Origin of the sequence: Undibacterium sp. JH2W, from assembly GCF_049340425.1 — a bacterium.
Lineage (GTDB): Bacteria > Pseudomonadota > Gammaproteobacteria > Burkholderiales > Burkholderiaceae_D > Undibacterium.
This window is the reverse complement of the sequence record NZ_JBMPOT010000004.1, coordinates 115,343-230,685: the sequence shown is the minus strand read 5'-3', so window position 1 is coordinate 230,685 and position 115,343 is coordinate 115,343. Positions and strand designations below refer to the sequence as shown.

The following is a 115,343-nucleotide window of genomic DNA, read 5'->3' as shown; positions in this document are numbered from 1 at the left end:
TTGATATGCACCTTGGCTATCGTGCTGGTGACTTGTGGACGGATATCCACGGTATTCAATGGGGAAACTACGCCATTTGCAGTAATTTTGACATCGTAATCACGCTTTTGCGCAATGATGGTGGAAACGCTGACCGGACGATTTTGTGCTGCACCAGCGCCATTTCCTGCTTTTGCCAATGCTCCCTCACCTGTGCTTTTATCAGACGATTTGGAGAAAATGTAAGCCGAGCCAGCTATGGCCGCCAGTGCTGCAACGATGATCAGGGTTTTGAATTTGCTCATATTATTGTTATCCAGTGCAGAGGTACGCCCAACAGACTTTTGCATTACGCAGCCAGCTACTTGCACTGGCTTGATCATTTTATTAATAGACAATAGTCGCGACGAATAGTGGCAACTAATAGTAACTTGATCGCTACATTTGCTTCGTTTTGCAACCGCCCCTGAGACTCAATACAACATCAAAAAGTTCAGACCGGAATGCTAACAAAGAAAAAGCCAGCACATCGGCTGGCTTTCATTTTAGATACCTTCCGTTACATGGAAGAGACACAATCGCATGGTTTTAAAACATGCGCATACACATGTTTATACAACTGCGCCGTCAGTATCATCTTTTTCCTTAACGGGCTTGATCAAGTCTTCACGTTTGACACCCAGCCACATGGCTATCGCTGCTGCCACAAAGACGGAAGAGTAGATACCAAAGCAAATACCTATCGTCAGAGCAACTGCAAAATAATGTAAAGTCGGACCGCCTATCAGCAACATCGACAAGACCATCAACTGCGTACAGCCATGAGTGATGATGGTACGTGAGATGGTGCTGGTAATTGCATTGTCGATGACTTCAGTTACCGACATCTTGCGCTGCTTGCGGAAATTTTCGCGGATACGATCAAAAATAACCACGGACTCATTGACTGAGTAACCCAGCACCGCCAGCACCGCTGCCAGCACTGACAAGTTGAATTCCCATTCAAAGAAGGCAAAGAAACCCAGGATGATGATGACGTCATGCAAGTTGGCGACAATCGCAGCTACCGCAAACTTCCATTCAAAGCGTATGGCGAGATACAGCATCACGCCCAGTATCACGAACAGCAAGGCCATCAAGCCATCGTGAGCCAGTTCATCACCCACTTGTGCACCAACCAGTTCTACCCTTTGCAGTTTGACCAGCTCGGTTTTTGCAGCATCCTGACACACCAGTTTTTCTGCGGTGTTACCACTTCCTGCACTGGCCGGTGCCTTGGTCAGGTTACCATTTTCAGTTTTGCAGAGCGCCTCAAAGACGGTATCCGCAACTGAGACCTTGGCATCTTTTTTGGTTTCCGGCAAACGTATGACCACATCCTGTGCTTTGCCAAAGGTTTGTACTGGTGAATCCTTGAAACCCAGCTCCTCTACTTTGTGGCGTATCGCATCGACATTGGCTGCCTTGGGGTATGTCACTTCCATGACCGTACCACCAGTAAACTCAACCGACAATTGCAAGCCCTTGTGCAGCAGGAAAAACACGGCTGCAACAAAGGTCAGAGCAGAAATGACATTGAATATCAGCGCATGGCGCATGAAAGGTATGTCTTTTTTAATGCGGAATAATTCCATAATGAATTCCTGTTTTCTTGTTTGGCTGGACGCTTACTTCAAGGCGTTTTCTGTTGGTTTCCAGATTTGGCCAATCGAGATGGACGATAATTTTTTCTTTCTTCCATACCAGAAATTGACCACACCGCGCGACACAAACACAGATGAGAAAATCGAAGTCACGATACCCAGGCAGTGAACCACAGCAAAACCACGTATTGCACCAGAACCAAAGACCAGCAAAGCCAGGCCAACGATGAGGGTGGTCACGTTGGAATCCAGAATTGTTGCCCAGGCATGATCAAAGCCTTCTTCTATGGCTTTTTGTGGCGATTTACCAGCACGCAATTCTTCGCGTATGCGTTCATTGATAAGCACGTTGGCATCAATCGCCATACCCAAGGCCAGCGCAATCGCAGCAATACCAGGCAAGGTCAGAGTCGCCTGCATCAGTGACAATACGGCTACCAGCAACAAGACGTTGAATGACAGTGCCAGCACGCTGAAGAAGCCAAACATCAGGTAATAAGCCATCATGAATACAGCAATCGCAGCAAAACCATAAATGGTGGAATTGCGGCCTTGCTTGATGTTCTCTACACCCAGTTGTGGGCCTATAGTGCGTTCTTCTATGATTTCCATCGGTGCGGCCAGGGAACCGGCGCGCAACAGCAAAGCCAGATCACCGGCAGCAGAAGAAGTACCCATGCCTGTGATAATGAAACGATTGCGCAATTCGTCATTGATAGTAGGAGCGATCAAAACTTCACCCTTGCCTTTTTCAAACAAGACTATCGCCATGCGCTTGCCTATGCGAGTACTGGTCGCATTACCCATTTTTTTACCGCCATCACCATTCAAGTCAACACTGACAGCAGGTTGCTGGTGCTGATCAAAACTGGACGTGGCATTAGTGATGTCATCACCTGTAATGACGGGCTCTTTATTAAGTATCAGATACTCGCCGCGATTCGAGATAAACTTTTCTGCGCCATAAGGTACAGGGGTATTCGCATCGACAGTACCGATGACACTTTCGTCGAGCAGACGAACTTCCAGCGTAGCCAGGCGATTGATAATACTCTTGGCGCGCGCAACGTCTTGCACACCTGGCAATTGCACAACGATACGGTCAGCACCTTGCTGCTGGATGATAGGTTCAGCAACACCCAATTCATTGACACGTTTGGACAAGGCGGTAATGTTTTGTTTGATGCCTTCAGAAATGACATCTTTCAAGGCTTTGGGTTTCAGGCTGACTTGCAAACCAAAATCAGCGCCATCACTACCAGCGGTATCGAGCAAATCGACATCTGTCATCTGTGACAGCAAGACATTCTTGGCCTTGGTGCGTTCTTCTGCTTCACGGAATTTCACCTTGATCAGATCGCCATCGCGGCTCAGGCCAGCGTGACGGACTTCTTTTTCACGCAAATTGCTACGCACACTGGACAACAGACCTTGCATGCGCTTGTTCAGGACAGCCTTGGTATCGACTTGCATGAGGAAATGCACACCACCACGCAAATCCAGGCCCAGATACATGGGCAGTGCATGCAAACTTTGCAACCACTTTGGTGTATTCGACAAAAGGTTGAAAGCCAGTGTGTAGGTAGGGTCTGCAGGATCAGCATTCAGGGCTTTTTCCAAAGCAGCCTTGGCCTTGAACTGAGTATCAGTATCTTCAAAACGGGCGCGGACTGTCCCTTGCACACCGTTATTTTCGTAGAAAATATCCTTGCTTTTCAAGCCAGCCTCTTGCAGCGCTTTTTCTACGCGGCTGGTCATGTCAGCTTCAACTTTAACAGTGGCTTTACCGCTACTGACTTGCACTGCAGGTGATTCGCCGAAGAAATTGGGCACGGTATAAATAGTACCGAACACCAGGGCGATCAGAATCAGTATGTACTTCCAGAGTGGATAGCGATTCATAATGGGAAAAATAATTGGAAGCTAAAAAAGCACAACGCAGCCCAGGTCATTGTGGACTGCGTTGCCGTTATGTACTGATTAAATCGCTTTAATCGTGCCCTTGGGCAGCATCATGGTAATCGACATTTTTTGCACGACAACTTCGGTGCCATTGGCAATTTCTATCGTTACATAGGCATCTGTCACCTTGCTTACTTTGCCGAGAATACCACCAGCTGTAACCACCTCATCATTCTTGGCCAGAGCATCCATCATTGCTCTTTGATCTTTCTGGCGCTTCATCTGTGGACGTATCATCAGGAAATACATCACTACAACCATCAGGAGCAAAGGCCACATACTCATCAGATTACTCTGGAGATCGCCGCCAGCGGCTGCTTGTGCATAAGCATTGGAAATAAACACGTTCAGACTCCTGTCATTTTAATAATGGATCACCAGTTCCTTGGTATGAAACCGGATACAAATTGTTGCAATTCCTGGTATATAACACCAAAAGCCGTTTTTTCAATCGGCAAAGCTCCCTATTTTAGCATTGCCTATACAAATTACTGGTAATTGTCAGGATATCTGCCAAGAAAGCAGCCCATATAAGTGAAAACAGGTAGTCACCGCCAGCGGCGAGTGACTACCTGTCTTTTATTGCTTAAAGAAATTTGCTATTAAAAAAACAATTTTTTAACGGCTGAATGGCTTGCCGTTCACAGTCAGGCTACCTTGCTTCCATTCAATCTTGGAACTCAGGAGTTTGCCATTCTTATTAATATAGCCACGCTCTACGAAAGCCGATACTTGCTGGTTCATGGCATCCATTGCTGCTTTTTGCATTTCCGGATCTTTTTGTGATGCTCCACCCAGTTTTGCTACCAGGCCTTCGGTCAAGGTCACATCCAGGCTACTTTGTATTTTTGTCAGCATCAGCATGGGATTATTAAAGTCTGCTGCCGTAGCGCCCACCACTTTTGCCGTTCCTGCCAGTTTGGCTTCACCATCTGCCGTCATGACACTCAAACGTTCAAGAAACAACTCTGGCTCTTTTTGCAATACCAGGGGAGCAACTTCTTCCCACACCGTCTTCAAAGCAGCCATCTTTTCAGGATCTCCGCCAGCCTTTGAATAGGCCGTAGAAATTTTTGCAAGTGAAGGTGCATGCAAACGCCTGACACCATAGTCATAATGGAAGTCGCTATAGGTTTGCTGGTCAATAGTGAATTTACCAACACCAATCTTGGCAAGCACATCGAACAGGTCATCTTTCAGATTGGCATCGGTAGTCAGCTTAAATTGTTCCAGCGTAAAGCTTTTCTTGGCTTCAGCGGGATCTGTGAAGTTAATACTGGCGATGGAGGATTCAGTTTTGCCCAGATACAAATTGGTCGCAGGGTAAGCCACACTGACGTCACCCTTGACACTGATGCCAGCAAATTTGAATGCCTTGCCATCCTGGCCATCTACGGTCAAGCCTGGCGCATTCAAACTCACGTTAACATCTTTATAGTCTTTGCCAAAACCAACTTCCATCGTCAAACCCTGCCAAACGACTTTTTCCTTGTCTTTCTCCAGTACTGTATTAAACGCAGGACTGGAGATAGTGACACGGCCGCTGCCGCCATAATTCAAGCGAGATGAAATTTCCAGAGGGCTGGCATTGCCAAACACTTTGGCAAGCTCTGCCTTGCTTTCTGCATCCAGAACCAGTTCAGTCTTGATGGAAGCCGCGCCAAAACCTGCGAAACCTGGCAAAGGTCCATGCTGGATATGGTTGATAAAGTGGATTTGCAATGGTTTGGGCTCTTTAGCCTCGACATTTGCAGCTGCCGCAGCAGGATCTACAGGTGCACTACCATCAGCAGGTGCTTGAGGTGTCTCTGCAGCCTCGGGCAAAGGCAAATCTGATTTTTTCGCACCAGGGAAATTCGCCAGTGTCAGTTCCAGTGTCGTATCCTGCACAGAAGAGAACACGCCACGCTTGTAATCTTGCTTGACGACCTTAACATAGGGAGAAGACTTGGCCTGATCATTGGACTCGGTCAACTTGGCTTCTACACGCTTTCCGGTGTACCAGGATGCTGCCGGATATGACGCCGCCAGAGCCACTACCACCGCGATCAGTTTCGTACTTTTATTCACAAACTTCCTCCGCTTAAACAAGATTAAGCAACATAATTGCCATTTACACAATACCGACCAATACGGCCAGCAAGGAGTGTAACAAGCTTCTTTGGGATTGTCATTGTTGCATTGAGCTAACCATACTTAGGTATGTGCACATGCAACATGAGATGAATCTGCCCGAAAAAAAAGATGGCAAACTTAGGCTTGCCATCTCTTTTCTTATGCCGCCTGTGTGACAGTTTTAGCTGACACGTATGGTCGCCAGTGCCAGTTCAGAAGTATTCAAAGCACCTTCGACAAAGCCCTGGTAATCAGAATATGCCTCACCAACGATGTGGATATTCTTGGCACCGCTGCCAAAGTCAAAAGCTTTGAACACATCCATGACCTTCCATGAACGCACACCTGGTTGCCAGCCATGATTAGCTGCGCCATAAGGTGCTCTCGCCCAGTCGCGTATGCCGTAAGTGACGATGGAGTTCTTGATAAAATCACGGGTATCTTCCAGCGATTTTTCTTCAAACATGTGCTGGGCCTGGTCAGTCAGTTTCAAGCCTGAACGCTTGATATCGACGAGGCGTTTGACATCGCGCGCGACGAACAGGGAGAAGGCATCGACGATCTTGACGTTCTGATCTATCTCGGCGCGGTCATGCTTGTCGGCCTCCATGACATAGTGTTTCCAGAATTCCGTCGATGGGCGATCCATGTACAGCAAGACCATGCCATGACCATCCTTGTCCTGTCCTTGCGGGCGACGGAAGTAATGGATTTCACGGGTAGGCAGGCAGCTCGCATATTGTTGCGGACGTTGCGAATAATCCCACCACGGTGAATCCGTCACGAAGAACAGTTTCAGCATGGGAAAGCCATTGACAGCGTCAAGCTGTGAAGCAACATGCTCAGGCAGGCAGGACGCCAGTTTTACCAGTGGCATTCTGGGCAAAGCCAGGATCAGCCTGTCAGTCTGCAACTGTATATTGCCGTTCTTGGTATGTACATCCAGCTCCAGCCTGGGCTGCCCCATGGCAATTTGCTTGAAACCAGTCAGCATATGACCACCGGCCAGGGTGACATTGCTCAGGCCGCGCAATTTGGCCATCAGGCTCTCCGTCAGTTTGGCCGTGCCGCCATCGACGCTGGCCAGTTGCTGACCTACGGTTTTCAGGGCGCGCAGCCACCAGATGATCCACTCTATCGCATTCAGGTTTTCCGGGATCATGTGATAAAAGGTGCCAGTATCACGCAGCTTGGTCAATGCCAGATGGCTGAGCGCACCTTCGGCAGACATGGCATTCCAGAAACCCATGCTCCACAAGGGCTGGCCATTGAGTTGGGCATGTTTGCGCATGCGCTGGTAATCGGCTTCGGTCTGGGCATCTATCCAGGCCTGGTCTTGTGGGTCTTGCCCCATGACCAGCATGATGCCGCGCTTGAGGAGTTGCAGGGAATTGAGTCCCATTTCTTCTGCGGGCAAATCATAGGTGGGGGCATTGACTTCCTCACCTTCGGGGCCGCTGAACTCGGTCAGCTTGACGCCCAGGTCACGGCACAATTTATCGAAGCGCGGTTGCAGCGTGGGCTCGAAACGCATGGGGCCCCATTCTGCGATGAAGCCGTCCAGGTCTTCAGTCTCTATGCGGCCACCCCAACGGTCAGAGGAGGCTTCCAACACCACGACTTTTTGTCCAGCCAGCGCCAGACGCCAGGCGCAGTACAGACCAGAAATGCCGCCGCCGGCAATAATGACGGGATGATAATTCATATCAGACCTCTAGTAATCATTTGTCCATACGGACGAGAGCGCCATTTTGCCTGCAAGCAGCCTGAATATAATTCGAAAAACTGGCCATGGCCTGCTTATTTACCGTATTAAATCAAAAACAAGCTCAAACGCCGCGCGCGCGGTCAGCATGGAACTGCTGTACAAACTCAGGGAAGCGCTCATCGTCGAGTGCTTTACGGATGTTTTTCATCAAATCCAGGTAATAGTGCAGATTGTGGATGGTGTTCAAACGAGCGCCCAAAATTTCGCCGGTGCGGTGCAAATGATGCAGATAGGCGCGCGAAAAATTCTTGCAGGCATAACATTCACACGTCGCATCCAGCGGTTCTTTTTCTTCCTTGTAACGGGCATTTTTAATTTTAATATCACCAAAGCGGGTGAAGATCCAGCCATTGCGTGCATTGCGGGTAGGCATGACGCAGTCAAACATGTCTATGCCATTGGCGACACCAGCCACCAGGTCTTCTGGTGTGCCCACACCCATGAGGTAATGCGGTTTGTTTTCTGGCAGCTTGGGACCTACGTGCGCGAGTACGCGCATCATGTCTTCCTTGGGCTCGCCTACAGATAGGCCGCCGATGGCTATACCGTGGAAATTCAGTTCATTCAAGCCAGCCAGGGATTCATCACGCAGGTGTTCAAACATGCCGCCCTGTACGATGCCAAACAGGGCATTCGGGTTTTCACCCTGGTTGAATTCATCAATGGAACGCTTGGCCCAGCGCAAAGACATGCGCATGGATTTGCCCGCTTCTTCTGTTGTCGCTGGTCTGCCATCAATTTCATACGGTGTGCATTCATCGAACTGCATGACGATGTCAGAATTCAGGGAACGCTGGATTTGCATGGAAATCTCTGGCGACAAAAACAGGCGCTCACCACTGATAGGAGAAGAAAACTTGACGCCCTCTTCCGTGATCTTGCGCATTGCGCCCAAAGAGAATACCTGGAAACCACCTGAGTCAGTCAGGATAGGTTTATCCCAGCCCATGAAGCCATGCAAGCCACCAAATTTGTTGAGCACTTCTGTGCCAGGACGCAGCCACAGATGGAAGGTATTGCCGAGGATGATGTGCGCATCTATCTCTTTCAATTCCAGCGGCGACATGGCCTTGACCGAGCCATAAGTACCGACTGGCATGAAGATAGGCGTTTCGATTTCACCATGGTTGACTTTGACACGGCCACGACGTGCAGCAGTAGTTTTATCTTTTTTAATCAGTGTAAATTCAAGCATGGTCTTCCCCGGAGGAATTGGTCAGCAGCATGGCATCGCCATAGCTGAAAAAACGATATTGTTGAGCGATAGCGTGAGCATAAGCAGCGCGGACGCGATCATACCCGGCAAATGCCGATACCAGCATCATCAAAGTGGATTTTGGTAAGTGGAAATTGGTGATAAGCCTGTCCACGGTTTTGAATACATAACCGGGCGTGATGAACAAGCGGGTGTCATCGCTGCCTGCCTGCAAGCTGCCTGTTTGTGAAGCAGATTCAAGTGCACGCATGCTGGTAGTACCAACAGCCACCACTTTGCTGCCTGCGGCTTTGGTGGCCTGCACGGCTGCCACGGTCTCATCCGGCACGGTATACCATTCGCTGTGCATTTGGTGATCTGCCAGGTTCTCGGTACGCACAGGCTGGAAAGTGCCCGCGCCCACATGCAGGGTTACATAGGCGAGTTTGATGCCCTTGTCCTGGCAACGTTGCAACAGCGCCTCGTCAAAATGCAGGCCAGCGGTTGGTGCTGCAACCGCACCTGGCACGCGGTTATACACGGTCTGATAACGCTGCTCGTCAAAGTCATCAGCATCATGTTCTATGTACGGCGGCAAAGGCAGGCGGCCGAATGTTTCCAGCAGGGTGAAGATATCGGACGGGAAATACAGGGTAAAAAACTCACCGACACGCTCACCGACGATGACATCAAAACTATCAGCCAGGCGGATTTTACTGCCCGGCAGTGGCGACTTGGAAGCACGCATCTGTGCCAGCACGCTACGTTCCTTATCATTATTCGACAGCACGCGCTCGACCAGCATCTGTATCTTGCCGCCACTTTCCTTGACGCCAAAGAAACGGGCTTTCAAGACGCGGGTATCATTAAAGACCAGTAAATCACCGGCATTAAGCTGGTCTATGATGTCAGCAAAATGCCTGTCAACCAGCTTGTCACCGTCAACATGCAAGAGGCGCGAAGCGGTGCGGTCGGGCAAAGGTGTTTGCGCGATCAGAGCCTCGGGCAGTTCAAAATCAAAATCACTTAGGGAGTAAGACATGCAAAAATTCTACAAAAAACGGGGGTAAAACAGGAAAAACAGACATAAAGCTACTTTACACTGTATAAAATACCAGTAGAATGCACACTATCGTAGCAAACCCGGGTAAGATCACAGACAAACAGCCTGAAACCAAGGTTTTGTGAATTTCCTGAAAAAAGTAAGCTAACAGCAAAACCCACCATTTTACACCCCATGGCCGCTGAAGACCAAAGTGCAAGTGCAGAGTTAAAAAATACACAAGCTGATGCAGCTATCGCTGGCATCACTGCCTTGCCTGACTCCAGTTCCAAAAAACCTGCAAAAAAAGCCAAGGCAACTGCCAGCCCGGCAGCCAAAGCCAGTGAAAAACTCGCCAAACTGGGTTTGCGCAAGGACATGGATTTTGTCTTGCACCTGCCCATGCGCTATGAAGATGAGACTGAAATCGTCAGCATGCGGGATGCCTCTTTCCGTGGTGGCAGCAGCGTACAGGTAGAGGGCGTGGTCACAGAATGCGATATCCAGTACCGCCCGCGCCGCCAGTTGGTCGTGACGATTGCCGACGATAGTGGCCAGGTCGTACTGCGCTTCCTGAATTTTTATGGCAACCAGACCAAGCAAATGGCGGTAGGAGTGCGGGTGCGGGCGCGTGGTGAATTACGCCATGGTTTCTTTGGTGCAGAAATGGTGCATCCGCATTACAAGATCGTTAATGAAGGTGCGCCGCTGCCAACTGCGCTGACACCAGTCTACCCATCCGGCGAAGGGGTCCCACAAGCTTTATTGCGCAAGGCCATTGCCAATGCCATGACACGCGTCAACTGGCGCGACACCCTGTCGCCTGCGCGCCTGGCCGACCTGCATTTGCAGGATTTTGAAAGTAGCATACGCATACTGCATAATCCACCGCCAGATGTCGATCAGCATAGTCTCATAGAACGTGAACACCCTGCCTGGGAACGAATGAAATTCGATGAACTACTGGCCCAGCAATTATCACTGAAGCGCGCACAGATCACCCGCCGCAGCAAAGGCGCGAATGCCCTGCCACTGGTGGGCGAACTCAGCAATGCCTTCCTGCTGAACCTGCCATTTTCATTAACCAAGGCACAAGAAAAAGTGCTGGCCGAGATACGCAATGATCTGCGTGCAGCCTTCCCCATGCAGCGCCTGTTGCAGGGTGATGTAGGCAGCGGCAAAACCATCGTTGCTGCACTGGCAGCAGCGCAAGCCATAGACAATGGTTTCCAGGCAGCGCTGATGGCACCGACAGAAATTCTGGCAGAACAGCATTTCAGGAAAATCGCCGCCTGGCTGGAACCTCTAGGCGTGAAGACAGCCTGGCTGACAGGTAGTCTGAAGAAAAAAGAAAAAGACGCTGCCAATGCCCTTATCAGTTCCGGCGAAGCACAACTGGTGATAGGCACTCACGCCCTGATACAGGACAGCGTGCAATTCAAGAAACTGGGCCTGGTCATCGTCGATGAACAACATCGCTTTGGTGTCAGCCAGCGCCTGAACCTGGCCAACAAGACCGAGGCGGGCAAGGTGCCACATCAGTTGATGATGTCGGCCACGCCTATCCCGCGCACCCTGGCGATGACTTACTATGCTGATCTGGAAGTGTCGGTCATTGATGAACTGCCACCAGGCCGCACACCTATTGTCACCCGTGTCATCGACCAGAATCGTCGCGATGAAGTCATCGCCCGCGTACAGGCAGCCGGACAAGAAGGCAAACAAGTCTACTGGGTCTGCCCACTCATAGAAGAATCAGAAACCCTGCAATTGCAGACAGCAACAGAGACACACACCATGCTTGCTGAAGCCCTGCCAAAACTGAAGGTAGGCCTGGTACATGGCCGCCTGAAACCGGCAGAAAAGCAGGCCACGATGGAAGCCTTCATCCGCAATGACAGCCAGGTGCTGGTGGCTACCACGGTGATCGAAGTTGGTGTCGATGTACCGAATGCCAGCCTGATGGTGATAGAACATGCTGAACGTTTTGGCCTGTCACAATTGCATCAGCTACGTGGCCGCGTAGGCCGCGGTGCCGCCGCCAGTGTCTGCCTGCTGCTGTATCAAGGCCCGCTGGGTGGTACTGCCAAGCAAAGGCTGGCCACCATGCGCGAGAGTAATGATGGTTTTGAAATCGCCCGCAAGGATCTGGAATTGCGCGGCCCGGGTGAATTCCTCGGAGCACGTCAATCCGGCGAAGCCATGCTGCGCTTTGCCAATCTGGAAACGGATCAATGGCTGGTCGACAAGGCGCGCAATCTGGCCGATGAATTATTAAAAAATGACCCGATCACTGTTGCCGCTCACCTGGAGCGCTGGCTGGGATATAAAGAAGAATTTTTACGCGTATAAAAAGCTTTGCTGAATATCGTCGATGTTGATTTCAATAACCCGCAACATACGAAAGACCTGGTCAGCATGCTCAATATGTATGCGCTGGACGCCATGGGTGGTGGTGAAGCCCTGTCTGATTATGCGCAAGCCAATCTCATTAGCGAACTCAAGAAACGCAATACCGCGCGCCATTCTTGCTTATGTGGATGATCAGGCTGTTGGATTTGCGATTTGCATAGAAGGCTTTTCCACCTTCGCCTGCAAGTCGCTGTTGAACATCCACGACTTTGCCGTACATCCTGATTTTCGCGGTCAGGGTATAGGCAATAAAATGATGCAGCACCTGACTGCACTCTCTGAGCAACTGGCTTATTGCAAGATGACGCTGGAGGTATTGGAGGGAAATACCCGTGCGCAAAATCTGTATCGCACAGAAGGCTTTGCACCTTATGAGCTGAACCCGGAATTCGGTGGGGCGATCATCATGCAAAAGAAAATTGGCAATGCCTGACCTCATCACCTTGGTTAATGGAGATCAGCCAAATTTCTCCACCATGAAATCCACAAAACTGCGTAGCTTGGGCGTGCGATATCGGTCTTGCAGATAAACCACGCTCAGTGCACGACTGGGCAATTCATAGTCGGGAAATAATTGCACCAATAGCCCGGCCTTCACATCTGCTTCCAGCAAGATCGCTGGTTGCAAGATGATGCCCAGACCATGCAGGGCCGCTACCCGTAAAGCCTGGCCATGATTGACTTGCAGTCTGCCGGTAACCGGTACGCGATAAATCTCATCCTGATCTTGCAAACGCCAGTTGGTGATGGCTGCCGGACTGAAGGAAAGGCATTCATGCTGCGTCAAATCTTCAGGCTTGCATGGTGCGCCCTTGCGCGCCAGGTAATCAGGTGAGGCGCAAATCATCAGGCGATACAGGCTCAGTGATTTGGCGATCAAGGCAGAGTCTGGCAATTGACCTATCCTTATGGCTGCTTCGAACCCCTCTTCCACCAGGTCCACCACACGGTCGCACAAGGCCACATCAACGCTGACTTCAGGATAGCATGCCAGATATTCTGACAATGCTGGCATCAAGGCTTCTGTACCGAAAGTCACTGGCGCAGTAATACGTAGCTTGCCCGCTGGCGCCAGTTGCAGGTTTTGTGCCTGCTTGTCGGTTTCAGACACCAGTCTGAGGATTTCCTTGCAGCGCGCATAGTAATCCTCGCCAAAAGCTGTCAGGTGCTGACGTCGGGTAGTCCTTTGCAGCAATTGCATGCCCAGACGTTTTTCCAGCATGCGCAAATGATTGCCCGCCATGGTTGCAGAAATCCCGCAGGCCGTGGCCGCCCCGCTGAGGCTGCCTTTTTCCACGGCGAGAACATAGACCTTCATGCTTTCCAGCAAATCCATTCAACACTCCTGATTATAGATGTATCAATCATAGACTCATTTATCTCAATTTAGTTTCAAATAAGAATAGAGCCTTGTTTGCAGCCTTCGCTGGCAAACAAAAGCGATTCCCGCACACTTTTTGGAGCTACACAATGACCATCACCACACTTGCCTCCCGTTTTGCCAATCGTACTGTCCTCATCACAGGTGGGGGAACGGGCATGGGCAAAGCCGCTGCCCTGCGCTTTGGTCGCGAAGGGGCCAATGTCGTCATCGCCGGCCGACGCCCCGCAGAAATAAATCTGGTTGCCGATGAAATCAAGGCAGCAGGCGGCATCGCCCTGGCTATACCCGCCGATGTATCTGATGCCGAACAAGTCCAGGCACTGGTAGAAAAAACCGTGTCCACCTTTGGCGGCTTGCATATGGCCTGGAATAACGCTGGCATCCTGGGTGGCTTCCAGCCCTTCCAGGAAACCAGCCTGGCTGACTTCGATGCTGTCATGGCGACCAACCTGCGCGGTGTCTTCGCCTGCCTGAAACATGAAATCGCCGCCATGCAGGCAGCCGGTGTCGGTGGCGCCATCGTCAACACCTCTTCCTGGACTGCACACGGTGCCATGCCTGGCCTGTCCGCCTATGCCGCAGGCAAAGCCGCTCTCGACGCATTGACACGCACGGTCGCAGTCGAAGTCGGCCCCTTGCAAATCCGCATCAACAACGTCAGCCCCGGCATCATCGCCACCCCCATGGCCAGCGGTGTACTGGCATCCAGAACATCTGCCTTGCCATTCGAGAAGCAAACCCCATTGCAGCGCATAGGCCAGCCGGAAGATGTAGCCGATGCCGTACTGTGGTTATTGTCCGACGACGCGCGTTTTGTGACCGGGCAAAGTTTGCTGGTGGATGGCGGTTTTACCATAGGCGGCTTGCGCCCCTGGTTTAATGGGTTTGTGGCGGAGCATGTTTGAGGGCGGGCACCTATGTTGTACATTTAAGTTTTTATAAAAACGTCTATCCTTCGTATATGCAAGCCGGGTTTCGGGCTGGCGGCCACTACGTATATGTCATTGAGGATGGTCAATCAACCTGTGTTTTGGGGTTGCTGTTGTTTTTGACTTTTTGCAGTTCCCATGTGTCGACGCCGTTTGTGCGGTACAGAAAATGGATTAGAAATGCCCGTGTTTGAGCGCAGCGAGTTTCGGGCATTTCCCATTTTTTGTACTGCACAAACGGGAACCCCCTTCAGGGGGCGACGACGCCTGGGTCGCCTTTTTGGCACACCTTTTTGGCGAAGCAAAAAGGCGTGTAGCTGCCGGTCTACCACCGGCCGGCAACCTTAAAATATGCGTGCATGCATTTGAGAAGCAGAGACGTAAAACAATAAGAATCTGAAGGTAAATCACACCGCGATATACCAAGAACGCCACTGGATTCCAGCTAACCCCGCGCTGGAATGACGTATTAAGGAGTTGGGTAAAATATAGAGAAATGGCTTCGATAAAAATCATCCGAGCAAACCTGCATCAATTTGCTGAGAGTGCAAATCCCCATTGGCAAATCACCCTCCCCACCCCATAGCCAAAATCACAACTACCGCCCCCACCTCATGTCAAGGTAAAATCCCCCAGAACCTAAAGACGACCAACGCACAAATGCCAAACACACTGGCTATGTACACACACAATATAAGGATCAGTAATGACTATAGATTTCAAAGGCCGTGTCGCCATCGTGACCGGTGCAGGTGGTGGTTTGGGACGTGAACATGCGCTGGCGCTGGCTGCGCGTGGTGCCAAAGTGGTGGTCAATGATCTGGGTGGTGCACGTGATGGCTCTGGCGGTTCGTCCGCTGCTGCGCTGGCCGTCGTCGAAGAAATTCGTGCCGCGGGTGGCGAGGCGATAGCCAATGGCGCCTCGGTCACTGATTTTGAAGCGGTACAGTCTATGGTGGCAGACACTATGGCGCAATGGGGGCGAATTGACATCCTTGTCAATAATGCCGGTATCTTGCGCGACAAGAGTTTTGCCAAGATGGATATAGCTGACTTCAAGCTGGTACTGGATGTGCATCTGATGGGGGCAGTGCATTGCTGCAAGGCAGTCTGGGCCATCATGACAGAGCAAAAATATGGTCGCATCGTCATGACCACTTCCTCTTCTGGCTTATATGGTAATTTTGGCCAGTCAAATTATGGTGCTGCCAAGATGGCGCTGGTAGGTTTGATGCAAACGCTGGCGCTGGAAGGTGCAAAGTATGATATTCGTGTCAACAGTCTGGCACCAACCGCTGCAACCCGCATGACAGAAAGTCTGTTCCCGGCCGAATTCCTGCAAGCCCTCCAGCCATCTGATGTAGTGCCCGCGATGCTGGTGCTGGCGTCTGAGCAGGCACCTAGCCGAGCCATCCTGTGTGCAGGCGCTGGCAGTTTTGAAGCAGCGAATATCACCCTGACCCAAGGTGTCTGGGTAGGCCGCGGGGATGATGCGCCTGAGCAACTGGCTGCACGCCTGACCGAAGTGCGCCAGCGTGAGGGTGAAGCTGTGCCTGAAAGCGGCGCAGCACAAGGGCATCTGGAATTAACCAAGGCCATGAGTCAGTCTAAAGGCTGATGCTGAATCTCTTCTCAAATATGAGCAAGCGCTTCTATCATTCTGTAGGAGCGACTTTAGCCGCGAACCCCTGGCCGTATCAGGCATTCTGCTTGTGTTGAGAGTTCGCGGCTGAAGCCGCTCCTACAGGGTGCGTGGCTTAACGGCCCATCTATCACCAATCAGCGTCAAGATACTGCGCCAAATCAATAATCCCGCAAACAGTGAACGTCGCATAAAGAATTTAGTTTTAAGCAGAGTATGCGCCAAAACTGCTAGATATCGTATATACAGTATGACTATCAGGAAATACTCCCCTTACCATTGTTAAATCCAGGAAAAAATTCGGCTTCTATACAAAGCTCTTGCTGACGCTGCCCTCAGTCTGTGCCAAACTAACGGCATGACACTCACAGAATTAAAATACATCGTTGCCGTAGCCCGGCAAAAGCATTTTGGCCATGCGGCAGAAGCTTGTTTTGTCGCCCAGCCTACCTTGTCTGTTGCCATCAAAAAACTCGAAGATGAACTGGGCGTCACTATTTTTGAACGTGGCGGCACCGAAGTATCGACTACTCCGCTAGGGGCGCAGATTGTTGCCCAGGCTGAGCGTGTACTTGAGCAAACCGCTGCCATCAAGGAAATCGCCAAGCAAAATAAAGACCCGCTGGCTGGCCCTTTCCGCCTTGGCGTCATCTACACCATAGGCCCTTATCTGCTGCCTACCCTGGTGAAAACCATGATACAGCAGGTGCCGCAAATGCCTCTGGTGCTGCAAGAGAATTTCACGGTCAAACTGATGGAATTATTGCGCCAGGGTGAGCTCGATGCAGCCATCATGGCCCTGCCCCTGCCCGACCAGGGCATGATGGTACAACCGCTGTATGACGAACCCTTTGTAGTTGCCATGCCACGTGACCATGCCTGGGCTGACCGCAAAGAAGTCTCAGCCGAAGAATTGAAATCAGAAACCATGCTCTTGCTAGGCAATGGTCATTGCTTCCGCGACCAGGTGCTGGAAGTGTGCCCGGAAATGTCGCGCTATTCGACGGCCGGTGACGGCATAGCCCGCACCTTTGAAGGCTCTTCACTGGAAACCATACGTCATATGGTGGCATCTGGCATAGGCATCACGGTGTTACCGATGGCTTCAGTGCCTGATCTGGATACCAGGGATGGCATGCTGCGTTATCTACCGTTTACTGCACCCGCACCAGACCGCCGTGTAGTGATTGCCTGGCGCAAGAGTTTTACCCGTCAGGCTGCCATAGAAGCCATACGCAAGGCCGTGCTGGCTTGCGACCTGCCTGGCGTCACCATGCTCGACGAAGCAGCTAGCACTCAATAATTTTATCCCCCCTGCACGATGAACAAACAAGCGATCGCGACCACGCGCCTGCAATTGCGGGTACTTATGCCTGAACATGCCACCATGTTGCAGGCGTATTTATTGGAAAACCGTGCGCACCTGGCCCCCTGGGAACCAGTGCGTGATGAAGATTTTTTCTCGCTGGAGAAATGCGAAGAAAGATTGCATTCCAGTTTCCGTCTGATGGAAGCAGGCCTGGCCATGCATTTTGCAGTGTGCCTGGATAATGAAATGATAGGAATTTGCAATTTCAGCAATATCGTCCGTGGTGTCTTCCATGCCTGCCACCTGGGTTATGCCATTGCAGAGAAAAGGCAAGGTCAGGGTTATATGCAAGAGGCCGTGCAGGCAGGAATCGCCCACATGTTCCAGCAGCAAGGCCTGCATAGGGTCATGGCCAACTATGTGCCAGAAAACCTGCGCAGCGCCGTTTTGCTGGAAAGACTGGGTTTTGAAAAAGAAGGCTATGCCAGGTCTTATCTCAAAATCAATGGTGTCTGGCGCGACCACATTTTGACTGCCCTGGTCAATTCAGAGAATTAACATCATAGGCAGGAATTAGTAAATTGCTCATCCTTGCCCAGAGCGATGAGTATATACTGCGGTCTTTTGCGAAACATGCTGATGATTGTGGTCTATAGCAACAAGCCCAACTCATCACTTTTCTACAGAAAGCTTCAGTTCATGTCATTGTCCCGGATACTGGTGGCGTTTGCCTGCTTGGCAACCAGCTTTTTTACCTTTGACAGCCAGGCCCAAATAACTGGCGACACACAAAACTCCAGCACTGCTACCCATGATGAGACCAAGCGTCCCAAAATCGCTCTGGTACTCTCAGGTGGTGGTGCACGCGGTTTTGCCCATATAGGTGTCTTGCGTGCCCTGCGCAAAATGCGCATACCTGTCGATATGGTGGTTGGTACCAGCATAGGTGCGGTCGTTGGTGGTGCCTATGCCTCCGGGCGCTCAGCCGATGAGCTGGAACAAATCGTCCGCGAAACCGATTGGGAAAGTGTGCTGGCCGACCGCCCAGCCCGCTATGACCTGGATTACCGTCGCAAGGAAGAAGACTTGATGCTGCCTTCGCGCATAGAATTTGCGGTCACCAAATCTGGCGTATTCTTGCCACCCGCCGCTGCTGGCAATGCTGCCCTGGAAAATGCACTGACACGGCTGATGCCCGAAGGTATGCGTGACCAGCCAGTGAATCAACTATCCCTGCCCTTTCTTTCTGTCGCCTCTGATTTGCTGACTGGCGACATGGTGGAGTTGAATGACACCCCCTTACTGCTGACCATGCGCGCCTCGCTGGCCTTGCCCGGGGTTTTTGCACCGGTACGTATCAAGCAAAAGCTGGTTGTCGACGGTGGTCTGGTCAGTAATTTGCCCGTAGAACTGGCACGTAAGATGGGGGCAGATATCATCATTGCCGTCAATGTAGGCACGCCCCTGGCCAAGGAAAATGAACTCAACAGTGCCATTGATGTGACCAAACAAATGCTGCAAATCCTGACTGAGCAAAATGTTCAGCGCTCCATCAAGGAATTGCGTAAGACGGATGTCTTGATAGCCCCTGAATTGTCAGGCATCAGTTTTCTCGATTTTGGTCAATATCAACAATCCATCAAGGCGGGCGAAAATGCCGTCAATAAAATGGCGCCGCAACTCAGCGTCCTGCGCGTGCCAGATGAACAATATGCCGTGTTTGAATATCAAAGGTCGAATGCTGGCCAGGCTGCACGCAACACAGCGGATAAATTGCCACTGGCGAAGATAGAGGTAGAAGGTCCTCGTTATATCAACCCCCAGGCATTGATCGCGCAGACCGGCTTGAAACCGGGCCAGGTACTGTCACAGGAGCAGATCAGGCAAGCCTCGGGCAAGTTGTATGGGCGTGGCGATATCGATAATATAGAAACCGTTATCTCTGATGAAGATGGCAAGCGCAACGTATTGATTAAACCCTCAGAGTCAAACTCCAGCCGTAACAGGTTGCGGGTAGGCCTGGAACTGACCAGTGACTTTGCTGATGAAAATCGCTTTGGCCTGAGTGTCATGCATATTGCGTCTTCACTCAATAGTTATGGTGCTGAATTGCGTAGCTATGCCCGCATCGGCAGTCAACGCCAGGCAGGTACCCAATTCTGGCAACCTCTGGCCTCTGGCTCACCCTGGTATATCGCCCCCTCCCTTGAATACAATGGCAGCAGCCTGGACTTGTATGAAGAGGGACGCAAAAAATTGCGTGTAGGTGTACGCGGCACGCAGGGCAGTTTGACTTTCGGACGTCAACTGGATAACTGGGGCACCATAGAAGCGGGGGTCAGTCGCAGTTTTGGTAAAGTTGATTTATTATTGCCAGCCGATGCAGAAAAGGATAGCTTGCGTTACTACAGTACTACCCAGTATTTGCGTTTCCGCCTCGATACCCTCGATTCGCTGGCCAATCCCAGTCGAGGTTATCTGGTGTCCTCAAGCTGGGAACATACTCCAGCAAAAAGTCCGGGAGAGCGTTCGCTGGCACAATCCCAGATTGATGCACTGGCTGCTTTCCAGCTCGGTGAATGGGCAGGTCATTTATACGGTGAATGGAGTCGCTCAGAGCGTGGCGGTGCGCCTAATCCACTGGGCGGTTTCTTGCGGCTGTCTGGCACGGCAAATAACTCTTTAGAGGGCGACGCTACAGCTTTTGGCCGCATCGTACTGGCCAGAAAAATAGGCGCCTTGCCTACCACTATAGGTGGTGCCATACGCACCGGATTCTCGCTGGAACTTGGCAATACTTATGGTGAAGGTCACGCCTTGCGCCTGGGTGCACTGAAACAGGCTGGCAGCGCCTTTGTCTCTGTCGACACCCGCTTTGGCCCCCTGTTCTTCGGGGCGGGTGCAACCCGTGGCAATGGCTCTTCGCTTTATCTTTTCCTAGGGCCTATCTGGTGAGTCAGACCTTTGACGGGCGCTGCCGCCTCTGGGCGGCGTAGCGCCGTGAAGGCGGAGAATTCCCAGGAACGGAAACCCACCAGCAAAGTAAAGCCATCGCGCTCTTCTGGTCTCAGGCGGCGATCATCCTGGTGCAGGCGCGCCAGTTCAGCCGCCAGTTGCTGTATTTTTTGCACCATTTCCATAGCACTATGCGACGATACCCGGGCGGGAACGAAGAGCAAGGTCTCTCCCTGACCATCAAAACTACCGGCGAAGTAATCACCTACCACCACATCGCGAAAATATTGCTGTATCGGGCCATCGGCACGCCAGTGGAATGCTGGCGATACTTTCAGGCGGTAACGGTTTAGCGGGCGCAGTTCTATGACATCTAGCTTATCCAGAGCAATCAGATGCAGCACACATTCGGCTTCCGACAAATGATAAGTTTCTATGATCTGCTCCAGCGTCCAATGCCCAAGACAACAAATCGCCACCAGCAATAATTTGGGATCAGTCATCAGTGATTGCTCTTGCGCCAAACTCAGAGTATCGGCATGCGGGGTGACATCGGCGGCCTGGCGCAAGACATCTTCCATGGCGATGCCAGATGCCTTGCAAATCTCAGCAAGGCGCGACAGGCTCATATCCTTTTGACCGAACATGCGCTTCATGCTGGATTCACTCATGCCTATGCGTTCTGCCAGCATTTTGTAAGTCACGCCTGCGGCACGCAACTCTGAGCGCAAGACTTTCAAGACCAATTCGGGTGAACTCATGAGTGTTTCCTGGCTAAGTGTGAAATTTTGCAAATAGCACCGTATCTCAATACCAAAGATATTGAATAACGATGCCTTCAGCAATTTTCTGGTACGTTTTTTTAATTATTGCGACACTTCGACCTGTCAAAGCTGCGCGAAGTTCAATAACAGGTTATCAAGAATCCTTATGACCCACTAAGACTGTTATACAACGCCTATGCTGGCCGTCACTTCAATACATACATCAGTCTGGAGTAAACAGAAATGGGAACAAGTAGTGAAACAGCAATCATCAGTGATACGGTAAAGAGATATGCCATTGCCATACTTTTGACCCTTACTGTATTTGGCCTTGGTTATATCTGCGGCCAGAGCGTTGCGCCAGCCACCCTCTCACTGAACAAAGCCAGCAGACTCAGCAGCCCACCCAGCCGCGCCAGTGCGCGCCCGGAATTTTTGCAACAGCAGCGCCAGCAACGCAAAGCTGCGCTGATAGTTTAGTGCATCAGTCTATCCAACATTTAATCTGTTGAAATACGTTTATTGGTAACAGGATCAAACCAATGCACAACGTCTGCTGCAAAGCCGGCTGTCGTGCGCTGACCCGCCTCCACCGCCGTACCTGCTGGTGTGCGAATTACCATGGACTGACCACCACACAGGCCATGCACCAGCAGATCTGCACCAAGTGACTCGACCAGTTGCACATCCAGTGGCAAGCCTGGCATGCCTATGAATAAATGCTCAGGACGCACACCCAGTATCAATTCACGATTGGCGACACGCTCTGCATCGCTTTGTAGCAGTGGCAATGACACCAGCGCCTGGCCTATCTGCATCTGCCTGCCATTTTCAGTCAGCTTGCCGCGCAGGAGATTCATCGGTGGTGATCCAATAAAACTGGCAACAAAAGTAGTGGCCGGCGTCGCATACACTTCTGCAGGTGTACCTATCTGTTCAGCCACACCACCATTCATGACTATCATGCGCTGACCCAGGGTCATGGCCTCGACCTGATCGTGAGTAACATACAGGCTGGTGGTACCGAGTGCCTTGTGCAGACGCTGGATTTCCAGGCGCATTTGCACCCGCAATTTGGCGTCCAGATTCGACAGTGGTTCATCAAACAAAAACACTGCCGGTTCCCTGACGATGGCACGCCCCATGGCGACGCGCTGGCGCTGACCACCAGAGAGTTGGCGCGGAGTCCTGTCCAGCAGTGCACCCAGCTCCAGTATCTGCGCCGCTTTTTGCACCCTGGTTTCAATATTGGCTTTGGAAAAGCCGCGTATCTTCAAACCATAAGCCATGTTCTGATAGACGCTCATGTGCGGGTACAGCGCATAGTTCTGGAACACCATGGCGATATCCCTGTCCTTGGGTTCGAGATTATTGACTACCCTGTCGCCAATGACGATATCACCAGAAGAGATTTCTTCCAGTCCCGCCACCATGCGCAAGAGCGTCGATTTACCGCAGCCAGAAGGGCCAACCATGACGATGAATTCGCCATGGTTGATATCCATGGAAACACCATGGATGACAGCAACAGCCTTATCGCCCTTGCCGTAAGTTTTGGTAACGTTTTTAAAATGTAGTTGTGCCATAAGTTATTTTATATATAGGACTTAGGCAAAATTGTCCCAGCAAGGCGTAGCGACAAAGACAGTACTTTAGTACCGAATCTTGCAAACTTCGGGCGCTGCAACGTAGCTGGGGCGGTTTTGCGTAAGTCCGTTATTTTTCTGAATCGACTAGGCCCTTTACAAACCACTTCTGCATGACGACCACCACCAGCCCGGGTGGCAGCATCGCCAGCAGCAAAGTCGCCATCACCATATTCCATTCGACTGCGGCATCACCACCAGCAATCATGCGCTTGATGCCTACACCTATCGGATACATATTCTGTTCTGTCGATACCAGCAAGGGCCAGAGATACTGGTTCCAGCCATAGATGAACATGATGACGAACAGGGCAATCACATTGGTGCGTGACAGGGGCCACAGAATATCCTTGAAAAAACGCAAGGGGCCAGCACCATCAATGCGTGCTGCTTCTGCCAACTCATCAGGCACAGTTAAAAAGAATTGCCGGAACAAGAAGGTCGCCGTCGCCGAAGCGATCAGCGGCACAGTCAGACCCGCATAGCTATTGAGCATGGATAAGTCCGACACCACTTTATAAGTCGGGCTGATACGTACTTCGACAGGCAGCATCAGGGTAACAAAAATCATCCAGAAAAACAGCGTGCGGCCAGGAAAGCGGAAGTAGACAAGTGCAAAAGCAGACAACATGGAAATCGAAATCTTGCCGATAGCGATCATCAGCGCAGACACCAGGCTGACCCACATCATGCGCCCTACCGGGCTACTGGCGACATTGCCCGATGTACCACTACCAAGCACTGCCTGCAGATTGATCCAGAGCTGGTCGCCAGGTATCAGGGACATGGGTGCCAGGGCAGACTGCTCAGCCGTCTGGGTGGCTGCAACAAAGGCGACATAGATGGGGAAAGCCACCAGGCTGACACCTAGTATCAGGATAAAGTGGCTGAACATGCCCAGAAAAGGTCGGCGTTCTATCATGCTTAATACTGCACTTTCTTTTCTATGTATTTGAATTGCAGCACGGTCAGGACGATGACGATACTCATTAATATCACTGACTGTGCGGCGGCACTGCCAAGATCGCCACCCTTGAAGCCATCATTGAAAACTTTGAACACCAGGATCTCGGTATCCTTGCCAGGGCCACCCTGAGTAGTAGCCTCGACGATGGCAAAAGTATCAAAAAAAGCGTAGACGATATTCACCACCAGCAAAAAGAAAGTGGTTGGCGTCAGCAATGGGAAGACGATGGTGAAGAAGCGCTTCCATGGTCCGGCACCATCTATCGCTGCCGCTTCTATCAGCGACTTGGGTATGGACTGCAAACCCGCGAGGAAGAATAAAAAGTTGTAGCTGATCTGCTTCCAGACTGCGGCCAGGACGATCAATATCATGGCATGGCGGCCATTCAAAAGATTGTTCCACTCAATACCAAAGTGTCGCAAGCCGTGCGCAACGATGCCCAGCGTAGGGTTGAGTAAGAACATCCACAGCACGCCCACTACTACAGGCGACACTGCATACGGCCAGATCAGCATGGTCTTGTAGATGGAACTGCCCCGGACTACCCTGTCGGCAAATACCGCCAGCAATAAAGACAGGCTCAAGCCCAGCACAGCCACCAGGCTGGAAAACATGGCGGTGGTCTTGAAGGCCGCCAGATAAGTCTCATCAGCAAACAGGGACTTGAAATTATCAAACCAGACAAACTGCGTAGACATGCCAAAGGCATCCTGCAACAAGACGGATTGATACAGGGCCTGCACCGCAGGCCAGAAAAAAAACAGCACCGTTACCAACAACTGCGGCAAGAGCAACAGATAAGGCAACCAGGCCGAACGAAACCGCGCACGCTTTTCCAAAAAAAACCTCTAATGAATATTTAAAAACCGGAAAGCTCACCGCAGAGACACGGAGACACAGAGAAGAACAAGAGGAAAACAAGTCGAACAAAAAATGTGATGCCTTTGTTTTTCTCTGTGTCCTCTGTGCCCCCTCTGTGTCTCTGTGTTGAGAGGTCTTAAGACTTTACTTATTCGCTTTTTCGAAGCGATCCAGCAATTCATTGCCGCGCAAAACAGCATTGTCCAGTGCGGCCTTGGCTGACTTTTTACCACTCCAGACCGATTCCAGTTCTTCATCCATGATGGTACGTATCTGCACAAAACTGCCCAGGCGTATGCCGCGGGATTTGTCTGTGGTCTTGACTATCATTTGCTGTACGGCGACACCAGGGCCTGGTGTTTTTTCATAGAAGCCAGACTTCTTGGTCATCTCATAGGCGGCATTGGTGATCGGCAGGTAGCCGGTTTCCTGATGCCATTTGGCTTGTACTTCTGGCTGCGAGAGGAATTTATAGAACTTGGCGACGCCCTTGTATTCTTCGGTCTTTTTGCCATTCATGCTCCATAGCGAAGCACCACCGATGATGGTGTTTTGCGGTGCGCCCTTGACGTCGGAATAATACGGCAACGGTGCGACAGCAAATTTAAACTTGGCATTCTTGGCGATATTGCCATAGGCTGAGCTGGATGAAGTCAGCATGCCGCATTCGCCAGAATAGAATTTGGCTTCTGGTTCATTCTTGCGACCAGCATAAGTGAAGTAGCCTTGCTTGGCCCAGTTTTCCAGGTTTTCTATATGGCGTACATGCAGGGGGCTATTGAATGTCAGGCGTGCATCGAGGCCGCCAAAGCCATTGCCCTTGGAGGCGAACTCTACATTGTGCCAGGCTGAGAAACTTTCCAGGTGCACCCAGGTTTGCCAGCCGGTTGTATAGGCACATTTTTCGCCACTGGCTTTCAGGCGAGCTGCTGCTGCGACCACTTCTTGCCAGGTTGCGGGGGCTTTGTTGGCGTCCATGCCCGCTTTGGCAAACATATCCTTGTTATAGTAAAACACCGTGGTTGAGCTATTGAAGGGGAAGGACAACATTTCCCCCTTGGGTGAAGTGTAATAACCCGCTACTGCAGCGACATAGCCGGAGGCATCGAATTTTTCACCCGCGACTTTCATAACTTCAGATACTGGCTTGACTGCACCCTTGGCATACATCATGGTAGCCGTACCGACTTCAAATACTTGCAGGATATGTGGGGCATTTCCAGCACGGAAAGCAGCTATGCCAGCAGCCAGGGCCTCGTCATAATTGCCTTTATAGACAGCCGTGACCTTGTATTCATTCTGGCTTTTATTGAATTGATCTGCCAGTGCAGTGACCCGGTCACCGAGTGCACCGGTCATGGAATGCCACCAGCTTATTTCTGTCACGGCATGGGCGGAGCCTGCAAAGCTCATCAATACTGCGGCACTGGCCCATGCCAGTTTGGTTTGCAATTTCATAAATGGTCCTGAGAAAAGCTGACAATCATATTTTTTAATATGAGGATTTCGCTACGATAGCATTCAGCCCTACCCTATGTATAGATAACACTTATAATTCTGCCATGAGTAACAACAAAGCTTAATCATGAATTTCTTGCTGACACGCCTGGGCTGGTATATCAAACTGGTAAGGCTGCATAAACCTATAGGCATACTTTTATTGCTCTGGCCTACCCTGGCGGCTTTGTGGATCGCTTCGCATGGGCAGCCAGGCTGGCAACTGGTAGTGATTTTCAGCCTGGGAACCGCACTCATGCGCTCTGCCGGTTGTGCCATCAATGACTATGCCGACCGCGACTTTGACCGTCATGTCAAACGCACGGCCGAAAGGCCACTGACCAGCGGCAAGATTTCTGGCAAAGAAGCCGTGGCTGTGGCTGTGGTGTTATCGCTGATTTCCTTCTGCCTGATTCTGCCCTTGAATAATTTGACCAAGTTGCTGTCGGTAGTTGCGGTGGTGGTGGCGGGCAGCTATCCTTATTTCAAGCGTTTTTTTGCCATCCCCCAGGCTTATCTGGGCATCGCCTTTGGTTTTGGCATACCCATGGCTTTTGCGGCTGTGCAAAATACCGTACCTATGACAGCCTGGATACTGTTACTGGCCAATATTTTCTGGGCTATCGCCTATGATACAGAGTACGCCATGGTAGACAGGGATGACGATGTGAAGATAGGTATCAGGACCTCAGCTATCACCTTTGGTCAATATGATGTTTTTGCTGTCATGCTGTCCTATGCCATCAGCTTTATACTGATCACGCTAGTGGGTTGGGAACTAGGTTTGCGCACCTATTTCCTGCTTGGCATGGGGGTGGCCGTGTTGTTTGCGCTTTATCATTACAAGCTTATACGGGAGCGCGAGCGCATGGCTTGTTTCGCCGCATTCAATAATAACAATTGGCTGGGTGCAGCAATCTTCGCTGGCATTGCCATAGACTATGCAGTAAAGTAAGCCAATAGATTGCTAATTTCTCAATGCAGTGGCTTATACTTGTGCTTGCGCAAATTAGCTGGACACTTTTTAAGTAAACTGAAATTCGCTTATTAACCACAAAGGACGAATCATGAGTACAGTAGACGAACATAGAGAACAACTGATGAACGATCTGCATCTTGTCATCCGTGATGCTGAAGAACTCTTAAAAAATACCGAACAGCAAAGCAGTGAAGGCTTTCAATCAGCCAAAGCCCGCTTTGAAAAAACCTTGAGAAATGCCAAGGCTGAAGTTGAGCGCATCGAAGATCTGGTGGTAACCCGCACCAAGGAAGCTGCCAAAGCAACTGATGTCTACGTCAAGGAAAATCCATGGCAATCAGCCGGTATCGCTGCCGGTGTTGGTTTGCTGGTAGGTTTGCTCATCGGCCGTAGCCGATAAGCAATGGCCATCAGCGATTCGCTGAGGCAAGTTGCCGCAACGCTGAGCAATATTGTCCACACCCGCCTGGAACTGGCCGCAGTAGAACTGGAAGAAGAGCTGGCACGCTTTTCTTCTGGACTGCTGTGGTCATTGTCGGCACTGTTTTTTGCTGGCATTGCCATCTTGCTGGCGATACTGACCGTCGTTGCAGCATTTTGGGATACCCACCGCTACACCGTGTTGCTTGGTTTAATCACTCTGTTCACTTCGCTGTCTCTGGGCATAGCACTGTGGCTACGCAATCAGTTCAACAACAAACCAGGTTTTCTGTCGCACAGTCTGGCTGAATTGAAAAAAGACGCTGCCGCGATGCGCAGTCCTGATAGCGCAGTAGGTGTCAATAACGGCAAGAAGGATTAAGGAATAGACCATGAGTCATCTGGGAAAACTAGCCTTACGACGTCAAGCCTTATTATTGAAAATCCAGGCAGAACGCAGCCTGATGACGATACATTGCCAGGAGTTCAAACAATCCATAGGCATGGTCGGTGTCGCGACTGGCATGCTGGGCAAGGCCGGACAGATAGCCCGTCAGCGCCCCCTGCTCGGCGGGATAGCCATTGCTGCCTTGTTTATACTCAAACCCAGACGAATATTTTCTTTTGCCAGATCCGCTTTGCTGGGCTGGGAAACCTGGCGTAGCGTCGCTGGTATAGTGCAGCGCATGCGCACGGATGTCAGTGACACCAGCAACTAAACCAATGTCTTCAACCAGGCAAGCCACAATAATCGAGCACATAGGCTTATCGAGGTAAGCCGTATAGCCCGGTCTTGCGAGACTGGTCAGTTTAGTCAGTTTTATTATTGACTGTCCTTGCCAAACTCATCCCCCAGTTCTTTACCTCTGGCCGCCGCCGCCTTGATGGCATTGACGATAGATTGTTTGACACCGGCATTTTCCATACTGCTCAAGGCTGCATAAGTGGTGCCTCCCTTGGAGGTGACACGCTCACGCAAAATGGCTACTGGCTCAGTTGCTTGCGCAGCCAGTTGCGCGGCTCCGGTAAAAGTCGCTATCGCCAGTTGCAAGCCTTGCTCAGGGCTAAGGCCAAGTTCTGTCGCCGCGTCTTGCATGGCTTCAATGAAATAAAACACATAAGCCGGGCCACTGCCGGATACTGCGGTTACTGCATCGAGCAAGCTTTCATCATCGAGCCAGGTGGTGGCGCCAACAGCCTGCATGATGTGCTCGGCCATTTGTTTTTGTCCGGCACTGACACCAGCCAGGGCAAACAAGCCTGTCATGCCCTGGGCGATGAGTGCTGGCGTATTTGGCATGGTACGGACAATCTTTTCATAACCGCCCAGCCAGCGGGCTATATCAGTAGCGCGTATGCCAGCGGCGATGGAAATCAGCAATTGCTGGCTCAGGTAAGGGGCCAGCAATTGCACCACTTCACGCAATTGCTGGGGTTTCACCGCCAGGATAATCGCATCCATCTGCGCCAGCCTGGCATCGGCGGCCAGGGCCGTGCTCACACCAAAGTCACTAACCAGCTTGTCCAGGGAAGTCTGGTTCAGATCAATGACATGTATATGTTCTGCTGTGGTCAGATTTTTAAGCAAGCCACCTATCAGGGCATTGGCCATGTTGCCACCGCCTATGAAGGCGATTTTCATCTTATTTTGCATAGTTGCGGTTTCCAAAAATGGCGGTTCCTATTCTCAGCATGGTGCTTCCTTCTGCGATGGCCGCATGCATGTCTGCGCTCATGCCCATGGACAGGGTATCCAGGGAGATACCTGCAGTCTGTATGCGTTCACTTAATAACTTTAACTGGCGAAAAGCCTGTCTTTGCACTTGCTCATCATCACTGGCTTCAGGCACGGCCATCAGGCCACGCAAGTGCAAGCCCGGCAACACAGCAATCTTTTGCGCCAGCGCCACAGCTTCCTCAGGCAAAACACCACTCTTGCTGGCCTCACCACTGATATTAACTTGCAAACAAATATTCAGGGCTGGCATATTTGCCGGTCTTTGTTCAGAGAGGCGCTGGGCGATTTTTTCCCTGTCGACTGAATGTACCCAGGCGAAATGCTCGGCAATGGGGCGGGTCTTATTGCTTTGTATGGGGCCGATAAAATGCCATTCGAGTTGAAGTTGCGGCTTCTTCGCCTGTACTTCCTGCATCTTCTCCAAAGCTTCTTGCAGATAATTTTCACCAAAACAGTGTTGTCCAGCCTCTGCCGCGTCTATCACGGCATCAGCTGGAAAGGTCTTGGACACGGCCAGCAGGCTTAGTTGTTGCGGATCGCGCCCGCTAGCAAGCGCAGCAGCGCGGATATCAGTAGTTACGGCTTGCAAGTTGTCAGAAATTGAGGACATAATCAGTAACCAAAAATCTATCTAATTCGTTGTGAACTTCTGGTAAAACTCCCACCCACAGCTTAATATGGCTTTTATCGCGCTTTGAAGCAGCTTACCTTCCCAAAATCAACAACGATTTCATTACCGGAATTATAAATGGACATTTCAGAACTGTTGGCGTTCTCCGTCAAGAACAATGCCTCCGACTTACACTTATCTTCCGGCTTGCCGCCCATGATACGGGTACATGGCGACGTCAGGCGCATTAATTTGCCACCCCTGGAGCATAAAGATGTACATGAGTTAATCTATGACATCATGAATGACTCACAGCGCAAAGCCTATGAAGACACGCTGGAGTGCGATTTTTCGTTCTCCATCCCTGGCCTGGCACGCTTCCGTGTAAATGCCTTCAACCAGGAACGTGGTGCCGCTGCCGTCATGCGTACCATTCCTTCCAAGATTTTGTCACTGGAACAGTTGAATACGCCCAAGATTTTTGCTGAACTGGCATTGAAACCACGCGGACTGGTACTGGTGACCGGACCTACCGGCTCGGGTAAATCAACCACCCTGGCTGCCATGGTGAACCATCTCAATGAACACGAATATGGCCATATCCTGACCGTAGAAGACCCGATAGAATTTGTGCATGAATCCAAAAAATGCCTGATCAACCAGCGTGAAGTCGGCCCGCACACCATGTCCTTCAACAACGCGCTGCGCTCTGCCTTGCGTGAAGATCCGGATGCCATCCTGGTAGGTGAGTTGCGAGATCTGGAAACCATACGCCTGGCATTGACTGCTGCAGAAACCGGTCACTTGGTATTCGGTACCTTGCATACCTCCTCTGCAGCAAAAACCATCGATCGTATTGTCGACGTTTTCCCGGCGGAAGAAAAAGAAATGGTGCGTTCGATGTTGTCAGAATCCTTGCAGGCAGTCATCTCGCAAACCCTGCTGAAAACCAAGGATGGTTCTGGCCGCGTTGCAGCACATGAAATCATGCTGGGTACGCCAGCGATACGTAATCTTATCCGCGAAGCCAAGATTGCGCAGATGTATTCATCGATACAAACCGGTAGTAACCTCGGCATGCAGACGCTGGACCAGAACCTGACCGACCTGGTACGCCGCAATGTCATCTCGGTGGGAACTGCACGCGGTGCAGCCAAACAGCCAGACAATTTCCCTGGCTAATAGATCAAAGGACAAAAAATGGAACGCGATCAGGCCACCAAATTCATGAACGATTTGCTGAGACTCATGCTCAGCAAAAACGGTTCGGACTTGTTTATTACTGCAGATTTTCCGCCTGCATTCAAAATCGATGGACGGGTAACACCTGTCTCAAACCAACCACTGTCACCGGCGCATACTGTTGATCTGGCTCGGTCTATCATGAATGACAAGCAGTCTTCGGAATTTGAATCAACCAAGGAATGTAATTTTGCGATCAGCCCGGCAGGCCTGGGACGCTTCCGCGTCTCGGCCTTCATGCAACAGGGCCGTGTCGGCCTGGTCCTGCGTACAATTACCACGGCTATTCCAAAACTGGAAGACCTGGGGCTGCCAGAAAACCTCAAAGAAATCGCCATGACCAAACGTGGCCTGGTCATCATGGTGGGTGCTACCGGTTCCGGTAAATCCACCACGCTGGCCGCCATGCTGGGTTACAGGAATGCAAATAGCTATGGTCACATCATCACGATTGAAGACCCGATAGAATATGTGCATCCACATATGAATTGCATCATCACCCAGCGTGAAATTGGCATTGATACTGAAGACTGGGGTGCAGCGCTGAAAAACTCACTGCGCCAGGCACCCGATGTTATCCAGATCGGTGAGATACGTGACCGCGAAACCATGGATTTTGCCGTCGCCTTTGCAGAAACCGGCCACCTTTGCCTGGCTACCCTGCATGCCAACAGCTCCAACCAGGCGCTCGACCGTATCATCAACTTCTTCCCGGAAGAACGCCGCGCCCAGTTGCTGATGGATTTATCGCTGAACTTGAAAGCAGTTATCTCTCAGCGCCTGGTGCCGCTGAAGGGCCGCAAAGGCCGCGCAGCCGCGGTGGAAATCATGCTCAATACACCTCTGGTTTCTGACCTGATCTTCAAAGGTTCGGTACATGAAATCAAAGAGATCATGAAAAAATCCCGCGAACTGGGCATGCAGACTTTTGATCAATCTCTGTTTGATTTGCATGAAGCTGACGAGATCACTTATGAAGATGCCTTGCGTAATGCCGACTCTGTCAATGAACTGCGTCTGGCCATTATGTTGAAAGGCAAAGATGCCAAGGACAGGGACTTGACCGCTGGCACCAAACACCTGGGCATAGTATGAGTGCGCTCGCTTTCCAGGCCAATAACCTACAGGGTGAACCTGTCGACCTCAAGCAATATGCAGGCAAGGTATTGCTGATCGTGAATACCGCCAGTAATTGCGGTTTCACACCGCAGTACAAGGGCCTGGAAGCGATCTACCAGCAATTCAGGGACAAGGGTGTGGAAGTACTGGGCTTTCCCTGCAACCAGTTTGGTCATCAGGAACCTGGTTCAGCCGGAGAAATTGGCGCTTTCTGTGAAAAGAATTTTGGTGTGACTTTTCCCCTGTTTGACAAGATAGACGTCAATGGTGACAAGGCTCACCCCTTGTTCCAGCACCTGAAAAGCCAGGCTCCTGGCTTATTGGGTAGCCAGTCCATCAAATGGAATTTCACCAAATTCCTGGTCAAAAAAGATGGCACTGTCTTCAAGCGTTATGCGCCGCAGACTGCGCCCAAGGATTTGCTGGATGATATAGAAAAGCTGCTGGCGGAGTGATCATTCACAAGCGCCCTGTCAGCATTGCCTGTCGTATCAGGTACTTTACACCCCAGCGATGAAAAGGGCGTATCAGTTGTATATAGACTCGCCCAAACCAGTTGTGCGTCAGGCAGACCGTTGATACTACAATAGCGACGGTCTGCCCTTCCTCTACACGCACAATCGAAAGCCGGAAATCCAGATGGCTGTTGTCGCGCCCGGCAACCAGTTCTTCTGAACTCAGATAAAAAATAGGCCATGCGCCTATTTTTTCACCCACTTGGTAATCCGATCTCATGCATGGATGCATGATTTCTGCCTTGTCTGGTACAGCAACTCCAAATAGGGATACCAAATAATTACGGCCTAGCATGATGAACTTCATCCATGTTGGCCTGTACATGAAAATCGCGTGAAATGCATCGCTGACTGTCAGTCCCTTACGACCAAGTTCGGCCCTGTACGAATCGCGATAATAGGCTGCACGAACTAGCTCAGGCATCAGCACGCTTTGCTGTGGATGCCCGCATTCGCTAAGCAGTGTACGCTGGCCAAGCATATATCAATCAGGTTTATTCACAACAATTGATGTACTGTCCGCTTCAGGCAAATCCTGACTTATTGCAGAGTCCTGCAATGCCCTATCTATGAGTTCTATCCAGTGCTGTACTGGGAGTTCTGTGCCCGATTGCAAATGCGTGAGGCAACCTATATTCGCCGACAAGATCATCTCTGCATCCGTCGCTTCCAGATTGCGTAGTTTATTATCGCGCAATTGATAAGAGAGCTTGGGTTGCAGGACAGAATAAGTACCGGCAGAACCGCAACATAAATGGCTGTCGGTGCACAGCTTCACATCAACACCGATGGCCGTCAACAGGCCTTCGACCTTGCCGCGTATTTGCTGGCCGTGTTGCAGGGTGCAAGGCGGGTGCCAGGCGATACGTTTACTGACTTTACCTTGCAGGCGCTGTACCAGTTGCGGCTGGAATTCTGGCAGGATTTCACTGAGGTCACGGGTCAGCATGGATATTTTTCCAGCCTTGTCTGCATAGGCTGCATCATGCGCCAGCAAATGCCCATACTCTTTTACCGTGGCACCACAGCCAGAGGCGGTCATGACGATAGCTTCGGCACCGGCTTCTACATAGTGCCACCATGCATCAATATTCTGGCGCATATCATTGAGGCCATCTTCATGCTCATTCAAGTGATAGCGTATGGCACCGCAGCAACCGGCCTTGGGCGCAATTTGCAATTGCACGCCCATGGCATCGAGTACCCTGGCGGTGGCGGCATTGATATTCGGTGACATGGCGGGCTGCACGCAACCATCGAGCAAGAGCATCTTGCGGGTATGTTCAATTTGCGGCCAGATGCCTGCATCTTGCGCCACCGGTACTTTATTTTGCAAGGCCTTGGGCAAGACTGCACGCAGGCTTTGCCCCAGCTTCATCGCGGGATTGAATATCCATTTGCGCGGCAACACAGCCTTGAGCGCAGCACGATTGAGCTTTTGAAACAGCGGGCGGCCGACCTGTTTCTCCACCACCTGACGGCCTATATCCACCAGACGACCATATTGCACACCGGATGGGCAGGTGGTTTCGCAATTGCGGCATGTCAGGCAACGGTCCAGGTGTTGCTGGGTTTTGGCCGTAGCGGGTTTGCCTTCCAGTACCTGTTTGATGAGGTAGATACGGCCACGCGGGCCGTCAAGCTCATCGCCGAGTAATTGATAAGTCGGGCAAGTGGCGGTACAAAATCCGCAATGCACACACTTGCGCAAGATATCTTCAGCCTCTTTGCCTTCGCGTGTGTCTTTGATGAAATCAGCGAGATTGGTTTGCATTATCTTTACCAGCCTTTATACATGCGACCGGGGTTGAATATACCGGCAGGGTCAAAAGTACTCTTCAGGCGTCTATGTATTTTTTCTATGGGTACCGACAAGGGGGCAAACACCCCTATGCTCTTGTCACCACCACGGAACAAACTCGCATGGCCGCTGGCAGCCAGTGCTGTCAGGCGTATCAGCTCTGGTTTTTCTGTACTGTAAAGCCAGCGCTGCGCCCCACCCCATTCCATCATGGATTTGCCAGTCAGCTTCAAGGCCGGACTGGTGGATGGCAGTGATAAGCGCCACAGACCATGCTCTTCTTCCTGTTGAAAAAAATCCAGGGTCTGTTCGCGTAAAGCCGTCCAGAAGGCCGTGGCATCCTGCATTTCTTCACCACCCAACCTGGCCTTGGCGGCACGCACTGCGGCCTCAGCACCAGACAGGCGCAACATCAATCGGCCTACATGCCAGCAACTGGCTGAGATAGGCAAGGCCTGGCCTGCCCACAGATTCAAACGCGTCAAGGCATCTGCTTCTGACAGAGCAAACACCAGGGTGGTTTCTGCAAAGGGACGTGGCAAGACCTTGATGGAAATATCCAGCAGCAAACCCAGGCAGCCCATGGAACCTGTGAGCAGGCGCGAGACATCATAGCCAGCGACATTCTTCATGACCTGGCCACCAAATTCCAGTATTTGCCCTTGCCCATTCATGAGGCTGACACCGAGCACGAAATCACGCACGGCACCTACGGCAGGCCGCCGCGGACCAGACAAGCCTGCAGCCACGACACCGCCCATGGTGGCAGTCGTACCCCAGTGTGGCGGCTCAAATGCCAGCATCTGGTTTTGTGCTGCCAGGGCGGTTTCTATTTCTGTCAGCGGCGTACCGCTGCGGGCGGTCAGCACCAGTTCAGTAGGGTCATATGCCAGGATGCCGCTGTAGGCGCTGGTATCCAGCACCTCACCCTGCAGTTCCTGCCCATACCAGTGCTTGCTGCCACCACCCTGTATCTGCAGAGCCGTGCCGCTGGCGCTTGCTGCCAATATACGTTCACGAAAATTATCTAGCGTCGTTTGCATGCCATCGTCCAATTAAGTCTAGCCTCTGTCTTTAAAAACGCGGCAAATCAGGGAATTTCAAACTGCCTCTTTTCACATGCATGCGACCATATTCGGCACAGCGGTGCAAAGTAGGTATGGCTTTATCCGGATTCAGCAAGGCCGCAGGATCAAAAGCCCGTTTCAAGGCGAGGAAGGCGGTAATTTCTTCACTGGAAAATTGCACACACATGGAATTGATTTTTTCTATGCCTACACCATGCTCACCGGTGATCGTGCCACCGACCTTGACGCATAGCTCCAGTATCTCGGCACCAAATTCCTCAGCCCTATGAAACTCACCTTCTTTATTTGCATCAAATAAAATCAGGGGATGCAGGTTGCCATCGCCGGCATGAAAAACGTTGGCGCAACGCAGGCCATATTTTTCTTCCATGGCGGTGATGCGGATCAGTACTTGCGCCAGATGTTTGCGCGGTATCGTGCCATCCATGCAGTAATAATCGGGGGAAATGCGACCAGCAGCGGGGAAGGCATTTTTGCGGCCAGACCAGAAACGCAGGCGTTCTGCCTCGGTAGTGGACACTGCCAGTGCAGTCGCGCCTGCCTGCTCCAGCACGGCGCTCATGCGGGCGATTTCTTCTTCTACTTCTTCTATGGTGCCGTCTGATTCGCAGAGCAAAATGGCCTCGGCATCGGTGTCATACCCTGCCTGCACAAAGGGTTCGACCATACGCGAAGAGGTCTTATCCATCATCTCCAGCCCGGCAGGGATGATACCTGCGGCAATCACACTGGCCACCGCATTGCCACCTTTTACTACATCATCAAACGAAGCCATGATGACGCGTGCAGTTTGCGGCTTGGGTATCAGTTTAACGGTCACTTCAGTGACGACCCCCAGCATGCCTTCAGAGCCTATGAACACGGCAAGCAAATCCAGGCCTGGCGCATCCAGCGCACCACCGCCCAACTCGATGACTTCGCCTTCCATCGTGATAGCGCGTACTGCCATGACATTGTGGACCGTCAAGCCATATTTGAGGCAGTGCACACCGCCAGAATTTTCTGCCACATTGCCACCGATAGTGCAGGCGATCTGTGAAGACGGGTCGGGCGCGTAGTACAAACCATGGGCAGATACTGCTTCAGAAATCGCCAGGTTGCGTACGCCTGGTTGCACGACCGCAGTGCGGGCGTAGGCATCGACCTTGATGATTTTATTGAGTTTGGCGGTTGACAGCACCAGGCCGTCAGCAATCGGCATGGCACCGCCAGACAAGCCAGTGCCAGCACCGCGCGGCACGATGGCGATTTGCTTGTCACGGCAGATATTGATGATGCTGATGACCTGACTCTCATTCTCTGGCAGGGTCACTACCATCGGTAACTGGCGATAGGCAGCCAGTCCATCACATTCGTAAGGGCGGGTATCTTCTTCATCATACAAAATGCAATGCGCAGGCAAGTGCTGGCGCAGTGCGCGCACAAGGTCTTGCTGGCGGGAAGATATGGCGAGTGATGCGTCCATGCTGGCTCCTGTTGATTCAAGGAGTGTAATCAGCTTTCCATGTCTTGTGATGAATTGTTCTCAGAAATTGCCGCAAATACTTTTCATTGCTTCTTACAGAAGCGCTGCATGCAACACCCCAGACAAGAAGGCGCATGAGGAAACACTACAGAACAGGAATGTCCCGCTCTGTCAGCACAGAGGGGTAGCTTATTTAGCGCCAGCCTTGACCAGGATGTCTATCATTTTCTTGTTCGGTTTGGCTGCGTCCTTTGCCCATGACAAAGGCGTATCACCATTAGGTGCGGTGGCATTCACATCAGCTTTTTTGCTGATCAAAAGCTGGACTGTTTCCAGCTTATCTGACATCACGGCGCAGAATAAAGGCGTATGGCCGTCGCCATTGGTGGACTCTATACTGGCACCGGCTTTCAGCAAGGCCAGGATAATGTCATTATTACCCTTCAATGCGGCCTGCGTCATGAAGGTAGGAGCGGCACGGCTGTCCTCTTGTAAGTCCAGTTTGATCTTGTCTTTGATGAGTTTTTCTACAGCAGCAGTGTCATTGCCATCAATCGCCTTGAGCATGGTGCTGTACTGGCGGCGTTCTGACTTGCTCAAGTCACCTTCACCTGCGAACACGGTGGTCGCTGTTGCCAACAGGGCCGTCATCAAGATCAGGACTAATTTATTTTTCATGGGCATACGATTTACTGGTTGATCACAAATTAAAGGCGAATTCTTACAGCAAACCCATGGATAAGCAATTTATCAACATTAAATGTTTGTAACAGGTGTATATGCAAAAAGGACGCCGCAGCGTCCTTTTTCAAGCAAATCAATAACGATTATGCTGAGAATGAAGAACCACAACCACAGGTGGTTGTGGCATTCGGGTTCTTGATGACGAACTGTGCACCTTCGAGGTCATCCTTGTAATCGATTTCTGCGCCAACCAGGTATTGGTAGCTCATGGAATCGATCAGCAAATGGACGCCATTCTTGGTCATGGTCGTGTCATCTTCATTGGTGATTTCATCAAATGTGAAACCATACTGGAAACCTGAGCAACCGCCACCTTGCACGAAGACGCGCAGTTTCAGGTCAGGATTACCCTCTTCTTCAATCAGCTGAGCTACTTTAGCAGCGGCGCTTTCAGTGAAAACAATGGGTGCGGGCATTTCGGCAACAGCGTTCATAATTACTCCTTCAGACTATTTACCATCATTATAGACCCGCAAGGAAATCTATGCATTGTTCGCTGCGAGTTTCAAGACAGGTTCTTGTGCCAGGTCATGGCTAAGCTTGCCAGAGACCACGGCACCGCTCAACATTTCCAGTGTTTTGTAGTGCACATCACCAAATATTTGTGCTTTTGGCTGTAATTCAAGCAATTCTGACGAAAATACTGGTCCATTGATGACACCATTCACTACGATGTGGGCGGCACGGACTTCACCATCGATTTTTGCCTGCTCAGAAATCACCAGCATGCTGGATGCTTCCAGATCAGCGACAACATTGCCGCGGATATGGCCATCTATGCGCAAGCCACCCTTGAAATGCAAATCGCCCTGTATGACGGTAGTAGTACCTATCAGGCTATCTATGGTGTTTTTGGTTTTTCGATTAAACATTCTTGCTCCCTTTTGAGGAAATGAGCCAGAACCCGCAGCAGATGAGAAATGCTATTTTAGCAATTGCAGCAGTTTCTTTACGTGGTTTATAAATTGACCGTTTGCTGAGCACGGACTTGGCCATTGGATAATACCTTGGCCTGCACACCTTTAACCGTCGCTCCCTCTGGCAAGGTAATCGTACCTTCCAGTCTTTGATAATGCCGGAATGACAATTTTAGCTTTCCGGCATCGCCCGACTTAGGATCGGGAAACAGCATCGTAGCAGGTTTACCAACTTGTACCAAGTTCAAGCTGAATTGCATTTCTCCAGTGAAATCCCGTCCTGTCTTGCCGCCCTGCATGACCAATGCTCTATAACGCAGCTGACCTGGACTCAAGATTTCCACTTTGAAATTTTGCAATGAAATCCCCTCAGCACCAACGGCAGAGGGCGTCAGGCTTTCAAAAAAAGCCAGATCATCCTTGAGCTTGAGGTTTTCTGTCGTCAAAGCCTTGACCTGGTCGGTCAACTGCTTTTGCGTGGACTTGTCTATATTGACTGTGCTCTCTATGGTATTGGCGGCCAGCGACAGCTTGTCGCGCTCTGCAGTCAATTCACTTATTTTTGCTTTCAGCTCCTCTACTTGCCCGGCGCTGATTTTAGACCCAAAGGCAAAACTCTTGCCCAGATCATAAGTCCACCAGGCTACACCGGCAGCGATACCGATGACGATACCCGCCACGGCCACCTTGAATGGCCATGATCTTTCATGGGTAATCGTCATTTTGGGCGCCAGATAGCGCTTGGGGGTCAGACGTGACTTAGGCATGGCCTGGGCTTAAGGCATAACCGGTACGTGCATCAAGCCTGTACTTTCTTCCAGGCCGAACATCAAATTCATACACTGCACTGCCTGGCCAGATGCACCTTTCACCAAATTGTCTTGCACGACCAGTATGACAACCGTGTTGCCATTGTTTGGCCTGTGCAAAGCCAGGCGCAACATATTCGAGGCGCGGGTGGAACGGGTTTCTGGATGCGAGCCAAATGGCAATACATCAACAAAGACCTCATCCTTATAGGCATTTTCAAACAGGGCTTGCAAATCTTCGTTGCTGATTTCTGTGTTCAGGCGCGCATACAGCGTGGAATGCATACCACGTATCATAGGCACCAGATGTGGCGTGAACAACAAGCCCACCTGGTCTTTGCTGATGCGCTGCAATTGCTCTATGGTCTCTGGATGATGCCTATGGCCGGAAACACTATAGGCTTTGAAGGAGTCATTGGTCTCCGAGAACAAAAGACCAAGTTCAGCCTTGCGGCCAGCACCGGAGACGCCGGATTTACAATCAGCGATGAGATTGCCCGCATCAATGACGCCAGCCTTCAGCAGAGGTGCAAAACCCAGTTGCATGGTGGTTGGGTAGCAACCTGGGTTGCCAACCACTCTGGCAGTTTTTATAGCTTCACGGTTCAGCTCTGGCAAGCCATACACGGCTTCATCCAGCACATCGGTACAGGTATGCGGGATGGCATACCATTTTTCAAATTCAGCCACATTTTTCATGCGGAAGTCGGCTGCCAGATCGATGACTTTGACGCCAGCAGCCAGTAACTCAGATGCCTGGGCCATGGCAACACCATGCGGAGTGGCAAAGAAGACGACATCACATTCTTTGAGATTGGCTTTGTCAGGCGCAGAAAAAGCGATATCGACGCGACCACGCAAGGAAGGGTACATTTCAGAAACCGGCAAGCCGTCTTCCTTACGGGAAGTGATCGCCGTGATGTGCGCCTCAGGATGGGTGGCCAATATGCGCAATAATTCTACCCCGGTATAACCCGTGCCACCTACGATGCCAATTTTGATCATATGCTTTCCTTGCAAGAAATTTTGACGCTATTCTAGCAGCATAAGAGTCTATGACAATGTGATTGAAAAAACTCGTTACATGCTCCAAAGCAAAAAAGCCGCCCTTGCAGGCGGCTTTCTCTTGTAACAATTGCTGCAATTGTAGTAATTGCTTCCAGCGATAAAAAATTAACGCTTGGAGAATTGTTTTGCGCGACGTGCTTTGCGCAGACCAACTTTTTTACGTTCAACTTCGCGAGCATCACGAGTAACGAAGCCAGCTTTGGACAATTCAGGTTTCAAAGCTGCATCGTAGTCGATCAGAGCACGAGTGATGCCGTGACGAACAGCACCGGATTGGCCAGATTCGCCGCCGCCGTGAACGTTAACCATAATGTCGAATGTTTCGAGATTATTAGTCAGTTCCAGAGGTTGACGGATGACCATCAGGCCAGTTTCACGAGAAAAATACTCGTTTGCTGGTTTGCCGTTGACAACGATCTTGCCGCTGCCGGATTTCAGGAATACGCGAGCAACTGCGCTCTTGCGACGGCCAGTTCCGTAGTTGTAATTACCGATCATGGCTAATCCTTAGATGTCGAGTACTTGTGGTTGCTGAGCTGCATGCGGATGTGTTGCATCTGCATAGACTTTCAGCTTCTTGATCATTGCATAGCCGAGTGGGCCTTTAGGCAACATGCCTTTAACAGCTTTCTCGAGTGCACGACCTGGAAAACGCTCTTGCATTTTCTGGAAATTTGTTTCATAGATACCGCCTGGATAACCAGTGTGACGGTAGTATGTTTTGTTCAGAGCTTTAGTACCAGTCACGCGCAGTTTGCCTGCGTTAACAACAACGATAAAATCGCCTGTGTCTACGTGTGGTGTAAATTCTGGTTTATGTTTGCCGCGTAAACGGAGTGCCACTTCGCTGGCAACACGTCCGAGTACTTTATCTGTCGCGTCAATCACGAACCAGTCGCGCTGAACCTCATGGCCCTTAGCGGAAAAGGTTTTCATGTTGAATCCTAATAAAAGTTAAAAACGCCCTGAATATTCTGTGTTTTTGGTGGTTCTGCCATTTATTTCAGCAGACTCGTCCTTATCACTTCTCCCTTGGGCGATCAGGGAGTCGGAAATTATAGTATTTTCAAAGACTTAGTGCAAGGATTGTTTAATTTTTGTGCAGGCTTTGTGGAAAGCATGTGGAAATACAGGCAAAAAAAACCCGAAGACTGGCTTCGGGTTGAATCCACCAAAGGAGTAGGTGGAGGAGACAATTGCGAGGTTAGTTGACAGGCTTGCCATTAACTAACCGATGAGTCAATAATAGGATAAGAAATTGTGCAGTGCAAGGTAATTTACAGTTTGTTGCGTAAAATTTTACGATTCTGCGCAATAGGCTACAATTTACAGATGGTATTTTCTTTGACAACGCGAGGGTATAAGTATGGAAGCTACAGTACGCTGGACGGGTTCATCCGGCATGTCTTTTCTGGCAGAGACCGGTTCCGGTCACGCCGTTTTAATGGATGGTGCACCTGATGGTGGTGGTCGTAATCTGGCACCGCGCCCTATGGAAATGGTGTTATTGGGCACGGGTGGCTGCTCCGCGTATGACGTTGTACTGATTTTGCGCAAGGGCAAACAGGATATTCGTGGCTGCGATGTCAAACTGACAGCAGAACGTGCGGACACTGAGCCCAAAGTGTTCACAAAAATCAATTTCCACTTTGTCGTACGTGGCCGCCAGTTAAAAGCTAATCTGGTAGAACGCGCCATCAAGCTGTCGCATGAAAAATACTGCTCAGCTTCCATCATGCTGGAAAAAACTGCGGTGATGACGCATAGCTTTGAAATTATTGAAGACCTGGACTTGCCTTCAGAGCATCAGGCAGCAGACTGATTTTCCTGGTCCGGCTTACCGAAAACATCTGTGTAAGTCGGATAGGATGAACAAAAGGCAATGACGAAGATAATGAATGAGAATATTGTTAACATCAGCTTGCCTACATTCACATCTATGGCATAAAAAATGACTGCCAGCGGGCCAATTAATAGTGTGATGCCGTACCAGCAAAAAAAATAGACGAGTAATGCTTTCCAGGAATGCAGTACAGCAAAAAAACTATAGAACAGGGATTTAAAAAGCGACATACGCTGCCACACCATCAATGGGATGCTGTACCAAAATGCCATTAAAAATGGTATATAGATAAGAAAAGTCGAGAAAATCGCTTTTACAGGCACCGTCTTTTCGAGACTGGCAGCATCCATGGTTTCCACTGTCACAGCGGCTTTCATAAATGTCGACAACTCCCCGTCATTGAGCTCGTCAGAACACCAGAATGCAAAAATAATGGCCACCATGCGAAGCAGGCCAGACCCTAGCAAGGCGAGCAATTGCGGCGATTTAAAACCAATAAAAAGTAAGTCAGGCCTTATTTTTTGCTCATTCTCAGTGAGCAAACAAGCCTGAATAAGACCAACTGAAAATACTGGAAACAAAAAGAAACTGATGAATTGCCCAGCAATGGGAATGAACCCCAGCAATTGCGTGAGCACCATCCACAAGAAAAACAGGCTGAGCAATTCCATAGGTCGCTTGCGGTACAGCAATAAACCCTGCTGTATCCAGGCCCAGCCGGACTGTGCGCTGACTGTATTCATCATGCTATCGGCAAAGCCGGTACCCGACCAGACTCTCGCAAGCGCAGGATACGCTCAAAATGCGTGGGATCATGCGGCGTCAGCATTTCAGCATCCCTGGGCTGGTAAAAATCATACAGCCGCGAGAGCCAGAAACGCAGTGCAGCAGCACGTAGCATGGGTTGCCAGGCAATCGCTTCCTCTTTAGTGAAAGGACGTACAGCATGATAGGCACTCAACAAAGCTAGCACTCGCTCTTCATCAAGCACGCCCGTCGCCAGTTCAATACACCAGTCATTGACAGTCACTGCCACATCAAACAACCAGGTGTCACAACCGGCAAAATAGAAATCGAAAAAACCAGTCAGGCGTTCACCATCAAACATGACGTTATTACGGAACAAGTCAGCATGTACAGGGCCGCGCGGCAAGGCCTTGTAAATCGGCGTGCTGTCAAAAGCATCCTGGAAATGTACTTCAGCACGCAACAGATGCTGCAGCTCATCGGACAGGAAAGGCAAGACCTTGGGCGTGGTCTCATGCCACCAGTCCAGCGAGCGCAGGTTAGGTTGCGCTATAGTGAAATCCTTGCCAGCCATATGCATGCGCGCCAGCATAGCCCCAACCGCAGCACAATGCACGGCCTGCGGCTCCATTTGCGACTTGCCTTCCAGTTTGCTGACTATCGCAGCAGGCTTGCCATGCAGAGTGACCACCAACTCCGCTTGATCATTGGCGATAGGTGCGGGCACCAAGACGCCATGATCGGCGAGATGACGCATCAATTTCAGATAAAACGGCAGTTGCTCAAAATTCAGGTTTTCAAATATCGTCAATACGAACTCACCTGCTTCAGTATTGATGAAAAAATTACTATTTTCTATGCCTGAAGCGATACCTTTGATACTCAAGGCCCTGCCTAAGGGGAATTGCTGCATCCAGGGACCAAGGTCTTCCAGACTTACCGGTGTAAAAACTGCCATGTCAATTAAAGATAAGAGCTAAAGTGAATACTTACTTGGAAGCAGCGGCGCTGGCAGAGGCGGCTGATTTTGCCGGTGCAGGTGCCAACACGTCAGGGGGATTGCCTTCTTTGACTTCTTTCTTGCCGCCAAATTCCAGGATGGTCCATTGGGCGGCGCGATTGGCATCGCCCTGCACCGTTCCCTTGGGCGCATTACCGACTTCCGGGTCGGCTTTGACTGTGTAATTGCTTTTACCAGACTTGACCTGGACTTCAGTTACCTTGCCACCATTACTGCGCTTTTCCATTTGCTTGTTCTTGGGCTCAGGCTTACTGACTGATATACCTTGCGGGTCAGCAACCTCTTCCAGTTTTTCCAATTTGGGTGGCGGTGGCGCATCGACCTTGGCAGGTGTTTGTGCGTTAGCCAATTGAGTAGCCGCCAGCATCACCGACATCAACAGCCATGCAGATTTATTCATGATTTTCATGTTAAAGCCCGGAAACAATATATACAACCATTGTAGCAAAGCCCTGACTGGGCTGTCAGGAATATACGGCAACATGCTGCAGCAAAGCAGATTTCATGTTTGCCTCCATTCAGAATTGCAACGTCTGCCCGGACAAAACGGTTTATAGACAAAAAAAAGAGTGCTCATAACGAGCACTCTTTTTCCAACATGAAGGGACTAGCCCTTCATGGAATTAGAACTGGTGACGTACGCCAGCAGTCAATTCTTTTACAGAAGCACCACTAACAGCAGTAGCTGCCAGTTGTTCTCTGGAATTTGCATCTTGTGTCAAACGAGCGAATGCTGTGTACAGATCAGTACGCTTGGACAGGGAGTAGTTGTAAGCGATAGCGAATTGTTTTGCATCGCCAACTTGGCTAATTGCATTGAATGGTGTGGAGTTTTTCAATTGTGTGAAACCAGCAAATACTTTGCCGTTTGCATCAACTGGAACTGTCACTGCCAATGTGTAGGCTTTCTTATCCAGAGTCAGGTCGTCTGTCGTTTTTTGATAGATGAATACTGGCTTGGCAACGCCGAAGTCATAAGATGCTGCAACAGAAATACCTTTTTTGGCATTTGTGAACAGTTTAGCGTCTTGTGCATTGTCTTTCAGGTAGTTGAAACCAACTTCCAGAGCGTCAACTTTGTAGCCCAGAGTCAGACCCAGGGAACGACCAGCAGAGTTGTCGCCAGCTGCTTCGCCGAAACCGTATTGGGCAGCAGCAGAGAAACCACTCAGGTTACCTGGTGTGGAATAGAAAACGGAATTGCTTACGCGGCCTGTGGAGTTTGCGTTAACGCCAGCAACAGTAGCAGAGCCACCAACGAAGTACAGAGCGCGAACGCCTGTGCCGCTGTTGATCAGAGCGGAACCAAACGGATCAAAGTTGTCGAAGTATTTCAGAGTTGGAGACTTGTCACGACCGAAATCAACTGCACCGAAATCGCCAGACAGACCAACTGTGGAACGACGGCCAAAAGTACGGCCTTGATCGGATTCACCAGTATCAACCAGAACGCCTTGTTCCAGAACGAAGTTTGCTTTCAAACCGCCGCCCAGATCTTCAACACCTTTGAAGCCGATACGGGAACCCGCTTCTTGGCCACTTTGGAGTTTGTTGAAACGGCCAGCTGGTGTACCGTTGTCCAGGCTTTGGAAGCCAACGTCAACAACACCGTAGATTGTTACAGTAGATTGTGCGAAAGCCGCGCCAGAGAAAGCACCCAACAGAGCGAGTGCGAAAATTGATTTTTTCATTATCATGTATCCAAAAATGAATGTTAAGTTTTTACCAACATCATCAAGCACGGTAAAAACAGAAGCACAGGTGTTTTACAGCCTTGAATCAGCAAGAGATCCAATGACAAGCGGCACGATACCTGTGGAAAGTGACAACTTGATGAATTCAATGTGTTTAGAAAGCTACACTTTAAATAAGTTCGCAAAATAAAGACACGATGGATATCTTATTTGCATATGCGGAACGAATAGTACACAAAATCTGGAAAAGCTGCTGACAAGCTTGATTTTAGTCCATTGTTGCAAAGCACCAATTATATAGGGTTGGCTAAAAGTATTTCAAGTAACTGACTTGAAATTTATTTACTCTCTTGTATTCAGGGAAATTTAGATTGACTATTCTCCACCCCATTACTCTATCGTTTCCCAGGCATTTTGCTTCTGCGCAGTCATGGCACGCCAATAGGCGCGTCCTGTATACCACATGATTGCACCTATACCTGCGCAGGCAAATTGACCTAAAGCCAGTGTCAAAACAGAATGATCCAACGCTGGTGCAACAATGCCCGCGATAACAGCACCCAGCAAAGTCACGGTCGCAGACTGGCAAGAAGCAACAATGCCTCTTATATTAGGAAATAAATCCAGTACTAGCAAGGTCGCTCCTGGCGCGACCAGTGACATGCCAAAAGTATAAAAAAACAAGGGGGTCACAGACCACAAGAGTAGTGGTGGGGAAAAATAGTGAAAAACGACATTAAACAGGGACGCGCCTAACAGGAAGCAAAAGCCTATGCTGACCTGCTTCCATACTGTCATTCTGCCTGCCAGCCTATTGGCTGCCAGTGCACCAAAAAATATGCCGCCGACTGAGGGAACAAACTGCCAGCCAAACTGATCTGGCCCCAGATGCAAGTGCTGGGTAATAAAAGCCGGTGCAGCAGACACATACAGGAAGAGACCGGCAAAATTAAAGGCTATTGTGCCTGCCTTCAAGTGAAATAAAGGGGACTTGAATACTTTTTTATAACTTTCCCACAAAAATTCGGCACTAAACGGCTGGCGCTTGTCCATAGGCAGGGATTCTGGCAAATGCTTGTAGCAAGCCCACCACAAAACCACCGTGTAGCCAAACAGCAAAAGGAAAATCGCCCGCCAGCTCAGGAAACCGACTACCCATCCCCCCAGGATAGGTGCCATCGCAGGGGCGATGGAAAAAATCATGGTGACCAGGGATAGCAGGCGCTCGGCCTCTGCCCCGGCATACAAGTCGCGTATGATGGCACGCCCGACCACCATGCCAGCCCCTGCAGAAACCCCTTGCAAGATGCGGAAACCCCACAGGTAATGAATACTGTGTACAGAAGCACAACCAAAACTGGCCACGGCAAATACGGCCAAAGCCACCAAAATCACATTGCGCCTGCCAAACGCATCTGATAAAGCGCCATGCCATAAGGTCATGACTGCAAACGACAACATATAAGCCGTCAGCGTTTGCTGCACTTCAAGCGCACTCGCATGCAGGGTCGCCTGGATATTGGGGAAAGCAGGAAGATAAGTATCAATCGAGAAGGGACCAAGCATGGCCAGGGCAGCCAGTAAGGTCGCCAGGCCAGCATTATTGATCTTGGATGCAGAAGACATGGGCAAATTCGGTTCGCCTGCCAGCAAATATCACTGACAGGCATAGGACTACACATTGGGAGCTAAGGAAAATCTGTGTCGGATGAACACAGATTCAAATGCCGCCCATACAAAGGTACTTCATTTCCAGATATTCATCCATGCCATAGACTGAGCCTTCACGCCCCAGGCCGGATTGCTTGACGCCGCCAAACGGCGCCACTTCATTCGAAATAAGGCCGGTGTTGATGCCTACCATGCCATATTCCAGTTTTTCAGCAACTCGCCAGACACGGCCTATGTCGCGTGAATAAAAGTAGGAGGCCAGGCCAAAATCGGTGTTATTCGCCGCGGCAATGGCTTCTTCTTCGGTCTGGAACTTGACGACTGCTGCCACCGGGCCAAAGGTCTCTTCATTCATGATCAACATGCCAGATGTGACATTCGACAGCACGGTTGGTTCATAAAAAAGTTTGCCCGCTTCCAGCAATTTGCCACCAGCCTGCAAGCTTGCACCTTGTTTCAAGGCATCGGCCACATGTTCCTCTACCTTGGCGACTGCTTGCGCATCGATCATCGGCCCCTGGTTGATACCAGCACCAAAGCCATCGCCCACCCTGATCTTTTTAGCCCCAGCTGAGAGTTTTGCTACAAAGGCATCGTAAATTGATTCATGCGCATAAAAGCGATTGGTACAGACACAGGTCTGGCCAGAATTACGGAATTTCGATTGCAAGGCCCCTTCCACCGCGGCATCAAGGTCGGCATCTTCAAACACGATGAAGGGAGCATGACCGCCCAGTTCCAGAGCTAGCTTTTTCACCGTCTGGGCAGATTGACGCATGAGGATACGGCCTACCGGTGTTGAACCAGTAAACGACAAATGCCTGACTACAGGGCTGTCGCACAAGACTTTGCCGACAGCGATGGATTGCTCGGAATCAGCCGTGACGATATTGATGATGCCTGCCGGTATGCCAGCCCTGTGCGCCAGTTCTGCCATGGCCAGTGCAGACAAAGGTGTTTGTTCGGCAGGTTTGATGACGATGGAGCAACCAGCGGCTACCGCAGGTGCCACCTTGCGCGTAATCATGGCGATAGGGAAATTCCAGGGCGTGATGGACGCGCAAACACCGATAGGCTGCTTCAAGACCACCATGCGCTTGTCGCTCCAGGTCGAGGCCATGACATCACCGGATACGCGCTTGGCTTCTTCGGCAAACCATTCTATGAAGCTGGCACCGTAAATGACTTCGCCCTTGGCCTCAGCCAGCGGCTTACCCTGCTCTGCCGTCATGATGGCGGCCAGGTCGTCGGCATTTTCTATCATGAGGTCAAACCATTTGCGCATGAGCGTCGCACGCTCTTTGCCGGTTTTTGCGGCCCACAGCGGAAAGGCGGCTTGCGCAGCCTTGATGGCGGCTTCGGTATGGCTGGCGTCCAGGTTCGGTACTGTGCCCAATATTGCCAGCGTGGAAGGATTATTCACTTCAAAACTAGCCGCACCTGTGAGCCATTCGCCATTGATATAGGCCTGGTCGCGTAATAAGGATGGATCTTTTAAATTCAGTTGTTTGGCGGTTGATTCCAGTGCCATGACTACATCTCCTTGCAGAATCTTGAAATGAAGCCTCAAGCCTAAAGCAAAACGGCCAGGTCTGCTGAGACCTGGCCGCTTTTCTGTAACCTATAGCAACTTATAACAACAGCATGAAAATTATTCAGCGATATCTTTAGGCTTGGCTTCTTCTCTGCGGTTAAAGCCTGCGACCATGTCAAAGCGGAACAAACGGCATTCCAGTGCACCATTGAAGAATGGTGTCTTGCGCGATTCTTTCAGGCGCAACATCTTGGGCAAACCCAGGTCAGCAGTGAACAGGAACACACTCCAGCCAGCAAAGCGCTGCTTGAGCGTGGTACTGAAGGCACTGAAGAAATCCTTGGCCATGTCATCATCTTCCATCGAGCTGTCACCACGCACACCGATACGCTCACCGTAAGGCGGGTTGGTCAGCAAGATGCCAGGCTCTGTCGTTGGCGCCTTGATTTCCTGCGCTTCTATCTGCTTGAGTGGCACGTCAAAACGTATGCCCGCCTTGTTCAGGTTATTGCGCGTCATGACTATCATGTCGCCAGAAATGTCGCTGCCAAAAATCGTTGGTTCCGCAGGCAGAGGATGTGGCTTGGCGCTGGCCTTGATCTGGGCCCAGGCATCAGCATCGAACTGATGCATTTTCTCGAAAGCGAATTCACGTTTCAAGCCAGGTGGTATGCCTGCCAGGATTTGTGCAGCTTCAATGAGGATGGTGCCGGAACCGCACATAGGGTCAAACAAGGGTGTGCCAGGCTTCCAGCCTGCGGTGCGCAACAGGCCTGCTGCCAGGTTTTCACGCAAGGGCGCATCACCGGTTTCCAGACGCCAGCCGCGCTTGAACAAAGGCTCGCCGGAGATATCCAGATACACCGTGAAATTGCGTGCGTCCATGAAACCGACGATGCGCATGTCAGGGTTCTTGGTATTGACTGACGGGCGCTGGGTAAACTGGTCGCGGAAGCGGTCACAGATCGCATCCTTGATTTTGAGGGTGGCAAAGTCCAGGCTCTTCAAAGGTGATTTGACTGCCGTGACATCAACGCGGATGGTGTGATGATAACCAAACCAGTCTTCCCAGGGCTGTGCCAGCACCAGGTCGTAAATATCGTTTTCATTGGTATAGCCAGAATGCGCCATACGCATCAGCACGCGGGATGCTATGCGTGAATGCAGGTTGATACGCCAGCCATCATGCATGCTGCCTGAGCAGTGCACGCCGCCCGGCACCTGATTGTGTACAGTCATGGTTTTATCCATTGCTGCAATTTCACCGAGCTCTTCAGCCAGGGCTATTTCCAGGCCACGTGGGCATGGACAAAAATAAGAATAACGCGTCATAGGTGTACCCTTTATCCGTTAAAAAAAACGATGGTGAATATTCACCGCCAATGGCTGGCCTGGAGTTCTGCACTCCAGGTCAGCCGTACTTGGAAACCTCGTCAAACCTAGAAAGGTTTGACGACTACCAATATCAATATCGCCAGCAACAAAATCACCGGCACTTCATTAAACCAGCGGAACCAGACATGGCTGCGCTTATTAACGCCCTTCTCAAACTTTTTCAGCAAGCTGCCACAGGCGTGGTGATAGCCTATCAGCAAGATCACCAAAGTCAGCTTGGCATGCAGCCAGCCATTACCTGGCCCCTTGCCTATGCCATAGCCTAGCCATAGCAACAGACCGAAGATCAAGGCCAACACCGCCAATATGGTCATGAAACGATACAGTTTGCGCGCCATCAGCAACAGGCGTTCTGTCGTGGGTGGATGATTTTCCATCGCCAGGTTGACCAGGATGCGAGGCATATAAAACAGACCAGCGAACCAGGACGTAACGAACAGGATGTGGAAAACTTTAACCCAAGGATAAAAAACCATATTGCTCTTTCTTTTTATTGGCGCACTTCACCATGGCCAAAGACTACATACTTCATCGAAGTCAGACCTTCCAGACCTACCGGGCCGCGTGCATGCAGCTTGTCATTTGAGATACCTATTTCTGCACCCAGGCCATATTCAAAACCGTCAGCAAAACGGGTGGAAGCATTCACCATCACCGAGGCGGAATCGACTTCGCGTAAGAAACGCAGGGCGCGACTATAATCTTCTGTGATGATGGATTCTGTGTGTTTGGATGAATAATCATTGATATGCGTAATGGCCTCATCCAAGTCAGCCACCACCTTGATGGCCAGGACAGGGGCCAGGTATTCAGTACTCCAGTCTTCTTCTGTTGCTTTAGCCAGATGCGGGTAGCCTGCCAGTATTGCAGCAGCGGCTTCATCGCAACGTAATTCCACCTGTTTTCCTGCATACAGCTCAGCCAGTGCAGGCAAGACTTGCGCGGCTATGCCTTGCGCGACCAGCAAGGTTTCCATGGTGTTGCAAGTACCATAACGGTGGCACTTGGCATTGAATGCCACGTCCACGGCTTTTTTGAAGTCAGCCTTGTCATCAATATACACATGACAGATACCATCGAGATGTTTGATCATGGGCACTGTGGCTTCTTGCATCAGACGCGCAATCAAGCCCTTGCCGCCGCGCGGGACGATGACATCGACATACTGCGGCATGGTGATCAGCTCGCCAACAGCAGCGCGGTCTGTGGTCTCGACGATCTGTACTGCATCAGCGGGCAAACCGGCACCAGCCAGACCTTCCTTGACCAGTTTCGCCAGGGTCTGGTTGCAATGGATGGCTTCAGATCCGCCGCGCAATATGGTCGCATTGCCACTCTTGATGCACAGGCCAGCCGCATCTACCGTCACATTCGGGCGTGCTTCATAAATGATGCCGATAACGCCCAGTGGCACGCGCATTTGCCCTACCTGTATGCCGGTGGGGCGGTATTTCATGTTCGAGATTTCACCTATGGGATCAGCCAGGCTGACGATCTGTTCCAGACCTTCAGCCATGGTGGCTATCGCCTTGTCGGACAGGGTCAGCCGGTCCAGCATGGCGGCTTCCATACCCGCTGCCTTTGCTGCGGCCAGGTCAAGCTCATTGGCGGCGCGCAAGGCAGCCGCTTCACGCCTGATGGCGACAGCGATCAGGGACAGGGCCTTGTTCTTGGCGGCGGTGTCGGCTTTGGCCATGGCGCGCGATGCTGCGCGGGCACGGATGCCGAGGTCATTCATGTAATGCTTGATATCCATATCGTCATTCAGAGAACGTCTGGTTCTCATATTCGTTGATCAGCCACCAGCAAGGTGGCGAGGGAATTCAATTTCCGGTTTGATAAACCGCTTGCTATCAGTATCAGGTGCGGGCCAAACTGCAGTTATGCTGCTTTTGCCACTCTCAAACCCAGCTGTAATAAAGCATCCCAGGGGTCTCCTGCAAATGCCTTCGCTCGTAAACCTTTTACCATCTTATCGACCTGCGATGCCTCTTGCAGTGCAGCCCGCAAATTTGCCAGGCTGACGCGGCGCAAGGCGGGGTCCATGAGTTTTTCTCGCGGGCCCCAGATGCGGTATTCTTTCAGCAAGGCTGACAAGGGCCTGCCCTGTGCCATGCCAGATTTCAGTTTCAGCAAGGTACGTATCTCTTCTGCCATGGCCCACAAAACCAGCGGCAGGGCTTCGCCCTCACCTTTCAAGCCATTCAGCATGCGCACCAGTCTGGCGACATCACCGGCCAGCATGGCTTCATTGAGCTTAAAGACATCATAGCGCGCTACATTCAGCACCGCATCATGGATTTGTTCAAAACTCAGTTTGCCGGGCGGATGCAGCAAGGCCAGTTTCTGGATTTCCTGATGGGCGGCCAGCAAATTGCCCTCTACCCTGTCGGCAATGAAATCCAGGCTTTGCCTGTCTGCGCTTTGCTGCTGCAAGGACAGGCGCATACTGATCCAGCCTGGGAGTTGATTGCGCTCTACCAGCGGGATATCAATATACACCGCGCTTTGCTGCAAGCTGCCTACCCAGGCGGCTTTTTGCGTAGCCCAGTCCAGCTTGGGCAAGGTGATCAAAGTCAGATTATCAGGCGACAAATTTGCCACATAGTCTTGCAATGCCTGGCCACCATCCTTGCCAGGTTTGCCGGTAGGGATGCGCAAGTCTATAAGTTTTTTATCGCCAAACAGGGATTGCGACTGGTTCGCTGCCAGCAAGGCTCCCCATTTGAAGCTGCGCTCTACCGTCAGTATCTCGCGCTCGTAAAAGCCCTGCGATTTTGCTGTACGGCGTATCTTGTCTGCGGCTTCCAGCGCCAGCAAATGCTCATCACTGGTGATCACATACAGTGGCGCCAGTGTTTTCGCCAGATGGCCATCAAGGGCATCGAAGCGTAATTGCATATCAGTCGTCCATCTTTATAACAGCCAGGCGACGCATGATTTGCTGCACCAGGTCACTTTGCATATCACGGTACAGCAAGACTTCTTCTGCCTCTTTCGCCAATACCTGGGTTTCATTAAAGCTGATATTACGCTTGAGCTGTATGTCTACCGGTTCCAGATATTCCTTGCCTGCGTTGTTGCGGACACGGAAACGGAAGTTGTAGATCAAATTGTATTCACGCACACGGCCCTGGCTATTCAGGGACAGGATTTGCTTATCCCTGGTTTCTGCCAGCACATCCAATATCACCTGAGCTTCCTTGGCGTCAGATGCGATCTGGGTTTGACCATTGGCACGGATCTGGCGGCGCAACTCGCCGCCTAGGGATGAAGCCTCGGGCAAGCCTATAAAGATACTCTTGAATGGCAGCGCCACCGGGCCACGCAGGGCAAAACCACAAGCTGACAACAACATGATGGACATGATGGCTGCCAGCCATTGCAGACGCTTTACATAATTTGCTTGCATGCGGTTTTCCCTGTTACCAATACAACGATTAAACTTTTAAACTGATTTTCAACAACAATCTTCAGGCAACGATATTGACCAGTTTGCCAGGCACGATGATGACTTTTTTCGGTGTGCCTTCGATAAACTTTTGCACACTTTCATTCGCCAGTGCCGTCGCTTCTATAGTCGCCTTGTCAGCATCCTTGGCAACCTTGATGCTGCCGCGCAGTTTGCCATTGACTTGTACCATGAGCTCGATTTCATCCTGTACCAGGGCGGCTTCATCGACCAGCGGCCAGGGTGCATCAATGATTTCACCGAGTTCTGTGGCCAGGCCCAGTTCCTGCCACAAGGCATGAGTGATATGCGGACATACCGGATACAAGCCACGCAGCAAGATGCTAAAGGCTTCGCGCAAAGCTGCTGCGCTGCCTTCGGCTTCTGACTTGAAGGACTCTATGGTATTCAACAACTTCATGGCACCAGAGACTACCGTGTTGTATTGCAGGCGCTCATAATCGGCATCGATCTGCTTCAATGTCAGATGCACTTCACGGCGCAGGGCCTTGACCTCATTGGCATAAGCAGCAGGCGCAACATTACCTGAAGCAATCGTGCCAGATAATTTCAAGGCAGAAGCCCACAAACGACGCAGGTAACGCGATGCACCTTCTACACCACTATTGCTCCATGCTGCACTTTGATCTGGAGGACCGGCAAACATGGTGAACAGGCGTGCTGTATCGGCACCGAACTGTTCGATAATGTCTTTCGGTTCGACCACATTGTTCTTGGACTTGGACATCTTTTCTATGCCACCCATTTGCACAGGCTGGCCATCGCTTTTCAGCAAGGCAGAAATTGGACGTCCCTTGTCATCATGCTGGACTTCGATTTCATTCGGATAGAACCAGATTTTCTTGCCACTGACATCTTCACGATAATAAGACTCATTGAGCAACATGCCCTGGGTGAACAGGTTTTTGAAAGGCTCGTCTATCTTGACCAGGCCCAGGTCACGCATGGCCTTGGTCCAGAAGCGTGCATACAGCAAATGCAATACCGCATGTTCTACACCGCCGATGTACTGGTCCATCGCCATCCAGTAGTCATTGCGCTCATCGACCATGGTGGTTGCATCAGGGCAGGTATAACGCATGAAATACCAGCTAGAATCAACGAAAGTATCCATGGTGTCAGTTTCGCGCTGTGCCGGGCTGCCGCATTTAGGGCAAGGCACATTCAGGAAATCTTCACGGTGTTTCAATGGATTGCCAGAACCGTCAGGGATGCAGTCGGTAGGCAAGACCACTGGCAAATCTTCATACGGCACAGGCACATCACCACAGCTGTCGCAGTGGATGATAGGGATAGGTGTGCCCCAGTAGCGTTGACGGGAAATACCCCAGTCACGCAAGCGCCAGGTGGTTTTCTTTTCGCCCAGACCTTTACCAACAAGGTCATTAGCCACTGCATCAACCGTGGCTTTGAAACTCAGGCCATCATATTTGCCAGAATTGACGGTGACGCCACGCTGTTTGTCGCCATAGGATTCTGCCCAGGCATCCGTCGTGAAGCTTTCGCCTTCAATCGCTACAACTTGCTTGATGGCGATATTGTATTTTTTTGCGAACGCAAAATCGCGTTCATCATGCGCAGGCACGCCCATGACGGCGCCATCGCCATAAGTCATGAGGACATAGTTACCAACCCAGACTTCGACTTGCTCGCCAGTCAGCGGGTGAGTAACGAAGAGGCCAGTCGGCATGCCCTCTTTTTCCTTGGTCGCCATTTCCGCTTCTGTCGTGCCACCGGCTTTGCAGACTTCGATGAAGGCTGCCAATGCGGCATTATTCTTTGCTGCCAGCGTGGCGATAGGATGTTCTGCGGCTACTGCGCAGAAAGTCACGCCCATGATGGTGTCAGGACGGGTAGTAAACACATACATCTTGCCGTCTTGTACCAGCGCGCCAGTTTCATCAGCGATCTGGTGTGGGAAAGCAAAGCGCACGCCTTCGCTCTTGCCTATCCAGTTGCGCTGCATGGTACGTACTTGCTCAGGCCAGCCATCCAGATCATCGATGCTGTTCAGCAATTCGTCTGCATATTGGGTGATGCCAAAATAGTAGCCAGGAATCTCGCGCTTCTCTACCAGAGCGCCAGAACGCCAGCCGCGGCCATCGATGACCTGCTCATTCGCCAGCACGGTTTGATCGATAGGGTCCCAGTTGACGACCTGGGTTTTTTTATAGGCAACGCCTTTTTCCAGCATCTTCAGGAACAGCCACTGGTTCCAGCGATAGTAATCAGGGTCGCAGGTAGCGACTTCACGCTTCCAGTCAAATGCCAGGCCCAGGGGCTGCATTTGCGACTTCATGTCTTCGATATTCGCGTAAGTCCATTCTGCTGGTGATTTTTTATAGGCAATTGCAGCATTTTCTGCTGGCAAGCCAAATGCATCCCAGCCCATGGGCATGAGGACGTTATAGCCCTTCATGCGTAGCTGGCGCGCCAGCATGTCATTGATCGTGTAATTGCGCACGTGGCCCATGTGTAGCTTGCCAGATGGGTAAGGCAGCATGGAGCAAGCGTAATACTTGCCTTTAGGAAAACGTGGATTATTTTCTACTGCCGTATAGGCATCGATCTTTTTCCAATGGGATTGCGCCGATTGTTCGACGTCAGAGGGCGTGTATTTTTCTTGCATGGCGTAAGCAGAAGTGGAAGCGAAAATGACTCAGAACCTTTGATTATAACTGGTTCAGGCACATTATTGAGGAAAGCCTTGCTGAGCAAGGCCAGGAGCATGCTTTGACGGAGGGCATCAGCACTTTTTCAAGCGCCTGGATGATCAAGGCTTTTTAGCTTGCTTGCTGTCAGTGACGAAAGAGATTTTTGCCAGTCCCTGGGATTGAGCCGCCGCCATGACCTTGGCGATAATTTCATAACGGGTAGCCTTGTCAGCACGCAATTGTATCTCGGCCTGCTTGTTCTTTTTCGCCTGTGCAGCCAGTTTGGACTCCAGTTCTGTCATCGCCAATACCTGGTTGTTCCAGTACAGGATGCCATCCGCATCGAAAGAGATGCGCACCGTGTCCGCCTGCTCTGGCGCGGCTTCTGCCTGCGCCTGTGGCAAGTCCAGCTTGACCGCATGCGTCATGAAGGGGGCTGCGATGATGAAGATGACCAGCAAGACCAGCATCACGTCAACCATGGGCGTGACATTGATATCCGCCATAGAAGTCAAAGGGCGGGAAGAAGATTCGCGTGGCGTATGGAATTGACCGAATGTCATCTGAATATTATCTAGTCAGCAAGATATCAGGACTTGCTCATGTCTTGCTCATATGTGCATGCAAGTCAAAGGCAAAACCATCCAGCTCTGCCAGGGTAATGCGGTTGATGCGGTTAAAACCGTTATAAGCCAGCACAGCAGGTATCGCTACCAGCAAACCCAGGGCAGTCATGATCAAGGCTTCGCCGACCGGCCCGGCCAGTTGGTCGATTTGCACAACGCCGTTCGATGAGATAGCCGTCAAGGCACGGTATATGCCCCACACCGTTCCCAGCAAACCCACGAAAGGTGCAGTTGCGCCGACTGAAGCCAGAAAACTCAGGCCGGTTTCCAGTTTAACTGTCAGCCCCTGCAATTCCTGGCGCAGGCTGCGTGTCAAAATTTCACTAATCCCGGCATTGGCAGACAAGGTAGTACTACGCTGCGCAGTGTCACTGGCAGCATGAGCTGCATCAGCCAGGCTGATAAACACCCTGGACTGATCCACCTGGCGCAGGGATGACAAGGCATCCGCCAGACTGGGGGCTCGCCAGAAAGAACGCAGGGCAGGTGCAGCCTTGCGGATACGCCAAAAGCTCCAGGCCTTCATCAGTATCAGCGTCCAGCTGAGCACCGACATCAGCAATAATAGCCAGCCAACCAGATGCCCCATGGCATCGGCCTGCTCCCAGTAATGTGCAATTGCAGAATTCATGTAGGGTTTATCTTTGTACTATTTTGTACTGTTTTGTACTATTGCAGACTGATTAACGAAAACCCAACACATCATACATATCAAACAAGCCGGTAGACTTGTTCTGCAAGAAACGGGCGGCACGCAGGCTGCCATGGGCGTAAGTCACGCGACTGGAAGACTTGTGGCTGATTTCCACACGTTCACCTATGCCTGCAAACAAGACCGTATGATCGCCGACGATGTCACCACCACGGATAGTGGCAAAACCTATGGACGATGGATCACGCTCGCCAGTCACGCCTTCACGGGCAAACACGCCAACTTCGTTAAGGTCACGGCCAAGAGCGTCGGCAATGACTTCACCCATTTTCAGGGCAGTACCGGAAGGAGCATCTACTTTGAAGCGGTGATGGGCTTCGACGATTTCAATGTCATAGCCCTCGGCAAAGCTTTTGGCAGCCATTTCCAGCAATTTCATGGTCACATTCACGCCCACACTCATATTGGGTGCAAACATGATGGCTGTTTTTTCTGCTGCAGCGGCAATCGCTGCCTTGCCTGCCTCGTCAAAACCTGTCGTGCCTATGATGAGCTTGATGCCATGTGCAGCACAATATTCCAGATGTTTGAGCGTGCCTTCAGGACGGGTGAAATCAATCAGATAATCCGCATTGGCCAGACCAGCAGCCAGGTCAGCAGTAATGCTGACGCCAGATGGCTTACCCAGGCCAGCCGCCGCATCCGTACCCAGGGCTGGTGAAGCAGGCACGTCCAACGCGCCTACCAGGACCATATCATCCGCATTGCTGATCGCTTCGACCAGCATCTTGCCCATACGACCGGATGCTCCGGCCACAGCGATTTTCAGTGCAGTCATGTTAATTTATTTCTCTTTTTTCTTGGGCGCATCAGTTTCCACTACCGATTGCACACGGTTCAGGCCCAGGGCAGATTCTGTAATGCGGGCAAGATATTCTTTTTCATTCGGCAAGTTACCGCCTTCGAACTTGGCTACCGTACCATTGGTAAAGTACACCGATACCCGGCTGGTAATGCGCTCGCCATTTGGTTTGGTCAGGCGGAAAGGATAATCCCAGCGGTCTTCATGGAACATATCTGTCAACAAGGCCGTGCCCAGCAAGAAACGCACTTGTTCGCGTGTCATGCCTTCTTTTAATTGCGCAAGCATTTCCTGGGAAACGAAGTTACCTTGCTGTATGGAAACACGATAAGGTGAAATAAATGCCAATACCTTGGCGAAACCGGTAGGCTGTACCACTTGTGCACCATCAGTACCGCTTGGTGTGCCAGAAGTTGCATATACTGAAGTCTTGTCAGCGGATGACAATATACCCAGCGGTGACGTACATCCAGCCAAAGACGCCAGCAAAACCAGGCCCGCTACGCGGCTCATCTTCTTCCGTGTTACTTTTGAAAACAACAGTTGCATAGATAACCTCTTAATTGAGCAACAAGCCCTAAAACCCGATATCATAAAGCAGATAGCAATTTTTTGATCGAAAACATGACAAACAGCACCCCCAACCTCAAGGCCAGCGGTCTGAAAGCCACTCTGCCCCGTCTGAAAATCCTGGAAATCTTCCAGAACAGCCGGGTCCGTCATCTGACAGCAGAAGATGTGTATAAGATCCTGCTGAATGAAAATATGGATGTCGGCCTGGCAACGGTATACCGTGTGCTGACCCAGTTTGAACAGGCCGGCCTGTTACATCGCAATCATTTTGAAACTGGCAAAGCCATTTTCGAACTCAATGAAGGCTCGCACCATGACCATCTGGTTTGCCTTGATTGTGGCCGTGTCGAAGAATTTTATGACGAAGAAATTGAGCAACGCCAGCAAACTGTGGCCCTGGAACGCGGTTTCAAGATTGCCGAGCATGCGTTGGCGATCTATGGCAATTGCACCAAGCCAAATTGCGAGCATAAAGCCTGAACCAGGCTCATGACCACACCAAACTGCCAGGCGTAAAGAGATTTTTCACTCATTACCTGCTTATACGCCTGCTTATTTATTGATCTTGGCGATCACTGATGCCACGGTATCAATGATTTTTTGGGCATTGAATGGTTTCAGGATATAGCCATGTATGCCATTTTTGACAACCTCAGAAATGGTTTCCTGATCCTTATTTGCAGTGACCATCAATACCCTGGCGTCTGGAAGCAATTCCCTGATACGCGGTAAAATTTCCGTGCCGCTGATTTTCGGCATGACTATGTCCAGCATAATCAGGTCAGGCCTGAGTTTCACCGCCAATTCCAGTCCCGTGCCGCCGTCTGTCGCTTCACCGGCGACGTTATACCCTTCGCTGCGCAATATAACCCTGAGCACCTCGCGGGTCACATCATTGTCATCAATCAATAGAATCTTTGCATTTTTCTTTTCCATAGCAATCCTGTATTCGTATCAACGTCTGATAAGCTGCTTTGTCAATTCAAATCCGGCCTTATTGACTTAATGCATTAGATAATAATTTTGCCGTAATGTCCACGATGGGAATGACTCTTTCATAAGCCATGCGGGTTGGACCTATGACACCAAGGGTACCAACGATCTTGCCATTGATATCGTAGGGCGCTGTGACTATGCTCATTTCTTCCATGGGCACCAGTTGTGATTCGCCACCTATGAAGATTTGCACCCCAGTCGCCTTGCTGGAGACATCCAGCAATTGCATCAGGCTGCTTTTTTGCTCAAACATATCAAATAATTTGCGCAAAGATCCCATATTGGACGACAAATCCTGCACATTCAGCAGATTGCGCTCGCCCGAAATGACAACTTCATCATTATCTTCGTCCATGGCATTGCTGCCTGCTTCCACCGCAGTTTGCATGAGCCTGGTCATATCATTTTGCAATTGCCGCAGTTCACTATTGATACGGGTGCGTGCATCAGTGAAGCTGAGGCCGCCGAAATTCTGGTTCAGGTAGTTAGCCGCCTGCACCAACTGGCCAGGGTTGTAATCCACATCCGTTAGTAACAATCGGTTATGCACTTCACCGCCGGGAGCAACAACTACCAGCAAGATACGTTTTTCCGACAGGCGCAAGAACTCCACCTGCTGGAAAATGGATTCGGTGCGTGGCGTCATGACGACACCGGCAAATTGTGACAGCGAAGATAAAATCTGCGCCGCATTGGCGATCAGTTTTTGTGGTGGCTGTGATGCCATGCCTGATTGCAGGCGTGATTCCAGCCCCACCTCGCTGATCTCTTGCACAGTAAGCAATTTATCAACAAATACGCGATAACCTCTGGGAGTAGGTATACGACCAGCAGAAGTGTGTGGGCTGGCCACGAAGCCCATTTCCTCGAGGTCGGCCATGACATTACGTATCGTCGCTGGTGATAATTCCAGGCCGGATATTTTGGACAAGGCACGGGAACCCACGGGCTGGCCGTCAGCGATATAACGCTCGACCAGGGCTTTTAATAAAGTTTGTGCGCGGATATCTAGTTGCATGGTTTCATTTTATGCGTTCATGACTGACATGAACATAAAAAAATTCATAGCCATAGGGTCAGATCATGCAGATTGGCAAATTCTGCATCCGGCTTGATATGCAGATGGCGCTTATCTTCAATTTTTAAACCCTGGCGGTTCATCCAGCCAGCTTTCAAACCTGCCTGTTGCGCACCTTGTACGTCTAATAACAAATCATCGCCTACATAGAGGACCTCTGCTGGCTCCAGGCCCAGCTCCTGGCAGGCGGCCAGGAATATCCTGGGGTCGGGCTTGGCACAGCCAAAACGAAAAGCGGCGATAGACACCTTGAAGTGATGCGCCAGGCCTATTGCCTGCAAATCGGCAAAACCATTTGAGACGGTACCCAAGAGCAGTTTTTCCTGCAAAGCCTGTAAAGCCGGTTTGACATCGCTATACAAATCCACTTTGTTTCTGGCATCGGCAAATACCGCCATGGCCTGGTCTGCCTTTTCGGCGGTGAGACCATACTCGTCAAACACCTGGCTCAACAAGGTATGACGCAAGGCCCATAAATCATATTGAAAACGCGGATCGCTGACGACCAGCAAGTTACGGCGCTCGCGTAATTTTTCCACATTGTAATTTTGTGCAACGACAGGCGCATGTTCATGCATCCACTGCTGCAAAACTGCTTCAGCATGGCGTATCACCGGCGCAACCGGCCACAAAGTATCATCCAGATCCAGTAAAACTGCTTTAATTGTCATAAAGAGCACTCATTCCATTCATTCTTGCCCTAATTATGTTCTAATCTGAGGCATCATGTCACCTCACCCTTGTTTATGACAGTTCAGGCTAAAACCATCGCACTTGTTGGAAAACAAAATGCTGCAGGCATTGCAGACTCGATCACCGAACTGGCTCACTTTCTCGCCGATGCAGGACATTATGTCGTCATAGAGTCAGACACAGCGCAATACTTGCAACTAGAGCGTTTCAACAGCATGCCTGTGCCCGAGATAGGCAAGCTGGCCGATGCCGCCATCGTACTGGGCGGTGATGGCACCATGCTGGGGATAGCACGGCAACTGGCCCCCTATAATGTTCCCTTGATAGGTATCAATCAGGGTCGTTTGGGTTTTATCACCGATATTGCGCTCGACCGCATGATACCCGTCATCACCGAAATGCTGGATGGCAAATATGTGTCCGAACGCCGCAGCCTCTTGCAAGCCATCGTCACTCGTGATGGCAACCAGATTTTCAGCGGCGTAGCTTTCAATGACATCGTGGTCTCGCGTGGCGCCGGTTCTGGCATGGTGGAATTGCGCGTCGAGGTGGATGGTCATTTTATGTATAACCAGCGCTCGGACGGTCTTATCGTCTCAACGCCGACAGGTTCAACTGCCTATGCCCTGTCTGCTGGCGGCCCCTTGCTGCACCCCAGCTTATCGGGTATTGCGATGGTGCCGATTGCCCCGCATGCCTTGTCGAACCGGCCCATAGTCTTGCCAGACAGTAGCGAAATCGTTATCACCATCGTGGCCGGGCGTGATATCAGCCTGAATTTTGACATGCAGAATTTTGCCAGCCTGCAGCATCAGGACAGGATTATCGTCAACCGTTCTGCTCATACGGTGACCTTTCTGCATCCTCCCGGCTGGAATTACTACAATACCTTGCGTGAGAAATTGCACTGGAATGAATATCCTTCGGTAGAGGGTGCGCTGAATTAAGCTTTAGTTTTAGCCCACTCTTACGAACACAGAAGTCACAGGCAGTTGCTAGAATAGCGATTTCGCTATGCTGGCTGATGCTGTCCGGCACCGTTTTCTTAACAAATTCCTTCATGTCTGCCCATTATGTTGCGCACGCTTGCCATACGAGATTTTGTCATTGTTGATACGCTGGAACTTGAGTTTTCTTCTGGCTTCAGTGTACTGACCGGTGAAACCGGTGCTGGTAAATCCATCCTGATTGATGCCCTGACCCTGGCCCTGGGTGGCCGTGGCGATGCCAGCATGGTACGGGAGTCAGCCAGTAAAACCGATATCAGTGCAGAGTTTGCTGTCAATGAGATACTCGCTAACTGGCTGAAGGAGCATGAATTCTTTGACCAGGATCAACCGCTGATCTTGCGCCGTACCATAGACAATGCCGGTCGCTCCAAAGCCTGGATCAATGGCATCACTGCCACCGCAGGACAATTGCGTGAAATTGGCGATATGCTGGTCGATATCCATGGTCAGCATGCGCATCAGTCTTTGTTGAAAACCGAGGCGCAACGCGATTTGCTGGATATGCAGAGCGGCTTGCAGGAACAAGTGGCTGAAGTTGGTTTGCGTTATCGTGCATGGCGTAATATCAGCAAGCAACGCGAAGAATTTGAAACCAATGCCAAGAGCGTCTTGCAAGAACGTGAGCGCCTGGAATGGCAAGTCGGCGAACTCGATAAATTGCAGATCAAGCCCGGTGAGTGGGAAAGCATCAGCCAGGAGCACAGCCGCCTGGCCCATGCCGCCAGCCTGCTGGAAGGTGGGCAAGAAGCTGCGGCACTGATTTCTGAATCCGAACATCCAGTCTTGTCGCAACTGACAGCCATACAGCAAAAGCTATTGAAACTACTGGATTATGATGGCGCGCTAAAACCAGTCACCGATGCACTGGAATCTGCTTGCATTAATTTGCAGGAAACCACTTATGCGCTCAACGATTACCTGAGCCGCACCGAGCTTGACCCTGCCCGCCTGCGCGAAGTGGAAAATCGCGTAGAGGCGATACACACTACAGCCAGGCGCTTCCACGTTGCACCAGAAAAGCTGCATGAAGAATTTGCCACTCTATCTGCGCAACTGGCTCAATTATCAAATGCGACTGACATGGATGCCCTGAAAGCACAGGAAGAAAAAGCCAGACAGTCTTATTTGCAACTAGCACAAAAACTCAGCAAGACCAGGCAACAAGTCGCCCAGGATCTGGGCCAGGCAGTCACCGCTGCCATGCAAGACCTCAGCATGGGTGGTGGCAGCTTCTCAGTTGCCTTGAACCCGGTTGAACCAGCCGCCTATGGTTTGGAGCAAGTGGAATTTCTGGTCGCCGGTCATGCCGGGGTGCAGGCAAGACCGCTGGCCAAGGTCGCCTCGGGCGGTGAACTGGCGCGTATCTCGCTGGCGATCTCTGTCATCACTTCTTGCGCCACAGCCACCCCTACCCTCATATTTGATGAAGTCGATAGCGGCATAGGTGGTGGCGTGGCGGAAGTGGTGGGACGTCTACTGAAGCGACTGGGCCAGGACAGGCAAGTCTTGTGCGTCACCCATCTGCCGCAAGTCGCCAGCCAGGCCAATCAACACTTCCAGGTCAGCAAAGCCAACCTGAATGGCAAAACCGTGTCACAGATAGAAGCACTCGATAATAAACAAAGAGTAGAAGAAATCGCCCGTATGCTGGGTGGCATAGAAATCACCGCGACTACGCGCAAACACGCCAGAGAATTATTGGCATCTTAAGAAAATACCCCTATGCGCTTCCTCAAAGAACCTGAATATTCACACGGCAAGATCGCCAAAACAGCCGTCGTACTCATCAACCTCGGCACGCCTGATGCGCCGACGACATCAGCTGTGCGTCGCTATCTCAAGCAATTTTTATGGGACAGGCGCGTGGTAGAAGTGCCACGGCCGATCTGGTGGCTGCTCTTGCATGGCATCATCCTGCCTTTTCGCTCAGGCCAATCGGCAAAAAAATATGCCTCTATCTGGACCAAGGATGGTTCGCCGCTGAAAATACACACGCAAAAACAAGCAGCCTTGCTGAAAGGTTATCTGGGTGAACGCGGACATGAAGTCCATGTTGCCTATGCCATGCGTTATGGCTCACCTTCCATTTCTGCGGTCTTGCAAAAACTCAAGCAAGAAGGCTATGAGCGCATACTGATTTTACCTGCCTATCCACAGTACTCTGCCACCACGACAGCCTCGAATTTTGATGCCGTCGCCCAGCATTATCAGCAAGTCAGGAATATGCCTGAGCTGCGCTTCATCAAGAATTATCATGACCATGATGGCTATATACTGGCCTTGAAAGCCTCAGTCATGGATCATTGGCAAAGCCATGGCAGGCCAGACAAACTGATCATGAGTTTTCATGGCTTGCCTAAAGCTTTCTTGCTGCGTGGTGATGCCTATCATTGCGAATGCTATAAAACCGCCCGCCTGCTGGCAGAAAAACTGGGACTCAGCAAAGAAGAATATGTGGTTACCTTCCAGTCACGCCTGGGTCGTGCCGAATGGCTGCAGCCCTACACAGCACCAACGGTGGTAAAACTGGCCAAAGAAGGCGTCAAGCGCGTCGATGTGATATGCCCAGGCTTTATCGCTGACTGCCTGGAAACCCTGGAAGAAATCGCCATCGAAGTAAAGACAGATTTCCTCAAGGCTGGTGGCAAGGAATTCAATTACATCCCCTGCCTGAATGAATCACCTGCCTGGATGCGTGGTCTGGCTGAAATTGCCGAGCAACATTTGATAGGTTGGCCTACCATGATCACTGCCAGCGTGCGCGAACAGCAAAAGCAGCAAGCCCTGATCAGCCGCGCAGAAGCCAAACGCCTCGGTGGTGAGCCCTGAGACTGTCATGGCAAAGACTTATTTCATCGGTGACATACAAGGCTGCGCCGATCAGTTGCAAAGCTTGCTCGACAAGATAGCGCAGACATCAGCGGATGCCAGCTACCTGTTTGCAGGTGACCTCGTCAACCGCGGCCCCAAATCGCTAGCCAGCCTGCGTCTGATACGTGATTTACAAATCGCTGGCCGGGCAGAATCCGTACTCGGCAACCACGACCTGCATTTGCTGGCCGTTGCCCAGGGAATACGCAAGGCAAGCCGCAGCGACACGCTGGACAATATCCTGCAGGCACCAGACCGTGAAGAACTACTGCACTGGTTGCGTCACAGGCCTCTGGCGATTTTGCAGGACCAGCATTTACTGGTGCATGCAGGAATTTTCCCGCAATGGTCTGCAAAAAAAACCATGAAGCTGGCGCACGAAGTGGAAGCCCAACTACGTAGCGACAATTGGGTGGATTTATTGCAGCATATGTATGGCAACACTCCCGTGCAATGGCAAGATGATTTGCAAGCCTATGACAGGTCACGTTGCATCATCAATGCCCTGACGCGCATGCGTTTTTGCACTGCAGATGGCATCATGGACTTTGACAGCAAGGATGGCCTGGACAGCGCCCCCAAGGGCTTTGCCCCATGGTTTGATCTGCCACGTGCCAGTGCCAAGGTCTGCACAGTATTTGGCCACTGGTCTACATTGGGATTGATCTTGCGCGAGAACCTGATCAGCCTGGATACTGGCTGCGTCTGGGGTGGCAAACTGACTGCTGTAGCGCTGGAAGACAGGCAAGTCGTACAGATAGATTGTCCGCAGCAGCAAAAACCCGGGTAAAAGTACCATAGGTGTTTTTTAAATAGTTGGCTCAACCTGATTAAATTTAAATATGAGCATATTTTGGTACGAAGGTATATTGATCTTGTTGGGATTGGTAACTTCAATATTTATTGGCCGCGCGACCAAAGATGGTAGCGGCTACGGTCTTATCTTTTTTTTCGGGTTCACTTCCGTCTTATTGGCTTTTATTCTCGCAGTTGCCGGAGTAATTTCTTTTACATTTTTGTGTTCAAATATTTCTATTCTATGCGTAGAAAAGGACGACAAAAATTTCTGGGCACAATCCTTATCGCTGATCGCTATACCCTTGTATGTTTTGGTGATGATGCGCTTCAAAAATACGGATGAGTAAGGTTATCGATCTAAATTAAAGTAAATCAAATTTTGTCACCCAACCCTAATTCTTTCATCACAGCTACACGCGCCACTTGCGCCACTTCCCTGCGGTGTGCACCTTCGGTAGGAATGGCAGGCAGGCGCACCAGTTCTGCCGTCATGCGTGGTGCAAGCAGGATGACCCGCATGCTTGCAACAAAAGTCATGTCACCGATAAAGTCAGCCGCTGCATGGAATTGCCCCTGCGCATCAAGGTAGCGCACAACAAAGGGTTGCACGGGCACATGTGCTTCTATTGCTGCTTCAAACAGGTTGGCGTGAAAAGACAGCAGATTGCCTTGTGCTGCTGTCGTACCTTCAGGGAAAAATGCGATGCGCTTGCCTGCTTCTATCTGATGTACCAGACCTTCATAGATACGGCGCACATCGCGCTGCCTGCCGCGCACCAGGAAAATCGTACCAGCCTTTTCACATAACCAGCCCAGCAAAGGCCAGTTGCGGATGTCTGACTTGGCGACGAAGTGGCAAGGATGCAGAGTATTGATGACAAAAATATCCAGCCATGACACATGATTGGAAACGATCATCGCCGACGGATTCACAGCCCCCTCGCTTTTATCCTTGAAAGCAACATCCACTGTGCAGATGGCGAGCAATTTGACCGACCAGCGACGAACCAGCTCATCACGCCTGGCATCAGAAGAAAACGGAAAAATCAACGCGCAAGTCAGCAGACCTGCCGTGAGATGGAGAAATATCCGGAAAAAATGCCAAACGATCATACTGACTCACAAAAATACTCACGTAGAGTAACAATTAAAAATAGCCAAGCTGAATAAACAAAAGCGGGAGTAAGGCTATACGCGCCTGTACTCCCACTCTTCCCACTCATCCCACTCAATCAAACGAATTTCTCATTGAGCAGTTTGGATCACGACCTCAGCCTGCTTCAGGCACGCAACCTTACTACTTCCTCTTTGGCATCTTCATCAATCAAGACACTCACTGACTCTGCATAATGCACATTGGAACCGCGTTTTTTGACGCCTGAAATCCAATACTCTTCATCGGTATCGGCGTCAATAAAATTACCGGATATTCCACCTCCGGTACACGCCTGCAAGGATTTTCCACGGTAGTAAACTGTTCGTCCTGTTTTGGAAAACTCAACCCAACCTATGCGTGCAGCAACATCATTGATCAAGCCGTTTTTGTTTTCCACATACATGACGCGTCTTTGTTCGCCACGGGTACGCTGATTACTTTTCATCTGCGATCTTAATGCAAGGTATCAAACGCAATATGCCCTGAAACTATCGTGGCCTTGACCACGCCTGGCAATTCATAACCCAGGAAAGGCGTGTGCTTGCCCTGGCTGGCCAGGGCTTTGGCTTCTACCTTCCAGCGCGTGGCAGGATCAAAAATGCAAATGTCAGCTGCCTGGCCAACCGCGATTTGCCCGGCCGGCACGCCTGCCACCTTGGCGGCATGCTGGCTGATCTTGGACAGGGCCAAGCTCAGGCTGACGTCGCCACGACTGTCTTCTGCCCATTTCAGTGCCAGTGACAATAATAATTCCAGGCCGGTGGCACCGGGTGACGCTTCGGCAAAGGGTAGCAGTTTTTCATCATCATCGACCGGGGTATGGTCGGAGCATATCGCATCGATGGTGCCGTCTTTCAATGCCGCAGAGATTGCATCGCGGTCACGCTGACTGCGTAAAGGCGGGGTCAGGCGGGCATTGGAATCGAAGTAACCAATATCAGCGTCCGTCAGATGCACATGATGAGCACCAACGTCGCAGGTCAGCGGCAAGCCTTCTTTCTTGGCTTTGCGTATCAACTCCAGACCGGCAGCAGAAGAGATGCGGCACAGATGCACTTTGGCACCAGTGGCACGCATGAGTTCAAACAGAGTATGCAGGGCTATCGTCTCGGCCATGACGGGCACGCCAGACAAGCCCAGGCGTGAAGCCAGCGGGCCGCTGTGGGCGACACCACCCTGGCCTATGTAGGCATCTTGCGGACGCAGCCAAACAGTGAACCCAAAGGTGGCGGCGTAATCCAAAGCTCTTTGCAGGGTATTGGTATTGGCGATGGTTTCTTCAGCCTGTGAAAAACCGATGCAACCAGCCTCTGTCAGCTCAACCATCTCGGTCAGGGACTCGCCCTTCAAACCAACGGTCAGTGCTCCCAGTGGATAAACGTGAGCCTTGTTTTGCATGCGCGCTCTTTGCTTGAGCATTTCTACCAGGCCTGATTCATCCAGCACAGGGTCAGTATCTGGCGGGCACACCAGGCTGGTGACGCCGCCGCGCATAGCGGCTTGCAATTCAGATTCCAGCGTAGCCTTGTATTCAAAGCCGGGTTCACGCAGGCGAGCACTGAGGTCTACCAGGCCAGCGGTGACGATCAGGCCAGTTGCATCAATAGTTTTATTAGCGACAAAATCGGTTGGTGCCTGGCCCAGGGCGACGATCTTGCCAGCAGCGATAAACACGTCCTGTACTGCATCGCTAGCACTCGCCGGATCAATCACGCGGCCATTTTTGATATGTATCTTCATATTCTCCTCATACCCCGCCGCTGTTGCCAGCGACGATGCTCATGACAGCCATGCGCACGGCGATACCAAAAGTCACTTGCGGCAGTATCACTGCCTGCGGGCCATCGGCCACGGCAGAATCAATTTCCACACCACGGTTCATGGGGCCGGGGTGCATGACGATGGCATCTGGTTTTGCCAGCGCCAGGCGTTCTGGCGTCAGGCCATAGCTCTTGAAATATTCTTGTGCCGAAGGCAGCAAGGCACCGCTCATGCGTTCATTTTGCAAGCGCAGCATGATGATGACATCGACTCCTTTGAGGCCTTCATCCATGTTGTTGAATACCCGCACACCCATTTGCTCCAGGCCACCTGGCAACAGAGTGCGTGGGCCTATCACGCGCACTTCAGGCACGCCCAGCATGGTTAATGCATGGATATCGGAACGGGCGACGCGGCTGTGCAAGACGTCACCGACAATGGCGACTGTCAGGTTGGTGAAGTCTTTTTTGTAGTGGCGTATGGTGTACATGTCCAGCAAACCCTGGGTGGGGTGGGCATGGCGGCCATCACCGGCATTCACCACGTGGACATGATGTTGCTTGGTGTCGTTCAGATGCTTGGCGATCAGGAAGGGTGCGCCTGAAGTGGCATGACGCACGACAAACATGTCGGCATGCATGGCGGCCAGATTGTCGATGGTGTCGAGCAGGGATTCGCCCTTGCTGGTACTCGAAGCGGCGATGTTGAGATTGATGACATCTGCCGACAAACGCTTGGAGGCAATCTCAAAGGTCGTGCGTGTGCGGGTAGAGTTTTCAAAGAACAGATTGAAAACGCTTTTGCCACGCATCAGCGGTACTTTTTTGACTTCCCTATCGCTAACGCTGACGAATGAAGATGCAGTATCGAGAATATGGTTGACGATGGCTTTCGGCAAGCCATCTATCGTCAGCAAATGCTGGAGTTCGCCGTGTTTATTGAGCTGGGGATTATGCATGGTCGACAGAGATGCTGAAAGTGCCGTCATCTGCACGTTGCAGATTGACAGAGACGGCGGGTTCAAATGAGGCAGTATGGGCTACAAAATCCGCAGCCACCGGCAATTCGCGGCCACCACGGTCTACCAGGGTAGCCAGCATGATGCGGGCCGGGCGGCCATAATCAAATAATTCATTGATGGCGGCGCGGGTGGTGCGGCCTGTGTACAACACATCATCTACCAGGATGATTTGCGCACCATCGACATCGAAAGGAATTTTCGTAGGTTTGACTTCGGCATGCAGGCCCTTGGCAGCATAGTCGTCGCGATAAAATGACACATCGATGCGACCGGCTTTATTTGGCAAGCCCAGGTCCTGCACCAGGCGCTCGGCTATCCAGGCACCGCCTGAATAAATGCCAACAATGGCCAGTTTGTTTTGTGCCAGCGCATGTGGCCTGATTTGCTCCAGTAGCTGCTGATACAGGGCTTCTGCATCAAGCTGGGCAACATTAGTGGTCGTGGTAGTCATGGCGTTTCATCAAAATATTGTTGCAGTATGAGGGCAGCCGCATCGTCGTCTATAAACTCGCCACGCGAGCTTGAGAGTACGGCAGAAGAATAGCGTTCATCAACCAGCACGGCGGGCAAATTGAAGCGGCCATTGAGCTGGTTGGCAAAGCGCTTGCAGCGCTGTGTCATTTCATTGTCGGCACCATCGGGATGCATGGGCAAACCCACCACGCACAGCACGGGCTGCCATTTTTCTATGAGCTTGGTGATGTCGGCAAATTTGCCGTCATTGGTAGGGGCGTGGATGATGCTGAGTGCCTCAGCCTGGCGCAAAAAAGTATTGCCAACGGCAACGCCTATGCGTTTTAAACCAAAATCAAAGGCGAGTACCGTACCTTCGCTTGCAGCCATCAGGCATGCCCCGCTTCGGCTGCCAGCATCAGTGGGTCTATGCCCAGCAATTTGATGGCAGCGGCAAAACGCTCTTCCAGCGGCAAATCGAACAGGATGCGTGCATCAGCAGCGACTGTCAGCCAGCCATTCGCCAAAATTTCTTGTTCCAGTTGGCCAGCACCCCAGCCTGCATAACCGACACTGATGAGGACTTGCTCGGGCCCGTCGCCAGCAGCCACCGCTTCCAGCACATCGCGTGAGGTGGTGAAGGCGATTTCATCGGTCACTTTTAATGAAGATGAATATTCACCGACAGGTGTATGCAGGACAAAACCACGGTCATCTTGCACCGGCCCGCCAAATATGACGGGGCGTTTGCCTATGGGATGAGAGTCTGGAATGATTTCCAGCTTCAAGTCTATGCGGTCAAACAGGCCAGCCACGGTCAATTCTATGGGCCGGTTGATGACCATGCCCATGGCACCACGCGGACTATGTTCGCACAGATAAATGACCGTACCGCCAAAGACGGGGTCCATCATGGATGGCATTGCAATCAGGAAATGATTGGTTAAATTCAATTCCAAATTGTTATCATCTTCGCGTTTCACCTGAAATTTATGTCTGGAAGTCATGGGGGCCGACTGTGTTGCATCGTCGTGCAGATTGGTATGTAGTGATTTTGTTTGCTTCGCCATGGTCACATTTTAGCATTTTTAGCGTGCATTTTCGATGTGTGCTAAGGTGCCACACTGCGTTTTGACCACACTATCAGACAGATCATGCAAGAAATTCAAGCTCACTTTCCACGCTCGCTGGTCTGGTTCCGCCGCGACCTGCGTAATTTTGATCATGCTGCCCTGTATCGTGCCCTGCGGCAAAGTGACAAGGTCTACTGCGCTTTTATCTTTGATAAAACAATATTAGACAATTTGCCAGAAAATGACAGGCGGCTGGCCTTTATTCATGAAAGTATTATTGAACTGGATCAAGAACTGCAACAAATGGGCGGTGGCTTGCTGGTACGTTATGCCCATGCAGAAACAGCCATACCACAGTTGGTGGCAGAACTTGGCGTGGACGCCGTGTTCACCAATCATGATTACGAACCACAGGCCGCGGCCCGTGATGAGTCTGTCAGGCAAGAATTATCAAAACAAAATTGTGCATTTCTGAGCTTTAAAGACCAGGTTATATTTGAAAAGGCTGAAGTCTTGTCGCTGGCGAATGCGCCCTTCTCTGTCTTCACGCCCTACAAAAATGCCTGGCTGAAAAAATTCCATGCAGAAGGAAGCGACTTTTATTCGCGCTCTTACCCCATAGAAAAATATGCGCACAAGCTAAGCCGCATCTCAGCACAAACCATACCCACACTGGCAGAAATGGGCTTTGCCCTGGCCGCTGAACGCCGTATGCCGGTCGCCGCTGGCATGTCGGGCGCACGCACTTTGCTGGAAGACTTTATCGGCCGTATGAAGCTATATGACCAGTCGCGTGATTTCCCGGCGATCAAGGGGCCGTCTTATCTGTCGGTTCATTTGCGCTTTGGCACGATATCGATACGTCAGCTGGTGCAGGAGGCCCTGCGGCAAATGCGTATCTCTGCCAATCGCGGTGCAGAAATCTGGTTGTCTGAACTGGTCTGGCGCGACTTTTATTTCATGATCTTGCATCATCACCCGCATGTAGCAAGCCGCTCGTTCAAACCAGATTACGATGCCATACAATGGGAAACCGGCGCGCAAGCTGACGCCCACTTCGCCGCCTGGTGCGAGGGCCGCACTGGCTACCCTCTAGTCGATGCTGCCATGCTGCAACTGAACCAGACCGGCTACATGCACAACCGCCTGCGCATGGTCACCGCCTGCTTCCTCATCAAAGACCTGGGCATAGACTGGCGCCGCGGCGAAGCCTATTTCGCCGAACACCTGAACGACTTCGACCTCTCCGCCAACAACGGTGGCTGGCAATGGGCATCGTCATCAGGTTGCGACGCCCAGCCTTACTTCCGCATCTTCAATCCCATCACCCAGTCAGAAAAATTCGACGCCGAAGGCAAGTTCATCAAACGCTACCTGCCACAACTGGCGAAACTGGACAAACGCAGTATCCACGCGCCGTGGAAGGCTGCACCGCTGTTACTGGAACAGGCTGGGGTGAAGATAGGCAAGGATTATCCATTTCCGCTCGTCGAACATGATGTGGCGAGGAAACAGACTTTGACGCGGTATGCGGTGGTGAAGAAGGTGGCTACGCTTGGTGAGGATGAGTGAGGATTGAAGGTTTGATAAACCGGCGCTGATGGCAATGTGTTGAGTGGTTTTGACGTTGGTTTTGACGTTGGTTTTGACGTTGGTTTTGACGTTGGTTTTGACGTTGGTTTTGACGTTGGTTTTGACGTTGGTTTTGACGTTGGTTTTGACGTTGGTTTTGACGTTGGTTTTGACGTTGCAGTTGGTTTTGACGTTCGCAGTTCCCATGTGTAGCCGCCGGTCTACCACCGGCTGGCGATCGTAATCAATGAGTGCAGGTACTCAAAATGTGCACCAGTAAATCAATGTACAGCCTGTTACGAACGCCGCTGGATTCCTGCCTACGCAGGAATGACAACATTTAGTTTACGGTGATTCAATCGATGCTTATTAGCAATCACATAAAGCTAAAAACAAAAAAGCAGAGATCACTCTCTGCTTTTTTGACTACCTAAATCTACAGCCTGCTTACACAATCACCGCCGCATCTTTACCCAGGAACCCCATAATCGCCCCCAACAAATCATCCTCGCGATAAGGCTTACCAAAGTACTCATTGACACCAAGTTCTTTCGCATAGTTACGATGTTTATCCGCAGTACGCGAAGTAATCATGATGATAGGAATATGGCTGGTACGTGAATCGCTGCGTACGTTACGGGTCAGATCGAAGCCGTCCATGCGTGGCATTTCGATATCGACCAGCATCACGTCTGGTGTGACTGACTGCAACTGCTCCAGCGCATCAATACCGTCTTTTGCCAGGATGACCTGGTAGCCCTCACGTGTCAGCAAACGCTGGGTCACGCGGCGTACGGTCAGGGAGTCATCGACGACCATGACGGTATGCTGGGTACGCAAGCCCTGTACAGGTTCGGCCTTGGCGACTGCCACTTCCGTTGCTGTATGCAAGTTGGCAACAGCACCCATTTCTGGTGTGGCTTCTGTACCCAGTTGCTGCAGGCGTGCATGTTCGTGCTCCATGCGTTGTGCCAGCGGTACAGGGTTCAGGATCAGAACAATTTCGCCGGAACCGAGTACGGTGGCGCCGGCAATACCTGTCATACGTGCCAGTTGCGGGCCGATGTTTTTAACAACCACCTCGCGGTTACCCAGAACGTCATCGACGTGAATTGCAACACGCTCACCACCGCTCTTCATGATCAGCAGCGGGCTGTATTGTTGTGTCATCGGTGTCGCGTCGTCCTGGCCCAGCATGGAGGACAGGTAGTACAAAGTCACGCGCTGACCTTGCCACATGACTGCACCATCGTTGTAGGCATTGGCCAGGGCATTCGATTTCAGTTGCTGTACTTGCTCAACCAAAACGGAAGGTACGGCGAAGGTACGGCCACCAGAACTCAGCAAGACCACCTGCGTTACTGCCAGTGTCAAAGGCAGACGAATCGTGAATTCTGCGCCCTTGCCTTCGCTGGTCGTCACTTCTACACGACCACCCAGGGATGCGGCTTCAGAACGAACCACGTCCATACCGACACCACGGCCAGCCAGTTCAGTGATTTCAGTCGCTGTCGAGAAGCCAGGTTCGAAAATCATGTTGGCTGTTTCGAGCTCACCAGGATTATCTTCATGCGTAATCAAGCCAACGGACAGCGCTTTTTCGCGGATGCGGGTCAGGTTCAGGCCCTGGCCGTCATCGCTGAAGCGGATCACAACCTCATTACCTTCCTGACGAATCTCAATCAGCAATTCACCGGTTTCTTCCTTGCCATTGTTACGCCTTTGCGCACGGCTTTCTATGCCGTGGACAATCGCATTACGCAGCAAGTGTTCGAAAGGACCGGCCATTTTTTCCAGAACGCCCCTATCCATCTCTACCGTGGCACCGCGGATATCCAGGTTGACGCGCTTGTCGACTTCTTTGGAAGTCTGGCGAGTCACGCGATACAAACGCTCGGAAATACTGGCGAAAGGTATCATACGCACGCGCATCAAATCCTGTTGCAAGTCACGTGTCAAACGCGCCTGTACCAGCAAGTCATTCGATGCACCGTCGATAGTACGGGTCAAGTTGGTTTGCACGGTGGCAACGTCGCTGACGCTTTCGGCCATCATGCGTGTCAATTCTTGCAAACGGGTGAAGCGGTCAAACTCAAGTGGATCAAATTCACGGTCGCCAGAATGCGCCATACGTGAGGTGATCTGGGTTTCTGCCTGGATCTCGACTTCACGCAACTGATCGCGCAGACGGTTGACGTTCTCTGTCAATTCGCTGAGGGATGAGCGCAAGGTGCTGACTTCATTTTCCAGACGTGAGCGCGAGATGGAAACTTCACCGGCCTGATTAACCAGACGATCAAGAATATCGGCGCGCACACGCACCAGTGGAACCGGGGTATTTGCGCCCACCGGCGTGTTTACCGGAGCTGCCACGGCTGTCGATGGTGTGGCACGTGTCATCATCGGCACGACAGGCGTCAGGTTCACCAATTCATTGATGATCACTGGTGCATCTGTATTGCTGGCCGCCATTTGTTCCTGGAACTGATCCAGCTCTTGCGCTGTAGTCAGCGGTGCTTCCGCCTGCACTGGTGCTGCATAGGCTTCTGGATGCAGCAAACGGTCAAACATGTGCATGCTGTGATCGTGACGTGCAAGCAAATCATCAAGCAGGGAGGCGCGCACCGCGCTACCGCCATGCATCAGACTTTCGATACGTGATTCCATGTCATGGATGTGCTGACCCAGGCCCATGGCACCCGCCATACGTGCACTGCCCTTGATGGTGTGCATGATACGGGCGATGGCTTGTGGTGCGGCCATGTCGTCCGGCTTGTCTTGCCAGGTACGCAGCAACTGACCAACCATAGGCAGCAAATCATTACCTTCTTCTATGAAGACAGGTAACAAGTCCATATCCAGGTCATCACGGATCTGGACGGTACCATCACTCACTGGTGCAACGTATTCTGGTGCTGCCGCCTGAGTCACAGCTTCGGTTATAACAACTGATTCTGCTGGTACAGCTTCAGCCACCAGTGCTTCTGCCACAGGTTCAGACTCAATAACTGGTTCAGTAATTGGTTCAACCACTGGTTCTGCTTCGACTACAGACTCAAGTTCAGGCGTCGCAACAAACTCAGCAACAGGTTCCACTGGAAGGATGTCATCCATGGCATCTGTCATGATGGCACCGATACGATCAGTAATAGTTTCTACTGGCGCTTCCGGTTCTGGCAAAGCAACTGCATCTATCGTCGTCAAACCATCCAGCTCGGGCAAGTGGCCGATAAGATCTGCAACGACGGACTCTGCGCTTACAGCTTCTGCAGCGATAATTTCTGGCTCATCCTCCAGCGGCAAGCCAGCCACCAGCTCTTCTTCGACGACAGGCAGGGCATCCAGCACTTCTGCATGATCGAGATTGAAGTCTGATTCATGCAAGGCTTCAGCCAGGACTGGCAATTCTTCCACTGGAAGCTCTACAGTTTCTGGTGACTCTACTGCAGTGATCAACTCACTTGTTTCGACTACTGGCAAGCTATCGATCGCGTCTATGCTCAATGTATCTTCTGCGAGCGCGTCAGCTTGATGCAGGTCTGCAGACAAGTCGACCGGGTCGAGCTTTTCATTGGTGGATGTGATGAACTCTTCATCAGCACCTGCATTCGAGCGCTCTATGACGACTTGCAGCAAATGTTCGAGCTGACGGATTTCTTCTGGCGCAGATGCTGCCATTTCCGACAAGGCAAACTTTTGCAGCATGCGTTTGGCAGAATCCAGCGCACGTTCCAGCACATCGAACTCTGTTTCCAGCAAGCTGACAGGATGACGTTCCAGTCTCTGCAAGACAAATTCCAGGCTATGCGCCAGCTCTTGCAAAGGCTTGAGGCCTACTGTTGCCGAGCTGCCCGCCAGAGAATGGCTGGCGTGGATGGCATGAGTAGAAACATGACGATGTGGCTCATGTCTCCATTCGGCAAAGTCCTGCACCAGGAAACGGACGATCTCATCTGTTTCTGCCATGTAGATGGAGTACAGAGGAAGGCTGATTTCTATATCGCCTATACGCTTGATATTGTCGTCCACGCTAGGCGATGGCGTCGACAAGTCAGGGAAGTCGATGATTTTTGCCGTAGCGGCTTCAGCAACTTCATGTGTTGTTGCAACTTCAATTACTTCCTCTACTGCCGGAATTTCTGTGGTGACAACAGGTTCAACTGGCAAGCTCACTTCAGGCGGCAAGTCTGCTGGCAAATCTGTCAAAACCAGTTCTTCGGCATGTTCTGCAGGCAGATCCAATGTCAGTTCTGCCACTGGTTCTGGCGTCACTTCGGCTACTGCTATCGCTGGTGCGTCTTCCACTGCCAGTGGTATTTCAGCAACCAGTATTTCAGCTTCCTGGACTGGCATGTCTTCAGTAGCGACTGCCGCTTCCAGGGCAAGCTCCAATGGCAAGGCATGTTCTTCAGCAGAGACTGCTACCGGAGTATCAAGCGTCAATTCAGCCAAGCTTGCCGTAGCTGTTACCGGTACCTCTTCAACAACTGCAGGCACCAGCGGTGCTGCTACTACCGTTTCAGGTTCAGGCACCAGTTCAACTGGTGTAAAGTCAAATGCTTCCAGCTCAACAGCGGCATGTTCAATTGCAGGGGCAGCTTCTTCCACAACAGGAATCGCCAGGGCCTCAATTTCCTCTTCAACAGGCAAGGCGGCAGCTTGAATTTCTTCTGCTACTGGGACAGGCAAGACTTCAGGCTCGACGGCTGGTGTAGTGACGACTGCAACAGCTTCAGCCACTGGTTCGGCAAGCTCGACAACTTCAACAACTTCAGGAATATCCTGATAATCGAGGCCAGACTTGACGCGTTCGGCAGCAGCAATAATGGCTTTGCCTGTACGTGACGAGACACCGCTTTGCTTTAATTCTTCTACCCATTCGACCATCTCGCGTGCAGTGCGATCCAGCAGGGCATACAGGTTTTCATCACCGCTACGGGAGTCAGACAGCCACAGGTTCATGACCTGCTCTATGCTCCATGCCGCTTCACCAAACACCATCAGGCCGACCATGCGGCCACTGCCTTTGAGTGTATGGAAAGAACGACGCAAGCTGGTCAGGTATTCCTGGTTATTGGTATCTTTTCTGGACAGCGGCAAAGTAGTCTGGACATAGGCCAATACTTCATCTGCTTCCATGAGGAAAATTTCCAGCAATTCAGCATCAATGGCATCATCGCCGTCAGGGATTTCCTGGGCTTGCACAGTAGCCACCACGGGTTCAGCCGCTGCAGTAACGATATCTTGCAAAGCTTCCGAGGCACCGGCCTGATCAGTTTTACCCAGGAGATCAATGGCAGATTTGGCGCGATCCGATGCAGCTGTATCATCCAGCAAAATAGCCACTGAACGCTCGGATTCCAGCGAGCTTTTCAGTTGTGCCTGCAAACCAGCATCATGCGGTGCTTCTGCCAGCGAAGCAGCCAGGCGAGCAGATTCCTGCTGTTGCTGAGCCAGTTCTTGCTCGGCAGTCTTGAGAATGGCAACCTTGCTTTCCTGGCCATGGCCTTCATCGCCAGGCAGGTGTATATCTGCGCTAGGCAGCAATTCCTTGCTTGCCTGGGCTTCCAACAAGTTGGAGCGGAACAGGCCAGCTTCCTGATCGAAACTGAATTTCTTTTTAGCCGTTTCTGGCTGGGATTGCAGCGTCTCGATGAAGAAAGACAGTGCACCTATATTTTGCGCCACATTTTCATGAGCGGCGGCTTGCGCCACAGGGTCTGCTGCATCTTCGGCAGAGAACTTGCTGATCATCTGACGAGTATGGTCGACTGCCAGCACGGCGTCATCCTGATCCAGCATGGACAATGCACCACCGATCTGATGCAAATTGCCATCGATAGGTTTCAGTGTTTCTTTATCGCTAGGTGTGCGGAAATATTCGTCCAGCACTTTTTCTATATGACGCAAACTCGATTGCATCTCGCCTACCAGTACACCCATGGTCTGGCGCTGCTGTGCTTCGCGGGAAATTTCACCCATCCAGCTAGCCTGGGTTTGGGGGGTTTCGCCGGAAACAACAGACAATAAACGCGTGGTGATTTCTTCTGCGCGCTCGGCAAAATGTGCTGGCAAACGAGTCACATGGTCAAGCGCATGCTCAACGAATAAGAGACTGGTTGCCAATTCTATGCCTAGCTTGCTGCCATCGGGAGAATGCGCGACATGGCGGGCAATGCCATTCAGTTCACGCAAGAGCTTGGCCAGTGCTGGAGCATTCAAACCTGCGCCGGTATCAGCCAGGTCTGTCATTTTTTGTGAGAATTTTTCTGCCAGGCCAGTTTCGCCATTGGCAATTCTGCCCCACAAATTCTTCACTGCCGACAATTGCTCTTTGGCGGCTGTCAGTGCACCAGCAGTAATCTGACCATAATTTTTTTGGTCATAATCGACGGGCACCTTGTCATCGAGCTGATAAGCCTTGCGCACCCTGGTGACAAAAGGAGAAGGGTTTTCAACCTGGGCCAGGAAAAACAGGGCATCTCGCAAGAGGCGTTCCGGGATGGTGCTGACACCTTCTACCAGACGGCGGATTTGCAGATTGATGCGACCGAAGATTTGTTTGACATATTGCTGATTGTCGATGGCACCGTGGCCCACAGCTTCGACAAAAGCGCGCATGACTACCCAGAAAGCCTTGGCCTGGGAATTGGTTTGACCGTTTTCAATTTCTGCAATCAGGTCATGCATGGATTGCGTGGCGGCGCGTTGCTGTTCCTTGTCTTTGCTGGTCAAGACTGTCAGCAAAAGTTTTTCGAAGCGCTGGCGCAAACCGGTATAGCTGACGGCCACAGCTTTGCTGCTAACGGCCAGCTCAGGTATCTGCTCTTTGGCGGACAGCGAAGGAAAGAATAAATCCGCAGGATGAATACGCTCAGCACCTTTCAATTCCAGCAAGGCGCGATAATAAGGGAACAAGCGCACTGGCTGATGGGGCGCACCTGACAGTAAATCTTCGAGATAACGCAAGACTGCATGGAAGGCATCGACGATGACCTCGACATTTGCTTGTGTCATCTCAAGCTGACCATTTTGCAGGCGCTCGAGCAATTCTTCTATGGTTTCTGTAACGATGGATACACCATCGACATCAACAATCTGCAAGGCACCATGAGCCTGGTGCAGATAGCTTTTTGCATGCAATAAGGTAGTTGGGCGGGTTTCAGTGTCCTGGGCAAGTGCGTCTGTCAGCATTTTGCCAGCATTCGTGATTGCTTCCCGCACTTCTCCCATCACCCAGGACAACGGCCCGATGTCGAACTGTTCCTGTGGAAGATCTGGCGATTTTGAAAAATCGGATGTCATGCGTACTCCGCAAACTCAAGGGCAATGGACCGCAGTCCATTGCCGTGCAAATATGATAGGGTTGCAGCTAATGGACTGTAACAGTGAAAACGTGAGTGAAGGGCATTTGCCCGGCGAACCGGGGTCAGGCCAGGCTTCCAGCTATACTCAGCGATAGCTTGGCTATCGCGAATATGTGCAACGCCACCCTGGTCGGCGCGCACTTGGCAGACACTTCGTTTTTCACTTTTAAGGTCCACTCTCACAACCGGGGCGTGAAAATCAGGCGGCAACCCGGAACCGTGACACAGAGTTCTTGAGTTCTTCCGCAAGCATGGACAATTCCTTAATGGACACCGCAGTTTGCTGCGTACCATGCTGCGTTTGCTCGGTGATGGTCAAAATGTGTTGAATATTTTGTGCAACGCCGTTAGCTGAGGTAGCTTGTTGTTCCGTCGCCAGCGAGATACCTTGAATCAGTTCCGCGAGACGGTTGGAAACGCTACGGATTTCAGACAGCGCCGTACCGGCCGCATCTGACAGTTTTGCTCCCTCAACCACACCCTGAGTGGATTTTTCCATCGCGGCAACCGCGTCATGGGTATCCGTTTGAATCGTACGAACCAGCGCACCAATCTGCTTGGTCGCTTCAGCTGAACGTTCCGCCAGACGTTGAACCTCTTCCGCAACCACCGAGAAGCCTCGACCGGCTTCACCCGCAGACGCCGCCTGAATCGCCGCATTCAGCGCCAGTACGTTGGTTTGTTCGGTAATGTCGGAAATCAGCTCAGTGATCTCACCAATCTCTTGTGAAGATTCACCCAGACGTTTAATACGTTTGGAAGTTTCCTGGATCTGTTCGCGAATCTCGTTCATACCCTTGATGGCGTTTTCCACCGCATGGGCACCTTGCTCCGCCGCAGCAACCGACTGACGCGCAACCAGTGCTGATTCATTCGCAGAGCGGGAAACGTCAGTAATCTCAGCCGCCATCGTCAGAACCACCTGACCAGCATCAGAAATCTCGCGAGACTGTTGTTCAGACGCCGTCAACAAGTCACTGGAAATATTCTGCGCTTGTGTCGATGCTGAAGTAACCTGTTCTGCAGTTGCCGTAACACGACCTACCAGACCGCGCAACTCTTCCACCGTGTAGTTAACCGAGTCGGCAATCGCGCCCGTGATATCTTCAGAAACCGTCGCTTGCACAGTCAAGTCACCATCCGCAACCTCTTGCAATTCATTCATCAGTCGCAAAATCGCAGCCTGATTCTGATCGTTCGCGGCTTTCGCTTCTTCTTCCTGTTTCTGCGCTTGCATCATCTGTGCCGCAGCTTCGAGACGGCGATCATTCGCTTCCCTGGCGCGGTTACGACTTTCCTGCAACTGAACGAAACCCACACCTACCGCAGCCAGCAGCGCGAAGAAGGCAGAGCCCAACATGGCGTAGAAGTAGATACTTGTACCATCCTGCTCGGTGGTGTAAGTCTTCTGCAATTTGGAGAGCTTGATCTTGAGATCTTCGTTCTCGTTAAACACCAGCTGTTCGGATTGTTTTGCAGCGATAAAGTTTTGCAGATTGCCCAGAATGCTGGAAACCCATACCTGATATTCAGAGAAGGTTTTTTGCAGTTCAGTCAATTTGTCGCGTGTATCTGCATCCTTGGTAGCGGTCAGGCGCAATACATCACTCCCTTTCAGGAAGCCATCGACCAGATCACGGAAAGTATTGGTATCTTTACCCAGCAAGAACGCCGTTTCAGGATTAACACCCTCGGAAGTCAGGAATTCATTCGCACTACGACCCAGACGCTGGGTCAACATGACCAGCTGACCGGCAGCATTAATTTCACGCGCAGATCCGCCGCCTTGTACTTTCAAGGTGGAAATCTGTTCAGTCAATTCCAGCAGGATTGGCGACAGGGCATTCATTTTTTGCAGTGTCTGACCGAAACCCGTCAATTCTTTTTGACGGTTCAAGATCGTTTCCGCAGCCTTATTCGAATTGTCCCAGGCTTTTTGCGCTTCTTTGACGGCTGGCTCCAGAGTGGAGTCGGCTTTTTTAACCGAACGACCCTGGTAAGTACCACCCTTGAGCAAGAGGTTCAAGTCTGAGTTCATTTCAGACCGGCTATCCTTGAGCTGTTTAAACGCTTCGACGTTACCCTGAATCGCATTTGGCGCCGCTTTACCAATACGCTGCGAGTGCATCAGCGACTCACCGGCGATTTGCGCTTGTGTGGACAGCAAGGTTGAGTGGTCGGAGTTCAGATACACAGAAACACCACCCAGTAACAGGAAGAACACCATCGTGCCGAGCAAGAAGTTGGTCTGACGACGAACCGACATGCCGCCAATGATGGGCAGGCGCATGCCAGTACCCTTCTCCAGTGCATCACCAATAAAGGTGGCGTCCCCGTAAGACTCGGCCTTGGGTGCGGCAGTTTCTGCCACGGCAGGCGTACTGGCAGCTTCCTGCGCAGCAGGAGTCACCATTTTTACATTGTTTGCTTCTTCAATTTCAATCGAATCAGCATTCCCGAACGACCTTGCCGCAACTTCTGCTCCGTCAATTTCCGGATCTTCTTTATCTTTGGACAAGAACGGTAGATTAAATGCCATTACTAAGTCTCCTAAACGATTGAAAAGCTGTCAGTTCTGCTTGAGTGCACATACTGACTTAAATACCTATTTGCAAAAAATCCTGGTCCTGCACCAGCGTGGCCAGACTAAGTTCAAACCAGATGTTGCCATCTTTATCCCTGTACTTCTTCTTCAACCAGGCTTTGCTTTCCAGCTGATTGTCTTCGAAGGGGATTTCTTCCATTTCTGAAACTGTACGCAAACCCAGAACCTGGGATACCAGCAAGCCACTGTTAAACGCCATGCCTGGGGCGAAAGCCACAATCCGGCACTGAGTATCTTGCTTGGTGTTATCCATGCCCTGGAAACGCGGTAAATCAATGACGCCTGTCAAATTACCGCGGATATTGGACAAACCTATGTACCAGTCACGCGTCAAAGGCACCCTGGTGAGGGTGCCCGCAGTGACGATCTCACCGGATTCACGCAAATCCAGGAGATAACGTCCCTGTCCTATCATAATGCCGAGCTGGCTAAGTTTCGTATAGCCACCACGCTGGGCAGCCTGCATGCGCTCAACCAGCTGCGCCTGAAATTCACGCAAACGGGTACGACGCACACCCTTTTCAGGTTTGACAACTTCCAGATTTGCTGCAGCAGTTTCACGCACAGTCTGATTCATGAGGCAGTCCGCAGATATCTTATTATTGATGCAAGAATAAAAACTTGTCTATATGGATTAACCAAGAGCAGAAATTTTCGCCAGCAACTCCGCCGGGTCTATCGGTTTGACCAGGTAATCACGGGCACCCTGACGCAAGCCCCAGATACGGTCAGTTTCCTGATTTTTGCTGGTGCAGATAATCACGGGCACATCTTGCGTATCAGGATCCTTGGCGATTGCGCGGGTGATCTGGAAACCATTTTGTCCAGGCATGACCACGTCCATCAAGATCAGCTGTGGTTTGTCTGCCTTGATTTTTGTCAGGGCTTCTTCACCGTTTTCAGCTGTTGATACTGAAAAACCATTTTTCACCAATACATCGGTCAGGAAATAGCGTTCTGTTGGAGAATCGTCTACTACCAGAATTTTTTGAATGGCCATCTTGTTTTACCTCACATTAACTAACTTAACTATATAAACCTAGGTCGCCGAAGTGTAATTTTTTACAGTTTTCAGCAGACTATCCTTTGTAAAAGGCTTGGTCAGATACTCATCAGAGCCGACCATTGCACCACGGGCGCGGTCAAATAAACCGTCCTTAGAAGACAACATAATTACCGGTGTATCCCGGAATTTCGCGCTTTTCTTAATCAGAGCGCAAGTCTGATACCCATCCAGTCTAGGCATGAGGATATCGCAAAAAATCAGGTCTGGACGAGAATCGTTAATCTTGGCAAGTGCATCAAAGCCATCTTCTGCCAATACTATCTTGTATCCAGCCTGTCCTAAAAAAATCTCAGCCGAACGGCGTATGGTGCTGCTATCGTCAATCACCATGATTTTCAAGTTCTCGTTGCCTGTCAACGTTGACATAAAATCATCTCTTCCCGGCAGTATTAAGGTTACATATCACTGTAACAAAAAATCGCACATTTGCGCTTTTTTTCCTTGAATAAACATATTAAGCAACATCAAAAATCGAAAAATCGATCAGATTGCCACCATTTCGAAGTCTTCCTTGCGGGCGCCGCACTCGGGGCAGGTCCAGTTCATGGGGACATCTTCCCACTTGGTGCCGGCTGGAATACCGTCTTCGGGTGAACCTTGCTCTTCATCATATACCCAACCGCAAATCAAGCACATCCACGCCTTGAAAACTACCTCACTCCTTACCGTATCAGTCACGACTAAAACCCTTCAATCAAGTAAAATATTGAAACTGCTGCAAATATTGTATTTGCATTGTGTTACGAATGGCATTTGCGCGAGTAATTTAAGTCCTCACGAAGTCAGCTATATTAATCTACCCAACGTGCAAAACCAAATTTCTCCACTAATACTTAGCTTTGGTGCATCAGATCCTGTTGCAGCCACTGGTATCCATGCCGATCTGGCATCGTTTGCAGCCATGGGCTGTTACGGCCTGCCCATCGTGACCGCCATTTTAACTGGTGATACGTCACAAATCGATGATTTACATCCACTTGATGGTGATTTAGTCGATGAACAGGCACGTACCGTGCTCGAAGACATGCCAGTACTGGCCTTTAAAGTCGGCCAGGTGGGCAGCGTGGAAAATGTCACCGTCATCGCCGAAATCGTTTCCGACTATCCGGAACTGCCGCTCGTCCTCGATCCCTTCAATGCCGCCATCACCGAACAGGGGCCGGAAGCTGAGGATCTGGTGCTGGCCATCCGCGAATTACTTATCCCGCAGGCCAGCCTGCTGATGATTTCTGCTGTTGAATTATCACGCCTGGCAGAAACCTGGAAAGAGAACCCCGAAGCAGAAGATCTGGCGGCCGATGCCATGACGCTCATCGAATCCGGCTGCGAGTATATATTAGTCACGGGCACAGCGGGTGAAACCGGTGAAGTCGTTAACACTTTATATAATGAGTCTGGAGTCGTCAGGCGTGATGTATGGCAAAGGTTGCCTGGCTCACATGCGGGTGCTGGCTCCACCTTGTCTGCCGCGATTGCCGCCCTGCTGGCGAATGGACTGGAAATACCTGAAGCCGTGCTTGAAGCCCAGGAGTTTACCCAAGCCGCTCTCAGCCATGCACAAAGACTGGGCATGGGCAGACTGATTCCCGATCGCTATTTCTGGGCCAGGGAAGATAGTCAACTGACGCTTTAACAATCTCTTACCATTCATCTGCCGCGATTCATCCCCCTATTTGCATGACCTTTTACAGAAGCTCCACCATGACCGATAAAAACGACATCCTGTTTGCCCGCGCCCAAAAGACCACGCCTGGTGGCGTGAATTCTCCTGTGCGCGCTTTCCGTTCTGTTGGCGGCACACCGCGTTTCATCACGCGCGCAGCCGGTCCTTATTTTTGGGATGCAGAAGATAAACGCTATATCGATTACATAGGCTCATGGGGCCCCGCCATCGTTGGTCATGCACATCCTGAAGTCATCAACGCAGTACAAGAAGCAGCTGCCCGCGGCCTGAGCTTTGGCGCACCGACCGAGGGTGAAATCGAGATGGCAGAAGAAATCTGCAAACTCGTGCCCAGCATAGAACAAGTACGCCTGGTTTCCAGCGGCACAGAAGCCACCATGAGCGCCCTGCGCCTGGCACGCGGTGCCACCAAGCGCGACAAGATCATCAAGTTTGAAGGTTGCTACCACGGCCATGCTGATTCTCTACTGGTCAAGGCCGGCAGTGGTTTGCTGACCTTTGGCAACCCAACTTCGGCCGGCGTGCCGGAAGACTTCAGCAAGCACACCCTGGTGCTTGACTACAATAATTGTGAGCAACTGGAAGAGGTATTCAAATCCATCGGTGACCAGATCGCCTGCGTCATTGTTGAACCAGTCGCTGGCAATATGAATTTGATACGTGCAACACAAGAATTCATCAATACCGTGCGCAAGCTGTGTACTGCGCATGGCAGTGTCTTGATTTTTGATGAAGTGATGTGCGGCTTCCGTGTAGGCCTGCATGGTGCGCAGGCATTGTATGGCGTGCAGGCTGACCTGACTTGCCTGGGCAAGGTCATCGGCGGTGGTTTGCCAGTCGCCGCCTTTGGTGGCCGCGCTGATTTGATGGGTCACATGGCACCTTTGGGTGGTGTCTACCAGGCTGGCACTTTGTCAGGCAACCCGGTTGCCGTGGCAGCGGGTATGACTACCCTGAAAATTATCCAGCAGGCAGGCTTCTATGAAAACCTGACAGCGCAAACCCGCAAGCTGGCGAATGGCCTGAGCGCCGCTGCCAAAGCTGCTGGCATCAGCTTCTGTGCCGATGCCGTCGGCGGCATGTTTGGTCTGTATTTTGCGAATGAAGTACCGGGTTCTTATGCCGCCATGATGGCCAGCGACAAAGAAAAATTCAACCGTTTCTTCCACCTCATGCTGGACCAGGGCGTCTACCTGGCACCATCCGCTTTTGAAGCAGGCTTCGTTTCTGCGCAACATGATGATGCGGTCATTGCCGATACGATTGCTGCGGCTGAAAAAGCTTTCGCACAACTCTGATCTTCGAAAAAGCTGGGACGATAAGGGAGCTTGCTAATGCTGGCTCCCTTCTATATTAGTAGCTTCATTTTTTTGACCTAAAATCCACCTGTCCCGGCCGCCCCGGCAAATTCAAATTCGCATGCGGTACTGGGGTCTGACTAATGACTTTTCCGCGGCGCAGCACGTGGGTTCGGGTAGCCCGCAAGCGTATTGCTTCTACCGAGTCGCTGGCATCGAGTATCACCAGGTCAGCATTACAGCCCACTTCCAGTCCATAGCCTTCCAGCCCCAGTATGCGCGCAGGCGCCGCAGTCACTGCCTGGAAGCACAACTGCATCGCATCCTGCCCTGTCATCTGCGCCACATGCAGGCCCATCTGCGCAACCTCCAACATGTCGCCTGAACCCAGGCTATACCAGGGGTCCATCACGCAGTCATGGCCGAAGGCGACTTCTATGCCCGCTGCCAGCATCTCAGGCACGCGGGTCATGCCACGGCGCTTGGGGTAAGTGTCGTGGCGGCCTTGCAAGGTAATATTAATGAGGGGATTGGCAATAGCTGCCACGCCAGCTTCACGTATCAATGGTAATAATTTACTGACATAGTAATTGTCCATGGAATGCATGGAGGTCAGATGCGAACCCGCTACCCGCCCTTGCATACCCAGTCTGTGGGTGTGATACGCCAGGGTTTCTATATGACGTGACAAGGGATCATCCGACTCATCGCAATGCATGTCGACCCGCAAGCCTTTGTCAGCAGCGAACTCGCACAGCAGGCGTACCGATTCTGCACCATCGGCCATGGTGCGTTCAAAATGCGGTATGCCGCCCACTACATCAACACCCATGGCGATGGAACGCTTGAGATTATCCAAGGCCGTGGCGCTACGCAAAATACCATCTTGTGGAAAAGCCACCAGTTGCAAATCCAGATAAGGGGCGACGCGGCGTTTCACTTCCAGCAAGGCTTCGACTGCCAGTAAACGGTCATCGCAGATATCCACATGCGAACGCACTGCCAGCAAACCCCGGCCGACCGCCCAGTCGCAATAAGTCATGGCGCGCTCGACCAGTGCTTCTTGCGTCAGCATGGGTTTCAATTCGCCCCATAAGGCTATGCCTTCGAGCAAAGTGCCTGACTGATTTACGCGCGGCAAGCCATAGCTGAGCACCGCATCCATGTGGAAGTGAGCATCGACAAATGGTGGTGTCACCAGGTTGCCGTTGGCATTGATTTCTTTTGCCGCGCTGACAGGCAAGGCTACATCAACGGCGCTGATGTGGCCATCCTGGATGGCGATATCGATACCCTTGCGACCATCTGGCAAACTGGCATTGCGTATGACAAGATCGTTCATCAGAAATCTCTCTATATTATTAGTACATCGATTAGTACATAGTTATTACAGAAAATATGTGCCACAGGCCTCATCCTGGGTCATAATCTTGGCACAGAAAGGCAGGAATCTTATGGCAACAATGAAGCAAGTCGCAGAGAAAGCGCGCGTCTCCACTACCACGGTTTCTCACGTCATCAATAATACCCGTGTCGTCAGCGAAGATGCACGCGAACGTGTGCTGGCCGTGATACAGGAATTGCGCTATATCCCCAGCGCTGTAGCCCGCAGCCTCAAGAACGACCGCACCCACACCCTGGGTATGATGATACCGAATAATTCCAATCCCTATTTTGCAGAAATCATACAAGGGATAGAAGATGCTTCATTCAAGCTGGGCTATAACATTATCCTGTGCAATTCCTACGATGACCCAAAGAAGCAGGCTGCCTATATCCGCGTGTTGATGGAAAAACGTATTGATGGCCTGATCCTGGTGTCTTCTGGCTCGGATGAAGAATTGACGCAACTACTGGCCGACGAAGGCATACCCAAGGTATTGGTGGATAGGGAAGTGTCAGGTGTCGTGGCAGACTTTATCGAAGCTGACCATGAACAGGGTGGCTATGAAGCAACCCGTTACCTGATAGAACTAGGTCACAAGCACATTGCCTGCGTTGCAGGACCTGACATCCTGTTACCCAGTGGCGACCGTGTCACTGGCTACCGCCGTGCACTGCAGGAAGCTGGCCTGGAATTCAAAAGTGAATATTTGTTACATGCCGACTTTACCAGCCAGGGGGGCTTTAACGCCTTCCAGCAATTGCTGGCGCTGCCACAACGCCCTACTGCCATTTTCGCCAGCAATGATTTGATGGCAATAGGTGGCATCAGGGCAGCCAATGAGGCTGGCATCAAGATACCGGAAGCCTTGTCCGTCATCGGTTACGATGACATTGCCCTGGCGTCGTTCAGTACCCCGCCATTGACCACGATAGCCCAGCCCAAACAAGCCATAGGCAATCTGACGGCTCAAATACTGGTCAACCGCATCGTCGACCCGGAAGCGCCTTTGAGGCGGGAAATGCTAAAGTCACAGCTGGTGATACGGCAATCAACTGCCCGCCTACAGAATACAACAGCTTTGCCCGAATAAAGGCTTTAAGCGATAGAGTTAATCAAAACCTGTAACAAGATCAAAACGATCATGGGGGAGAAATCCAGCCCGCCGATGGCAGGGATGATTTTTCTCACCGGCGACAGCAAAGGCTCGTTCAAAGCCCTGACAAAGGGGGCGAAAGGCGCACTGGGATTCACCCAGCTAAACAGCACCTCAAGCAAGAGCAAAGCCATGAACTCATAGATGATCCATTGCGTCATCATGATGCCAGCCATGATAAAAGCCTGTTCGACCAAAAACACGGGTAGCACCAGCCAGACGATAAAACCGGCCGTCGCGAGAGCCACCAGCAAGGCAGCGATCAGCGTCGCCCAGTCATAACCAGCAAACCCGGGAATGACACGCCGGATAGGATGAACCAACCAGTCAGTCAGCTTGAATATGGCTTGCGCCAGTGATGCCGGAGGCCTGATCCTTTGTGCCTGCATCCAGAAACGCAGCAACAAAAAGCCCGCAAAGACACCCGTGACAGCTTTGATAATATAAATCAAATTATTGAGTAACACGACACACCCTTAAAAAAAACCCACTGCATGACGAATCAGACAGTGGGTATTGTGCCTGAATAAAACCAGGCCACCAAGCATATCAAAGATTATGCTGGGCGATTACCAGTTGGGAAAGGCCATGCTGCATTTGGACTTACAACTGTTTTTGCATCAGGTGTCGCTGCTTTTGCTGGGGCGGCCTTTTTTGCGGCTGGCTTAGCCGCGGCTTTTTTTGCGACTGCTGGCTTGGCTGCTGCTTTAGCTGCTGGCTTGGCCGCTGCTTTAGCCGCTGGCTTGGCTGCTGCTTTAGCTGCTGGCTTGGCCGGTGCTTTAGCCGCTGGCTTGGCCGCTGCTTTAGCTGCTGGCTTGGCCGCTGCTTTAGCCGCAGGTTTAGCTGCTGCTTTTTTCGCTGCTGGCTTAGCTGCTGCTTTTTTCGCTACTGGCTTAGCTGCTGCTTTTTTCGCTACTGGCTTAGCTGCTTTAGCTGCTGGCTTGGCCGCCTTTGCTGCTGGTTTGGCCGCTGCTTTTTTTGCCACTGGTTTAGCTGCCTTAGTTGCTTTTGCTGCTGGCTTAGCCGCTTTAGCTGCTGGCTTTGCTGCTGCTTTTTTCGCTACTGGCTTAGCTGCCTTTGCTGCTGGCTTGGCAGCTTTTGCTGCTGGCTTCGCTGCTGCTTTTTTCGCTACTGGTTTAGCTGCTTTTGCAGCTGGTTTAGCTGCAGCTTTTGCTGCTGGCTTAGCTGCTTTTGCTGCCTTAGCTACTGGTTTAGCTGCCTTAGCTACTGGTTTAGCTGCCTTGGCTGCTGGTTTAGCTGCGGCTTTTGCTGCTGGCTTGGCTGCTTTTGCTGCCTTAGCTGCTGGTTTAGCTGCAGCTTTTGCTGCTGGTTTGGCCGCTGCTTTTGCTGCTGGCTTAGCTGCTTTTGCTGCCTTGGCTGCTGGTTTAGCTGCAGCTTTTGCTGCTGGCTTGGCTGCTGCTTTTTTCGCTGCAGCTGGTTTTGCCACTTTAGCGGCGGCTTTTTTTGCAGCAGGTTTCTTCGCTGCTACTGGTTCGTCCGGGGACGGTTGTGGTGCTGTTGCCATTTTGTTTCTCCTTCGATTGGAATGGAAAAAATCAGATAAAAATTAAATCCGCTCGATCCATTCAAGCGGATTATTCATCGGCACAAACATGATCGCTGTTTGCGCTAATGAATTCTGCACCGGCCGAACTGCTCCATCCCCTCTATTGATGGGGCACTTCAGCCATCATGGTTTGCTTTAGAACCTGCTTATGCTCTTAAGCGCGGACGTGATCGGGGCTCACGCGCTGCTCAAAATGCTCATGTACTAAAGTACACTCCGCTTTTTGCGCTGCGTTTTTATTACCCTGACCCCGCTGACGACCGCTTGCTACAGATCATAAACAGGTTTTATGCCGGCTCCTGGCCTGGCGGCAAACTCAAAAAACGCCTGCATTAATTGCAGACGCCGGTATTCTTTTGCAAAACACAAAGACCAATAGCCACAATACCCAGTGTAGCCAGGTATTGCGGCACTAACAGTTCAAAACAATGTTGTCTATGACTGTCCATTCAGTTTGGTGAGGCCTCTCGCGTTTTACATCTTGTGCAAATCATGAGCAATCCCGAGGGATACTGATAGCTTGCGGCGTTTCCTGATTTGATGATTTCTTGTGGCTGCCTTTTCTATCTGGGGTCTTGCAAACCCAAATTCAACATCACATTAAAAACTTCAATCACCCTGCTCGCACCACTTGATCAGAAATCCCTGACCTGGATTTTGGCGATCGCTGTATTCAGCGCTTATTCCCAGTTGAGGGCTCCGCCAGTTTGATACTCAATTACACGTGTCTCAAAAAAGTTGCGCTCTTTTTTCAGGTCTATCATTTCACTCATCCAAGGGAAAGGATTTTCTTCCTGAGGGAATAGCGCTTCGAGACCGATTTGTTGTGCGCGGCGATTTGCGATGAAACGTAAATAACCTTTAAACATAGGCGCATTCAAACCGAGCACTCCACGCGGCATTGTATCCTCTGCGTAACGATATTCCAACTCCACAGCACGCAAAAACAACGATTTAATTTCATCGCGAAATGCTGGCGTCCACAAATGCGGGTTTTCCATCTTAATCGTATTGATCAAATCGATTCCGAAATTGCAGTGCATCGATTCATCACGCAAGATGTATTGGTATTGTTCAGCCGCGCCCATCATTTTATTTTGACGACCGAGTGCCAAAATTTGTGTGAAGCCGACATAGAAAAACAGACCTTCCATCAGGCAGGCAAAGACGATCAGTGACTTCAGCAAAGTCTGATCTGCCTCGGTCGTTCCAGTCTTGAATGCAGGATCGGTCAACACGTCGATGAAAGGAATCAGGAACTGATCTTTGTCACGGATGGAATCAACTTCATTGTAGGCATTGAAGATTTCAGCTTCGTCCAGGCCCAGCGATTCAACGATGTATTGATAGGCATGGGTGTGGATGGCTTCTTCAAATGCCTGGCGCAACAAATACTGACGGCATTCTGGTGCCGTGATATGGCGGTAAGTACCCAGCACGATATTGTTGGCGGCGAGGGAATCAGCGGTCACAAAGAAACCCAGATTACGTTTCACCAGGCGGCGCTCATCTTCAGTCAGGCCATTCGGGTTTTTCCAGAGTTCAATATCACGCTGCATATTGATCTCTTGCGGCATCCAGTGATTGGCGCAACCTGCCAGGTATTTATCCCAGGCCCATTTATATTTGAAAGGTACCAGTTGATTAACGTCCGTGGTGCCGTTGATGATGCGTTTGTCAGCAGCGTTCACGCGACGTGCCACGACTTCTGCAGCGGCCGTCACTGGTTTGCTGACCAGTGCGGGATTGAGGGCGACTTCCTGCGTCTGCAGGCGAGGCTGCAAATCCTGGCCAGTGACCTGACGTGGTGCCGGAGCTGCCGGCTTGACTTCATCATCCCAAGATAACATTATTTATTTCCTTACTTTTTTGTAACAGCTTATTCTTCAACGGGAGGAAGCTGGGCTTCTTCCCTCAGTCTTTTGGCACTTATTGGCAAGCTTCGCACTCTTCGAAACCAGCATCACCAGGACGCAACATACAGGCCGGACCATCGGTCTCTTGCGCTGCTGCCGTCATGCCCGTTGCTGCGGTAGCGTAGCCACCACTATTACCATCAACCGCCACCGCATTCAATGCACCGGTTTTGCTGGTGGATTTTTCAGTATGCGTAGCACCTATGGTGCGCAGGTAGTAAGTAGTTTTCAAACCACGCAACCATGCCAGTTTGTAAGTTTCATCCAGTTTTTTACCAGAGGCACCTGCCATATAGATGTTTAGGGACTGTGCCTGATCTATCCATTTTTGACGACGCGCAGCCGCCTCTACCAGCCAGGATGGGCTGACTTCAAATGCGGTTGCATACAGGGCACGCAGATCTTCCGGGATGCGATCTATACGCGCCAGGCTGCCGTCAAAGTACTTCAGGTCGGCGATCATGACTTCGTCCCACAGGCCGCGGTCTTTCAAGTCACGTACCAGATGTTCATTGATCTCGGTAAATTCACCAGACAGATTCGATTTCACATACAGGTTTTGGTAAGTCGGCTCGATACAGGCAGACACACCAATAATGTTAGAAATTGTTGCAGTTGGTGCAATCGCCACGCAATTGGAATTGCGCATGCCGAATTTCTTGATGCGATCACGCACCGGATACCAATCCATGGTTTCCGAAAAATCAGCTTCCAGATAACCACTGCGTTCTTCTGCCAGCAACTTCAAAGAGTCTTGCGGCAGGATGCCACGATCCCACAAGGAACCTGTATATGAACTGTAACGACCGCGCTCTTCTGCCAACTCTGTTGATGACAGGTAAGCGTAGTAGCAAACCGCTTCCATGGAAGTATCCGCAAACTGCACTGCTTCCATCGATGCGTAAGGGATGCGCATCATGTGCAGGCAATCCTGGAAACCCATGATACCCAAACCAACAGGACGATGACGCAGATTGGAGTCACGTGCCTTCTTCACTGCATAGTAGTTGATGTCGATGACGTTATCCAGCATACGCATCGCTGTTCGCACAGTTTTTTGTAATTTAATGTGATCGAGCTTGCCGTCCTTCATGTGGGCAGGCATGTTGACCGAACCCAGATTGCATACCGCGATCTCGCTGTCGTTGGTGTTCAGGGTGATTTCTGTACACAAGTTGGAGCTATGGACCACGCCCACATGCTGTTGTGGTGAACGGATATTGCAAGGATCTTTAAAAGTGATCCAGGGATGGCCAGTTTCAAACAGCATGGACAGCATCTTGCGCCACAAGTCCAGTGCCGGGATTTTTTTCGACAAAGTCAGTTCGCCACTGGCGGCTTTGGCTTCATAGGCAACATAGGCTTGCTCGAAAGCTTTGCCGTATTTGTCATGCAGGTCAGGCACGTCGGAAGGTGAGAACAGAGTCCAGTCGCCTTTTTCCATGACGCGCCTCATGAACAGATCAGGAATCCAGTTCGAGGTGTTCATGTCATGGGTGCGACGGCGGTCATCGCCGGTATTCTTGCGCAGGTCAAGGAATTCCTCGATATCCATATGCCAGGTTTCCAGGTAGGCGCAGACTGCGCCCTTGCGTTTGCCACCCTGGTTGACGGCAACAGCGGTGTCGTTGACGACTTTCAGGAAAGGCACGACGCCCTGGGATTTGCCATTCGTGCCTTTGATATGCGCACCGAGTGAACGCACTGGCGTCCAGTCATTGCCCAGGCCACCGGCATACTTTGCCAGCAAGGCGTTTTCCTTGATGGCTTCATAGATGCCATCAAGATCATCGGCAACCGTGGTCAGGTAGCAAGACGAGAGTTGTGAACGCTGGGTACCGGAATTGAACAGGGTCGGTGTCGAGCTCATGAAGTCAAAGCTGGACAGCAAATTGTAAAATTCTATTGCACGGGTTTCGCGATCAATTTCATTTAAAGACAGACCCATCGCTACACGCATATAGAAAGCCTGTGGCATTTCTACACGGGTGCCGCGGATATGCAGGAAGTAGCGGTCATACAAAGTTTGCAGGCCGATATAACCAAATTGCAGATCGCGGTCAGCAACCAGGGCATTCGCCAGTTTTTTCAAATCAAACTGACCCAGCTTGGCATCGAGCAAGTCGGCTTCTATGCCCTTCTTGATGAATTTAGGGAAGTATTCCAGGTATTCTGCGGCTGCATCTTGTTGCGCCACTTCTTTGCCAAACACTTCTTTACGGACTGTATGCAAGAGCAAACGTGCTGTCACCTGGCTGTAAGCCGGTTCCTTTTCCATCAGCGCGCGGGCAGCCAGGATGGCGGATTTATATAATTCTTCTACCGGTACACCGTCGTACAGATTCTTCAGGGTCTCGGCCAGAATCGCGTCGGGATCAGCCAGCTTATCCAGACCGAGGCAGGCAGCAGCAATCATCCTGCGCACTTCTGCCACGTCCAGTGGACGAGGCTGGCCATCGACGATGACATGCAATTGGGGGGCGGCGGCTTCAACATGGCCAGGCGCATCATGAATGCGGCGGCGCTCTTCCATGCGCTTGGCGCGGTACAAGACATAAGAACGGGCGACATCATGTTCGCCTGAGCGCATCAGCGCCAGCTCTACCTGGTCTTGCACATCTTCTATATGGAAAGTGCCACCGGCAGGCTGGCGGCGCAACAGGGCGGCGACCACGCTGGCTGTCAGTTGCTCAACCAGTTCACGGACCCTGGCGGACTCTGCACCATGTCCACCGTTGACCGCCAGAAAAGCCTTGGTCATGGCAATGGCGATTTTGGAAGGCTCAAAACCAACCACGGAACCATTGCGGCGAATGATACGATATTCGCTATAGCTGTTCAGGCTGGTGGTAGCCGGTGTGGCTGCCACATTCAAAACTGATCCCAGTTCTGGCTTGGACAAAGTGGATATTTCATTAGAAGAGTGCATTGATCCTCCGGATGCAGTGTTATTTTTTGCCAGTCAGGTTCATGAATACAGGACCTGGCAGGTCAGGGGGTTAAACGGGAAACGCGCAATACTGTTGATAGCCGGATGGGACAAAAAATTGTCATATCCGATTTATTTTGTTCACATCATTCGCCAGACAATTGCAAAACAAGAAGGGAAATTGAAGCAAGGCAAGAAAACAAACAAATCTGAAAAACCACTACATATAGTGCGCTAATTTTTATTTGCCCTAATTCTAGTGCCGCATCTGGTCATGTGCAACCGCTTTTTATTTAAATAATTGAATTATTTTTTTCGAAAAAAGCTTGAATAGGTGTTGACTTTCGCAAAGCCCAGAACAGCACTAGCGCAAACGCGAGTGGGCACTAACGTGCGCACAAGGGATAAGCATGGAGAAGGCTGGTGTCCAGATATGTCGTCAAACACTGGGGCTACCTCGGGGAAACAACAAGGGCTTGCTGCCTGATGCATATCAGACAGCAAGCATGCCCGACCCGGCTTGGTGTCGGGCAATTCAGGCAAATGATTTATTCCTGAATTTTCAATTTTTGTATCTGGTAACGCAATTGCCGGAAACTCACACCCAGCAATTCCGCCGCCTGGGTGCGGTTGTTACGGGTCTGATGCAAGGCGCGCTTGATCATTTCACGTTCCACATTTTCCAGGTAGTCAGGTAATGAGCAGGGCAAACCAGGCGCGGCAAACAAATCAACTTCGACAACCGCAGGCTGATCCGGCACTGACACTGGCTGCGCAGAGTGGCTGACGACTTCCGTCGGGATGGGCTGTGCCAGGGGAGCATCGATTAATTTTCTGGTACCGCGCAAGGCCAGGTCAGTCACTTCTATACAACCATCGTTGGCAAATGCGATGGCACGCTCCAGTATATTTTCCAGCTCCCTGACATTGCCAGGGAAGTCATAACTGATCAAGGCATCAACCGCCTCTACTGACATATCAATATCATTGCCAGTGAGTTTTCTCAGGATATTGCTGGATAGTTCGACGATATCTTCCAGGCGCTCGCGCAAAGGTGGCAAGTGCAATTCAATCACATTCAGGCGGTAATACAAATCCTGACGAAAGCGCCCTTCTTCCACACAAATTGCCAGGTTTTGATGGGTGGCACTAATAATACGCACATCCACCGCCTCTTCCACCGTGGCACCCACCTTGCGCACCCGTCTTTCCTGTATGGCACGCAGGAGCTTGACTTGCATGGGCAAAGGCAGATCGGCAACTTCATCGAGCATCAGGGTGCCACCACTGGCCGCCTGAAAAAAACCTTCCCTGTCATCCGCGGCGCCTGTAAATGCACCTTTGCGATATCCGAAAAATTCAGCCTCCATCAGGGTTTCAGGAATTGCGCCACAGTTGACCGCGATAAAAGGCTTGCCGGACCTGGCGCTACTGGTATGTATTTCCCTGGCGGCCAACTCCTTGCCACTGCCGGATTCGCCAGTAATGATGACTGGTGCCATGCTGCGCGCCAGCCGGCTGATCTGCGCCCTGACTTCCTGCATGCCTTGCGACTGGCCTATCATGAAGGAATTGGCAGGAATGGCCACTTGTTCAGGTGTAGCCTCTAGTTCTTTCTGAACTTCATTGGTTTGCAAGGCGGACCTGACCAGCTTGCGCAACTGATCGAGTGCGACAGGCTTGGAGACATAGTCAAAGGCACCGGCCTTCAAGGCAACCACAGCATTGTCAGCGCTGCCAAAAGCGGTAATCACTGCGATGGGCGTATTCTTGAAATGGGCATTGACTTCCTGCACCAGTTCCATGCCGGAACCATCGGGCAAGCGCATGTCCGTCAAAACCAGAGCATAGCTTTGCTTGGCAAGATGGGCACGCGCCAGCGCCAGGGTTTCGGCGCTATCGACATCCAGGCCCATCTTGATGAGGGTAATCTCCAGCAATTCGCGCAGATGTGCTTCATCATCCACTACCAGGATACGGGGACAGGCAGCAACTTCATTCATACTCATGCACTATATCCAGAGAAATTAATTACAAAACGCCCACTGGGCTCTACCTTACCTGTTTCTGTTTCTTCGACCCGATATTCATAATCGAGCAAGGCATGGTTATTCAAACATAGTTCCCTTGCCATATACAAGCCCAGTCCGGTTCCCATGCGAGATGTTGTATAAAAAGGCTCAAATAAATGAGAACGCACATCATACGGTATCGCTGGTCCATCATCTTGTATATGCAACTCCTGGCGACCAGTAGGATTCACCAGGGCAAATATCTTGATACTTGCAGGCTGGCCGCTGGCATAGCGTATGGCATTCGATAAAAGGTTGAGCACAACCTCACGCAAATGGCTGGGATCAAAGTCCACCATGAAGTTGCGTTCTGTCACCACCAAGATCAAATCAGTGGCCAGCGCCCTGGTTTCGACGAAATCCCTGACCATTTCGACCAGCAAATCCATGACATGGTAGGGTTGCACATCCGACTGCGCCTTGCGTGAAAGCTTCAGGATATCTTCTATCAGTTGATTCAGGCGTGCAACATTGTCGTCAACAATTTTGAGCAGGCGGGTTGCCTGCTTCTTGTCCGGCCCCAGACTACCCAGGTCTTCATTCAACAATGAAGCTGCATAAGAGATCGATGACAGGGGATTGCGCACTTCATGCGCGATACTGGCAGTCAAACGCCCCATGGAAGCCAGTTTCAGTTGTTGAGCCTGGTTTTCTATATCCGATACATCCTGCATGAAAACGATAGTATAGGCTCCAGCCCTCTCCTTGATGCCACCCACATTGACACCCTTGATGGCAACAAAGCGCAGCTTCAGATGCGTGACGAAATGCGGACGCTCACGTTCAAAACGTTCTCTGGTCGCCGTATCGGCAGCCAATTCACCCAGCTCGGGGCGCACTTCATCCAGATAGCAGCGTATAGAGACAAAGGAAATTTCTTCTTCCTTGCGCCTGTCAGGCAAGCTGGGGCGCCCCTGCATGGCACTCAAGGCTTCAACGATAGGGCGCAAGGCACTAATGTCAGCCAACTCCACTCCTATCATTTCCTTGGTGAGGTGCCCACCCAGCATGCGCACTGCAGCCGGATTGATTTCAAACATGCAGGCATTCTGATCCAGGACCAGGATGCCATCCCCCATGTCCGAGATGACCAGCTGATTAATCGCCTGCTGTATCATCAAGGCATTGCCGCGCTGCGCTGCCAGTTGTTCCTGGCTGATCAGATTATGGGCCAGACGGTTTACCACTGACACGACGGCAAAATAGGCGGCACCGAACAAACCTGCTTGCGACAATGGTGCGCCACCGTCCGACTGCAGGTAGTGATAGACACTTTCGCCCAATAAGAACAAGACAACAAGGGAGGAAAAAAACAAGGACCAGATCAGTGGACTCAGTATCGCCGCCCCCGCCAGTGGAAACAAATACAAAATACCCAAACCACTCTTGTAACCACCGCTGGCCAGATAGATGACAGAAATGATAATGATATCCAGCAGTATCTGCGTCGTCAGTTGCCACATGAAACGGCGCGGATAAAACTGCTTGAGCAGGACAAATCCTATGGCGATCGACACATAGATCAAACCTATGTCACGGCCGAACAAATACTCCGTGGCCCAGACATCCTTGTCGGTGCGCAGGCTGAGCAATATCAGCAAACTGGCCGCAACCACGATGCGTGAAGCATTCAGGGTTTGCAAAGAACGCCAGAAAGAGTGCGAAGGTTCGCTGACTACAGAGTGAAGATCAGACATCAGTATCCTGTTTGGCACATAGCTTTACGCAAGCTCAGCATGTTCTTTACTGCAATACACTTGCTCGCCACGATGCACAGCTTCCGATGCCGGCAAATAAATCTGGCAATGTGCACAACACACCATGGATTCTGCTGCCCCTGATTGCGGTCCCTGAGGCGCATCAGACTCGGCACGCCCTGAAGATGCTGCTGGAGGCTGGATTTTTTTCTTCAGGGCCAGAATAATCAACAAAGCCAGGCCCAGCCAGAACAATATCCTCATGTCAGGCTCCTGTGTAACAAGACTTCCAGGACGAAGCGGCTACCAACATAGGCCAGCAACAAGGTGATGAAACCGGAGAGCGTGAAGCTCAAGACCGTTTTGCCGCGCCAGCCACGCCAGTAACGCCCTGTTAGCAAGATGGCAAACAAGAGCCAGGACAAGAGGGACAATAAAGTCTTGTGGTCCCATTTGAAGGCAACGCCCAGTACCTGCTCAGAAAATATCACACCCGACAAGACCGTCAGTGTCAACAAGACAAAGCCTAACGCCACGAAGCGGAACAGGATTTTCTCCATGGTCAGCAATGCAGGCAGCCTGTCTATCAAGGTATTGAGCCATAGTGTTTTTTGCGAGGCACGCAATTGATGTAGATGTTTGTCCTGCACCGTCATGACGACGGCATGGAAAGCCGCAATGGTCAGGGTGCTATAGGCCAGCATGGCGATCACCACATGCCAGGGAAACATCGCCGTTTTACCAGCCAGGGCAATCAGGCTCCCCGGAAAGAAGCCGGGCAATACTGCCATCAAGGCGGCGTTTGGCATGAGTAGCAAACGCAAGCCATCGAGAGCTGCATTACGATTTTCCAGCCAGCAGACAAAAACGGACACCCATAAGGCAGCCGACAACATGACAGCAAACCCCACCCGGATCGCATACTCAGGAAAAACTGTCAGCCACAGAGCAGCACCATGCGTCAGCCAGGCCAGGGCGCTGACGACATTGATCATGCTCAGCCTGCTTGCTGGCAAGACGATGCTGGATATATATAAGGCAGCGGCAAGAAAGGATAGATAGATTTGCATGGACCAAGTTTACACCATGTCGCATGAAATTTGGATTATGCCCATTCTGCAACCTGGCTCCAGCCTCCAGCTATCCTGTCACTTGATTGATTAAAGACAAAGATTTTTGATATTTCTTGATTTTGTCGTACAGGGTTTTCTTGGGTATGCCAAGCAACTCGGCAGCGGCAGCGACATTATTGCTAGTCTTTTCCAGGGCTGCCTGTATCAGGCTGGCTTCATACACATCCAGCTTCTCGGGCAAGCTGCTGGCGCTGGCATGCTCCACCTCAACGCTTGATAGATAGGGGGAAGCAGCAAACTCAGCTACGCCCAGGACCAGCTGGTCGGCAAAGTTGCGCAGTTCGCGTACATTGCCCTGCCAGTCAGCTTGCATCCACTGCTGCATTTGGGCAGCCGACCACAGCGGCACTGCTTTTTGATAGCGCAGAGCCGCTCTTTGTACAAAATAGGACAACAACAGAGGAATATCTTCGCGCCTTTCATTCAACCTGGGTAAATGGATAGTGATAACACTAAGACGATAATACAGGTCTTCACGGAATTGCCCTTGCGCACTGAGTTTCAACAAGTCTGTCTTGGTGGCGGCAATGATGCGGCAATCCAGAGCGATTAATTGATTACCGCCCAGTCTTTCCAGACTGCGCTCTTGCAAAACCCTGAGCAATTTGATTTGCAGGTTCAGCGGCATACTTTCAATTTCATCAAGAAACACGGTGCCGCCTTGCGCGTATTCGAGTTTGCCTATGCGGCGTTTCTGGGCACTGGTGAAGGCACCTGCCTCATGACCAAAAATCTCGCTCTCAAAAACAGACTCAGGCAAGGCACCACAATTGATGGCAACGAACTCTCCTTTGCGTCCACTGGCCAGATGCAATTGCCGCGCCACCACTTCCTTGCCTGAACCAGTCGCGCCATTGATCAGGACATCGACCTGGGTAGGGCCTATGCCTTGTATGAATTTTCTGACTTTCTCTATCTGTGGGCCTTGCCCTATCAAGTCCGGCGTTGCCGCATGATTCAGCCAGGATAATTTGAGCTTGCGGTTTTCCATGACCAGACGACGCTTTTCCTGCGCCCGCAAACAGGCATCAAGCAGGCGTTCAGCAGCGAAAGGTTTTTCCAGAAAATCATAGGCGCCATTACGCATGGCTTCCACCGCCATGCTGACATCGCCATGACCAGTGATGATAATGACGGGCAGCTCTGCATCCAGGGCTCGCACTTTTTCCAGTACTTCCAGGCCAGACTTGCCGGGCAAGCGTACATCAGTGACGATAATGCCCACATAGTCAGCCTTGATATGCGCCTCTGCCGTTTCAGCCCCCGCACAAGCCAGCACTTCGAAACCACCCAGTTCCAGCGTCTGGGTAGTTGCCAGGCGTACTGCCTGTTCATCCTCTATTAATAATGCCAGCATGTCCGTCATCGTCTTTCCTTACTTCCTTACTATATAGTAGTAGCCAGTAGCAGCGAACTTGCCTGTTCGGCAGCCAGGGGAATAGTGACTGTAAATTCTGCTCCACCTTGCGCACGGTTACTGGCAGTCAAACTGCCATTCATGGCTTGCACGATGGAAGAAGAAATCGCCAATCCCAGGCCCAGGCCATGACCAATTTCCTTGGTGGTAAAAAAGGGTTCAAACAAATGCCTGACCACATGCTCGGGTATGCCGGTGCCACTATCTGTAATGCTGATCCTGGCCATGCCTTGCACATGACTGAGCCTGACATCGACTTCCTTGCTGGGGCTATTCTCGATGGCATCGAGGGCATTGCGTATCAGGTTGATCAAGACCTGCTCTATCCTGACAGTATCACCCAATACTTTGGCTGCTTCATCAATATGGACTTGCAAGCGCGCGCCACGCCTGTCGGTTTCACTGCGCAACAAACTGACGGCAGACCGAATTGCCATTTGCACATCGACCTCGGCAATTGCATTCGGGCTTTTCCTGGCGAAGCCTTTGAGCTGGGCGATGATACTACCCATACGGGCGCTGGCATGGCTGATGTGTTCAAGATTGGCCATTGCCTGCTCGGCTTTGCCACGATTCATGAAGGTAATCGCATTTTCGGCAAAGGCACGTATGGCAGTCAGCGGTTGATTCAATTCATGGGTGATACCCGTCGCCATTTGCCCCAGCATGGCCAGCTTGCCCGCCTGCACCATTTCATTCTGGGTTGATCTGAGCAAGGTCTCGGTCTCTTGCAAGGTCAGATACCTGGCTTCCAGTTCTGTGTTCGCCAGTGTCAGTTGCCGGGTGCGTTCTGCAATATGCAATTCCAGCTCATCGGCTGCCTGCTTCAAGGCCAGCTGTGCCTGCCGCCCCTCTTCCAGCCTGCGGCGACGCTGGTCCAGGACGGCGGCAAAAGCCAGCGCAATCCCCAACATCAAGGCCAGCACCAGGGCCGCTTGCAAACCGGCGCGCACCACCTTACCCTGATCGGGAAATAGCATCAATTGCCATTGCAGGCGGCCTATGGGTCTCTGCAAATACTCTTCATAACCCTGCTTTTCTTTCTCCGGCAATTGTGCAATCGCAGCGATGCTTTTGCCGCCATATTGTAAAGTCGCAGTCAGGTTTTGCTGCACGCCTGAAGACAGTGTTTGCAGGCTATGATATTTCCAGAGGGGACGGTTACTTAAAAATACCACCCCGTGTTTGTCACTGAGTGCGATTGGTTCTTCACTGCTGCGCCAGGCTTGCTCAAATTCATCCAGGCTGATCTTGACCGCGATCACGCCTATGGGTGCCAGCGTGCCACGCTTGCTGCCTGGTGGGTAGACCGGTTGGGAAATAAAATAACCCGGAATGCTGGTGGTATTGCCTATCGCATAAAAATGGCCAGGCCTGGCTTGCTTCAATGCCTCAGAAAAATAGGGGCGAAAGGCGAAATTCTGGCCCAGATAACTTTGCGCGGTATTCCAGTTACTGGCAGCAATCGTATTGCCCTGCATGTCCATGAGATAAATAGCCGCAACCTTGGCTTGTTCAGCCAATTCTTGCAAGCTCAGGTTCAGGGCCTGGGTTTGATTGCCGTCCTGCCCGTGTGCCAGCACTTCAGCAGTCAGTGGTAAATAAGAAATGGCGAAAGGCAGGGTTTCATAACGCTCGAGTACAGACTCTATATCAAGAGCGATGATTTGTAACTGACGCTCACCTGCCTGGCGGTTATTTTCTCTGGCAATTGCAGCGGCGGCAAAGTAAGCTGCTATCACCAACACGATGCTCACCACCGCAATGCCCACCAAAAACAGGCGTCGCTTGCGGGGATAGTCAGTCTGCGGCAAGCTCACAAGCGTTTATTTATAAATACCGCAGTTGATAATAATATCTTCATACTTTTCAAAATACATGGATTTTTGTTCTATCTGTTTAGAGACAGGATTAACGAATTTATAATCCTGCCAGCCTTTGCCCTTGGTTTTGGCGAGTTCCAAACGTTCACGCACAAACAACTTGCCGTCAGCATCTTTCAAATCCAGTAAGTCCTTGCCCTGCATTTTGACATTTGCACCATGAGCGAGGTTCTTGCCATTCATGTCATTGATGGTGATATACAGGTCGCGGTCACGGAAAGGCCCTTGCAAATTATTGATTTCAGCATAAGTTTTTTCTTTGCCTGCCGCCTTGATACTAGCGATCACTTTTTGCACCATGGCAACGGCTTCCGGGGCCGTGCCATGGCTGGCAGTTTGCGCCTGACTGGACGCCCCTAACAAGAATACCAATCCCGATACCACAATTCTGACGAATTTCAGCATGATGTCTCTCCTTATGTTTTTATGGGCACGTCCGGGCTACAAAGCATTTTTTTTAATCTACTGCGGCCATCTTCAACTCATCGTTGTGGTGTCTTTGTTGTTCTTCCATGACCAATTGTCCAAGTTCACGCTTGAGGGTATTGAAGCCAGGATCAGAAGGATCACGCAAGCGTGGCAATTCAACCAGCAAATCTTTTTTCACCGTACCTGGCCGGTAAGTCATGACGATGATACGGTCGGCCAGATAAATTGCCTCTTCTATACTATGTGTCACAAAGATGATGGTTTTCTTCAGCTCTGCCCAGATGCGCAGCAACTCATCCTGCAGATTGCGGCGCGTCAAAGCATCCAGTGCGCCAAAGGGTTCATCCATTAACATGATAGGCGAATCCAGCGCCAATACACGGGCAATTGCAACCCGTTGACGCATGCCGCCTGACAAATCCTTGGGAAAGCGTGCCTTGAAATCACTTAAACCCAGCATGCCCAACAAGCTGGCAACCCTTTGTTGTATTTCTGCTTTGGCCATACCCTTGATTTCCAGACCAAAGGCAATATTCTGCTCGACTGTCATCCAGGGGAAAAGTGCGTACTCCTGGAACACCATGCCGCGGTCTGGGCCGGGGGCGCTAACCTTCTGCCCATTCGCGACGATACTACCGGAAGTTGGTAAAGAAAAACCGGCGACAGCATTCAGCAAGGTCGATTTACCACAGCCCGAAGGGCCGAGCAGGCAAACAAACTGGCCTTCTGGTATCTCCAGATTGATATCGCGCAAGGCCACAACTTCTTTGTCGGCGGTCTTGAAGATTTTATTCACGCCTTGAATTTTGATATGACTATTATTCATTTCAGTTCTCCAATCCACGGTGCCAGCGCAGTAAATAATTATTCAGTTTGTTCATTGCCAGATCTATCGCCAGGCCGAGCATACCTATGCTCATCATGCCTGCAATAATTTTGTCAGACCAAAAATACTCACGTGCTTCCAGAATACGGAAGCCCAGGCCGTTATTGACAGCGATCATTTCTGAAACGATCACCACGATGAAAGCCGTACCTATACCAATGCGTACCCCAGATAAAATATAAGGCACAGCCGCCGGCAACATGACGCGCACAAACATGGTGGTCTGACTGGCACCCAGATTGCGGGCGGCCCTGATATAAATACCATCAACATGGCGAACACCGGCGATGGTATTCATCAGTACCGGGAAAAAGGCGCCTATAGCGATCAGGAAAATGGCTGGTGGATTACCCAAACCAAACCAGAGTATGGATAGGGGAATGTAGGCAATCGGTGGTATAGGGCGCAATACCTGGATCAGCGGATTCATCCAGGCATACATTCTTTGACTGGAACCCATCGCCAAACCGAGAGGTAAAGCCAGACCCGCACCGACCACAAAACCGACCAGCACACGGTACATGCTACCCACGGTGTCACGGATTAACTCGCCAGAAAAGGCCCAGGCTAACCAGCTGGTAGTGGCTGCATCCCTGGCTTCATTAGGGGATGCATACTCTATCCATTTTTTTACGACTGCCAGCGGTGTAGGCAAGACCTGCGGATTGACCCAACCCATGGTGGTGACCACATGCCAGATTGCAATCAGAATAACGGGCACGATCAGCCCCGCGCCCATTTCACGCCATTTAAATTTCATGATTTTTCCTTCAAGAATTGAAGAGCCGGGTAAGCATATTTTGCTCAAAAAAGCAGGCTCACCCTTTGCTCAAGCTAAAGACTTATTTGATGCTTATTTTATGTTGAGACTCTTCTTGGCTTGTTCCAACAGATCGGTTTTTACCCAATCCTTGGCGACCGGCGGCTTGGCCATTTTGCCTACACCATATTTTTGCATCAGATCAGTGGTGATCTGGATATGCTCTGCTGTCACATCATATGAATAAGGTGAATTCTCTATGGCATTAACGAAATCTTCATGACTGACCTGGCCTTTGAACATGTTTTCGCGCACATATTTTTCAGCCAGCTCCTTATTGTCGATAAAGGTCTTGGTGGCTTCGACAAAGCAGCGCATGAATTTCTCCGCTACCGGACGACGTTCTTTGTAGAACTTCTCAGTCATGACCATGGTACGCACCGGTTCGCCTATTGGTGTGTCATAAGGCTTGATAATTTCATTACCAAAGCCCTTGCTGATAGCCTGGGAAGAATAAGGCTCGGACTGCATGATGGCGTCGATATTTTTACCCAATAAAGCCTGGTTCAGGTCAGGAAAACCAAGATAAATGATTTGCACATCCTTGCCAGGCTGGTCTGAATATGTCAGACCGTGTTGTGACAGCTCGGCTGCCAGCAAGATATCCTGGATACCGCCACGGGTGACGCCAACTTTCTTGCCTTTCAAATCCTTAACGCTCTTCATGCCCAGGTCTGCACGTCCCACCAGACGGGCACCACCCTTAGCAAAACCTGCCACCAGATAGATAGGTGTACCACTGGCACGGGCAGAAATCACTGCTTCTGAAGAGACTGCACCGACATCAAGCTCACCAGCGATGACGGCTTGCATGGCATCGAGACCTTTGGCGAATACCCGCTCTTCTACCTTGATGCCACACTTGGGGGCGATTTCCTTGATATAGGATACCGCGCCGTAATGGGCGAATTTCAGATTTCCCAGACGAACGACTTCTTGTGCCTGGGCCACGCTGGCAAACAATCCTGAGCTGATCACAGTGGCAAGCAAAATCTTTTTGAACATCTTAGTCTCCTGGTTTTTGATTTGTTTTTTCCCTACGCGTACTGATTAGCAGATATTGTGCCAGCATGAGAATTTTAGTAAACAATTGATTTCATTCAAGTTTCTATCTGACTTGACTCAAACTGATTGCGAAAACCCGGATTTTGATCAAGCAATTTTTCCGTTTTTTCGCACGGATTGTTTGCGGTTGTCAGGACTAGCGTATGAATTTACCGTCACGCCCTATCATCGTCAAATCGACAAATTCGCTACCACTATGATCGCGCTCGCTATAGGTTACTGTGATGCCGCCCAGGTCAAGCTTGTGCATGGATTCCAGTGCGCGTATCAAGCCATCCCGTGTCAGCCCCTTACCTGCACGCTTCAAACCTTCGACCAGCAATTTAGCGGAAACAAAGCCTTCCATTGCCGCATAAGATGTAGGCACACCATTTTCCTTGGCCATGGTTTTGAATTCCTGTCCCAGCGTGCTTGACACCAGGTGCGGTGCAGGCATGATCTGCGACACCATGATGCCTGTCGCGACCGGCCCCAGGGAATCGATAAAGGATTGCGAGGAATTATTCGACAGCGTCATGATTTGTATAGTACTGCCTTTGGCACGCAAACCGCGAATAATGTCCACGACCGTGGTGGCTGAGCCTATGATGATCAAGGCCTTGGCCGGGGATTTGATGAGTTCATCAACTGTCTTGGGAATGTCCGGTTTTGCCCTGTCGTATTTACTGATCAGGGATGGCTTCAATTTGAAATGACCCATCGCTGTGTTGAAACCATCCAGGCCATCGCCACCAAAGGTATCATCGACGTGGACCAGGGCAATATCTTTCAAGCCTATCGTGGAAAACTGCTCGACAGCTTTTTTGACTTCATCCTGGTACTTGGCCCTGACATTAAATATGTAGCGATTGACCGGACTATGAAATACCGCAGCACCAGTGCTAGGTGCAACCAGCGGCACTTTGTTTGCCAACAGTATGGGCAAAATGGCCTGGGTATGTGGCGTGCCACGACACTGAAACAAGGCAAAGACATGCTCTTTCTTGATTAGTGCTTCGGCATTGCTGGCGGCTGTAGCAGGATCAAATTTATCATCAAGGATGCGCAGCTCTATCTTGCGGCCATTGATACCACCACTTTTATTGATCTGGTTGAAATAAGCTGCCGCTCCGGCATTCATTTCCTTGACGGGGCCAGCAATCTGCCCGGTCAGGCCTACGGTTTGCCCTATTAATATACTATTGTCAGTGACACCCTCTTCTGCCTGGCTATGGCCAGACAAAGTAAGCAGGGTGCACAGGCTGAGTATGCGTGGCAAGCGCCAGGCACGTTGAAGTCGACTCATGATTGTCTCCAGATTATTGAGCGTCTATTTTGAGAATCCGTGACAAAATAAAGCCGACATGGCGGATGACCATGTCATCTTAACTTTGTAACAAGCTCTGGGATAGCACTCTTATTAGCAGACTTCATACCACGCATGAATGAAGGCTGATACACTGGTTTTAGCTGATTTTTTAAGCAAAATATATCCGTAATATCCCTCACATGTCTGAAAATCCGCACGGATATTAAAAATAATTCTGGTTTCCCAGAAATATGAACGTATCTATGGTGCTCAATCTGCGAAATGCCTGAGCCTGCATGCAGCTTCAGGTAAAATGCCTGCTTTTGTTGCTACTGAGTTGTTACTGAGCTGCTACTGCAGCGTATTACAGTCAGCCATGAGCACCGCCCTATTGATTTTTTCTTAAGATTTCCTAAGCAAACATGCTCGATAACCTTACCCAGCGCCTAGCCAAAGTCGTCAAGACCATGCGCGGCGAAGCCCGCCTGACGGAATCCAATACTGCAGAAATGTTGCGTGAAGTGCGCATGGCCTTGCTGGAGGCCGACGTTGCCCTGCCCGCAGTACGCGAACTGATCGCCCGCGTCAAAGAAAAAGCCATGGGTGAAGAAGTTATTTCTTCCCTGACACCAGGCCAGGCCCTGGTGGGCGTGGTACAAAAAGAACTGGCCGCCCTGATGGGTGCCGACCTTGGTGAAGATGCTTCACAACTGAGTTTTAACTGCCAGCCGCCAGCCATTATTTTGATGGCAGGTTTGCAGGGTGCAGGTAAAACTACGACGGTAGGTAAGCTGGCAAAATATCTGAAAGAGCAAAAAAAGAAAAAGGTTTTAACCGTTTCTACCGACGTCTATCGTCCGGCCGCGATAGGCCAGTTGCAGACAGTGACGCAACAGGTAGGCGCTGATTTCTTTCTCTCTTCACCGACCGAAAAGCCGGTGGATATTGCCCTGGCAGCGCTGGATTACGCCAAAAAACATTATCACGATGTGCTGATCGTTGATACTGCCGGTCGCCTGGGTATAGATGAAGCGATGATGCAAGAAATTGCAGCTGTCCACGCTGCCATCAAGCCTATAGAAACCCTGTTCGTGGTCGATGCCATGCTGGGGCAGGATGCGGTCAATACCGCCAAAGCTTTTAATGATGCCCTGCCTTTGACTGGCGTGGTACTGACCAAGCTTGATGGTGATGCGCGTGGCGGTGCTGCCCTGTCAGTACGTCATGTGACTGGCAAACCGATCAAGTTTGTTGGCGTGGCAGAAAAACTTGATGGCCTGGAATCTTTCGATGCCACCCGCATGGCCAATCGTATTCTGGGCATGGGTGATATCCTGGCCCTGGTCGAATCGGCGCAAAAAGGCATGGACGTCGCCGCGGCCCAGGATCTGGCGCACAAAATCAAGGATGGCGGCAAATTCGACATGAATGACTTCAAGATGCAAATTTCGCAGATGAAGAACATGGGTGGACTGTCCAGCCTGATGGATAAATTGCCAGCACAAATGCAGCAAGCAGCCAGCGGCGCCAACATGGACCAGGCTGAAAAGCAAGTCCGCCGGATGGAAGGCATGATCAATTCCATGACGCCACTGGAAAGAACCAAGCCAGAATTGATCAAGGCTTCGCGCAAACGCCGCATCGCCGCTGGTGCTGGCGTACAAATACAAGAAGTCAATCGCATGCTGGCCCAGTTCGAGCAGATGCAATCGATGATGAAGAAATTACGCGGCGGCGGCATGATGAAGATGCTGCGCAGCATGAAGGGAATGATGCCAGGCAAGCGCTGAGTTTCGCTCAATCTGGCTGATTTTCAGCCATCATTGCCTGCGCGTTTCTCCCTATGAAAAAAAGCCGGATAGCAGCCAAAATGGCGCTAATCCGGTATTTTTTTAGGCTTAAATCCAACGACAGGCAAATTCCTGCACTTTTTCACTAAAATCTCGCAAAAAACACTTGCATCCCTGTAAAAACCGCACCACTATTAGCGATGCGTGAAGTGACGCAATGCAGGAGCTTTTCAAAACGATCAAAGCTCCGTCCACGAAATTTGTGAAGGAGGCTATTTATGGCTACAGCACCAAAGAAACCAGCAGCAAAACCAGCAGCTAAACCAGCGGCCAAACCGGCAGCGAAAGCAGCAGCTCCAAAAGCAGCAGCCGCTAAACCGGCAGCAAAAGCAGCAGCTCCTAAAAAAGCCGCAGCAGCTAAACCAGCAGCAGCACGCAAGCCAAATGCAGCATTCATGAAACCTATGACTATCTCTCCAGTTCTGGCAGCGGTCATCGGTACAGCAGCTATTCCACGTACTGAAGTCACTAAAAAAGTATGGGAATACATCAAGAAACACAAACTGCAAGATGAAGAAAACAAACGCAACATCAACGCGGATGACAAGTTGAAAGCCGTCTTCGGTGGCAAGAAACAAGTGTCCATGTTTGAAATGACTAAACTCATTTCCGGCCATCTGTCCTGATTTTTAGGAATAGATTTCCGTAGTTGCTTTGGGAAACTTAAAGGGAAGCAGTTAGTCCCATCCCAAACAAAAATGCCCGCATCGCGCGGGCATTTTTGTTTTTGCTTAACGAATAATCACTACGAATAATCGCTATCAATATGAGCACTACAAATTATCGCAAGTAACCGGCACTGTTGCCAGCTCATTACCGATGATCTCTCCTGGCTTGCGGTGCAAGATGCAGTAAGTGCCATAAGGTGTGATGACTTTAGATACCGGGCGTCCATCCCCCAGAATATGCACTTCATGCTTATAGCTTTCCCGCATGACCGTCGAGGATGACATGACCGCCGCTCCAAACTTGCTCATGGGAGCAGCGGGCGCTTTGGCACTGACGCGATCGCGGTACTCAAAGTCCTTGCCAAGGCTCTTGTATGCGGCTCCCACATCACGATTAATCGGCTTGCCGGCCTGCTGCGACACATCTTCCCTGGGCTCTACCGCTGTGACTGCCGGGACAGGATGCCTTTCAACAACAGGTGCTGTATCGGGCTTGCTGATAGTTGCTGGCGATGATGGAGGGACAGGGGATTTGGTGGGTCTGGTGGGTCTGGTGAGTGTGACAGTGGGTACTGGTGGTGGAGGTAGTGCAGGTTTTATCTGGTCAGGTGGGTTCATGAAAATCAAACTACCAGTCAACAGTTTATTGTCTTCGTTCAAGGGCTTGATCTGCGGCCACAGCATTTACAGGCAGGCATGGAATAAGCAGACGGCAAACAATATCTGCCATTTTGCCCGCTGCATGTCATTGTGATTGTGATTGTGATTGTGATTGTGATTGTGATTGTGATTGTGATTATAAAGTGCCAGCATTGATATCCCTGCTACATCTGAACTATTCACCCGGGAACGATAGTATTGCCAAAGCCGGGCATCTCCTCCCAGCATTGTATCTTGAAACAAAAAGCATATTTTTTATAGCGATTGCTGAAAAGCTGCAATGTGGCTTACCTGAATGAGCAGCTTTCAAGACTTACTTTGCAGGCTGAGTGGTCTGCACTCAGTAACTGCCACAACTGACAGTACGTATGCCTGGTGCCTTGGTCATGTCCCACCCTGGCTTGGCACCTATCACACAATAGGAGCCTAAGGATGTGGTCACCTTGGTTATGGCTGTGCCATCTGGCAAGACAAAATTCTGCATGGTAGTGCCGCGTGGACGTGCTGCTGCAGCGACATTTTTCTCAAAGGCGAGCATGGATGATTTTTCTGGCTTGATATCCGTCAATATGCGATTCGGCATTTCACGCTCCACGTCTTTGACGAGCTTGCTGATGTCGCGCTTTACCTCGTGCTGCACCTCGCCGGCTTGCTCGCGTGCAGACGGTATGCTTGGTACTGCTGGCTCACTGACTGTATCTGCCGCAGGTGGAACAATCTGCGGCGCTGTCTTTGTGTTGACGACAGGGGCTATGCGCTTGTCCAGCACGGTAGCTGGTTTGTCAGGCGCTGGCGTTTTTTCCGCAGGTACGGTTTTTTGCGGCGGTGCAGGTGCTTCCAGCATTTGCACCAGCATTGCCAGCGGTGTCACATGCTCGCTTTTATGCATGCTGATACTGGGCCACAGCAAGATAAACAAGAGATGTGCCAAAGCTACCGTCAGCAGCATCTGCCAGCGTGCACGCAGCAAGCTTAACCAATCTGTGTTGCCAAACTCTGCGCGATAATAGAGTGCCTGCATGGGAACTGGACTTTTCCTGAAAGTAAACGATAACGGCAAGAATAATAGCGGCCCAGTGCGCGACCACAGCATCCGGATATGATGGAATGCCTGATCCTGCTTGGCCCGCTATTTTTTGAAAGCATAGTGTCACAAGACCTGAAGTAGCATGGTTTGCTACCACCACAAAAAAATGGGGCATCAGCCCCATTCTCTCCATACTTTAACTATTCAATTCCCAATTCTTCCAGTTGGCCAGTACTGCCTTGGGATATTCAGGGCGTCCACGGCTACCGTTGTAACGGCCCAGCGCGAGGTAAAGGTCGCCCTTTTCCATATCGATGTACAGGCGCAAAATGGAGCAGCCATAACGCAGATTGGTTTGCATCTGGAACAGCTTTTGGGCATCTCCATCACCGATGACGCGTGACCAGAAAGGCATGACTTGCATAAAACCGCGCGCACCAACGACCGAGGTCGCATACTTGCGGAAGGCAGATTCCACCTGTATCAAGCCCATGACCATGGCAACATCCAGGCCGGCGCGCTTGGATTCATACCAGATCGCATTCAGCAATTCCTTACGGGTCTGCAAATCGGGGATGCGGCGTTTCAGGCGGGTAGCCATTTCCCCTTGCCAGGTCAGGTATTTGATACGTTCTTCGATATTGGCAAATGTAGGTTTGGGTGGTGTAGAGTCAGAAATGGCTTTGGCCAATGCCAGGCGCACAGAATCTGCCATGGCTTCTTCTTTTTGATTACCAGCTTGCGCCGGCAAAGCAGAAACAGCCAACAGGCAGATTGCCAGATGAAGGAGGAATTTCTTCCCCCTCCCAAACATGGCAAGTATGATTTGCAGATCAAACTTGCCACTACCGCTCAGTCTTCCTTTGCACCAGACGCAAAAGCGCAAGAAAAAATACTTCATCCTGCTACTTATTTAGCTGCCATTTTGGCCTGGATGAAGGACAGCATTTCGGCCACTGGCACATTGCTGGCTTCGGTATCACGACGGCCCAGATATTCCAGCTTGCCTTCCTTGAGGCCACGATCACCGATGACGATACGGTGTGGCACGCCTATCAATTCCCAGTCAGCAAACATGGCACCAGGGCGTTCGCCACGATCATCCAGTATCACATCAACACCAGCCGCCAGCAAGGAGTGATACAGCGCCTCTGCTTCCGTTTTGACGGCTTCGCTGCGATCCATGCCCATAGGGCAGATGACGACTTCAAACGGGGCAATTGCGGTTGGCCAGATGATGCCCTTGTCATCGAAATTCTGTTCTATGGCCGCACCAAGGATGCGGGTGACACCGATGCCATAACAACCCATTTGCAGTAATTGCGGCTTGCCGTTTTCATCAAGGAAAGTGGCTTTCATATCGGCTGAATAGCGGGTGCCGAGCTGGAATACATGGCCAACTTCGATACCGCGCTGTATCGCCAGTACGCCTTTGCCATCTGGTGATGGATCACCAGCGACGACATTACGCAAATCAGCAACGACAGGCTCGGGCAAATCACGCCCCCAGTTAGCGCCGGTGAAGTGGAAATCAGCTTCATTGGCACCACAGACAAAGTCAGCCATGTTGGCGACGGTTCTGTCAGCCACGATATTGACTGGTTTTTGTGTACCGATAGGGCCAAGGTAACCTGGCTTGGTGCCAAAATGCTCGACGATTTCTAA

At 51.0% G+C, this 115,343-nt stretch carries 108 protein-coding genes and 1 pseudogene (2 of these 109 running past the window's edge); 31 read left to right on the top strand and 78 right to left on the bottom strand.

The genetic code is table 11. The annotated features are described in order from the left end of the window. From ACO0LC_RS07455 to queA, 8 genes are all read right to left on the bottom strand, one after another. Positions 1-284 carry the beginning of an efflux RND transporter periplasmic adaptor subunit gene (locus tag ACO0LC_RS07455; RefSeq protein WP_423002009.1) on the bottom strand. 982 nt of this gene lie to the left of the window's left edge, so the window shows 284 of its 1,266 coding nt (coding positions 1-284); it begins with the start codon at positions 282-284; its stop codon lies beyond the left edge, outside the window. Positions 285-590: 306 nt separating this feature from the next. After that, on the bottom strand, positions 591-1,613 hold the full coding sequence (gene secF / locus ACO0LC_RS07450) for a protein translocase subunit SecF (protein WP_423002008.1): 1,023 nt from the start codon (positions 1,611-1,613) through the stop codon (positions 591-593). Positions 1,614-1,646: 33 nt separating this feature from the next. Then, positions 1,647-3,524 carry a protein translocase subunit SecD gene (gene secD / locus ACO0LC_RS07445; RefSeq protein WP_423002007.1) on the bottom strand — a complete coding sequence of 626 codons (1,878 nt, stop codon included), beginning with the start codon at positions 3,522-3,524 and terminating at the stop codon, positions 1,647-1,649. A 78-nt stretch (positions 3,525-3,602) separates the two neighbouring features. After that, on the bottom strand, positions 3,603-3,869 hold the full coding sequence (gene yajC, locus ACO0LC_RS07440; protein ID WP_423002142.1) for a preprotein translocase subunit YajC: 267 nt from the start codon (positions 3,867-3,869) through the stop codon (positions 3,603-3,605). A gap of 333 nt (positions 3,870-4,202) precedes the next feature. Next, positions 4,203-5,654 carry a YdgA family protein gene (locus ACO0LC_RS07435; RefSeq protein WP_423002006.1) on the bottom strand — a complete coding sequence of 484 codons (1,452 nt, stop codon included), beginning with the start codon at positions 5,652-5,654 and terminating at the stop codon, positions 4,203-4,205. 226 nt (positions 5,655-5,880) lie between these two features. Then, positions 5,881-7,404, bottom strand: a complete 1,524-nt coding sequence (locus tag ACO0LC_RS07430; protein ID WP_423002005.1) for a flavin monoamine oxidase family protein — start codon at positions 7,402-7,404, stop codon at positions 5,881-5,883. Positions 7,405-7,528: 124 nt separating this feature from the next. Continuing rightward, positions 7,529-8,662 (bottom strand): tRNA guanosine(34) transglycosylase Tgt, encoded by a 1,134-nt coding sequence (gene tgt / locus ACO0LC_RS07425; RefSeq protein ID WP_162039972.1) that lies wholly within the window; start codon positions 8,660-8,662, stop codon positions 7,529-7,531. Continuing rightward, positions 8,655-9,704 carry a tRNA preQ1(34) S-adenosylmethionine ribosyltransferase-isomerase QueA gene (queA, locus tag ACO0LC_RS07420; protein ID WP_423002004.1) on the bottom strand — a complete coding sequence of 350 codons (1,050 nt, stop codon included), beginning with the start codon at positions 9,702-9,704 and terminating at the stop codon, positions 8,655-8,657. The genes tgt and queA overlap by 8 nt, the downstream gene beginning before the upstream one ends. 195 nt (positions 9,705-9,899) lie before the next feature. Between queA and recG the strand changes: the two genes are divergently transcribed. Continuing rightward, on the top strand, positions 9,900-12,056 hold the full coding sequence (gene recG, locus ACO0LC_RS07415; RefSeq protein WP_423002003.1) for an ATP-dependent DNA helicase RecG: 2,157 nt from the start codon (positions 9,900-9,902) through the stop codon (positions 12,054-12,056). A 6-nt stretch (positions 12,057-12,062) separates the two neighbouring features. Next, a pseudogene (locus tag ACO0LC_RS07410) lies at positions 12,063-12,549 on the top strand (GNAT family N-acetyltransferase). Between the two features lie 24 nt (positions 12,550-12,573). Here the strand turns inward: ACO0LC_RS07410 and ACO0LC_RS07405 are convergent. Beyond that, positions 12,574-13,452, bottom strand: coding sequence for a LysR family transcriptional regulator (locus tag ACO0LC_RS07405; protein ID WP_423002002.1), 879 nt, complete (start codon positions 13,450-13,452; stop codon positions 12,574-12,576). 134 nt (positions 13,453-13,586) lie between these two features. On the opposite strand from ACO0LC_RS07405, the gene ACO0LC_RS07400 reads away from it, so the two are divergent. The 5 genes from ACO0LC_RS07400 to ACO0LC_RS07380 all read left to right on the top strand — a co-directional run bounded on the left by ACO0LC_RS07400 (position 13,587) and on the right by ACO0LC_RS07380 (position 20,335). After that, on the top strand, positions 13,587-14,405 hold the full coding sequence (locus ACO0LC_RS07400; RefSeq protein ID WP_423002001.1) for an SDR family NAD(P)-dependent oxidoreductase: 819 nt from the start codon (positions 13,587-13,589) through the stop codon (positions 14,403-14,405). A 730-nt stretch (positions 14,406-15,135) separates the two neighbouring features. Then, positions 15,136-16,047 (top strand): SDR family NAD(P)-dependent oxidoreductase, encoded by a 912-nt coding sequence (locus tag ACO0LC_RS07395; RefSeq protein WP_423002000.1) that lies wholly within the window; start codon positions 15,136-15,138, stop codon positions 16,045-16,047. 382 nt (positions 16,048-16,429) lie between these two features. Next, the gene (locus ACO0LC_RS07390; RefSeq protein ID WP_423001999.1) at positions 16,430-17,374 is read left to right on the top strand and encodes a hydrogen peroxide-inducible genes activator; all 945 of its coding nucleotides are present in this window, start codon (positions 16,430-16,432) and stop codon (positions 17,372-17,374) included. A gap of 18 nt (positions 17,375-17,392) precedes the next feature. After that, on the top strand, positions 17,393-17,938 hold the full coding sequence (gene rimJ, locus ACO0LC_RS07385) for a ribosomal protein S5-alanine N-acetyltransferase (protein ID WP_423001998.1): 546 nt from the start codon (positions 17,393-17,395) through the stop codon (positions 17,936-17,938). Between the two features lie 141 nt (positions 17,939-18,079). Continuing rightward, on the top strand, positions 18,080-20,335 hold the full coding sequence (locus ACO0LC_RS07380; RefSeq protein WP_423001997.1) for a patatin-like phospholipase family protein: 2,256 nt from the start codon (positions 18,080-18,082) through the stop codon (positions 20,333-20,335). Here the strand turns inward: ACO0LC_RS07380 and ACO0LC_RS07375 are convergent. Next, entirely contained in the window at positions 20,308-21,096 is a 789-nt protein-coding gene (locus ACO0LC_RS07375) for a helix-turn-helix domain-containing protein (protein WP_423001996.1), read from the bottom strand. The two genes, ACO0LC_RS07380 and ACO0LC_RS07375, sit on opposite strands and share 28 nt — an antisense overlap. Before the next feature lie 246 nt (positions 21,097-21,342). On the opposite strand from ACO0LC_RS07375, the gene ACO0LC_RS07370 reads away from it, so the two are divergent. After that, complete coding sequence (locus ACO0LC_RS07370; protein WP_423001995.1) at positions 21,343-21,579, top strand: hypothetical protein; 237 nt, start codon at positions 21,343-21,345, stop codon at positions 21,577-21,579. Positions 21,580-21,599: 20 nt separating this feature from the next. Here the strand turns inward: ACO0LC_RS07370 and ACO0LC_RS07365 are convergent, their stop codons facing one another. The 4 genes from ACO0LC_RS07365 to ugpB form a co-directional block, all read right to left on the bottom strand. Beyond that, a complete protein-coding gene (locus ACO0LC_RS07365) occupies positions 21,600-22,685 on the bottom strand; it encodes a sn-glycerol-3-phosphate import ATP-binding protein UgpC (protein ID WP_423001994.1) in 1,086 nt (361 codons plus the stop codon). A gap of 130 nt (positions 22,686-22,815) precedes the next feature. After that, the gene (ugpE, locus tag ACO0LC_RS07360) at positions 22,816-23,667 is read right to left on the bottom strand and encodes a sn-glycerol-3-phosphate ABC transporter permease UgpE (protein WP_423001993.1); all 852 of its coding nucleotides are present in this window, start codon (positions 23,665-23,667) and stop codon (positions 22,816-22,818) included. 2 nt (positions 23,668-23,669) lie between these two features. Next, complete coding sequence (ugpA, locus tag ACO0LC_RS07355) at positions 23,670-24,551, bottom strand: sn-glycerol-3-phosphate ABC transporter permease UgpA (protein ID WP_110255157.1); 882 nt, start codon at positions 24,549-24,551, stop codon at positions 23,670-23,672. A gap of 166 nt (positions 24,552-24,717) precedes the next feature. Then, positions 24,718-26,031, bottom strand: a complete 1,314-nt coding sequence (gene ugpB / locus ACO0LC_RS07350) for a sn-glycerol-3-phosphate ABC transporter substrate-binding protein UgpB (RefSeq protein ID WP_423001992.1) — start codon at positions 26,029-26,031, stop codon at positions 24,718-24,720. 139 nt (positions 26,032-26,170) lie between these two features. Here ugpB and ubiA point away from each other — a divergent pair, with 139 nt between their 5' ends. The 4 genes from ubiA to ACO0LC_RS07330 all read left to right on the top strand — a co-directional run bounded on the left by ubiA (position 26,171) and on the right by ACO0LC_RS07330 (position 28,188). Beyond that, the gene (ubiA, locus tag ACO0LC_RS07345) at positions 26,171-27,025 is read left to right on the top strand and encodes a 4-hydroxybenzoate octaprenyltransferase (RefSeq protein ID WP_423002141.1); all 855 of its coding nucleotides are present in this window, start codon (positions 26,171-26,173) and stop codon (positions 27,023-27,025) included. Positions 27,026-27,137: 112 nt separating this feature from the next. Beyond that, a complete protein-coding gene (locus tag ACO0LC_RS07340) occupies positions 27,138-27,449 on the top strand; it encodes a DUF883 family protein (protein WP_423001991.1) in 312 nt (103 codons plus the stop codon). Positions 27,450-27,452: 3 nt separating this feature from the next. Then, on the top strand, positions 27,453-27,851 hold the full coding sequence (locus tag ACO0LC_RS07335) for a phage holin family protein (protein WP_423001990.1): 399 nt from the start codon (positions 27,453-27,455) through the stop codon (positions 27,849-27,851). Between the two features lie 10 nt (positions 27,852-27,861). Further along, on the top strand, positions 27,862-28,188 hold the full coding sequence (locus ACO0LC_RS07330) for a hypothetical protein (RefSeq protein WP_423001989.1): 327 nt from the start codon (positions 27,862-27,864) through the stop codon (positions 28,186-28,188). A gap of 104 nt (positions 28,189-28,292) precedes the next feature. Here ACO0LC_RS07330 and proC read toward each other — a convergent pair whose 3' ends face one another. Beyond that, entirely contained in the window at positions 28,293-29,123 is an 831-nt protein-coding gene (gene proC, locus ACO0LC_RS07325) for a pyrroline-5-carboxylate reductase (protein ID WP_423001988.1), read from the bottom strand. Next, entirely contained in the window at positions 29,113-29,817 is a 705-nt protein-coding gene (locus ACO0LC_RS07320) for a YggS family pyridoxal phosphate-dependent enzyme (RefSeq protein WP_423001987.1), read from the bottom strand. Before ACO0LC_RS07320 ends, proC begins: the two co-directional genes overlap by 11 nt. A 138-nt stretch (positions 29,818-29,955) precedes the next feature. On the opposite strand from ACO0LC_RS07320, the gene ACO0LC_RS07315 reads away from it, so the two are divergent. The 3 genes from ACO0LC_RS07315 to ACO0LC_RS07305 are packed head-to-tail and all read left to right on the top strand — an operon-like array spanning position 29,956 to position 32,633. Then, positions 29,956-30,999 carry a type IV pilus twitching motility protein PilT gene (locus ACO0LC_RS07315; protein ID WP_423001986.1) on the top strand — a complete coding sequence of 348 codons (1,044 nt, stop codon included), beginning with the start codon at positions 29,956-29,958 and terminating at the stop codon, positions 30,997-30,999. A gap of 18 nt (positions 31,000-31,017) precedes the next feature. Next, positions 31,018-32,154: a PilT/PilU family type 4a pilus ATPase gene (locus ACO0LC_RS07310; RefSeq protein ID WP_423001985.1), complete on the top strand. Its 1,137-nt coding sequence runs from the start codon at positions 31,018-31,020 to the stop codon at positions 32,152-32,154. Next, entirely contained in the window at positions 32,151-32,633 is a 483-nt protein-coding gene (locus ACO0LC_RS07305; RefSeq protein WP_423001984.1) for a glutathione peroxidase, read from the top strand. Before ACO0LC_RS07310 ends, ACO0LC_RS07305 begins: the two co-directional genes overlap by 4 nt. A gap of 4 nt (positions 32,634-32,637) precedes the next feature. Here ACO0LC_RS07305 and ACO0LC_RS07300 read toward each other — a convergent pair whose 3' ends face one another. From ACO0LC_RS07300 to rplM, 11 genes are all read right to left on the bottom strand, one after another. Further along, positions 32,638-33,117: a DUF2867 domain-containing protein gene (locus ACO0LC_RS07300; protein WP_423001983.1), complete on the bottom strand. Its 480-nt coding sequence runs from the start codon at positions 33,115-33,117 to the stop codon at positions 32,638-32,640. Between the two features lie 60 nt (positions 33,118-33,177). Beyond that, complete coding sequence (gene glcF / locus ACO0LC_RS07295) at positions 33,178-34,467, bottom strand: glycolate oxidase subunit GlcF (RefSeq protein WP_423001982.1); 1,290 nt, start codon at positions 34,465-34,467, stop codon at positions 33,178-33,180. A 5-nt stretch (positions 34,468-34,472) separates the two neighbouring features. Then, positions 34,473-35,537, bottom strand: coding sequence for a glycolate oxidase subunit GlcE (gene glcE / locus ACO0LC_RS07290; protein ID WP_423001981.1), 1,065 nt, complete (start codon positions 35,535-35,537; stop codon positions 34,473-34,475). Positions 35,538-35,568: 31 nt separating this feature from the next. Further along, positions 35,569-37,047: an FAD-linked oxidase C-terminal domain-containing protein gene (locus ACO0LC_RS07285; RefSeq protein ID WP_423001980.1), complete on the bottom strand. Its 1,479-nt coding sequence runs from the start codon at positions 37,045-37,047 to the stop codon at positions 35,569-35,571. A gap of 189 nt (positions 37,048-37,236) precedes the next feature. After that, positions 37,237-37,725 carry an ankyrin repeat domain-containing protein gene (locus ACO0LC_RS07280; RefSeq protein WP_423001979.1) on the bottom strand — a complete coding sequence of 163 codons (489 nt, stop codon included), beginning with the start codon at positions 37,723-37,725 and terminating at the stop codon, positions 37,237-37,239. Between the two features lie 149 nt (positions 37,726-37,874). Beyond that, positions 37,875-38,225: an iron-sulfur cluster insertion protein ErpA gene (gene erpA / locus ACO0LC_RS07275; RefSeq protein WP_110255173.1), complete on the bottom strand. Its 351-nt coding sequence runs from the start codon at positions 38,223-38,225 to the stop codon at positions 37,875-37,877. A 48-nt stretch (positions 38,226-38,273) separates the two neighbouring features. Next, positions 38,274-38,663 (bottom strand): bactofilin family protein, encoded by a 390-nt coding sequence (locus tag ACO0LC_RS07270; protein ID WP_423001978.1) that lies wholly within the window; start codon positions 38,661-38,663, stop codon positions 38,274-38,276. 86 nt (positions 38,664-38,749) lie between these two features. Beyond that, positions 38,750-39,475, bottom strand: coding sequence for a DUF6776 family protein (locus tag ACO0LC_RS07265; RefSeq protein WP_423001977.1), 726 nt, complete (start codon positions 39,473-39,475; stop codon positions 38,750-38,752). Between the two features lie 9 nt (positions 39,476-39,484). After that, positions 39,485-40,522 (bottom strand): N-acetyl-gamma-glutamyl-phosphate reductase, encoded by a 1,038-nt coding sequence (gene argC / locus ACO0LC_RS07260; protein ID WP_423001976.1) that lies wholly within the window; start codon positions 40,520-40,522, stop codon positions 39,485-39,487. A 168-nt stretch (positions 40,523-40,690) separates the two neighbouring features. After that, entirely contained in the window at positions 40,691-41,083 is a 393-nt protein-coding gene (rpsI, locus tag ACO0LC_RS07255) for a 30S ribosomal protein S9 (RefSeq protein WP_110255177.1), read from the bottom strand. A gap of 9 nt (positions 41,084-41,092) precedes the next feature. Further along, positions 41,093-41,521, bottom strand: a complete 429-nt coding sequence (gene rplM / locus ACO0LC_RS07250) for a 50S ribosomal protein L13 (RefSeq protein WP_110255178.1) — start codon at positions 41,519-41,521, stop codon at positions 41,093-41,095. Between the two features lie 430 nt (positions 41,522-41,951). On the opposite strand from rplM, the gene ACO0LC_RS07245 reads away from it, so the two are divergent. Further along, entirely contained in the window at positions 41,952-42,407 is a 456-nt protein-coding gene (locus ACO0LC_RS07245; RefSeq protein ID WP_423001975.1) for an OsmC family protein, read from the top strand. On the opposite strand, the gene ACO0LC_RS07240 is transcribed toward ACO0LC_RS07245, so the two are convergent. The 16 genes from ACO0LC_RS07240 to ACO0LC_RS07165 all read right to left on the bottom strand — a co-directional run bounded on the left by ACO0LC_RS07240 (position 42,392) and on the right by ACO0LC_RS07165 (position 59,269). After that, a complete protein-coding gene (locus tag ACO0LC_RS07240) occupies positions 42,392-43,171 on the bottom strand; it encodes a BPSS1780 family membrane protein (RefSeq protein ID WP_423002140.1) in 780 nt (259 codons plus the stop codon). The genes ACO0LC_RS07245 and ACO0LC_RS07240 overlap by 16 nt on opposite strands. Further along, positions 43,171-44,133 (bottom strand): homoserine kinase, encoded by a 963-nt coding sequence (locus ACO0LC_RS07235; RefSeq protein ID WP_423001974.1) that lies wholly within the window; start codon positions 44,131-44,133, stop codon positions 43,171-43,173. Before ACO0LC_RS07235 ends, ACO0LC_RS07240 begins: the two co-directional genes overlap by 1 nt. Positions 44,134-44,164: 31 nt before the next feature. Then, on the bottom strand, positions 44,165-44,596 hold the full coding sequence (locus ACO0LC_RS07230) for a hypothetical protein (RefSeq protein WP_423001973.1): 432 nt from the start codon (positions 44,594-44,596) through the stop codon (positions 44,165-44,167). Between the two features lie 223 nt (positions 44,597-44,819). Further along, positions 44,820-45,938, bottom strand: coding sequence for a porin (locus ACO0LC_RS07225; RefSeq protein ID WP_423001972.1), 1,119 nt, complete (start codon positions 45,936-45,938; stop codon positions 44,820-44,822). A 342-nt stretch (positions 45,939-46,280) separates the two neighbouring features. Further along, positions 46,281-47,516 carry a multidrug effflux MFS transporter gene (locus ACO0LC_RS07220; RefSeq protein WP_423001971.1) on the bottom strand — a complete coding sequence of 412 codons (1,236 nt, stop codon included), beginning with the start codon at positions 47,514-47,516 and terminating at the stop codon, positions 46,281-46,283. 94 nt (positions 47,517-47,610) lie between these two features. Beyond that, positions 47,611-49,092, bottom strand: a complete 1,482-nt coding sequence (locus ACO0LC_RS07215; RefSeq protein WP_423001970.1) for an NAD-dependent succinate-semialdehyde dehydrogenase — start codon at positions 49,090-49,092, stop codon at positions 47,611-47,613. Positions 49,093-49,212: 120 nt separating this feature from the next. Then, positions 49,213-50,427 (bottom strand): THUMP domain-containing class I SAM-dependent RNA methyltransferase, encoded by a 1,215-nt coding sequence (locus ACO0LC_RS07210; RefSeq protein ID WP_423001969.1) that lies wholly within the window; start codon positions 50,425-50,427, stop codon positions 49,213-49,215. 107 nt (positions 50,428-50,534) lie between these two features. Then, on the bottom strand, positions 50,535-50,966 hold the full coding sequence (locus ACO0LC_RS07205; protein WP_423001968.1) for a CopD family protein: 432 nt from the start codon (positions 50,964-50,966) through the stop codon (positions 50,535-50,537). A gap of 14 nt (positions 50,967-50,980) precedes the next feature. After that, a complete protein-coding gene (locus ACO0LC_RS07200; protein WP_423002139.1) occupies positions 50,981-52,246 on the bottom strand; it encodes a glutamate-5-semialdehyde dehydrogenase in 1,266 nt (421 codons plus the stop codon). 125 nt (positions 52,247-52,371) lie between these two features. After that, positions 52,372-53,391, bottom strand: a complete 1,020-nt coding sequence (gene holA / locus ACO0LC_RS07195; protein ID WP_423001967.1) for a DNA polymerase III subunit delta — start codon at positions 53,389-53,391, stop codon at positions 52,372-52,374. Between the two features lies 1 nt (position 53,392). Then, on the bottom strand, positions 53,393-53,902 hold the full coding sequence (gene lptE, locus ACO0LC_RS07190; RefSeq protein WP_423001966.1) for an LPS assembly lipoprotein LptE: 510 nt from the start codon (positions 53,900-53,902) through the stop codon (positions 53,393-53,395). A gap of 61 nt (positions 53,903-53,963) precedes the next feature. Then, entirely contained in the window at positions 53,964-56,591 is a 2,628-nt protein-coding gene (gene leuS / locus ACO0LC_RS07185) for a leucine--tRNA ligase (RefSeq protein ID WP_423001965.1), read from the bottom strand. A gap of 144 nt (positions 56,592-56,735) precedes the next feature. Further along, entirely contained in the window at positions 56,736-57,179 is a 444-nt protein-coding gene (locus ACO0LC_RS07180) for an ExbD/TolR family protein (RefSeq protein ID WP_423001964.1), read from the bottom strand. A gap of 37 nt (positions 57,180-57,216) precedes the next feature. After that, a complete protein-coding gene (locus ACO0LC_RS07175; protein WP_423001963.1) occupies positions 57,217-57,873 on the bottom strand; it encodes a MotA/TolQ/ExbB proton channel family protein in 657 nt (218 codons plus the stop codon). 52 nt (positions 57,874-57,925) lie between these two features. Then, complete coding sequence (gene dapB / locus ACO0LC_RS07170) at positions 57,926-58,732, bottom strand: 4-hydroxy-tetrahydrodipicolinate reductase (protein ID WP_423001962.1); 807 nt, start codon at positions 58,730-58,732, stop codon at positions 57,926-57,928. Between the two features lie 6 nt (positions 58,733-58,738). Beyond that, positions 58,739-59,269: an outer membrane protein assembly factor BamE gene (locus tag ACO0LC_RS07165; protein WP_423001961.1), complete on the bottom strand. Its 531-nt coding sequence runs from the start codon at positions 59,267-59,269 to the stop codon at positions 58,739-58,741. A 111-nt stretch (positions 59,270-59,380) separates the two neighbouring features. Here ACO0LC_RS07165 and fur point away from each other — a divergent pair, with 111 nt between their 5' ends. Then, positions 59,381-59,809 carry a ferric iron uptake transcriptional regulator gene (gene fur, locus ACO0LC_RS07160; protein ID WP_423001960.1) on the top strand — a complete coding sequence of 143 codons (429 nt, stop codon included), beginning with the start codon at positions 59,381-59,383 and terminating at the stop codon, positions 59,807-59,809. A 72-nt stretch (positions 59,810-59,881) separates the two neighbouring features. On the opposite strand, the gene ACO0LC_RS07155 is transcribed toward fur, so the two are convergent. From ACO0LC_RS07155 to ACO0LC_RS07145, 3 genes are read right to left on the bottom strand one after another with little or no spacing between them, the layout of a single operon-like run. Then, positions 59,882-60,265 carry a response regulator gene (locus tag ACO0LC_RS07155; protein WP_423001959.1) on the bottom strand — a complete coding sequence of 128 codons (384 nt, stop codon included), beginning with the start codon at positions 60,263-60,265 and terminating at the stop codon, positions 59,882-59,884. Between the two features lie 58 nt (positions 60,266-60,323). After that, on the bottom strand, positions 60,324-61,343 hold the full coding sequence (hrcA, locus tag ACO0LC_RS07150) for a heat-inducible transcriptional repressor HrcA (RefSeq protein WP_423001958.1): 1,020 nt from the start codon (positions 61,341-61,343) through the stop codon (positions 60,324-60,326). Between the two features lie 44 nt (positions 61,344-61,387). Beyond that, on the bottom strand, positions 61,388-62,074 hold the full coding sequence (locus tag ACO0LC_RS07145; RefSeq protein ID WP_423001957.1) for an HAD family hydrolase: 687 nt from the start codon (positions 62,072-62,074) through the stop codon (positions 61,388-61,390). A 75-nt stretch (positions 62,075-62,149) separates the two neighbouring features. Here ACO0LC_RS07145 and ACO0LC_RS07140 point away from each other — a divergent pair, with 75 nt between their 5' ends. The 5 genes from ACO0LC_RS07140 (at position 62,150) to ACO0LC_RS07120 (ending at position 67,122) form a co-directional block, all read left to right on the top strand. After that, positions 62,150-63,043 (top strand): NAD kinase, encoded by an 894-nt coding sequence (locus ACO0LC_RS07140; RefSeq protein ID WP_423001956.1) that lies wholly within the window; start codon positions 62,150-62,152, stop codon positions 63,041-63,043. Positions 63,044-63,169: 126 nt separating this feature from the next. Next, positions 63,170-64,816: a DNA repair protein RecN gene (gene recN / locus ACO0LC_RS07135; protein WP_423001955.1), complete on the top strand. Its 1,647-nt coding sequence runs from the start codon at positions 63,170-63,172 to the stop codon at positions 64,814-64,816. A gap of 12 nt (positions 64,817-64,828) precedes the next feature. Continuing rightward, positions 64,829-65,935 (top strand): ferrochelatase, encoded by a 1,107-nt coding sequence (gene hemH, locus ACO0LC_RS07130; RefSeq protein ID WP_423001954.1) that lies wholly within the window; start codon positions 64,829-64,831, stop codon positions 65,933-65,935. Positions 65,936-65,942: 7 nt separating this feature from the next. Continuing rightward, positions 65,943-66,767 carry a symmetrical bis(5'-nucleosyl)-tetraphosphatase gene (locus tag ACO0LC_RS07125; RefSeq protein ID WP_423001953.1) on the top strand — a complete coding sequence of 275 codons (825 nt, stop codon included), beginning with the start codon at positions 65,943-65,945 and terminating at the stop codon, positions 66,765-66,767. A gap of 52 nt (positions 66,768-66,819) precedes the next feature. Further along, on the top strand, positions 66,820-67,122 hold the full coding sequence (locus ACO0LC_RS07120; protein WP_423001952.1) for a hypothetical protein: 303 nt from the start codon (positions 66,820-66,822) through the stop codon (positions 67,120-67,122). 25 nt (positions 67,123-67,147) lie between these two features. On the opposite strand, the gene ACO0LC_RS07115 is transcribed toward ACO0LC_RS07120, so the two are convergent. The 7 genes from ACO0LC_RS07115 to ACO0LC_RS07085 form a co-directional block, all read right to left on the bottom strand. Then, positions 67,148-67,888, bottom strand: a complete 741-nt coding sequence (locus tag ACO0LC_RS07115; RefSeq protein ID WP_423001951.1) for a lysophospholipid acyltransferase family protein — start codon at positions 67,886-67,888, stop codon at positions 67,148-67,150. Positions 67,889-68,055: 167 nt separating this feature from the next. Next, entirely contained in the window at positions 68,056-68,376 is a 321-nt protein-coding gene (locus tag ACO0LC_RS07110) for a 1-deoxy-D-xylulose-5-phosphate synthase (protein WP_423001950.1), read from the bottom strand. Positions 68,377-68,384: 8 nt separating this feature from the next. Beyond that, a complete protein-coding gene (locus ACO0LC_RS07105; protein ID WP_423001949.1) occupies positions 68,385-69,671 on the bottom strand; it encodes a dihydroorotase in 1,287 nt (428 codons plus the stop codon). A gap of 7 nt (positions 69,672-69,678) precedes the next feature. Next, a complete protein-coding gene (locus ACO0LC_RS07100; protein ID WP_422949513.1) occupies positions 69,679-70,650 on the bottom strand; it encodes an aspartate carbamoyltransferase catalytic subunit in 972 nt (323 codons plus the stop codon). Next, a complete protein-coding gene (gene pyrR, locus ACO0LC_RS07095) occupies positions 70,643-71,164 on the bottom strand; it encodes a bifunctional pyr operon transcriptional regulator/uracil phosphoribosyltransferase PyrR (RefSeq protein WP_423001948.1) in 522 nt (173 codons plus the stop codon). Before pyrR ends, ACO0LC_RS07100 begins: the two co-directional genes overlap by 8 nt. Further along, the gene (gene ruvX / locus ACO0LC_RS07090; RefSeq protein ID WP_110255210.1) at positions 71,161-71,556 is read right to left on the bottom strand and encodes a Holliday junction resolvase RuvX; all 396 of its coding nucleotides are present in this window, start codon (positions 71,554-71,556) and stop codon (positions 71,161-71,163) included. The genes pyrR and ruvX overlap by 4 nt, the downstream gene beginning before the upstream one ends. Next, on the bottom strand, positions 71,556-72,173 hold the full coding sequence (locus ACO0LC_RS07085) for a YqgE/AlgH family protein (RefSeq protein ID WP_423002138.1): 618 nt from the start codon (positions 72,171-72,173) through the stop codon (positions 71,556-71,558). Before ACO0LC_RS07085 ends, ruvX begins: the two co-directional genes overlap by 1 nt. 147 nt (positions 72,174-72,320) lie before the next feature. Here ACO0LC_RS07085 and ACO0LC_RS07080 point away from each other — a divergent pair, with 147 nt between their 5' ends. Together ACO0LC_RS07080 and ACO0LC_RS07075 are read left to right on the top strand one after the other, a co-directional pair. Continuing rightward, complete coding sequence (locus tag ACO0LC_RS07080) at positions 72,321-73,811, top strand: cryptochrome/photolyase family protein (RefSeq protein ID WP_423001947.1); 1,491 nt, start codon at positions 72,321-72,323, stop codon at positions 73,809-73,811. Between the two features lie 39 nt (positions 73,812-73,850). Beyond that, entirely contained in the window at positions 73,851-74,024 is a 174-nt protein-coding gene (locus ACO0LC_RS07075; protein ID WP_423001946.1) for a hypothetical protein, read from the top strand. Between the two features lie 234 nt (positions 74,025-74,258). Here ACO0LC_RS07075 and ACO0LC_RS07070 read toward each other — a convergent pair whose 3' ends face one another. The 6 genes from ACO0LC_RS07070 to ACO0LC_RS07045 all read right to left on the bottom strand — a co-directional run bounded on the left by ACO0LC_RS07070 (position 74,259) and on the right by ACO0LC_RS07045 (position 85,485). Continuing rightward, positions 74,259-81,116: an Hpt domain-containing protein gene (locus tag ACO0LC_RS07070; RefSeq protein WP_423001945.1), complete on the bottom strand. Its 6,858-nt coding sequence runs from the start codon at positions 81,114-81,116 to the stop codon at positions 74,259-74,261. A gap of 261 nt (positions 81,117-81,377) precedes the next feature. Continuing rightward, the gene (locus ACO0LC_RS07065; RefSeq protein ID WP_423001944.1) at positions 81,378-83,717 is read right to left on the bottom strand and encodes a methyl-accepting chemotaxis protein; all 2,340 of its coding nucleotides are present in this window, start codon (positions 83,715-83,717) and stop codon (positions 81,378-81,380) included. 58 nt (positions 83,718-83,775) lie between these two features. Beyond that, positions 83,776-84,360: a chemotaxis protein CheW gene (locus tag ACO0LC_RS07060; protein ID WP_423001943.1), complete on the bottom strand. Its 585-nt coding sequence runs from the start codon at positions 84,358-84,360 to the stop codon at positions 83,776-83,778. 57 nt (positions 84,361-84,417) lie between these two features. Continuing rightward, the gene (locus ACO0LC_RS07055) at positions 84,418-84,783 is read right to left on the bottom strand and encodes a response regulator transcription factor (RefSeq protein WP_162039914.1); all 366 of its coding nucleotides are present in this window, start codon (positions 84,781-84,783) and stop codon (positions 84,418-84,420) included. A 39-nt stretch (positions 84,784-84,822) separates the two neighbouring features. Beyond that, positions 84,823-85,215 (bottom strand): response regulator, encoded by a 393-nt coding sequence (locus ACO0LC_RS07050; RefSeq protein WP_423001942.1) that lies wholly within the window; start codon positions 85,213-85,215, stop codon positions 84,823-84,825. Positions 85,216-85,332: 117 nt separating this feature from the next. Beyond that, positions 85,333-85,485 (bottom strand): rubredoxin, encoded by a 153-nt coding sequence (locus tag ACO0LC_RS07045; protein WP_110255217.1) that lies wholly within the window; start codon positions 85,483-85,485, stop codon positions 85,333-85,335. A gap of 169 nt (positions 85,486-85,654) precedes the next feature. Here ACO0LC_RS07045 and thiD point away from each other — a divergent pair, with 169 nt between their 5' ends. Together thiD and hemL are read left to right on the top strand one after the other, a co-directional pair. Next, entirely contained in the window at positions 85,655-86,482 is an 828-nt protein-coding gene (gene thiD / locus ACO0LC_RS07040; RefSeq protein ID WP_423001941.1) for a bifunctional hydroxymethylpyrimidine kinase/phosphomethylpyrimidine kinase, read from the top strand. A 68-nt stretch (positions 86,483-86,550) separates the two neighbouring features. Continuing rightward, complete coding sequence (gene hemL, locus ACO0LC_RS07035) at positions 86,551-87,831, top strand: glutamate-1-semialdehyde 2,1-aminomutase (RefSeq protein ID WP_423001940.1); 1,281 nt, start codon at positions 86,551-86,553, stop codon at positions 87,829-87,831. Positions 87,832-87,895: 64 nt separating this feature from the next. On the opposite strand, the gene ACO0LC_RS07030 is transcribed toward hemL, so the two are convergent. Next, the gene (locus ACO0LC_RS07030; RefSeq protein WP_423001939.1) at positions 87,896-89,173 is read right to left on the bottom strand and encodes an amidohydrolase family protein; all 1,278 of its coding nucleotides are present in this window, start codon (positions 89,171-89,173) and stop codon (positions 87,896-87,898) included. 112 nt (positions 89,174-89,285) lie between these two features. Between ACO0LC_RS07030 and ACO0LC_RS07025 the strand changes: the two genes are divergently transcribed. Then, positions 89,286-90,308, top strand: a complete 1,023-nt coding sequence (locus ACO0LC_RS07025; protein WP_423001938.1) for a LacI family DNA-binding transcriptional regulator — start codon at positions 89,286-89,288, stop codon at positions 90,306-90,308. 5 nt (positions 90,309-90,313) lie between these two features. Here the strand turns inward: ACO0LC_RS07025 and ACO0LC_RS07020 are convergent, their stop codons facing one another. Next, positions 90,314-90,838 carry a YggT family protein gene (locus ACO0LC_RS07020; RefSeq protein WP_423001937.1) on the bottom strand — a complete coding sequence of 175 codons (525 nt, stop codon included), beginning with the start codon at positions 90,836-90,838 and terminating at the stop codon, positions 90,314-90,316. A 300-nt stretch (positions 90,839-91,138) separates the two neighbouring features. On the opposite strand from ACO0LC_RS07020, the gene ACO0LC_RS07015 reads away from it, so the two are divergent. Then, positions 91,139-91,942 carry a hypothetical protein gene (locus tag ACO0LC_RS07015; protein WP_423001936.1) on the top strand — a complete coding sequence of 268 codons (804 nt, stop codon included), beginning with the start codon at positions 91,139-91,141 and terminating at the stop codon, positions 91,940-91,942. Between the two features lie 676 nt (positions 91,943-92,618). Here the strand turns inward: ACO0LC_RS07015 and ACO0LC_RS07010 are convergent. Together ACO0LC_RS07010 and ACO0LC_RS07005 are read right to left on the bottom strand one after the other, a co-directional pair. Further along, positions 92,619-93,788, bottom strand: a complete 1,170-nt coding sequence (locus ACO0LC_RS07010) for a ribonucleotide-diphosphate reductase subunit beta (protein ID WP_423001935.1) — start codon at positions 93,786-93,788, stop codon at positions 92,619-92,621. 79 nt (positions 93,789-93,867) lie between these two features. Beyond that, positions 93,868-96,783 (bottom strand): ribonucleoside-diphosphate reductase subunit alpha, encoded by a 2,916-nt coding sequence (locus ACO0LC_RS07005; RefSeq protein WP_423001934.1) that lies wholly within the window; start codon positions 96,781-96,783, stop codon positions 93,868-93,870. Here ACO0LC_RS07005 and ACO0LC_RS07000 point away from each other — a divergent pair. Next, a complete protein-coding gene (locus ACO0LC_RS07000; RefSeq protein WP_423002148.1) occupies positions 96,749-97,021 on the top strand; it encodes a hypothetical protein in 273 nt (90 codons plus the stop codon). The two genes, ACO0LC_RS07005 and ACO0LC_RS07000, sit on opposite strands and share 35 nt — an antisense overlap. Before the next feature lie 310 nt (positions 97,022-97,331). Here the strand turns inward: ACO0LC_RS07000 and ACO0LC_RS06995 are convergent, their stop codons facing one another. The 11 genes from ACO0LC_RS06995 to ACO0LC_RS06945 all read right to left on the bottom strand — a co-directional run bounded on the left by ACO0LC_RS06995 (position 97,332) and on the right by ACO0LC_RS06945 (position 109,470). Further along, positions 97,332-98,792: a sigma-54-dependent transcriptional regulator gene (locus ACO0LC_RS06995; RefSeq protein WP_423001933.1), complete on the bottom strand. Its 1,461-nt coding sequence runs from the start codon at positions 98,790-98,792 to the stop codon at positions 97,332-97,334. Next, positions 98,789-100,552: a sensor histidine kinase gene (locus ACO0LC_RS06990; RefSeq protein ID WP_423001932.1), complete on the bottom strand. Its 1,764-nt coding sequence runs from the start codon at positions 100,550-100,552 to the stop codon at positions 98,789-98,791. The genes ACO0LC_RS06995 and ACO0LC_RS06990 overlap by 4 nt, the downstream gene beginning before the upstream one ends. 24 nt (positions 100,553-100,576) lie before the next feature. Beyond that, positions 100,577-100,816 carry a PP0621 family protein gene (locus ACO0LC_RS06985; RefSeq protein ID WP_423001931.1) on the bottom strand — a complete coding sequence of 80 codons (240 nt, stop codon included), beginning with the start codon at positions 100,814-100,816 and terminating at the stop codon, positions 100,577-100,579. Continuing rightward, positions 100,813-101,622, bottom strand: coding sequence for a cytochrome C assembly family protein (locus ACO0LC_RS06980; RefSeq protein WP_423001930.1), 810 nt, complete (start codon positions 101,620-101,622; stop codon positions 100,813-100,815). The genes ACO0LC_RS06985 and ACO0LC_RS06980 overlap by 4 nt, the downstream gene beginning before the upstream one ends. 70 nt (positions 101,623-101,692) lie before the next feature. Beyond that, positions 101,693-103,051 (bottom strand): sigma-54-dependent transcriptional regulator, encoded by a 1,359-nt coding sequence (locus tag ACO0LC_RS06975; RefSeq protein ID WP_423001929.1) that lies wholly within the window; start codon positions 103,049-103,051, stop codon positions 101,693-101,695. A 20-nt stretch (positions 103,052-103,071) separates the two neighbouring features. Continuing rightward, complete coding sequence (locus ACO0LC_RS06970) at positions 103,072-104,922, bottom strand: sensor histidine kinase (protein WP_423001928.1); 1,851 nt, start codon at positions 104,920-104,922, stop codon at positions 103,072-103,074. A gap of 6 nt (positions 104,923-104,928) precedes the next feature. After that, entirely contained in the window at positions 104,929-105,390 is a 462-nt protein-coding gene (locus ACO0LC_RS06965; RefSeq protein WP_423001927.1) for a cache domain-containing protein, read from the bottom strand. Positions 105,391-105,442: 52 nt separating this feature from the next. Continuing rightward, a complete protein-coding gene (locus ACO0LC_RS06960) occupies positions 105,443-106,240 on the bottom strand; it encodes an ABC transporter ATP-binding protein (protein ID WP_423001926.1) in 798 nt (265 codons plus the stop codon). A 1-nt stretch (position 106,241) separates the two neighbouring features. Then, positions 106,242-107,039 carry an ABC transporter permease gene (locus ACO0LC_RS06955; RefSeq protein WP_423002137.1) on the bottom strand — a complete coding sequence of 266 codons (798 nt, stop codon included), beginning with the start codon at positions 107,037-107,039 and terminating at the stop codon, positions 106,242-106,244. A 114-nt stretch (positions 107,040-107,153) separates the two neighbouring features. Continuing rightward, entirely contained in the window at positions 107,154-108,125 is a 972-nt protein-coding gene (locus ACO0LC_RS06950; protein ID WP_423001925.1) for an ABC transporter substrate-binding protein, read from the bottom strand. Positions 108,126-108,321: 196 nt separating this feature from the next. After that, positions 108,322-109,470: an ABC transporter substrate-binding protein gene (locus ACO0LC_RS06945; RefSeq protein ID WP_423001924.1), complete on the bottom strand. Its 1,149-nt coding sequence runs from the start codon at positions 109,468-109,470 to the stop codon at positions 108,322-108,324. 425 nt (positions 109,471-109,895) lie between these two features. On the opposite strand from ACO0LC_RS06945, the gene ffh reads away from it, so the two are divergent. Together ffh and ACO0LC_RS06935 are read left to right on the top strand one after the other, a co-directional pair. Continuing rightward, positions 109,896-111,263 carry a signal recognition particle protein gene (gene ffh / locus ACO0LC_RS06940; RefSeq protein ID WP_423001923.1) on the top strand — a complete coding sequence of 456 codons (1,368 nt, stop codon included), beginning with the start codon at positions 109,896-109,898 and terminating at the stop codon, positions 111,261-111,263. Positions 111,264-111,541: 278 nt separating this feature from the next. After that, a complete protein-coding gene (locus tag ACO0LC_RS06935) occupies positions 111,542-111,949 on the top strand; it encodes an SWIB/MDM2 domain-containing protein (RefSeq protein ID WP_423001922.1) in 408 nt (135 codons plus the stop codon). Positions 111,950-112,096: 147 nt separating this feature from the next. Here ACO0LC_RS06935 and ACO0LC_RS06930 read toward each other — a convergent pair whose 3' ends face one another. The 4 genes from ACO0LC_RS06930 to ACO0LC_RS06915 all read right to left on the bottom strand — a co-directional run. Then, complete coding sequence (locus ACO0LC_RS06930) at positions 112,097-112,651, bottom strand: hypothetical protein (protein ID WP_423001921.1); 555 nt, start codon at positions 112,649-112,651, stop codon at positions 112,097-112,099. Between the two features lie 340 nt (positions 112,652-112,991). Beyond that, complete coding sequence (locus ACO0LC_RS06925) at positions 112,992-113,672, bottom strand: hypothetical protein (protein ID WP_423001920.1); 681 nt, start codon at positions 113,670-113,672, stop codon at positions 112,992-112,994. Between the two features lie 202 nt (positions 113,673-113,874). Next, the gene (locus ACO0LC_RS06920) at positions 113,875-114,492 is read right to left on the bottom strand and encodes a lytic transglycosylase domain-containing protein (protein ID WP_423002136.1); all 618 of its coding nucleotides are present in this window, start codon (positions 114,490-114,492) and stop codon (positions 113,875-113,877) included. Between the two features lie 95 nt (positions 114,493-114,587). After that, positions 114,588-115,343 carry the 3' end of a proline--tRNA ligase gene (locus ACO0LC_RS06915; protein WP_423001919.1) on the bottom strand. Its footprint extends 981 nt past the window's final position, so the window shows 756 of its 1,737 coding nt (coding positions 982-1,737); its start codon lies beyond the right edge, outside the window — the gene reads right to left on this strand; the stop codon is at positions 114,588-114,590.

Excerpts from the sequence above, each read along its gene's own strand:
- secF (WP_423002008.1), bottom strand. The coding sequence starts at position 1,613 with ATGGAATTATTCCGCATTAAAAAAGACATACCTTTCATGCGCCATGCG.
- secD (WP_423002007.1), bottom strand. The coding sequence starts at position 3,524 with ATGAATCGCTATCCACTCTGGAAGTACATACTGATTCTGATCGCCCTG.
- yajC (WP_423002142.1), bottom strand. The coding sequence starts at position 3,869 with ATGAGTATGTGGCCTTTGCTCCTGATGGTTGTAGTGATGTATTTCCTG.
- ACO0LC_RS07430 (WP_423002005.1), bottom strand. The coding sequence starts at position 7,404 with ATGAATTATCATCCCGTCATTATTGCCGGCGGCGGCATTTCTGGTCTG.
- tgt (WP_162039972.1), bottom strand. The coding sequence starts at position 8,662 with ATGCTTGAATTTACACTGATTAAAAAAGATAAAACTACTGCTGCACGT.
- queA (WP_423002004.1), bottom strand. The coding sequence starts at position 9,704 with ATGTCTTACTCCCTAAGTGATTTTGATTTTGAACTGCCCGAGGCTCTG.
- recG (WP_423002003.1), top strand. The coding sequence starts at position 9,900 with ATGGCCGCTGAAGACCAAAGTGCAAGTGCAGAGTTAAAAAATACACAA.
- ACO0LC_RS07405 (WP_423002002.1), bottom strand. The coding sequence starts at position 13,452 with ATGGATTTGCTGGAAAGCATGAAGGTCTATGTTCTCGCCGTGGAAAAA.
- ACO0LC_RS07400 (WP_423002001.1), top strand. The coding sequence starts at position 13,587 with ATGACCATCACCACACTTGCCTCCCGTTTTGCCAATCGTACTGTCCTC.
- ACO0LC_RS07395 (WP_423002000.1), top strand. The coding sequence starts at position 15,136 with ATGACTATAGATTTCAAAGGCCGTGTCGCCATCGTGACCGGTGCAGGT.
- ACO0LC_RS07390 (WP_423001999.1), top strand. The coding sequence starts at position 16,430 with ATGACACTCACAGAATTAAAATACATCGTTGCCGTAGCCCGGCAAAAG.
- rimJ (WP_423001998.1), top strand. The coding sequence starts at position 17,393 with ATGAACAAACAAGCGATCGCGACCACGCGCCTGCAATTGCGGGTACTT.
- ACO0LC_RS07380 (WP_423001997.1), top strand. The coding sequence starts at position 18,080 with ATGTCATTGTCCCGGATACTGGTGGCGTTTGCCTGCTTGGCAACCAGC.
- ACO0LC_RS07375 (WP_423001996.1), bottom strand. The coding sequence starts at position 21,096 with ATGAGTTCACCCGAATTGGTCTTGAAAGTCTTGCGCTCAGAGTTGCGT.
- ACO0LC_RS07370 (WP_423001995.1), top strand. The coding sequence starts at position 21,343 with ATGGGAACAAGTAGTGAAACAGCAATCATCAGTGATACGGTAAAGAGA.
- ACO0LC_RS07365 (WP_423001994.1), bottom strand. The coding sequence starts at position 22,685 with ATGGCACAACTACATTTTAAAAACGTTACCAAAACTTACGGCAAGGGC.
- ugpE (WP_423001993.1), bottom strand. The coding sequence starts at position 23,667 with ATGATAGAACGCCGACCTTTTCTGGGCATGTTCAGCCACTTTATCCTG.
- ugpB (WP_423001992.1), bottom strand. The coding sequence starts at position 26,031 with ATGAAATTGCAAACCAAACTGGCATGGGCCAGTGCCGCAGTATTGATG.
- ACO0LC_RS07340 (WP_423001991.1), top strand. The coding sequence starts at position 27,138 with ATGAGTACAGTAGACGAACATAGAGAACAACTGATGAACGATCTGCAT.
- ACO0LC_RS07335 (WP_423001990.1), top strand. The coding sequence starts at position 27,453 with ATGGCCATCAGCGATTCGCTGAGGCAAGTTGCCGCAACGCTGAGCAAT.
- ACO0LC_RS07330 (WP_423001989.1), top strand. The coding sequence starts at position 27,862 with ATGAGTCATCTGGGAAAACTAGCCTTACGACGTCAAGCCTTATTATTG.
- proC (WP_423001988.1), bottom strand. The coding sequence starts at position 29,123 with ATGCAAAATAAGATGAAAATCGCCTTCATAGGCGGTGGCAACATGGCC.
- ACO0LC_RS07320 (WP_423001987.1), bottom strand. The coding sequence starts at position 29,817 with ATGTCCTCAATTTCTGACAACTTGCAAGCCGTAACTACTGATATCCGC.
- ACO0LC_RS07315 (WP_423001986.1), top strand. The coding sequence starts at position 29,956 with ATGGACATTTCAGAACTGTTGGCGTTCTCCGTCAAGAACAATGCCTCC.
- ACO0LC_RS07310 (WP_423001985.1), top strand. The coding sequence starts at position 31,018 with ATGGAACGCGATCAGGCCACCAAATTCATGAACGATTTGCTGAGACTC.
- ACO0LC_RS07305 (WP_423001984.1), top strand. The coding sequence starts at position 32,151 with ATGAGTGCGCTCGCTTTCCAGGCCAATAACCTACAGGGTGAACCTGTC.
- ACO0LC_RS07300 (WP_423001983.1), bottom strand. The coding sequence starts at position 33,117 with ATGCCTGAGCTAGTTCGTGCAGCCTATTATCGCGATTCGTACAGGGCC.
- glcF (WP_423001982.1), bottom strand. The coding sequence starts at position 34,467 with ATGCAAACCAATCTCGCTGATTTCATCAAAGACACACGCGAAGGCAAA.
- glcE (WP_423001981.1), bottom strand. The coding sequence starts at position 35,537 with ATGCAAACGACGCTAGATAATTTTCGTGAACGTATATTGGCAGCAAGC.
- ACO0LC_RS07285 (WP_423001980.1), bottom strand. The coding sequence starts at position 37,047 with ATGGACGCATCACTCGCCATATCTTCCCGCCAGCAAGACCTTGTGCGC.
- ACO0LC_RS07280 (WP_423001979.1), bottom strand. The coding sequence starts at position 37,725 with ATGAAAAATAAATTAGTCCTGATCTTGATGACGGCCCTGTTGGCAACA.
- erpA (WP_110255173.1), bottom strand. The coding sequence starts at position 38,225 with ATGAACGCTGTTGCCGAAATGCCCGCACCCATTGTTTTCACTGAAAGC.
- ACO0LC_RS07270 (WP_423001978.1), bottom strand. The coding sequence starts at position 38,663 with ATGTTTAATCGAAAAACCAAAAACACCATAGATAGCCTGATAGGTACT.
- ACO0LC_RS07265 (WP_423001977.1), bottom strand. The coding sequence starts at position 39,475 with ATGCCTAAGTCACGTCTGACCCCCAAGCGCTATCTGGCGCCCAAAATG.
- argC (WP_423001976.1), bottom strand. The coding sequence starts at position 40,522 with ATGATCAAAATTGGCATCGTAGGTGGCACGGGTTATACCGGGGTAGAA.
- rpsI (WP_110255177.1), bottom strand. The coding sequence starts at position 41,083 with ATGATCGGTAATTACAACTACGGAACTGGCCGTCGCAAGAGCGCAGTT.
- rplM (WP_110255178.1), bottom strand. The coding sequence starts at position 41,521 with ATGAAAACCTTTTCCGCTAAGGGCCATGAGGTTCAGCGCGACTGGTTC.
- ACO0LC_RS07245 (WP_423001975.1), top strand. The coding sequence starts at position 41,952 with ATGGAAGCTACAGTACGCTGGACGGGTTCATCCGGCATGTCTTTTCTG.
- ACO0LC_RS07240 (WP_423002140.1), bottom strand. The coding sequence starts at position 43,171 with ATGAATACAGTCAGCGCACAGTCCGGCTGGGCCTGGATACAGCAGGGT.
- ACO0LC_RS07235 (WP_423001974.1), bottom strand. The coding sequence starts at position 44,133 with ATGGCAGTTTTTACACCGGTAAGTCTGGAAGACCTTGGTCCCTGGATG.
- ACO0LC_RS07230 (WP_423001973.1), bottom strand. The coding sequence starts at position 44,596 with ATGAATAAATCTGCATGGCTGTTGATGTCGGTGATGCTGGCGGCTACT.
- ACO0LC_RS07220 (WP_423001971.1), bottom strand. The coding sequence starts at position 47,516 with ATGTCTTCTGCATCCAAGATCAATAATGCTGGCCTGGCGACCTTACTG.
- ACO0LC_RS07215 (WP_423001970.1), bottom strand. The coding sequence starts at position 49,092 with ATGGCACTGGAATCAACCGCCAAACAACTGAATTTAAAAGATCCATCC.
- ACO0LC_RS07210 (WP_423001969.1), bottom strand. The coding sequence starts at position 50,427 with ATGACGCGTTATTCTTATTTTTGTCCATGCCCACGTGGCCTGGAAATA.
- ACO0LC_RS07205 (WP_423001968.1), bottom strand. The coding sequence starts at position 50,966 with ATGGTTTTTTATCCTTGGGTTAAAGTTTTCCACATCCTGTTCGTTACG.
- ACO0LC_RS07200 (WP_423002139.1), bottom strand. The coding sequence starts at position 52,246 with ATGGATATCAAGCATTACATGAATGACCTCGGCATCCGTGCCCGCGCA.
- holA (WP_423001967.1), bottom strand. The coding sequence starts at position 53,391 with ATGCAATTACGCTTCGATGCCCTTGATGGCCATCTGGCGAAAACACTG.
- lptE (WP_423001966.1), bottom strand. The coding sequence starts at position 53,902 with ATGCAAGCAAATTATGTAAAGCGTCTGCAATGGCTGGCAGCCATCATG.
- leuS (WP_423001965.1), bottom strand. The coding sequence starts at position 56,591 with ATGCAAGAAAAATACACGCCCTCTGACGTCGAACAATCGGCGCAATCC.
- ACO0LC_RS07180 (WP_423001964.1), bottom strand. The coding sequence starts at position 57,179 with ATGACATTCGGTCAATTCCATACGCCACGCGAATCTTCTTCCCGCCCT.
- ACO0LC_RS07175 (WP_423001963.1), bottom strand. The coding sequence starts at position 57,873 with ATGAATTCTGCAATTGCACATTACTGGGAGCAGGCCGATGCCATGGGG.
- dapB (WP_423001962.1), bottom strand. The coding sequence starts at position 58,732 with ATGACTGCACTGAAAATCGCTGTGGCCGGAGCATCCGGTCGTATGGGC.
- ACO0LC_RS07165 (WP_423001961.1), bottom strand. The coding sequence starts at position 59,269 with ATGAGCCGCGTAGCGGGCCTGGTTTTGCTGGCGTCTTTGGCTGGATGT.
- fur (WP_423001960.1), top strand. The coding sequence starts at position 59,381 with ATGACAAACAGCACCCCCAACCTCAAGGCCAGCGGTCTGAAAGCCACT.
- ACO0LC_RS07155 (WP_423001959.1), bottom strand. The coding sequence starts at position 60,265 with ATGGAAAAGAAAAATGCAAAGATTCTATTGATTGATGACAATGATGTG.
- hrcA (WP_423001958.1), bottom strand. The coding sequence starts at position 61,343 with ATGCAACTAGATATCCGCGCACAAACTTTATTAAAAGCCCTGGTCGAG.
- ACO0LC_RS07145 (WP_423001957.1), bottom strand. The coding sequence starts at position 62,074 with ATGACAATTAAAGCAGTTTTACTGGATCTGGATGATACTTTGTGGCCG.
- ACO0LC_RS07140 (WP_423001956.1), top strand. The coding sequence starts at position 62,150 with ATGACAGTTCAGGCTAAAACCATCGCACTTGTTGGAAAACAAAATGCT.
- recN (WP_423001955.1), top strand. The coding sequence starts at position 63,170 with ATGTTGCGCACGCTTGCCATACGAGATTTTGTCATTGTTGATACGCTG.
- hemH (WP_423001954.1), top strand. The coding sequence starts at position 64,829 with ATGCGCTTCCTCAAAGAACCTGAATATTCACACGGCAAGATCGCCAAA.
- ACO0LC_RS07125 (WP_423001953.1), top strand. The coding sequence starts at position 65,943 with ATGGCAAAGACTTATTTCATCGGTGACATACAAGGCTGCGCCGATCAG.
- ACO0LC_RS07120 (WP_423001952.1), top strand. The coding sequence starts at position 66,820 with ATGAGCATATTTTGGTACGAAGGTATATTGATCTTGTTGGGATTGGTA.
- ACO0LC_RS07115 (WP_423001951.1), bottom strand. The coding sequence starts at position 67,888 with ATGATCGTTTGGCATTTTTTCCGGATATTTCTCCATCTCACGGCAGGT.
- ACO0LC_RS07110 (WP_423001950.1), bottom strand. The coding sequence starts at position 68,376 with ATGAAAAGTAATCAGCGTACCCGTGGCGAACAAAGACGCGTCATGTAT.
- ACO0LC_RS07105 (WP_423001949.1), bottom strand. The coding sequence starts at position 69,671 with ATGAAGATACATATCAAAAATGGCCGCGTGATTGATCCGGCGAGTGCT.
- ACO0LC_RS07100 (WP_422949513.1), bottom strand. The coding sequence starts at position 70,650 with ATGCATAATCCCCAGCTCAATAAACACGGCGAACTCCAGCATTTGCTG.
- pyrR (WP_423001948.1), bottom strand. The coding sequence starts at position 71,164 with ATGACTACCACGACCACTAATGTTGCCCAGCTTGATGCAGAAGCCCTG.
- ruvX (WP_110255210.1), bottom strand. The coding sequence starts at position 71,556 with ATGGCTGCAAGCGAAGGTACGGTACTCGCCTTTGATTTTGGTTTAAAA.
- ACO0LC_RS07085 (WP_423002138.1), bottom strand. The coding sequence starts at position 72,173 with ATGACTTCCAGACATAAATTTCAGGTGAAACGCGAAGATGATAACAAT.
- ACO0LC_RS07080 (WP_423001947.1), top strand. The coding sequence starts at position 72,321 with ATGCAAGAAATTCAAGCTCACTTTCCACGCTCGCTGGTCTGGTTCCGC.
- ACO0LC_RS07070 (WP_423001945.1), bottom strand. The coding sequence starts at position 81,116 with ATGACATCCGATTTTTCAAAATCGCCAGATCTTCCACAGGAACAGTTC.
- ACO0LC_RS07065 (WP_423001944.1), bottom strand. The coding sequence starts at position 83,717 with ATGGCATTTAATCTACCGTTCTTGTCCAAAGATAAAGAAGATCCGGAA.
- ACO0LC_RS07060 (WP_423001943.1), bottom strand. The coding sequence starts at position 84,360 with ATGAATCAGACTGTGCGTGAAACTGCTGCAGCAAATCTGGAAGTTGTC.
- ACO0LC_RS07055 (WP_162039914.1), bottom strand. The coding sequence starts at position 84,783 with ATGGCCATTCAAAAAATTCTGGTAGTAGACGATTCTCCAACAGAACGC.
- ACO0LC_RS07050 (WP_423001942.1), bottom strand. The coding sequence starts at position 85,215 with ATGTCAACGTTGACAGGCAACGAGAACTTGAAAATCATGGTGATTGAC.
- ACO0LC_RS07045 (WP_110255217.1), bottom strand. The coding sequence starts at position 85,485 with ATGTGCTTGATTTGCGGTTGGGTATATGATGAAGAGCAAGGTTCACCC.
- hemL (WP_423001940.1), top strand. The coding sequence starts at position 86,551 with ATGACCGATAAAAACGACATCCTGTTTGCCCGCGCCCAAAAGACCACG.
- ACO0LC_RS07030 (WP_423001939.1), bottom strand. The coding sequence starts at position 89,173 with ATGAACGATCTTGTCATACGCAATGCCAGTTTGCCAGATGGTCGCAAG.
- ACO0LC_RS07025 (WP_423001938.1), top strand. The coding sequence starts at position 89,286 with ATGGCAACAATGAAGCAAGTCGCAGAGAAAGCGCGCGTCTCCACTACC.
- ACO0LC_RS07010 (WP_423001935.1), bottom strand. The coding sequence starts at position 93,788 with ATGTTATCTTGGGATGATGAAGTCAAGCCGGCAGCTCCGGCACCACGT.
- ACO0LC_RS07005 (WP_423001934.1), bottom strand. The coding sequence starts at position 96,783 with ATGCACTCTTCTAATGAAATATCCACTTTGTCCAAGCCAGAACTGGGA.
- ACO0LC_RS06995 (WP_423001933.1), bottom strand. The coding sequence starts at position 98,792 with ATGAGTATGAATGAAGTTGCTGCCTGTCCCCGTATCCTGGTAGTGGAT.
- ACO0LC_RS06990 (WP_423001932.1), bottom strand. The coding sequence starts at position 100,552 with ATGTCTGATCTTCACTCTGTAGTCAGCGAACCTTCGCACTCTTTCTGG.
- ACO0LC_RS06985 (WP_423001931.1), bottom strand. The coding sequence starts at position 100,816 with ATGAGGATATTGTTCTGGCTGGGCCTGGCTTTGTTGATTATTCTGGCC.
- ACO0LC_RS06980 (WP_423001930.1), bottom strand. The coding sequence starts at position 101,622 with ATGCAAATCTATCTATCCTTTCTTGCCGCTGCCTTATATATATCCAGC.
- ACO0LC_RS06975 (WP_423001929.1), bottom strand. The coding sequence starts at position 103,051 with ATGACGGACATGCTGGCATTATTAATAGAGGATGAACAGGCAGTACGC.
- ACO0LC_RS06965 (WP_423001927.1), bottom strand. The coding sequence starts at position 105,390 with ATGCTGAAATTCGTCAGAATTGTGGTATCGGGATTGGTATTCTTGTTA.
- ACO0LC_RS06960 (WP_423001926.1), bottom strand. The coding sequence starts at position 106,240 with ATGAATAATAGTCATATCAAAATTCAAGGCGTGAATAAAATCTTCAAG.
- ACO0LC_RS06955 (WP_423002137.1), bottom strand. The coding sequence starts at position 107,039 with ATGGGCGCGGGGCTGATCGTGCCCGTTATTCTGATTGCAATCTGGCAT.
- ACO0LC_RS06950 (WP_423001925.1), bottom strand. The coding sequence starts at position 108,125 with ATGTTCAAAAAGATTTTGCTTGCCACTGTGATCAGCTCAGGATTGTTT.
- ACO0LC_RS06945 (WP_423001924.1), bottom strand. The coding sequence starts at position 109,470 with ATGAGTCGACTTCAACGTGCCTGGCGCTTGCCACGCATACTCAGCCTG.
- ffh (WP_423001923.1), top strand. The coding sequence starts at position 109,896 with ATGCTCGATAACCTTACCCAGCGCCTAGCCAAAGTCGTCAAGACCATG.
- ACO0LC_RS06935 (WP_423001922.1), top strand. The coding sequence starts at position 111,542 with ATGGCTACAGCACCAAAGAAACCAGCAGCAAAACCAGCAGCTAAACCA.
- ACO0LC_RS06925 (WP_423001920.1), bottom strand. The coding sequence starts at position 113,672 with ATGCAGGCACTCTATTATCGCGCAGAGTTTGGCAACACAGATTGGTTA.
- ACO0LC_RS06920 (WP_423002136.1), bottom strand. The coding sequence starts at position 114,492 with ATGTTTGGGAGGGGGAAGAAATTCCTCCTTCATCTGGCAATCTGCCTG.